Raw genomic sequence first — 113025 nt, 5'->3', positions numbered from 1 at the left:
GCCGACGGAACTCCTCATCGCCCACGGTCAGTGCCTCATCGATCAGCAGGATCTCGGGAATGCGGGCGGTGGCGATGGCAAAGCGCAGCCGGGCCCGCATGCCCGAGGAATAGGTCCGCATCGGACGGTCGATGTCGGCCCGCAGCCCGGCGAAGTCGATGATCTCGTCCATCCGGCGCTCGACCTCGGCACGGGTGAATCCCAGCGCCAGCCCGCCGATGAGGATGTTGCGCCGCCCCGACAGCGCCGGCCGCAGCACCGACGACACCCCCAGCAGCGACGGCCGCGACCGTCCCCGGATGCTGCCCGAGCGCAGCGGCAGCAGCCCGGTCATCGCCGCGAGCAGCGTCGACTTGCCCGCGCCATTCGGCCCGATCAGCCCCAGTGTCTCTCGCTCGAACAGGTCGAGCGTCACGCCCTGCACAGCGGGAATCATGCGGTACTGGCGGCGCACCCGGCCACGGGCGAAGCCCTGCTTGAGACCCATCGCCGGCTCCTCGAACACCCGGTAGCTGACGTGGGCGTCCCGCACCTCGACGGTGACGCCGGGATCGCCGAGGTCGCTCATGCGCCGAGCCTCTGCTCGGAGCGGTGGAACACGAAGAAGCCGAGCGCCGGCATCACGATGCACCACACGACCAGGCCGGCCACCACCCACAGGTCGACGGGCTCGCCCAGCAGGCACCAGCGGGCGCAGGTGATCACGTCGTAGATGGGATTGAGGGCGAAAGCCCGCCGCCACGCGGTGCTCTGCACGAACGCATCGACGCTGAAGATCACACCCGAGCCGTAGAACAGCAGCCGGAACAGGTGCGGCAGGATCTGGCGCAGATCGGGCATCGTCGTGCCGATGCGGGCCACCAGCAGCGCGACGCCGAAGTTGAAGGTGAACTGCGCCACCAGCACGGCCGGCAGCACCAGCCAGCGCAGCGTCGGCAGCTCGCCGGTGGCCAGCACTGCCAGCAGTGCCAGCACCAACGCGGGCACGAACGCGGCGGTCTGACCGTTTACCGACGCCGCGGGCAGGAGGATTCGCGGGAACTGGATCGATCTGATGAGACCCAGGTTCTGGGTGATCGAGCCCGACGCCTCCAGCGTGACGCGCTGAGTGAGATGGAACAGCACCACGCCGATGATGAGGAATCCCAGGAAGTTGTCGACTCCGCGCCGGGTGTCGATGATGACGCCGAAAACCAGGAAGTACACGCCCACCAACAGGGCCGGATTCACCAGGTGCCAGAGCTGGCCCAACGTGGTGTCCATGTTCTGTGCCCGCAAGTCCTGTGCAGGCACCACGATGGCGAACTCCCGCCGCCTCCACGCTTCCCGCAGGTACGCGAGCGTTGACGGCCGGGAGGTCAGGTCGATGAGCGGCCGTGCCGATGATTCGCCGGCTGTGCTTGCCGTGCCTCCTTCATCGGCTGTGCTCTGCGTGCCGCCCTCGGCCATGCGGGTCATCCTACGAAGGCTGTTCTGGGGCAACCGTGCGGGGCAGGCGCCGTCGTGGGGGCATACTCACGCGGCTGACCGATGTCCGGCGACGGATGTCTGACCGCAACGGACCGCCCGTGTTCACACTGCCGCCACACCGTCCCACGCCGCCGCCCGCCGACGTGCGGGGCAACGACTGGCGCTCGCTCGGGGTGGCGCCGCTGGACGTGTTCGAGCCGTTGCTGCCGATCACCGTGGTCGTTCCCTATTACGAGGCCCCCGAAGCGCTCACCTTGACGCTCGCCGGGCTCGAGCGTCAGACCTACCCACGGGACCTCTTCGAGGTGGTCGTGGTGGACGACGGATCAGACCCGCCGCTCGATCTGGCCGCGCTCGATCTGGGCGCGGCAAGCCCGCTGAGCCTGCGTGTCGTCCACCAGGAGGACCTCGGCTTCGGCTTGGCCCGGGCTCGCAACAACGGTGCACGCGCCGCCCAGGGCGACGTGCTGGTATTCCTGGACTGCGACATGGTGCCCGAGGCCGGCTGGCTGGCCGCCCATGCCCGCTGGCACCACGCCGCCAGCGACGTGCTCACGCTGGGTTTCAGACACCACGTCGAGGTGGACGGCATCGGCGTAGCCGATGTGCGTGAGCGGGACGGCACACTCGCCGATCTCTTCGAGGGACGGCCGATCCAGCGCCCGGAGTGGATCGAGCGCCGGATGGAGGCCACCGACGACCTGGCCTCGGACGCCGACGACGTCTTCCGGGCAGTCACCGGCGGCAACTTTGCCGTCTCGAAGGACTTCTTCACCGCAGCCGGCTGCTTCGACGAATCGTTCACGCAATGGGGCTCGGAGGACGTTGAGTTCGGCTGGCGTGCCTACGCGCTCGGGGCCGTGCTGGTGCCCGAGCGCTCGGCACTGTGCTGGCACCAGGGCGAAGGCGCAGTGCTGAGCGAGGACGAGTCGATCAGCCTCGGCCAGCAGCGCGACAAGCTCTCGCACCTCATTCCCGACCGGCGGCTGCGCACCTCGCCCCCCGGCCGCTCCTACACCGTCCCGCAGTTCGTAGTGACCGTGGAGCCCGGCCACGCCGACGAAACTGATGTGCTGGACACGGTCGAGCAGGTGCTGGCCGCCAACGCGCACGACCTGGTGGTGTGGGTCGACGAGCGACCCGGCGAGCAGCTCGAACGGCTCCGGCGCCTGCTCGACCCCGACCCGCGGGTGAGCGTGGGCTCGGCAGGAGGCGCAGCGCTCGCACATCCAGCAGCCGCATTTCACGTTCGGGTGCCCGCTGGCGCGCAGGTCCGCCCCCGGATGCTCGACCGCCTCCAGAACCAGCTCGGCACTGCCGCCGCGGGGAAGTCGGATCTGGCCTCGGGCCATCGCGTCGGCATCGCACGCGGCTGGGTCGTCCACCGTGCCCGGCGGTCGGGCAGCGCGGTTGCCGAATTCGGCACGGTCATCGAGCTGGACGTCGACAGCCTGCAGGTCACCCAGGAGGCCAAGCCCCAAGGCTGGCTCGCGGGCAAGCTGCACGGCCCGGCGAAGCGGTTCCTGCGGCTGTGGGCCCGGATGCGCCGGCACCTGGGGACGCTGTTTGTCGCCGTGCGACGCATCAGGCAGCCCGGAGACGTCGCCCGGCTGGTCGGGACGATCGCGCGGGCGGTGTGGTGGCGGGTCAAGAACCTTCGCTGGAAGTTCCGCAGCCTGATCTGGGCCCTGCGACGCGCCCGCCGGCGATGGCCGAGACGTCTCAAGATATGGCTGGGCCTGCTGCCCCGCACCGAGCGCTACCTGCAACGCTTGGCGCGCTATCCCTTGGGCGGGGAGCTGGCAGCCTCCGGCCGCATCGCGTCGTCGGTGTTTGCCGCGTCCATCCGGGTGGCATCCCGTCTCGGCGACGACGGTGATCACCACACTGATGTCCTCGTCGCGGACTCACCCAGGGTGGCCGAGGCTACCCTGAGGGGAATTGCGGAGGATCGCAAGCCTGCGGTGGCCGTGCTGTCGGAGCTGCCGTCGCAGCTGAGCGTGCAGGCCTTCAATCCCGAGGCCGTCAACCCAATCGGTTGGTCGGCGACGTGCGACGGAGGAACTGCGACCTTGGGTTCGCAGCTGTCGCTGGCGCGGGGCACAGTGTTCAGCCTGCAAATCGGCGGTGAGCTGTTAGCCGATTTGCGTTCTCGCCACCACCTCGAAGACCAGGCGGCCGACTACCGCAACACCGCGGAGCGGGCCGGAGTGCTGGCAGCCCTAGCGGCCGCCGGGGTGCTCGTGCATCTTGCGGAGCCAGACCCGGAGCTGGCCGAGTGCCTGGGCCCCACGCTGACCGACCTGATGGCCTCGGCAGAGGTGGTCGATGCCGATGCGCACCGTCGCGAACAAATCAGCATCGCCATGCGGCGCTGCGCGTTACGCGATCACTCGCTGCGAGCTCGCGCCCGCCAAGCACTCTCGGCCGTCGACTTGGGCGCAACGCTGCCGGAGGTTTCGATTCTGGCGCCGACGCGGCGACCGGATCGCGTCGCCGATGTCATCGCAACCATCGGCAGCCAGACGTACCCCCGCCTCGAGCTCGTGCTGGGGCTGCACGGCGACGGGTTCGACAGCGATGCCGAGATCGAGGCGCTCGCCAGCGACCTCGGCCACCCGCTTCGCATCGTCCGTGTCGACGACACGCAGACTCTGGGAGGGGTGCTGCGAGCTGCCGCTGAAGCGGCCGGCGGATCCTTGATCACCAAGATGGACGACGACGACCACTACGGCGCCGGGCACATCTGGGATCTGGTGCTGGCGCACGAGTACTCCGGAGCGGAGCTGATCGGCAAATCCGCCGAGTACGTGTACCTGGAGCGGCTCGACAAGACCGTGCGCGACCAGAACCGCCAGAAGTTCTCCGAGCGCTACATCCCCTTCGTGGGCGTCTCCGGAGGCGTGCTGATGATCTCCCGCCACGATCTCGACGCTGCCGGCGGATGGCGCCGGGTGCCGCGGCGGGTCGACATCGCGCTGGCCCACGACGTCACACTTGCGGGCGGACGCATCTACTGGACCCACGGCGCCGGCTACCTGCGGGTGCGCCATGGCGACGAGCACACCTGGAACGTCGAGGACAGCCACTTCCTGGGCCGGGCCAGCGAGGTGCGCGACGGCCGCGATCTGAGCTTCGCCGGCGTCGACGAGGCCTGAGCCGGCACATCCTGCGAGACTGGGGCCATGAGCGGCACTTTGGACCTCACGGCGAACGAAGCCGAACTCCAGCGCTATCTCGACGAGGTGGACGAGAACGGCTACTGCATCGTCGAAGGCGCCATCGAACCCGAGCTGGTCACCGAGATCTGTGACACCGTCGCCCGCGTCGAGGACGAGCTGAACGTGCAGCCCAAGGGCAACCGCATCGAGGGGTTCGCCACCAAGCGTATGTACAACTTGCTCAACAAGGACCGGTCGTTCTGGAAGCTGCCGATCCACCGCAACGTGCTGCCGTTCCCGCAGCGGCTCATGGAACCCGGGGCGATCCTGTCGGGCACCACCTGCATGCATATCGGCCCCGGCGAGGTGCACCAGGGCCTGCATTCCGACGACGGACTCGTCGACCAGATCGACGTGCCGCGCCCGCGCCCGCCGTTCATGGTCACGACCATCTGGGCGTTCACCGACTTCACCGACCGCAACGGCGCCACCCGTCTGGTGCCCGGCTCGCATCGCTACGACCATGAGCCCCAGCCGGGCGAGAAGCCGGACTACATCGCAGCCGAGATGCCAGCTGGCTCAGTGCTGGTCGTGAATGGCGGCACCTGGCACTGCGGCGGCGCCAACACGTCCGAAGACGACTGGCGGCTGGGCATCAGCGTGCAGTACTGCCGGGGCTGGATGCGCCAGCAGCAGAACCAGTACTACAGCCTGTCCCCGGAAGATGTCCGCGACATGCCCGACGAGCTGGCGGCGCTGTGCGGCTTCAGCCTGTACCGCGGGATCATGGGCCACATCGACGGGGCCAGTCCCGGCCGGTTCCTTGGTGCCGAGGGTCTGGCCGAGACGGCGTATGCGGCACGGCTCAAGGCGATCGACGAGGGCGAACAGGTCGGCGGCATCGGCACCGCCGAGCCGGAACGAGGAACGTGAGCGATGGAACTGCGCGATCGGGTTGCGATCATCACCGGCGGGGGAGGCGGCATCGGGGGCGCCACTGCCCGCCACTGGCTGGCTGAGGGCGCCCGTCACATCGTCGTGGCCGACTACAACGCCGATGCCGCGCATGCAGTCGCAGACGAGCTGGGCTGCGAGGGCGTCGGCCTGGATGTCACCGATGAGGCAGCCGTCACTGACCTTGTCGAACGCACGCTGGATGCGCACGGCCCGATCGACGTGTTCTTTTCCAACGCTGGAGCAGGTGCCGAGGGAGGCGTGGATGCCTCCAACGATGCGTGGCAGTCCCAATGGGAGCTTCATGTAATGAGCCACGTGTACGCGGCCCGGGCGGTGCTGCCCTCGATGCTTGCCCGGGGCGAGGGCTATCTCGTGCACACCGCCAGCGCCGCCGGATTGCTGGCGGCCATGGGCTCGGCGCCCTACTCGGTCACCAAGGCGGCCTGCATCAAGCTGGCCGAGATGGAGGCGATCCTGCACGGCGACGACGGCATCCGGGTGTCGGTGCTGTGCCCCCAAGGCGTCAACACCGCCATGGCACCGCAGCGGCTGGCCGACGGCGGCACCGACGGCATCGTCGAGCCCGAGTTCGTCGCAGAGGTCATCACCGAGGCGATGGCCGAAGAGCGCTTCCTGATCCTGTCCCACCCTGAAGCGCAGACCTACGTGGAGCGCAAAGCGTCAGATCCGGATCGCTGGCTGCGAGGCATGCGCCGGCTGCGCGAGCGCTCGCTCGACCTCGAAGAAGGCGCCTGAGCCCCGAGGGATCCCAAGCGGCGCGATGCGCCAAGCCGTAGCTTTGCCGCCATGGCTGATTCCGATGTCAAGGCACTGACGGGCGGCATGGACCTGCCCGACTTCGAGACCACGGCGTTCACGACACCGCCGCCGCTGGCCGAGGCCAAGGTTGCACTCGTCACCTCGGCGTCGCTGCACCACCCAGACCAGGACGACTTCGCGCCGATGGACACCGGCTACCGGGTGCTCGACGGCAGCCGGCGCGACTACATGTGCGGTCACTGGAGCCCGAACTTCGACGCCACCGGCATCGCACTCGACCTCAACACGGTCTTCCCGATCGACCGGCTGGACGAGCTTGCCGCCGACGGCACCATCGGCGAGGTCTCCGACATTCACCTGTCCTACGCCGGCAACCAGTTCGACCTGTCTGCGGTGCGCATGGACTCCGGGCCGGCGGGCGCGAAGTTCCTGCGTTCCCACGAGGTGGACGTGGTGCTGTTCACACCTGTCTGACCGCTGTGCACGCGTACCGTGAGTACGCTCGCCCACGTTTTCGAGGCCGAAGGAATCGCGACTGTTGCGCTGGGTTCCATCGGCGCTCACATCCAGGGCACCGCCCCGCCGCGAGGGCTGTGGTGCGAGTTCCCGCTGGGACGTCCGCTGGGCAAGCCCAACGACGCCGATTTCCAGCACCGGGTGCTGGCGCACGCCTTCGGCCTGCTCGACAGCGACCGTCCGGTGGTGGAGAAGTTCGCCGAAACGATCGACGACGACGGCGCTGCGATGTCGTGCGAGCTGCCGCCCCGCCACGATCCCAACCTGCATCCGGCGGTGGACGAGGCGAATGGTCTGCGGCAGGCCTATGACCGCGCCGTCGCCAAGCTGGGCAACCGCACCGGCGCCGGGCGCGTGGTTGCTCCCGAGGACATCGGCACCGCCGTGCAGTCGTTCGTCAACGTCGCCGAGGGCACGCCGTGGAAGGAGGCCGGCATCCCCGGCATCCCGGCGCGGGTGGCCCAGGACATTCGCGGCTACTACGAGACGGCGGCACTTGCGCTCGCCGAGCATGCTCCCGCGGCGTGGGCTGGAGCGCGATGGTTCTTTACCTCCACCGAGGCAGGCCGCACCATCATGGCGGCGCGCCAGGCCATGGCAGACGCCGGCGAGAAGCAGCCCATCTGGTTCTACATCGCGCCCGGCGACATGTAGCCGCGAATGTTGATCGGCCGGCCATTCCACGGCTGGCGCGTGGCGTGGGCCGGTTTCTGGGTGCTGTTCATCGTGTACGGCATCCAGTTCAGCTACGGCACGTTCGAAGGGGCCATCAGCGCCGACAAGGGCTGGTCGGCGACCTGGCTCCAGCTTGCATACGCCTCCTACATCCTCGCCTACAGCGTCGTGAGCGCATGGACGGGCCAGCTCACCGACCGATTCGGCCCGCGCAAGGTCATCGCCACGGGCGCCGCCCTGCTCGCGGCGGGCTACTTGGTGCTGTCAGCCGCCGGATCCCTGGCGATGGTGTTCATTGGCCTCGCCGTCATCGCGCCGCTGGGGATGTCGTCGTCGTGGGTGCCCGCGAATGCCACCGTGGTGCGCTGGTTCAGCGCGCGGCGAGGCCTGGCAACCGGCATCGTCGGCTCGGGCGGGAGCGCCGGCGGCATCGTCGCGCCCCCGATTGCCGCATGGCTCGTCGGGGAATTCGGATGGCGCACGGCGATTGCGGTGATGGCGGTGGTGGGCGGCGTGCTGATGGCCGTCACCGCGATGGTGTTCGTGCGCGATCCGGAGTCGATCGGTCAGTATCCCGACGGGCGCTCGCCAGATGTCGCTGATCGGCCGATGACCCGCTCGCGGTTCGTGTCCCGGCCGGCGGGTTTCGTCGTGGAAACCACCCGCAGCAGCGCACCCGACGCCGAGAATCCCCTCACGGCGTGGACTGCCCCCCAGGCCTGGCGCAGCTCGGTGTTCTGGCGCATCTTCGGCATGTTCGCACTGACGTTCGTGGTGGTGTTCGTGCCGTTCGCACACGGCGTGCAGTACGCCCGGAGCCTCGGATTCTCGCCGCTGTGGGCAGCAGGTGTCATCAGCTCGGTCGGCGTCGGCGGGCTCGTCGGCCGGATCGTGACCGGCCCGCTGTCAGACCGCATCGACCGTCGCCGCGCCGTCATGCTGGCGCTGGCGGTCGAGACGCTGTCGTTCGTCGGTATCGCTGTGTCGGAAGGACTGGTGCTGCTCTACGCCTCCGCGATCGCATTCGGCCTGTCCTACGGCGGCAGCGTGGCTGTCTTTCCGGCCTTGGTCGCGGACTATTTCGGCCGCACCCATGCCGGAGCGATCGTCGGCCGTTTCTTCGCGACGGCGGGATCGTTCGCGGCCGTAGGTCCCTACGTTGCCCAGCTGCTGCTGGGGGCCACCGGCGGCTACGGCTGGACGTTTTCTATGGCGGCCGCCTCGAACGCGTGCGCGCTGGCCCTGGCGTTCACACTCCCGCGGCCGGTCTTGCTGCCCAAGCGCTGATTGACAGCGCTGATTGATGCAGACGTGCATGCCGCCAACGGGCAGCGTTCTGGGCTGACGGGTAGCCTCCGAAGTGGCCGCGTATGGCGGTCCACCAGCGCGGATCAGGGGGATTCGATGGCACTCGCAGACTTCAAGCTCGAGGATCGCTTTGACCGCGTCGAGGGTGATGTCGCCATGTCGGGCGTGCAGGCCCTGCTGCGGGTGCTGCTCGATCAGCTCCGGGCAGACCGCCGCGACGGCCTCACCACAGCGGCGATGGTCTCGGGCTACCGCGGCTCGCCGCTGGGCGGCATCGACGTGCTCATGACCACCAACGCCGAGGAGCTGAAGCAGAACAACATCGTCTTCGAGCCCGGTCTCAACGAGGATCTCGGCGCCACGATCGTGTGGGGCAGCCAGCTGTCGAACCGCAACTTCGAGGGCCGCTACGACGGCGTGCTGGGCATGTGGTACGGCAAGGCGCCGGGCGTCGACCGGTCTGGAGACGCAATCAAGCATGCGAACGTCTGCGGCGTCGATCCCAAGGGCGGCGTGCTGCTCGTGGCGGGCGATGATCCTGCTTCGAAGTCGTCCACGCTGGCATCGGAGTCCGAGCCGGTCCTGATCCACTTCCAGACGCCGATCCTGTACCCGGGCTCGGTGCAGGAGGTCATCGACTACGGCCGCTGGGGCTACGAGCTGTCCCGCTACAGCGGCTTCTGGTCGGCGCTCAAGATCGTCACCAATGTGGCCGACGGGTATGCGACGGTGCAGGTCGGCCCCGGCCGTGTGTCGGTCACCCGTCCCGAGTTCGAATGGGAAGGCAAGCCCTGGGCGCACACCCAGCAGGACGCCCTGTTCGGCCCCAACGCAGTGCGCATGGAACTCGAGATCCACGAGGGCCGGATGGTGGCGGTGGACGAGTTCGTCGCAGCCAACAAGCTCAACCGCCAAACCTTGCCCACCCGCGACGCCCGCATCGGCCTGGTCGCCGCAGGCAAGACCTACTACGACCTGCGCGAGGCGCTAGACCGCATGGGCCTCGACGACATCGAGCTGGAGCGCCGTGGCGTTCGCATCTGGAAGCCGGCGGTCGTCTGGCCGCTCGAGCCCACGAGCCTGCGCGAATTCGCCGACGGGCTCGATGTGATCGTGGCCGTGGAGGAGAAGCGCTCGATCATCGAGGCGCTCATCAAGGAGAACCTCTACGGCGTGTCAGACGCGCCCGTCGTGCTCGGCAAGCGGGACGCGCAGGGCGGCTTCTGGTTCCCGGGTCACGGCGAGATGGACGCCGACCTGATCGCACGCAAGATCCGGCCGTTCCTGGTGGACCGGCTCGGCCCCGAGGGCATCGGCCCGGCCGTGCCCGAGCGCATCACGATCCCGCTGGCGGTCACCACCTCCAAGGGCGAGAAGGCCGCCGGGCGCACGCCGGGGTTCTGCTCAGGCTGCCCCCACAATCGCTCCACCTGGGTGCCGGAGGGCTCCGAGGCCGGCGGCGGCATCGGCTGTCACGGCATGGCGGCCATGACGCCCACTCGCAACGTCCGCGGCACCACCCAGATGGGCGGCGAGGGCTGCCAGTGGGTCGGCGCCGCGCCGTTCGTCACCATGGAGCACCGGTTCCAGAACATCGGCGACGGCACCTACCACCACTCCGGTTCGCTGGCGCTGCGCCAGGCAGTGGCCGCCGGCACCAACGTCACTTACAAGATCCTCTACAACGGCGCGGTCGCGATGACGGGCGGCCAGGACATCGACGGCGGCATGGCCGTTCCCGAGCTGACCCGCTCGGTGCACGCCGAGGGCGTCGCCAAGGTGATGGTCGTCACCGACGACCCCTCCAAGTACCCCGCCGATGCCGAGTTCGCTCCCGGCACCGATGTCTGGCACCGCGACCGCATGGACGAGGCCCAGCGCGTCCTGCGTGAGATCGAGGGCTGCACCGTCCTGATCTACGACCAGGCCTGTGCGGCCGAGCTCCGGCGCGACCGCAAGCGCGGCAAGGTGGCCGAGCCCACCACACGGGTCTTCATCAACGAAGCAGTCTGCGAAGGCTGCGGCGACTGCGGCGAGAAGTCGAGCTGCTTGAGCGTGCAGCCGATCGAGACCGAGTTCGGCCGCAAGACCCAGATCCACCAGTCCTCGTGCAACAAGGACTTCACGTGCCTCGACGGGGATTGCCCGGCGTTCATCGAGGTGGTCCCGGCGGGGAAGATCCCCACGAAGGCCACGGTGGCCATCTCCCACATCGGCGACGACCTGCCCGAGCCCGACCGGATCGACGAGGGCAACATCTTGATGATGGGCATCGGCGGCACGGGCGTGGTGACGGTGAACCAGATGCTGGCGACGGCGGCTCTGCTCGACGGCAAGACGGCCAATGGCCTCGACCAGACCGGTCTTGCCCAGAAGGGCGGCCCGGTGCTGTCGAACCTCAAGGTTCGGCGCATGGGCGCCGATGACGGCAGCCCGAACGGCGACGCCAGCAGCGATGGCGGCGATGAGGCCAACAAGGTCGGGCTCGGCGAGGCCGATGCCTACATCGTGTTCGACCTGCTGACCGGCACCAACCCGGCCAACCTCGACAAGGCACTGGCCGACAAGACGGTCGCTGTCGTGTCCTCGTCGAAGGTCCCTACCACCTCGATGGTGCGCGACACGTCCGCCGAGTTCCCCGAGTGGACGGCCTTCCAGCGAGTCATCGACGAGTCCACGAGTCCCGAGCGCAACGTCTACTTCGACGCCGGCACCCTGTCGGACAGCCTGTTCCGCTCGCACATGCCGGCCAACGTGCTGGTGGTGGGCGCCGCCTACCAGTCGGGCGTGGTCCCGATCAGCGCATCGGCGATCGAGCGGGCCATCGAGCTGAACGGCGTCGCGGTGGAGATGAACACCCAGGCGTTCCGCATCGGCCGCAAGATCGTGCTCGACCCCGACTTCCTGGGAACCCTCGAAGTCGAGAGGGTCGGCAAGGTCAAGCGCGACACCGGCCCCTCAGGCCGTGAGCAGGACCTCATCGACACCGTGCCCAGCCAATCCGAAGAGTTGGCTCGGCTGCTGCGTATCCGGGTGCCCGACCTGGTGGCCTACCAGAATCACGCGTACGCAGCGGCCTACGCCGCGTTCATTGCCAAGGTGCGTGAGGCGGAAGCTGCGTCAAGCAGCGAGACGGCGCTCAGCGAGGCCGTTGCGACCTACCTCTACAAGCTGATGGCCTACAAGGATGAGTACGAGGTGGCTCGCCTGCATCGCTCAAAGGCCTTCCAGCAAGCGGTGCGCGATCAGTTCGGCGACAAGACCGACGTCACCTACAAGCTGCACCCGCCGATCATGCGGCGCATGGGCGTGGAGAAGAAGATCGGCCTCGGCCGGTCAGGTGACATGGCATTCGCCCTGCTGGCTCGGATGAAGGGCCTGCGCGGCGGGGCGCTGGACATCTTCGGCAAGACCGCTCATCGGAAGATGGAGCGGGAGCTGATTGACGAGTACCGCGGGATGATCTCCCGGGCGCTCGACACCCTCAGCGCAGGCGACGAATCGGCGTACGCCCGGGCCGTCGAGATCGCTCAGCTTCCCGACATCATCCGCGGCTACGAGGACATCAAGGAAGCCAACGTCGAGCTGTTCCGGGCCCGCGCCGCCGATCTCGGCGCCTGAACGGAGGCGATTGACGCAGGCGAGGCTTGAGGCTCATTGCAGCCACCAGATCCATGAGTCGCCTTTGAATGGTGGCTCCGTCAGGAAGCGGCGCAGCGCTTCGATGACGTTGTTCGGGTAGGCAACCCCCTTGCGCAAGAACTTGGCTCTGTGGGTGATGACGATTCCACAGTGGTGGTCGCCTGCGGCTATCGCCTGCGCAGCGAGCCTCGCGAAGTCACTGCCGTCCTCGGTGACGATGACTCGACCGCTCTTGCCAGCGAATTCGAGCAGCGAAGCGACCGAGAGACTGCGAAGCGATCCATCGGCCGCAACAGCGATCGCATCCCAACCGTCGGAGCGCAGCGCTGCGGCCACTCGGGGCGAGTGCATCTCGTCGATGAGCAAGCGCACGTGCGCAGTGTCCGGCCGCGAACAGGTCCGGGCAGGTATCGATCAAGTTGCGAGCAATTCCCGCTGACGCCGCCATTCTCGTTCCAATTCGGCGGATTCCCGCTGCCTCCTGGCGATGTCCTCGTCGATCTCGTCCGTGTACTCGGCGTAGTACGCAAGCGCAGCATCGACTTGGGCCAAGCTCAGGTTCAACATCTCGGCCGCCCAGGCGCGGCCCTCGTCGAGAGGCGTGTCATCGCCGACGATCATGTCGATGACCCAGACCAAGAGGGGTCCGTCGACGAGTGCCGGATAGCGCCCCGTGAACTGCTCTCGGAAGTGGATGAGCGGGTGAGCGTTCATGCGGAGTCCTTCGTCGATCAAGCGTCGTGCGAGCGTAGAAACGGAGACGCCGTGGCGTCCAGCGGTTTTCTTCAGCCGCTCGCACAGCGGAGCATCCGAGAGCTTGATCGACACCTCCGCCACGCCAACAGCGTATTCACCCGACATCACATTGAGGATGCGCCGTCGGCGCTGAGGTGCTCGGCGCCCATGTACGAGGAGCCTTCCTTGGCCGCGACCACCGGCGCGACGGTGTAGCGACGCAGCACGATTTCAGACAATCTCGGACATACACCGGCGTATCCGGATTTGCTCACTTCGGGGCTCTCTAGCTTGTCGCCATGTCTGTCGGGACTCCGCTGAGTTGCCCTCAGAAACCGGTGTCCAGGGCCGTGGTTTGGATCGTCGCTGGCGTTGTGGTGGCCGCGTGGGGGGTCAACTTTGTCTTTGCCAAGGAGGCGCTGAACCAATTCGATGTGGGCCCTTTCAACTTCATCCGGTTCGCGTCGATGGCTGTGCTCGGGTGGGCGGTGCTGGGTCTCACGGGCGGTGTCACGCCGGTGCGTCGAGAGCATCGGGGGCGACTTGTCGCTGTCGCTGTCGTGGGCTTCTGCGGATACGTGTTCGGATTCAGCGTGGGGCTGTCGCTGACCAGCGCCTTCTCAGCGTCGTTGTTGCTGGCCCTCGTGCCGCTCTTTGTGATGTTGTTCACCTCTTTGGAGCGTCGGAACCTCCCTGCGCCTCTCTCCTTGATCGCTGTGGCCGCGGCCGCTGCAGGCTGCGTGCTGTTTGTCACGGCTCGTACTTCAGTCTCGATTGGCTGGGGCGACCTCGTGACACTGCTGGTAGCCGCGTCCTATGCGATCTACCTGATGGCTATCCGTCCGCTGGTCGCTCACTTCAAGCCGTTCACGCTGACGACCTACGCCACGACGATTGCCGCGATCCCGATCCTCGCGCTCACTGCACCCACACTGAGTTCGCAGGACTGGAGCGGTGTCGATGCGACCGGCTGGGCTGCGATGAGCTGGGTTGTGATCGGGCCGGTGTTCGTCGCCTGGTCTGTGTGGAATTGGGTGCTCCGGCACCTCGACGCCGAACGCGTGGCGCCGCTGCTGTTCACGGTGCCGATCACGAGCGGCATCGCTGCGAGCGTCTTGCTTGACGAGCAGGTCGCTGGCGGCCAGATTGCTGGTACAGCGCTCGTTGTGGCCGGACTCCTGCTGAACCGACACGCCTCGCGGCTTCAAGATCGTCTGGAAGGACTGAGCTAAGTCGCCGTACGCTTCGCCACGAGAGAGCGGTCGAATGGGATTGCGAGCGAACCACGGGAGGAATGCCCATGGCAGCGAACCGGCCGGAGGGGCATACGCCCAGTGCGCCCGCCTGGTGCGTGGTCGACTTCCCAGAGCTGACGGCCTATTCGATGATCTTCTCGAAGGGTCCCGGCAACGCTGACACGCTGGCCGAGCTGCAGGCAGCGCTGACTGACGGCGACGACGCCCCGGACCATCTTGAGCGGGCGCGGGTCGTCAACTTCACCGACGAGGGTGATGACGCTGACGAGGCTCGGGGCGACGTCGAGACCGTCTTCATGGCTTACTGGGTCGACCCGGCGGTCTACGAGCGCTGGCGCGAGGGCTGCGAGGTACTCGACAGTGCCGGGGTCTATTGCGAGACAGCCATCATTCCCGCAGAGCGCTGGGAGACCATCGCCGGCACCAAGCGCCCGCTGCCAGGCGTGCGCAACCTGACGTCAGTGGACCTCACCGAACTGCACGACTACTGGGGCGCCGCACGCGACCGCATGGCGGCCAGCGCAGATGACCCGTTCGAGGCCGCTGCGGGCTCGCCGCTGCCGGCCAACCTGTGCCTCATCCGTTCAGGCCAGAAGTGGGACGAGTGCCTCGACGACGAGCGGGACATGTACTTCACCGACATCGAGCCGAAGCTGCGGGCCGGCATCGAGTTCCTGGCCTCCAATCGCGACTCCGGCTGCATCTCCAGCCGGTTCCTGCGGGAGCAGACACTTGACGGCGACGATCTGCAGTCCACGAGCTTCGTGGGCTGGTTCGATGACTTGGCGTCGCTGGAGGCGTGGTCGAAGTCGCACTCCACGCACCTGGCCATCTTCCACTCGTTCCTCTCCACGGTGCACCTGCTGGGGCGCCCGCCCAAGCTGCGCCTGTGGCACGAGGTGTCGGTGCTGCCCGAAGGCGGGGTCCATCTGGTCAACTCGGAGCTGTCTCCGCTGGCCGACCTGCTCGGCTTTCCTAGGCTGGTGCGCCGTGAGTGACGTCGGCCCGATGCCCAAGGCCCTCGAGGGCCTGGACATCACTCCATCGGTGCTTGAGCTGGTGGGCCGCACGCCGATCGTGAGACTCGGCCGGGTGGCACCGCACATCGCCACGCCGGTGGTGGCGAAGCTCGAAACCACCAACCCTGGAGGCTCGGTGAAGGATCGAGCCGCCATCGCCATGATCGACGCCGCCGAGGCCGACGGGCGGCTGCAACCCGGCGACGTCATCGTCGAGCCCACTTCGGGCAACACCGGCGTCGGCTTGGCGCTTGTCGCAGCCCAGCGCGGCTACCGCTGCATTTTCGTCTGCACCGACAAGGTCGCTCCCGAGAAGGTGGCGCTCTTGCGGGCCTACGGCGCCGAGGTGATCGTCTGCCCTGCCAAGGTCGACCCTGAGGATCCTCGCTCGTACTACTCCACCGCCAGGCGCCTCAAAGCCGAGACGCCTCGAGCCTTCTCGCCCGACCAGTACTCGAACCAGAACAACCCGCGTGTGCACTACGAGACCACGGGACCCGAGATCTGGACTCAGACCGGCGGAAAGGTGACGCACTTCGTAGCCGGAGCCGGCACCGGCGGCACCGTCAGCGGCGTCGGGAGGTTCCTGAAGGAGCAGAACCCGGCCATCGAGGTCATCGTGGCCGATCCGCCGGAGTCGGTCTATGGCGGCGGCGACGGCAGCGCCTACCTGGTGGAGGGCATCGGCGAGGATTTCTGGCCGACCACGTACCACGCCAAGTATGTCGACCGGGTCATTCCGGTGACCGATGCCGATTCGTTCGCGATGGCACGCCGGGTGACCCGGCGAGAGGGCCTGCTGACCGGCGGATCGGGCGGCACTGCCGTGACCGGCGCGTTCCGCATCGCTGCCGAGCTCGACGCCGCCGGCCGGGCACAGGAGTCGCTCGTGGTCACGTTGATCCCCGACTCGGGTCGTCTCTACCTCAGCCGCGTGTTCGACGATGACTGGCTGGCATCGCGTGGCCTCCCGAATGACGACGAGGTGGACCTGAGCCCGCGCGACGCTGGGGGGAACGGCTGATGCTGGGCGGCGACCCGCAGGTGTCGGGCTTCGAAGATCCCGACGAGTATGGATTCGAGACACGCGCCATCCGAGCAGGCCAGCCTCATGACCCGTATACCGGTGCCGTCGTCACGCCGATCTCGCTCGCCACGACCTTCGCCCAGGAGGCGGTCGGCCAGCCCCGGCACGGCTACGAGTACGGCCGCACGGGCAATCCGACCCGTCACGCCTACCAGGTCTGCGTGGCATCGCTGGAGGGGGCCCGGCACGGGTTCGCCTTCGCGAGCGGGCTGGCGGCGTCGGATGCGCTGCTGCGGGTGCTGCGCCCGGGCGACAGCCTGCTGCTCGGCGACGACGCCTATGGCGGCACCTTCAGGCTCATCGACAAGATCTTCGGCAACGCCGGCGTCAGCATGGCCGCCGCCGATCTCACCACGCCCGACAAGATCCGCGACGCCTGGACGCCCAGCACCCGCATGGTGTGGCTGGAAACGCCCACCAACCCGCTGCTCACGGTGTTCGACATCGAGGCAATCTGCGCCGTCACCCACGAGCTGGGCGGCATCGTGGTGGTGGACAACACGTTCGCCACGCCGTACCTGCAGCAGCCGCTGGCGCTCGGCGCCGATGCCGTGGTGCATTCGGCCACCAAGTACCTCGGCGGCCACAGCGATGTCGTCGGCGGCTTCGTAGCAACCAACGACCATGGGCTGGCAGACCACCTCGTGTATACGCAGAACGCCGTGGGCGCCGTTCCCAGCCCGTTCGACTGCTACCTGACGCTGCGGGGCGTCAAGACGCTCGGCGTGCGCATGGACCGCCACAGCGCCAGCGCGCAGGCCGTCGTCGATCTGCTCGACGACCACCCGGCGGTGCGCTCGGTGCTGTACCCCGGGCTGCCCGATCACCTCGGCCACGACATCGCCTGCCGCCAGATGAGCGGCTTCGGGGGAATGGTGTCGTTCCGGCTCCATGGCGGGCGTGCGGCTGCCGAGCGCGTGGTCGAATCCACAAGGGTCTTCACGCTGGCGGAGTCGCTGGGCGCAGTGGAATCGCTGATCGAGCATCCCGGCGCGATGACCCATGCATCTGCCGCCGGTTCGGCTCTGGAGGTGCCCGACGACCTAGTGCGCCTGTCCGTCGGGCTGGAAACCGTCGACGACGTGGTGAACGATCTCGGCGCGGCGCTCGACACTGTGCCGGTGAGTGCTGACTAGGGCGTTGCGGCCGGGAGGCGGGGGTCCTGCGAGGCTCGCGCAGAAGCCGAGGCCGACACCGTTGACCTGCAATGATGTGCGGATCAGCCCATCAATCACCCATGACAACGCCCTATGGCGACAGGGAGGGAAGTGATGGAAGGCAACATCGCGTGGATACTGACATCAGCTGCGCTGGTGCTGTTCATGGTGCCGGGCTTGGCCCTGTTCTACGGCGGCATGGTGCGTGCCAAGAACGCGCTGAACATGCTCAACATGAACATGTGGTGCCTCGGCATCGTGCCGGTGATCTGGGTGCTGGTCGGCTACAGCCTCGCAGCGGGCGAGAGCGGCCTGCCGATCATCGGCGATTTCTCGCTGATGGGCATGGCCGGCATTCACGATGCCGAAGGACTGGCGACGTTTGCGTTCCTGATGACGTTCGCGGCCATCACCCCGGCGCTCATCTCAGGTGCCGTCGCCGACCGCATGAAGTTCTCCGCCTGGATGGTGTTCGTCCCGTTGTGGTCGCTGCTGGTGTACGCACCGGTCGTGTACTGGGTGTACGGCGCTGACGGCTGGATCCTCAACCTGCCTGCCCATGACTTCGCAGGCGGCACGGCCATCCATGTGAACGCCGGCGCCGCCGCTATGGCGCTGGCCCTCGTGGTCGGGCGCCGGTCGGGCTGGCCCGACAACCGGCCGGTTCCGCACAACGTTCCGTTCGTGATGCTGGGTGCGGGCATCCTGTGGTTCGGCTGGTTCGGTTTCAACGCCGGTTCGGCCCTTGCAGCCGACGGCGCGGCAGCGCAGGCCTTCGTCAACACCTTCATTGCCGCTGCCGCCGGCATGGTGGGCTGGGCATTCGCCGAGTACGCACGGCACCAGCGGGTGTCCACCATCGGCATCGCTTCGGGCGTCGTTGCGGCGCTGGTGGCCATCACGCCGGCGGCGGGCTTCGTGGGCTCGATGCACTCGCTGGCGTTCGGCGCGATTGCCGGCGTGGTGTGCTTCTTCGCCATCGAGGCCAAGTTCCGGGTCGGTTTCGACGACAGCCTCGACGTCGTCGGCATCCACTGGGTCGGCGGTGCTGTCGGCGGCGTCCTGCTCGGCTTCTTCGCCGATGCGTCGGCGGTGCCCGGCGGCGACTTCATCGACGGGGTGTTCTTCGGCGGCGGCGTGCTGCTGTGGAACCAGGTGCTGTCGATTGCCGTGGTCACGGCCTACTCGTTCGCCGCCACGTGGATCATCGCCACGGTCATCAAGTCGACCATGGGAATCCGCGTCTCGGCCGAAGTCGAGATGGCTGGCATCGACGTGAGCGATCACGGCGAGGCCGCCTACCAGATCGAGTAACCGATCCAGGTCGGGCAGCCAGCCCAGATTGCATGGCCAACTCAGCCTGCCCGACCCAGCGGGGCAGGCGTTAGCTTGCCCGCCGTGACACAACCCCACGAGACGCCGGTGGCGGCCGCAGACGCGGAGCCTGTCTACGACGACTACGACTTGGCACCGTCCGACACCGAGGTGCGTCAGTTCGAACAGGAGCGGTGGATCCGGCCGCCGGGCGCAACCGAGGTGCTGCTGGTGCGCCACGGTGCGTCGCAGGCATTCATACCGGGCGAGCCCTTCCCGATGCTGGGCACCCAGGGCGATCCCGCATTGGCCCCTGCCGGGCACGCCCAGGCTGCGATGGCGGCTCGCCGGCTGGCCGGAGAGCCGATCGGTGCGCTCTACGTGTCATCACTGCAGCGCACGCAGCAGACGTTCGCGCCGCTGGCCGAGCTGCTGGGCATGACCCCCACGGTCGAACCCGACCTGCGCGAGGTGGCCTTAGGGGAGTGGGACGGCGGTCTCATCCGCCAGCACGCAGCCGACAACCACCCGCTCTATGAACGGCTGCACGTCGAGCGACGCTGGGATGTCATCCCCGGGGCCGAATCCAACGAGCAGCTCATCGGCCGCTGCATGGGCGCGCTGGAGCGCATCGCCGATGCGCACCCTGACGAGTTGGTAGCGGCATGCGTGCACGGCGGCGTGATCGGCGCCGTGCTGGCGCACATCACGGACTCCACCCCGTTCTCGTTCGGCGGCTCCGACAACTGCTCGATCACCCAGGTCGTTCGCTGTGACGGCGACTGGGTGCTGCGCCGGTTCAACGACTGCTCGCACCTCGACGACCACCTGCACCACGCCTGAGGCACCACCGAACTGCTCGAAATCACCCGATGGCCGCGTCTGCGTGCGTCCAGGGGGCATCAGCAGAAGTCATAGGGTTCGAAGATGAACCGTCTCTTCGTGCCGCTTGCAGCGCTGGCGTTGGTTGCTGTTGCCTGCAGCGACGCCGAACCGGATTCGCCCCCGGCCGCCACCGCCGCCGAAGCCGCCACCACGACGACCGCTCAAGCGGCCGCACCCGCCACTACGGCGGCTGTCGCCACCACCACAGAGGCGCCTGCAACCACCGAGGAGCCGCCTACGACAACGACCGAGGCGCCTCCTGCCGAACCGGCCGCGGGCGATTTGCTGAAGGCCGAGCCGGTCGACGCCGGCGATCTCGACGGCTGGCGCATCACCTATCTCTCGACCGGCGTGCGCGGCGACCTGGTGGAGGTGAGCGGACTGGTCTTCGCTCCGCCCGGCGTGCCGGCGGGCTCGCCGATCGTCTCGTGGGCCCACGGCACCACCGGTGTCGCCGACATCTGCGCGCCGTCTGCGACGCATCCGGTCGGCTCGGAGATCCCGATGGCGATTGCCGCCGCGGGTCACATCGTTGCGGCCACCGACTACGAGGGCTTGGGCACGCCCGGCGTCCACCCGTACCTGGTCGGCGAGAGCGAGGGTCGCAGCAGCCTCGACATCGTGCGAGCCGTGCGCCAGATGGAATTGGGTGCCAGCGAGCGCTACCTCGTGTGGGGCCTGTCCCAGGGCGGTCACGCCGCGCTGTGGGCCGGGCAGCTGGCAGCGTCGTACGCGCCCGAGCTGGATCTGGCCGGGATCGTCGCCGCCGCGCCTGCCACCGACATCAACCGCCTGATGGACACCGTCGGCACGACCGCGCAGGGCTTCGCCGTGATGGCGGCGTATGCCATGGCGGCCAACCATGACGAGCTCGATCTCGAGGACTACTTCTCGGCCGAGGCCATCGACCGGATGGGAGTCGTCGAGGAGGCCTGCCTGGGCGCGGTCTTCGAGGCGTTCTTCGATCTCGACGACGCCGCGATGCGCAACCCCAGCGGTTGGGACGGCATCACGCCGGTCGGCCCGCTGGCCGAGGTGCTCGCGGCCAATCAGGCCGGTGGGGCACCCATCGCCGATGCGCCGGTGCTGTTCGTGCAGGGCTGGGCCGATGCCGTCGTCCCGCCCGAGCTGGTCCGCGACCTGCACGGCGTGTACTGCGCGGGGGGCACCGAGGTGACGCTCGAGGTGTATCCCAACGGCGGGCACGTCGACACCACGTTCACGTCCATGGAAGCAACGCTCGGCTGGGTAGCCGACCGGCTCGACGGCGTTGCCGAGCCGCATGGCTGTGACTACCTCGATCCTGATCTCGCTGCGATCGAAGCCGCTGCGCAGACCCCTGCCGCCGTCGAAGGCACCCTGCTCGAAGGCTCCGTGCCTGAGGGCCTCGACAACCTGTTCAGCGAGACCACCACGCCCCTCGCGGAGACCTGCCCGGGCACCGTGGCCTTCGGCGGTGCCGAACCGGTTGCGTTCTCGGGAGCTGTCTGGGTGCAAGACCCCACAACGGGACCGTTCCTCGACGTCTGGGTTGCCCGCTTCGCATCGCCTGAGGCGGCATCGGGGGCCATCCAGAGCCTCAGTGCCGAATTGATCGCCTGCGGCGAGTTCGTGGATCCGGGCACTACGGCGCTGGGTTCGTTCAGCCCAGGAGCAGATCCGGAACTGGGCGACGAGTCATTCGGCGTCGACTACACGGGCGTCGTCGCCGGCTTCCCCGTCAACCGCTACGGCGCCGTGGTGCGGATCGGCGACACGCTCTACTCCTCGGCGCTCGCAGCCCTGTTCGCCGGGCCCGACATCGCCGCGGTGATGCACGCGCTCAACGCCATGCTCGGCCTCTGAGGGGCGCGCAGCGCTCAGCCGTCTGCGAGGAAGGCGCCGAGCGCGGCCGTGAGCATGGCGGGGTCGTCGCTGCCGCCGAGTTCGCGGGCCGAGTGCATCGACAGCATGGGCGAACCCACGTCGACCACGCTCATGCCCAGCCGGGAGGCTGTGATCGGCCCGATGGTCGAGCCGCACGGCAGGTTGCCCCGGTGGGAATAGATCTGGTGCGGCACGCCGGCCGTGTCGCATGCGGCCGCGAAGCGAGCGCTGGTGCGCGCATCGGTGGCATAGCGCACGTTGGCGTTCGTCTTGATGACCGGACCGCCGTTCAGCGCCGGCAGGTGCTGGGGCTCATGACGCTCGGGATAGTTCGGATGCACCGCGTGGGCCCCGTCGGCCGAGACGCACAGCGAGCGAGCCACCGCTCGCAGGTATTGGCTGCGATCTGCGCCGAGCGCCGCAGCAATGCGTTCGAGGGCATCAGCCAAGATCGGGCTGCTGGCGCCGGTGGCGGAATCGCTGCCGATCTCCTCGTGGTCGAACAGCACCACCACCGCAGCCGTGTTGTCAGGCACGGCCGAGAGCCCGGCCAGAGCCTCCACTGCGGCGTGGCACGACGCCAAGTTGTCGATGCGGCCGGCCGCGTACATCTCGCCATTGCGACCTAGCCGGGCAGGGGGGGTGAGGTCGTGTGCCATGACATCCCACGCCAGCACCGCGTCGGGCACGACTGCGAGCTCTTCGGCCAAGAACGAGCGGAATCCATCGGCGCTCGGCTCGCCGAGCCCCCACACCGGGGTCATGTGCTGCTGCCGGTCCAGCTTCAAGCCGTCGTTCACGTCCCGGTCGAGGTGGATCGCCAGTTGCGGAACCCGCAGCAGCGCCCGGTCGCAGCGCCACAGCACGGTCTCCGGCCCGGCGCCGGTCGCGCTGTCAGTCCCGTCCTGCACCACCAGCCGTCCCGACAGACCCAGATCCCGGTCGAGCCAGGAGTTGAGCAGCACACCGCCGTAGATCTCCACGCCGAGCTGGCGGTAGCCGAGCGCACCCGTGTCCGGCTGAGGGCGCAGACGCAGGTTGGGGCTGTCGGTATGGGCGCCGATCACGCTGAAGCGAAGCTGCTCCGGGTCGACATCGGGGCCCGCGCGCGCGGCGACGACCGTGCCGCCGTCCCGGACGGTGAGGCCGACCGCCAAGTCGAGTTCGCTCCAGTCCTCGCTGCGCCCGGCTTCGAGCAAGCCCGCAGCGCTGAGGCGGTCAGCGGCCGACGCGGCTGCGTGGTACGGCGACGGCGACGCCTCGATGAACTCGAACAGCGAGTCGAGCATGCGTGCCCTAGGCGTCGGCGTACGCGGTGATGACGTCCCGGCTGAAGTCGTCGAACTTGGAACGGGACATCGGGTTCACGACCAGCCGGCTGACGCCGATGGCGGCAATCTGCTCGATCCACTCTGGTGTCGCTGGCCCCATGGTGGTGAACTCGATCTTCTCCGGATCGCGGCCGGCGTTCTCGGCACAGCGCTGTGCGTGCTTGTAGAGCATCGACATTTCTTCGAGATCGCCGGATACGGGGAAGAAGCCGTCGCCGTGCTCGCCGGCGCGGCGAGCGGCGCGCTTGCTGTCACCGCCCACGATGATCGGCACCGGGCCGACCGGCTGCGGCCGGCAATACACCCGGTCGAACGAGACATGCTTGCCCTGGTAGGAGCACACGTCGTCGCGCCACAGCGACTGGTAGGCCTCGAGGTGCTCGTCGGTGATGTCGCCGCGGTCGGCGAACGACACGCCCAGCGCGTCGAACTCCTCTTCCATCCATCCGGCGCCGATGCCGAGCAGCACGCGGCCGCCCGAGAGGCGGTCGAGCGTGGCAACAGCTTTCGCCGTGACGGCGAAGTTGCGCTGCGGGACGATCAGGATGCCGGTGCCCAGCTTGATCTCCGAAGTCACGGATGCCACGAAGGCCATCCACATCAGCGGGTCGGGAATGTCGATGTCGTCCCGCTTGCCGGGCATCTTGCCGTCCTCGGCATACGGATAGGGCGTCTGGTAGCCCTCGGGCACCACCACGTGCTCGACGGTCCAGAGCGACTCGAAGCCTGCCGCCTCGGCCTCCTGCGCATACGCAATCGCGGTCCCCCCTTCCACCTGTGGACCGGTATTGGCCAATGTCATGCCGAACTTCATTGTGTATCCCTCTTCACATAGCCGTAGGCCGTAGTCTGCCTCTATGCGACGCATCTCTGCTTTGTTTGTTGTGCTTGCCCTCGTTGCTGCCGCGTGCGGCGGCGCAGACGATGATCCGCCTCCGGCCACCGAGGCGGCTGCGCCGACCACCGCAGCCCCGACCACCGTCGCCACAACGGAGGCCCCGCCGCCGCCCACGACTGCGGCGCCGCCGCCCACGACGACCGAAGCGCCGCCGCCCACCACCGCAGCTCCGCCGCCCACGACGACCGAAGCACCGCCGCCGCCCACCACGGAGGCGCCTGCCGGCGCAGCGCTGCCTGGTGCCGTGGAGGGCGCCCTGCTGGAAGGCGAGACACCCGCCGGTTTCGACACGCTGCAGACGGCCACGAACATCCCGCGGGCCGAGACCTGCCCCGGCACCCCGGCATACGGCGGCCTCCTGGCGGTGGCGTACTCCGAAGCCGTCTGGGCTGCCGATCCGCTGACGGGGCCGTTCCTCGATGTCTCCATCTCCCGGTTCGAATCGGCTGATGCGGCCTCGCAGGCGTTCAACAACTACAAGGAAGAGGTGGTTGCCTGCGGCGAATTCCCTGAGCCGTCGACCGGTGCCGTCGGCGCCTTCAGCTACGGAGAAGACCCCGGTCTGGGCGACGAATCGTTCGGCACTGACTACACGGCCACCTTCCAGGGGCTTCCCGTCAACCGCTACGGCGTCCTCGTACGCGTCGGCGACTCCATCTACAGCTCGGGCGCGACCCACGTCTTCGTCGATCCGGACAAGGCCACCGTGCTGGAGGCGTTGAACACGTTCCTCGGCCGCTAGTCGAGAGGTCGGCCTGACTCGGCGTTGACATGGCAGCGCTGAAGACGCCGACGCTGAACTACACCGCAGAGCAGCTGCGCGGCGACGTCTTCGGCGGTCTCACCGCGGCCGTGGTGATGCTGCCGCTCTCGCTGGCATTCGGCGTGGCCTCGGGTCTCGGCGCTATCGCCGGCCTCTATGGGGCCGTTGCCGTCGGCCTGCTGACAGCGCTTGGCGGCGGCTCAGCGACACAGATCTCGGGGCCGACGGCACCGCTGTCGGTGGCGATGTCGGTGGTGGTGGTCGACTACGCCCAGGGAGACGTCAAGAAAGCACTGTTCATCATGGTGTTGGCGGGGGCTCTCCAAATCCTGCTGGGCGCGCTGCGCCTAGGCAGCTTCGTGGCCTACACGCCCTACCCCGTCGTCTCGGGCTTCACCTCTGCAGTCGGCGTGATCATCATCGTCGTGCAGCTCATCCCGCTGCTGGGCCATGAGGTAGCGCTGGGCGGGGTGGCGGCCTCGATCAGCGCACTGCCGGATGCGATCAGCAGCGTCGACACCAGCGCCGCAGCACTCGGCATCCTGGCGATCGCCGTGTGCCTGTTCTGGCCGCGACGGCTGGGGCGGATCTTGCCCCCGTCCGTCGGTGCTCTGCTCGTCGCCACCGTGGTCAGCGTGCTGTGGATCGACGATGTGGCGGTCATCGGAGAGGTGCCGTCCGGCCTGCCGGACCTGGTGATGCCGAGCTTCGATTGGGCTGACATCGGCGGTGCCCTGCCGCCCGCTGTGACGCTTGCTCTGCTCGGCTCGATCAACAGCCTGCTGACCGCACGAGTCGCCGATTCGATGACACGCGATTCGCATCACCCCAATCGCGAGCTGATCGGCGTCGGCGCAGCCAACTGCCTGTCAGCGTTCATCGGCGCGGTGCCCGGTGCGGGGGCCACGTCGGCCACGGTCGCCAACGTGAAGGCAGGCGGCCGCTCACGAGTGTCCGGGGCGCTGTGCGCGCTGGTGCTCGGGGCGCTGGTGCTCGGGCTGGGACGCTTCGCAGAGGTCATCCCGCACCCGGTGCTGGCCGGCATCCTCATCAAGATCGGCTTCGACATCATCGACTGGCAATACCTGGTCCGGGTGCGGCGAACGCAATTCGATCAATACGCCGTCATGGGGCTCACGCTGGGCTTGTCGATCGTGTCCGACCTCCTGCTGGCCGTCGGCGCCGGCCTGCTGGCAGCAGCAATGACCGCTTCCCGGCAATTCGAGCGTCTCGAGCTCGACAATGCGGTCTCCACGCCGCTGCTGGACATGACGTTCCTGAACCAGCCAGATCCCGATGCCGGAGATGAGAGCGACGGTCCAGCGATTCCCAGTTTCGACCTCGACGGCCCCGATCCGTTCGCAGCCCGCACGGGCCTGCTGTCGCTGCGGGGCACCTACACGGCGGCCTCGTCCATCAAGCTGTTCAACGCCATCAACCACGACGTGGAAGAGCATGAGGTGGTGATCTTCGACTTCACCGACACGCGCTACATGGACGACAGCGCCGCCTACATGGTCGGCCAGCTCGTCGACGTCGCGGTGGAATCAGGGGCCAAGTGCATTGTGATGGGCCTCGAAGGCTCACAGGCGACGAGCGTCAGGGAGCTGAACGTGCTTCGCAGCATCCCCGATGATCAATTCGTCGAAGATCTCGACGGCGCCCGCATCGTCGCCCGGAGGCTCCTCGACGGACCTGACGGCGAGAGCTAAGCCCTGGCGTTGGCGGCCGCCTTGGCGGCTCGGCGCGCCGCCATCTTCTCGCGATGAGCGAGCGTGCGGTCGATGTAGGGCGCGATGGCAGGCGTCTTGCAGCCGGTCTCGCCGTGGTTGACCTGTACGGGACCGATGCGGGCGTCCAGCTCGAGCACCGAGCGTCGCAGGCTCTCGTCACGCAGACCGATTGCGATGAGCACGCCGTTCATCTCGTGACGCACCCGGTTCGGCCGTTCGGCAATCTCCGCGTCGATCTGGCCCACGAGGCTCCGCAATTCGCCGGCCGACCAGACGTCGGACTGCTCGGCGGTGCAGGCCACGATGAACCAGCCCACCGACGCGGGCCACTCACGGGGTGAATCCCGCCACTCGTCGCTGAGCGACCGCGCGTGCGGCGACTGTGAGAGCAGCCCGCCGAGAGCCTCGGCGAGGATGTAGTTGTCGACGTCGCGCAGCCAGCGTCGCGCCCGTGTCTTGGTCATCGCAGCCGCGTCGGCGAGACGCAGCGCCAGCACGCGGGCGTCATGATTGCCGGTGTCCCACAGGTCGCCTGCCAGAGCGTGATCGGTCCGCAGTGGCTTGGCGATGCGACCGAGGTCCTTGTAGCTGACGCCGAACATCGGCTCGGCCGCGCCATGACGGGCGTACACCTTGCGGTTCTGCGCTGTTCCGGCAAGCTCCAGCTGCGCCATCACATCCTGCAGCGTCGACATGGCACCAAACCTTCCCGGGCGTCCTTCATGGATATGTAGAAAGTCACACGGACGAGGAGACGCGACGCTACTGCGCGCTGCATCCGCCTGCACCCGCACAACTCGTAGGGTTCAGGCTCGTGCGTGGGCTCGGTGTTCGGCGAGGCGGGCAGCCGGCAGCGACGGTCGTGCTCGGCGGCATCTCGGTGCTGGTCTTCTTTCTGACTCACGATCTCGCACGCGTCCTGCCGCTCTCCCGCAGTTCGCTGCGATTCTCGGCGCTCGACGGCTTTGGCACCGCCGGCCCGTACATCGCCGAGCTGGGCGAATGGTGGCGGATCGTCACCGGCACGTTCCTGCACGCGGACCTGCGGCACCTCCTGTTCAACATGCTGGTCCTGTACCTGCTGGGTCGACGGCTCGAGCGTTTTGTCGGTCCAGCGCTGCTGGCCGCCACCTACGCGGTGTCGCTGCTCGGCGGCTCGGCCGGCGCCATGCTGCTGCGACCCGACGCGTTCGTGGTGGGGGCCTCGGGTGCCGTGTACGGCCTGATGGGCGCGGCCTACGTCGTGGAGTACTTGCGCGGCGGCAACCCGTGGCGAGACGGGCTCGGCAGCCTGATCATCATCAACGTGATCATCTCGTTCCTGATTCCCGGCATCTCGATCGGCGGTCACCTCGGCGGGCTCGTCGCAGGGGTGCTGGCTGGCTTGGCAATCGGCGACACCAGCCGACGCCGTCACCCTCCCACGCTGGCGGAGCGGCTCTCGAACGAGCCGATCGACACCAGGGTGCGACGCTCGCCGCTGGTGGTATGGGGCCTGCTGGCGCTTATCGCTGCGGCGGCGTTCGCGGGAGCGCTGGCAGCCGCAGCCACTTGGCGCGACCCGCTGTTCTGAACGGGGCGGCGCAACGAGAAGGCTCGCTAATCCGCGCTGCCTTTTAGGGGACGACGTCGCCAGGCGTCGGATCGGACTCCCGGTTGATCACGATGGCGGCGATCACGGCTGCGATGCCTGCCACCTCACGAAGGTTCGGCACCTGGGACAGCCACACCAGCCCGATCAGCGTCGCGGTGACCGGTAGCAGCGCCTGCAGCAACGCAAACCGCGCCCGCGCGAGCCGCTGCATCACGAGCTGGTCGATGCCGTAAGGGATGACGTTGGACAAGATGCCCGCCGCAACGCCTCCTGCCAGCAGCAGCGGTGCTGCCACGCCGGCATTCAGACCGCCCATGCCCGCGGGGCTGATGACGACGGCGCCGATGAGCATGCCGACGCCGAGTCCGTCCACCGCCATGCCCGAGCGGGCCACCCGGTGGCCCAGGATGATGTATCCCGCCCACAGCGCCCCGGCGATCAACGAGAACAACGCGCCGAGCTGTGCCTCCGGCGGCGCGAATCCGGCCAGGGCTACGACTCCGGCGACAGCGAGCGCCAACGCCCAACCCGATCGCACGGTGCGGGTGCCGAACGCCGCCACCGCGATCGGGCCGATGAACTCGATCGCGACCGAGTTGCCCAGCGGCACGCGTTCGATGGCGAGGTAGAAGAACAGGTTCATCGACGCGAGTGCCGCCCCGAAAGCGGCCGTCCATGCCAGCTCGATACGTGACCAGCGGCGCCGCCACGAGCGCCGGAGCAACACGATCACCGCGCCGGCACCCGCCACTCTCAGCAGCGCGACGGTGCCTGGCCCCAGGTCGTTGAACAGTTTGAACGCCGTAGCGGCGCCCAGGTATTGCGACACGGCACCGACGGCGAACAACGCCTCGGGTGAAGCGCGGAATCGGGGGGCACCAGATGGATTGGTATGCCATAGCGAGCGCATACGATCGTTGAATCAATCGGAATGGGAGGACGTTCGCATGAGGCGAAGGCCTATGACACTACTGGCGGCACTGTTCGCGCTCTCGCTTGTTACTGCGGCGTGCGGCGACGGCGATGCCGAGGAGGTGGATGAACCTGATCCGGTGGCCACCGCCGTCGGCGACGACATGAGCGACGCCGAGGGTGAGATGTCGATGGAGCATCTCGGCGACGGATCGCTCGGTGTCGTCCGGGTTGAATCAGGCGGTGCTATCCAGATCCGCTCGCTCGAAGCGATCACCGGTGACGTGGCCTTCCTCGGTTTGCCCAACCAGCGCGCGACGATGCTCGCTGTCGAGCACTTCGGCTCGATTCACGGATTCGACGTGGAGGTCGGCGTGGGGCTGGACGACCTGTGCTCTAGTGACGGCGGCCAGGCCGCGGCTCAGATCGTCGTTGCCGACGAAGACGTGCTCGGCGTCATCGGCACTTCTTGCTCAGGCGCAGCGGTAGCAGCAGCCCCACTCATTACCGACGCCGGCATGGTGTTGATCTCAGGCAGCAACACTTCACCCGCGCTCACCTCCGATCTCGACGGCAACGTCGGCGAGAACCGCAACATTGGCTACTACCGCACCGCCCACAACGACCGAGCCCAAGGAGAGGCGGTTTCCACTTTCGTTCTCGAGTATCTCGGACTCACCAAGGCGGCAACCATCCATGATGGCGACCCCTACACGCAGGGCTTGGCACAGGCGTTCCAGGACTTCTTCGAGCGCGACGGCGGCACGGTGACCGCTGCGTCAGCCTTGAACAAGGAAGACACCGACATGGTGCCAGTGCTGACCGAGATTGCGGCGAGTGCACCCCAGTTGTTGTTCTTCCCGATCTTCCAGCCTGCGGGCGATTTTGTGGCGGATCAAGCCCCGGGCATTCCGGGCTTGGAGAGCACCGTCCTGATGGGCGCTGACGGCCTCCTCAATCTCGACTATCTCGCGTTGCCGCAGACTGCAGGCATGTATCTGTCGGGTCCCGATACTCGCTTCGGTGAGAACGTGAACCAGAGCACCGGCAAGACCGCGGATGAGTTCTTGACGGCGTATGAGCAGCTGTATGGCGAGGTTCCTGCAGCGCCATTTTGGGCCCATGCCTACGATGCAACGACGTTGCTGTTGGAGGCGATTGCAGCTGCGTCCTACGTAGATGCCGATGGGAATCTCCATGTCGACCGCCAAGGCATCCGCAACTACCTCGACAGCGTCCAGGGCTACAGCGGTTTGATCGGCACGATCAACTGTGACGAATTCGGTGACTGCGGCGCATCTCGGATCACGGTTATTCAGAACCTCGGCGGTGAGGAGAACGCCGCGGCGAGTATGCAGAACGTGGTTTATGCGTATGCCCGCTGAGATTCTCAGCTCGACTCATGTGCACATAGTGGGCCCCCGCTAGCCGCGGGAGCGCGACCCGGTGATTCGTGCCGCAAAAGGCCCCAGGCATCGCGGCCATCGAAGTTCCAGGACCGGCATCGACCGGTTCCTCACGGTCATCCGGGTGGCGGTGCTGATCGTCCTGATCGTCGGATTCACGGCCTTTATCGCCCAAGAGATCAACCCTGACAATCCATTCGCCCGCTGGGCGAACCCCGATGCCACTGGCCTCACCGGAGCGCAGTTCCGGGGGCTGGTGGTCTCGGGGGTCGCGCAGGGTTCGATGTACGGGCTGATAGCGCTCGGCTATTCGATGGTCTACGGCGTGCTGGGGTTCATCAACTTCGCCCACGGCGAGGTGTTCATGGTGGGCGCCATGACCGGCATGATCACCTCGAACAAACTGGCCGACGCGGGCCTGTGGGAGTCGAACTTCATCGGCTCGCTGGTGTTCATCGTGGTGGTGTCGATCATCGTGTCGTCGCTGACCGCGGTGATCATGGAGCGGGTCGCCTACCGGCCACTGCGCGGCTCGCCGCGGCTGATTCCACTCATCACCTCGATCGGCGTGTCGTTCTTCCTGCAGAACGCGTCCGTCGTGCTGCTGGGCCCGGCCAGCAAGCCCTACCCCGACGTGCCCGACTGGGTGAAGGCTAAGCACACGTTCCTGCAGATCGAGGGCGCCAAGATCCTCGTCGTGGTGGTGGCCGCGCTGTCGATGGCCGCGCTGTGGTACTACGTCGATCGCACCAAAACCGGCAAGGCGATGCGCGCCGTGGCCGAGGATGCCGAGATAGCGGCGCTCATGGGCATCGACGTGAACCGCACCATCGTGAAGGTGTTCGCGGTGGGCGGTGCGATGGCCGGGATGGCCGGGATCCTGTGGGGGATCCTGTTCCGCAGCGTCACCCACACCATGGGATTCCTGCCGGGCATCAAGGCGTTCAGCGCGGCGGTCGTGGGCGGCATCGGGCATCTGGGCGGCGCGATGGTCGGTGGGTTGTCGATCGGCGTGGCCGAATCGGTCGGGCCGCTGCTGATCCTGGAACCGCTGGGTGTGAGCGGCGTCTCGCAGCTTCGTGACGCTATCGCATTCTCCATGCTCATCATCGTGCTGCTCGTGAAGCCGTCCGGCCTCTTCGGCGAGCGTCTGCCGGCGGAGGACCGGACGTGAGCCTCGCCGAACCGCCGCCCGCCACCGCGCCGGAACCCGGACCTCGGCCCGACGCTGAACCGGGCACCGCCGCCGAAAGCGCACCGCCGCGCCCGCCGTTCGCGCAGGACTGGCGTCGCATCGCACGCATGGGAGCCATTGGCGCCATCGGGCAGATCTTCATCTCCTTGTCCAACATGCCGGTCAAGCTCGACGGCCGGGCGATCATCGAGGGCCTCCTCAGCCTGGGGTACCTGTCGCTGGTCGTGCTGCCGTTCGCAGCGGGCAGCCGTGTGGGGCACCAGGTCCGGCGTGAGGGCGTGCCGTACTACGGCCCCGGCGCGCATGAGGTGGTCGGAGGGGCCGCCTGCGGTGCGATGGTCGGCGGCGGGCTGTCGCTGCTGGCGATCCTCATCGCGAACTTCGACCTGCGCGAACCGCTCGTCAACTGGAGCCCGATCCTGGCGGACCTGCTGGCGTTCGACCGCGGCGCGGCGTTCGCGGTAGTGATCTGGCTCGTCTTGGGCATGGTCATCGGCGCGGCCGGCGGGCTGCTACATGTCATTCCGGCGCTCGCGAAGCGAGTGCTCTGGACCGTCGTGCTCACCCTGTTCGGTGCTGCAGTTCTGGAATCGCTCACCACCGACCTGGCCGAGGGCATGGGCATCGACGGGGTGGTCGACTGGTTCTACGCCCCCCGGGGCGGGCTGACCGTCAGCGGTGCGATCGCGCTGGGGCTCGGGTCGGCGGTGCTGGCCGTGGCCGGGCGCGGCCGCGTCAAGCAGGCCCGGGCCCGCATCGACTCGCTGGAAGGCCCTGCCCGCAATCGGGCGCACCTCGGGCTGATCCTGGCGACGGGTGCTGTGCTGGTGATCCTGCCGATGTTCGCCGGCAAGCTGACCAACGAGCTGCTGGCCAACGTCGGGTTGTTCGTGCTGCTGGCGCTCGGCCTCAACGTGGTGGTCGGGCTGGCCGGCATTCTCGACTTGGGCTACGTGGCGTTCTTCGCCGTCGGCAGCTACAGCGCTGCAGTGCTCACCGCCGCCACCTCGCCGCGGATCAATCCCGAGCTGCCCTGGTTCGTGGCGCTCATCGGCGTGGTGATCCTGACCGGGCTAGTCGGGCTGTTCATCGGCGCCCCGGTCATCCGCATGCGCGGCGACTACCTGGCCATCGTCACGCTGGGCTTCGGCGAGATCATCCGGCTGCTGTTCCTGTCGGACTGGCTGTCGGGCTGGTTCGGCGGCTCGCAGGGCATCACCAACATCCCGGGTGCGGAGATCTTCGGCCTGGCCACCGTGGCCGGCACCGATCCGCGCAGCGTCTTCTACCTGGTGCTCGCCTTCTGTGCGATCGCGATCTATGTGTCGTGGCGGCTGGAGCGCTCGCGTATTGGGCGGGCCTGGATGGCGGTGCGTGAGGACGAGACCGTGGCCGAGGCCATGGGCATCAACACGGTCAACGTCAAGCTGCTGGCGTTCGTGGTGGGTGCGGTGCTGGGATCGTTCAGCGGGGCGATCTTTTCGGCGAAGGTGGGCTCGGTGTTCCCCGCCAGCTTCCTGATTCTGGTTTCGATCGTCATCTTGGTGGTGGTGATCTTCGGCGGGATGGGCAGCATCGTCGGCGTCATCGCCGGCTCGGCGGTGCTGATCGGCGTGCTGGGCGGTCCGAAGCAGCCGGGCCTGCTGGCTGAGTTCTCCGAGTTCAAGCTGCTGATCTACGGGGCCCTGCTGGTGTGGATGATGCTGGCCCGGCCCGAGGGTCTCATCCCCAGCGTGCGCCGCACCCGTGAGCTGCACCAGGAGGAGATGGCGCAAGACGCCTGGTTGCGGGGCGAGACTCATGACGATGAGACGGGCGGCGGCGAGACGGGCGGGCGCGAATCATGACCGCCGACGCCCCGATCCTGGAGACGCGTGGCCTCAGCGTGGACTTCGGCGGCCTGCATGCCCTCGACGGGCTGGACCTGGCCGTCTACCCAGGCGAGATCGTTTCGGTGATCGGGCCGAACGGCGCCGGCAAGACCACGCTGTTCAACGCCGTCACTGCCACGGTTGCTGCTAGCGAGGGCGACATCCTGTTCGAGGGCGAATCGCTCATCGGCCTCGACCCCAACCGGGTGACTGCACGCGGCATCGCCCGCACGTTCCAGAACGTCCGGCTGTTCGCCAACATGACGGTGCTGGAGAACGTCATGGTCTCCCAGCACTGCCGGACCCGCCAGAGCGTCGCTGGGGCGCTGCTGTTCACCAAGGCCTTTCGGCGCGAGGAGGAGGAGATCCGCGAGCGCGGCAAGCAGGTGCTGTCGTTCTTCGGCAGCCGGCTTACGGGCTACCGCTTCGATCAGCCGGCATTCACGCTGTCGTACGCCAACCGTCGCCGTCTCGAGATCGCGCGGGCCATGGCCACCCAGCCCAAGCTGATCCTGCTGGACGAGCCGGTGGCGGGCATGAACCCCACCGAGTCGGCCGAGCTGACCGGGCTGATCGGGCGGCTGCGCGACGAGTGGGGCTTTGCCATCGTGGTCATCGAGCACGACATGGAGGTGGTCCGCGAAGTCTCGGACCGGGTGGTGGTGCTGGACCACGGCATCAAGATCGCCGAAGGCGACTACGCGGATGTCTCGGTGAATCCCCAGGTCATCGAGGCATACCTGGGTCACGGGGCAGCCCGGTGACGGGCAGCACGGCGAGCAGCGCCGCGACCAGCTCGGCGGCCACGCCGCTGCTGGAGATGCGCGGGGTCAACGCGCACTACGGGGCGGTGCACGCGCTGCGCGATGTGGATCTGTCGATCTATGAGGGCGAGCTGGTGTGCCTGCTGGGCGGCAACGCCAGCGGGAAGTCCACCACGCTCAAGACGCTGCTGGGCATGCTCACGCCGACCTCGGGCGAGGTCGTGCTGGACGGCGAGGTGGTCAACGACCGGCCGACGAGCTACCGGGTGGCCCGCGGCATCACGATGGTTCCCGAGAATCGCCGCCTGTTCAAGCGCCTCACCGTGCGCGAGAACCTCCAGCTCGGCGCCTATCTCCGCAAGGACAGCGACGCCATCGCTGCCGACTTGGAGCGGGTCTTCGAGCTGTTCCCCCGCGTCAAAGAGCGGCTCGGCCAGAAGGCCGGCACGCTGTCGGGCGGCGAGCAGCAGATGGTGGCCATCGGCCGGGCGCTGATGTCGCAGCCCCGCGTCCTGCTGATGGACGAGCCGTCGATGGGCTTGGCGCCGGCACTGGTGCAGCAGAACTTCGAGCTGATCTCACAGATTCACGAGGCCGGCATGACCGTGTTCATGGTGGAGCAGAACGCCAACATGGCGCTCGGCATCGCCGACCGGGGCTGGGTGCTGCAGACGGGCCGGGTCGTGCTGGACGACACCGCCGAGGCCTTGCTGGCCAACCCGGCGCTGCGTACCTCCTACCTGGGCGGCGGCAAGGACGGCGGCGACGCAGCAGCAGGCTCGGGCGAGCCGGGCTAGTTCTGCAGCGGCAGGACGGCGCTGGCGACGCCTTCGAGCTCTGCGAACCAGTCCTCGGGCTCGCCGACCAGGACCGGCACGAACTTCGACGCGCCCACCTCGATGAAACGCTGTATCTGGTCGCGCAGGCCGTCCCAGCCGGTCGGGATGATGTCGCCGGGGTCCGCGTCGGGCGCCCGCCGTTCGAGGATGGCCTTGTAGCCGGGGCTGATGTCGCCGTGCGTATAGGGGATGAGCACGCCGAAGTGCTCGGGATCCATCCAGCGTTCGTGCTCGTCGGCGGCCTCGTTCACGATCTTCCAGCCGGCCGCGGCAATGTCAGGAGTGCAGAACGACGGCAGCCACCCGTCGCCGAAGCGACCGCAGCGGCGCAGCTCGACTTCGGCTGCACCGCCGAGCCAGATGTCCATGGGCTTCTGGGCCGGCTTGGGCAGCAGCGAGACCTCGTCGTAGTGGTACCAATCGCCGTGGTGGGTGACGGGCTCGTCCTCCCAGAAGCGCTTCAGCAGCGGCAGGGCCTCGTTGAACATCTTCGCCCGCTGGCGACGCTCGACGCCGAACGCCGCCTGCTCATGCACATCGGCAACGCCCAACCCGAACGCGGGCAGCAGCCGGCCGTCGGACAGGCGGTCGAGGCTGGCGAGCTCCTTGGCCAGCACGGCCAGGTTCCGGCCGGGCAGTACCAGCACCGACATGCCGAACTTCATGCGCTTGGTGCGGCCTGCTGCATAGGCGAGACCCACGATCGGGTCGGGGCATTCGCCGCCGAGCCGTTCGCTCAGCCACAGCGAGTCGAAGCCGTTGTCCTCCAGCGCGTCCACGAACGGGTCGAACGTGGCGTGGTCGTTGGTGAAGCTGCGCGTGCCCAGCCCGAAGCCGATCCGGATCTTCATGGCGTCCACGCTAGGGCCTGCTCGCCCAGGGTGTCGGGGCGGTGCGCGGCCGGGCCAGAGTGTCTCGGACAGTTCCGCTCGTGGGTCGTACGCTCATGCACTGAAGTGCCGCCCCGGCGCCAGAAGAGGACCGTCAATGAGCGAGATCGCAGCGAACGGCCAGATCGACCTGACCTCGCCGTTCCGGCTCGACGGGCAGGTGTGCCTGGTGACCGGTGCATCGAGCGGCTTCGGGGTCCGCTTCGCCCGGGTATTCGCTGCAGCCGGCGCCAAGGTGGCCGTGGCGGCCCGGCGGGCCGACCGGCTGGAGGCGCTGGCTGCCGAACTGCCCGACGCACTTGCGGTGCCGTGCGATGTGGGCGACGACGACGCTTGTCGAGACCTGGTGGCGCAGGTGGTGGAGCGCTACGGGAAGGTCGACGTGCTGGTCAACAACGCCGGCGTGAGCGATGCCATCAATCCCGGCGAGCGAGCCGACGTGGAGAGCTTCCGGCACGTAGTCGACATCAACCTCAATGCGTGCTTCCTGCTGGCGGGGCTGGTCGCCGCCGACATCATCGGCCGGGAGGCCAGCGGCAGCATCATCAACGTGGCCTCGGTGCACGGTCACGTGGCCTCGGCGCCCAACCTGCAGCCTGCGTATGCGGCGTCCAAGGCGGGCCTGGTGAACCTCACCCGTGATCTTGCCGTGCAGTGGGCGACCCGAGGCGTGCGGGTCAATGCCCTGTGCCCCGGCTACTTCGAGACCGAGCTGACGGCGCCGATGTTCGACGACGATCGCTCGATGGCGTGGATCAGCCGGAACGCCCCGATGCGTCGCCCCGGGCACGAGCACGAGCTCGATGGGGCGCTGCTGTTCCTGGCCAGCGATGCGAGCAGTTACGTGACCGGCAGCTCGTTGATGGTGGACGGGGGCTGGACCGCCCGATGAGTGCGGCCCGCAGTTCCGTTCCGCATCCGCACCGCAGCGGAGTTCGGTGAGCCGGCTGGTTGCTTCCAGGCTGCGCGTGGGCGCTGCTGCTCTGGCCGCAGCGCTCGGCGGCGGCTGGTGGCTGGCGTCGGGCCGCTGGCGTCGAAGCTGGCACGCCGACTCGCTGACCGGCGCCACCACCCGCGACGGGGCTTTGCGCCACCTGCACGCCGAACTGTCGCGCTCGGCGCGAACCGGTCGGGTGGTCGGTGTCGCGTTCTGCGACATAGACGCCTTCAAGCAGGTGAACGACCAGCACGGCCACCTCGCCGGCGACCTGGTGCTGGTCACGGTGGCGCAGTGCCTGCGCGATGCGGTCCGGCCGTCCGATGTGGTGGCCCGTGTCGGCGGCGACGAGTTCGTGGTGGTGTGCGGCGGGCTGCGCAGTGCAGGCGACATGGACATCGTCACCGAGCGCCTGCAGGCGGCGCTCGCCCAACCGCCTGCGAAGAACGAAGCCGGCGATCCGCTGGCTGAGATGGGTGTCACGGTGAGCATCGGCAGCGCTACCGGTCGCGGCGGCGAAGTCTCGTCCGGGGCGCTGCTGCACGCAGCCGACCGCTCGATGTACCGCCAGAAGGGCTGGCGGGCCTGAGCGTTCAGTTCCGCTGCAGCGCTAGCCCAGCGCCGGCGTGCCGTCGAAGTTGCCCGGGTCGTCGGCTGTGGGCAGCACCGGGCGTGCCCGCCAGTCCATGGCCTCTTCCACGCCGTCGATGACGTCGGACCACTCCGCGGCGTTCCAGCCCTGCGCCGAGCCGAGCACGCTGGCGTCCTGAGCCAGGTGCACCAAGGCGGGAAGCCGCTCCAGGCCCAGCGATCGAACGAACTCGCGCTCGGGGTCCAGCAGCACGAGATGCTCGTCGGCGAAGCGTCCCAGGAAGCTGCGGGCGCCCTCCGCATCGCTGCACACCACGAACGCGCAGCGTACGTCGGCTTCCTCATACACCAGGAACAGCCGCGATGCCGTGGGCAGGATCCAGCCGCTCTGGTGCGTGTAGGGGTCGATGATGACGCCCATCAGGTTGAACACCACGAGCCATTCGGCCAGCGTGTGGGTGTGGCCGGTCAGCGTCTCGAGCTTGATGTCGGTGGACGGCGCGTCAAGCACGGCAGGCAAACTAGCGCTCCGGATCGGCGCGGCCACGGTTCACCGGACGGTTCGACCGCTGACCGGCGGACGTGCTCCCGATCAGATCGGCGGGCGCAGCAGTTCCGCGGCGAGGGGGCAGTCTGCCCGCTGCCAGCCGGCGGCCGGCTCGATGCCTCCGGGCCCGACGACATGGCTGAACAAACCGATCGGCACGATCTCCTCGTCGCATTCCCACGGGTCGCCGGCCACGCTGCCGGCGGCGGCCTCGAAGAGTTGCTGTGGCAGCGCTCGCCCCTGCCCGACGACGCACCAGACCTCCACCCCTGACACGTAGCCGACCGCAGCCGCGGCATGGGAGCCGCCGGCGGCGATCACCGCATCGGGACCGGCGGCGGCGGCCTCCACCAGGATCACCTCGGCGGTCGAGCACGCTGCCGCCAAACCGGTGAGCGGCACGTCGGTCACCTCGCAGCCGTTGCCCGCAAGCCTGCGGGCCAGGCCCGCACCCTCGCCGTAGGCGTCGATGATGCGCACCTCGATGTCGGCGCGCCGGGCCAGTCCCTCAGCGGCAAGGTCCGGCCAGCCCAGCAGGCACACGACGGCGCCCTCAGGCAGGGCATCTGCGGCGCGGTCGGCAGTGGCATCGGTTCGCAGCTCGGACACGAATTCGCGTGCAGCCTGGTACGGCTGCGACGAGGCGCAGACCCGGGCTGCCATCGACCAGAGCGCTCCAGCGATCGGGTACTTGTCGAGGATGCGTCGGCACACCGCGACCAGCTCCAGCGGGTCCGACGCGAGCGCGCCCAGCGCCGATGCCGTCTCTCGCACCAGCACGTCCTGCGACAGGTCGCCCGCGCGTGCCACGTAGCGCAGGTGCTCCATGGGATGCACGCGCCGAAGCTATCCCGTGCCGGTGCTCGGCTTCGCTGCGGGCTCTGCCGGTGGCTGTGCAGCGGCGTTCAGGCGCTCTGGGTTTGCAGCCGGCGCGCGATCACTTTCAGGCACAGCGTCTCGTCCGCTCCCTCGAAGATCGACAGCACCCGGGCGTCCACGAACAGCCGGCTCACTGTGTACTCCTCGGCGAAGCCGAAGCCGCCGTGCAGCTGCTGTGCCTCGCGAGTCACCCACTCGGCGGCCTTGCAGACATATGCCTTGATCATCGACGCCTCGAGCGCGCCTTCGCCCCGCGCCATCATGCGGGCCACCTCGTAGCTGTATTGGCGGGCAGCGGCGATGATCGCTGCCATCCGGCCCAGCTTCGCCTGGGTCAGCTGGTACTCGGCGATGGGCTGGCCGAACACCTTGCGCTCGTCTGCATAGGCCCGGGCCTCGTCGTAGGCCGCTTGCATCACGCCCACCGCACGGGCCGCGGTCTGCAGCCGGCCGTTCTCGAAGCCGGCCATCTGCAGGTAGAAGCCCTGCCCGATGCCGTCGTCGCCGCCGATGAGGTTCTCTGCCGGCACGAACCAGTCGTCGAAGGCGATCTCGAAGCTGTGCATGCCGCGGTAGCCCAGCGTGGCGATGGCCCGACCCTCGATGGTGCCGCCTTGCTCGTCGGTGAACTGGAACGAGTGGCCTTCCGCCTGGGGCTTCGGCACGATGAACAGGCTGAGTCCCCGGTGCGCCTTGCGCCGGTCGGGATCGGTGCGGGCCAGCAGCATCAGCACGTCGGCCCGGCCGGCGAACGTGCACCAGGTCTTGGTGCCCGAGATCAGCCAGCCGCCCTCGGTGGGGGATGCCGACACGACCAGGTTGGCCACGTCGCTGCCGTAGTCGGGTTCGGTCACGGCGACGGCCACCATCGTCTCGCCGGTGGCGATCTGGGGGAACCAGTGCTTCTTCTGCTCCTCGGTGCCGCCTCGCTCCAGCGCCCGGGTCAGGATCTCAGGTCGGGTGATGAGCGAGCCGCCTGCGCCCAGCGATGCCCGTGACAGTTCCTCGGTCGCGATGACCATGCCCAGGTAGTCGCTCTCGGAGCCCGAGGCGAAGCCGCCGTACTCCTCGGGCACCGACAGGCCGAAGCAGCCCAGCTCCGCGAGGCCGCCGATGATGTCCTCGGGGATGTCGGTGTCGCCGCGGTGGATGTGCTCGGCAGCGGGGGCAATCTTGTCCTCGCCGAAGCGGCGGAATGTCTCGGCCACGAGCTCGAAGTCTTCGTCCAGATGGCTGGGCGCATCGAGGCCGGCCAGGGTGGCGACGTAGGCAGGGTCGCGGTAGGCGGCCACGAAGTCCCGGGCGGCGTCGAGGGCGCCGGGCTCGAGGCCCCACTGTGCCTCGCGGGCGAACAGCCGGGCGTGGAACTCGCCGAGAGCATCCGCGATGAAGCCGCAGGCCAAGCGAGCCTCGGCGTCGCCCAGCGCTCCCCAATCGAGCAGCGAGTCGCAGATGCGCAGCGCAGACGCCGTGTGCGCCAGGTCGTACAGGAAGCACTGGTGATCGTCGCCCATGCCCACTGCGTGAGCGCACGCACGGTCGACGGCGTCGGTGCCCGCTGCCAGGGCATCGGCCGCCGCCGTCAGATCGGGTTCGGCAGGCGCCGCAGTTGCTTCAGCAGTGGTCCCCGTGGTCGTCACAGCCGCACAGGCTAAAGCCCGTTCGGGAAGGTGCGCCCGCTGTGGAGGCGGCAGGACCCTCTGCGACCAGCGATCCGGCAGGTCGCAACGTCGCCGAGTTGCCTGCCGCCTCCACAGCTATGGCACATGCACCGTACGATGACTCGACCCACCCACTCGCTCCACCTCACGGAGGCTCCCGTGACCACGCATGACCGCCCGTTCGGGCGCTACTTCGAGGACTTCGAGATCGGCGACGTGTACCGGCACTGGCCGGGCAAGACCATTACCGAAGCCGACGACCACCTGTTCTGCATGATCACGATGAACCACCACCCGCTGCACACCAACGAGTGGTTCGCCCAGCACGAGACCGTGCACGGCAAGAACGTGGTGGTGGGCAACCTCGTTTACTCGCTGGTGCTGGGCATGAGCGTGCCCGACGTCAGCGGCGCGGCCATCGCCAACCTCGAGGTCGAGACGCTGACCCACTCGCGTCCGACCTTCCACGGCGACACCATCTACGCCGTCACGAAGGTGCTCGACAAGCGCGAGTCCGGCTCGCGGCCCGACCGGGGCGTGGTGACCGTGGAGACACGGGCGTTCAACCAGCGCTCGGAAGAAGTGTGCTACTTCCGCCGCAAGGTCATGATCTGGAAGCGGGAAGCTGCCCCCGAGCGCCGCTTCCCCTACAGCGACGAGGCGGCCGTCGGCGAGGGCTGATCGCTTGCGCCATGCGGAGTCGGATGCGCGTGGCTCACGCCACGCCGAACTGATCGGTTGGTGGGCGTCCGAGCGGCGGGATCTGCCGTGGCGGCGCACGCGAGACCCGTGGCTCGTGCTCGTCTCGGAGGTCATGCTGCAGCAGACCCAGGTGGACCGGGTGCTGTCGTACTTCAAGGCGTTCGCCGAGCGCTGGCCGACGCCGGAGCAGTGCGCGGCGGCGGAGCTTGCCGATGTGCTCGCCACTTGGCAAGGGCTGGGCTATCCCCGACGCGCTCGCAACCTCTGGCGGACGGCGGCGATCATCACCGAGCACCACGACGGCCGGGTGCCCGCCGATCTCGAACACCTGCTGGCGCTGCCTGGCGTGGGGCCGTACACCGCTCGGGCAGTTCAGGCCTTCGCCTTCGGTATCGACACCGGCGTGGTAGATACCAACGTGGGCCGCATCCTGGCCCGCTGGACAGGTCGTCGGCTGGCTCCTGCAGAAGCCCAGCGGATTGCGGACGAATTGGTGCCCGCGGGGGAGAGCTGGGCATGGAACCAGGCGATGATGGACCTTGGTGCCCAGGTTTGCACCAAGCGCGATCCGAGCTGCATTCGCTGCCCGGCGCAACCGTGGTGTGCGTGGGCGGGCGAGGTCTTGGGCTCGGAGCCTTCAGATCGACCAGATCCAGCCGACCGCAGCGCCGGGGTCAGTGCGCGGCAGGCGCCGTTCGAAGGCAGCGACCGCCAGGCCAGGGGCCGCCTGCTCGCAGCACTGTCAGATGGCCCGCTTCCCACGGAACGGGCCGCTGCGGCGATGGGGCTCGAAGGCGACGCAGGCCGCGTTCAGCGACTCGTCGACGAGTTGATTGCTGAGGGTTTGGTCAGCGCAGCCGGCGATCGCCTCCGGCTGGGCTAAGTACTAACGAGCTGTTCGATCAGCTCGTCGAAGGCCTTGTCGGCGATGGCGACCATCTCGTCGTCGGTGCGGTCCTGGATGGGGTGCTCCACCCACACGGCCGCTGGGTCGAAGCCCAGCGCCTTGCCCTGCACCTCGGCCCCGTCGACGAACTGGACGGTGGCGACGAACACCGACGGGATGCCGCGGCGTTCCAGATCAGCGATGTCGTGCACACTGCACGACGTGCAGCTGCCTCAATCGGCTAGCGCTTCGATCACCACGTCGCACTTGGTGGCGATCTCGTGGCGCAGGTCGACCGGGGCCGGCTTGGTGAACGTGGGCTTGGAGTAGCGCTCGACGCGCAGGCCCCGCTCAGTCAGCCGTTCCTCCAGCCGGTTCAGGAAGCGGTCGCCGCGGGGCTTGCTGATGTCCAGCAGTCCGACGGTGAGGCCGTCCAGCGATTCGGGCCGGGTCACCCGTTCACGATGGGCGGGCGCCGCCTCGTTCGTCGGGTCCAGTACGACGGTGCTCATGTGGTCCCCCCTGTGTTGGATCCGGTGGGCACGTCGGGATCGACTGTAGCCGCCTCCGGGCCCGAGCGGCCCGTGAGCGCAGCGAGCAAGAGCGGGAAGCAAGGCCGGGATGCCCCAGCGATGAGCCCCCGCGCTAGCGCCAGGGATCGATCTCGACGCAGACAGGCTGCGCACCGACATCGCCGTTCACCCAGCCTCCGATGACCGCCGAGAACAGCCCCGCACCGCCGCCGCAGTGCACCAGATGCAGGCCGCCGTCGCGGAACTTGGGCAGATCTGTTTCAGCCAAGAACTCGGGAACGCCTTCGGCGATGCCGCCGGCGCCGCGCACCAGCTCGGCGCCAGGACGGGTCGTCAGCTCGTTGATGCGCTCAGCCGTGTGCTGGCGCGTCCAGCCGCTGTCGATGAACACGCGGGAGTGATCCGGTGCCACGGCCAGGATCGCATCGAAGCCCAGCACCAGCTTGGGGTGATGGATGGCATTCAGCGCGGCCGCCATCGTGCGAGCCAGCGACTCGGGATCGCGAGAGAGCTGGTCGACCACCGAGCGGGGTGCCTCGCCAGGAAACGCGGTGACCGCGTTGGTGCCCGGTTCGAAGCCGAAGTCGGTGCACAGCGGGCCCCAGCCGCTCCCGCTGGCGCCTTCGGTGCCGTCGTCGCCGCCACCGGCGTCATCTTCGATCTCGGCGAAGCAAAAGCCCACCTTGCCGGGCTGGCCCAGTGCAGCCCGATCCACCTCGCCGGGCCGACCGCCGCCCACATTGCGCACAATGAGCTGCACGGCCCGGCCGATCGTGCTGTTGGCCCGGTTGCCTTGCCCGAACACGTTGATGCCGCTGTTCATGCCGATCTCGCGGGCGAACGGGCCGTTCACGATGAAGACCGGCCCCACCGGCATGGTCGTGGCCAGCATGCCGTGCATGTTGAACGTGTCGTTGCAGACGGCGGTGAGTGCTGCGAGCACCACCGGGAAGTACTCGGGCCGGCAGCCGGCCATGACGGCGTTGACGGCGGCCTTCTCCACCGTGCAGTCGGCCAGATCGGGTGCGACGTCGGCAACCACCTCGTCGGGACGGCGTGACGTTCCCGCCAGCATCGCCGAGACCCGCTCTGCGGTCGGTGCCACGAGCGGCAGACCGTCCGACCAGCCCCGGTCGTGCATGGCTTCCTGGGGGTCTTCCAGCGAGCCGAACTCCACTCTCCGTGCAGCCAAGCCGCCGCCGAATCGTGCGGCGAGCACGTCGACCATCGACGGGTCGACCGACAGCGATCCGCACCCGGGCCGGTGCTCGGGCAGGCTGTCGCCTAGGGCATCCAGTCCGCTGAACGCTTCCCACTCAGGTCGGGACCAGCCCACGATGCGTCCGGCCTCGTCGCCGCCGGCAAAGCGCATGAGCGTCGGCACCGTCTCGACGTCGTGGTGCCATGAGAACGACAGGTCGCTGTCGTGACGCCGGCTCGAAACCGATTCGGGAAAGCTCGGATCGTCCTGCGTGAACACCGTCAACGTACCCCGAGCTTCCAAATCCGCCAGCACCGGGGCGACCAGCTCGCACGTAGGGCAGTCCCGCTTCACCACGGCCACCAAGCCGTCTGGTGGCGCGCCCGCTGCCTCGCTGTCGGGGGTGTCTCGGTCGACGCTGGAAGTCATGGCCGGAGGCTACGCCCCGAGCCTGACGGCGTGTCTAGGGTTGGCGCCGTGACTGACGCGAGCGACCAGCCCACCATCGACAGCAGGCTCTTCCGGGACGTTCTGGGGCACTTCCCGACGGGCGTCACCGCCGTCACTGCCGTGAACGAGGGCCGGCCGGTCGGCATGGCCATCGGCTCGTTCACCTCTGTGTCGCTCGACCCGCCGCTCGTGGCGTTCCTGCCCACCAAGGACTCGTCGACGTGGAGTGACATCCGTGCTGCGGGCAGCTTCTGCGTGAACATCATGGCCCAGGACCAGATGGCTACGTGCGGCGTGATGGCCAGCAAGGCCGACGACAAGTTCGCCGACGTCGAGTGGCGGCCCGGGCCCACCGGCGCCCCGATCATCGACGGCTCCATCGCCTACATCGACTGCACGATCGAAGCCATCCACGACGGGGGAGACCATGACATCGTGGTCGGCCGTGTGGTGGAGCTCGAGATCCTCGATGCCAAGGATCCCCTGCTGTTCTGGAAGGGCGGCTACGGCACCTTTGCCTGAGGGCGGGCCGATGCGCCGGGCACGGTGATCGTGTGATCGGCACCGTCGCCCGCATCGTGCTGGGAGCGCTGTTCCTGGCGTCTGGGGCACTGAAGCTGCGCGACCCGTCCTGGCCGGGTGCGGCGAGGGCGATGGGTGCACCGCGGTGGTCGGTGCCGTTGATCGCCCCAGTCGAGATCGTGCTCGGCGCGGCGCTTGCGGCCGGCGCTGTCCGGCCGTGGCCGGCGTGGCTGTCGCTGGGGCTGCTGGCGGCATTCAGCGTCGCCCTGATCCGTGTCCTTCGCCGGCCAGTCGCTGAGCGTCCCGCCTGCGCCTGCTTCGGCCGCTGGTCTGCCCGACCCGTGGGCGTGGGCTCGCTGATGCGCAACGCCATGCTGGCTGGGCTCGCTGTGGTGGCGCTGCTCTAGGCCACTCGTGTCTGCTGCGTGTGGCTATGCCACCCGTGTCCTCTTCGCGTGGCTACGCCACGCCGAGCACATCGCAGATGTAGGCCAAAATGAAGGCTTCGTCACGCCAGGCGTTGTAGCGGCCGGAGGGGCCGCCGTGGCCGGCACCCATCTCGGTGCGCAGCAGGATCGGCTCGGTCGATGTCGTGGTCGCTCGCAGCTTGGCAACCCATTTGGCGGGCTCCCAGTACTGCACTCGCGGGTCGGTCAGCCCGGCAGTGACCAGCAGTGCCGGGTGGCGGGCCGCCTCCACGTTCTCATAGGGCGCGTACGACCGGATCGTCTCGAACGCCACGGGGTCGGCTGGGTCGCCCCACTCGTCGTACTCGGTGACCGTCAGGGGGATGGCCGGGTCGAGCATGGTGTTCAGCACGTCCACGAAGGGAACCTCGGCCACGACGCCGCAGAACAGCTCCGGGTGGCGGTTCACCATCGCGCCCATCAGCAGGCCGCCGGCACTGCCGCCACGGGCGCAGATCCGGGCCGGGTCTGCCCAGCCTGCTGAGGCAAGGTGGGTGGCGGAGGCAGCGAAGTCGTCGAACGTGTTGTGCTTGTTAGTGAGCTTGCCGCCCTCGTACCACGCCCGCCCCAGCTCGCCGCCGCCGCGGATGTGCGCGATGGCGAACAGCACGCCCCGATCCAGCAGCGACAGCCGGGCCGTCGAGAACGACGCCGGCATCGGGATCTCGTAGGCCCCGTAGCCGTACAGCAGGCACGGTGCAGGCCAGCTGAGCGCGCTTGGCTTCCACACCAGGCTGATCGGCACCGACGTGCCGTCCGGGGCCGTGGCACTGATTCGCTCAGTCCGGTAGGCCGTCAGGTCGACATCGCCCAGCACCGGCAGTTGATCGAGCAGTTCCCGTCCGCCGCTGTCGAGGTCCAGCTCGAAGATCGACGGCGGCGTCACCATCGACGTGTAGCCGAAGCGGTAGCGCCGGGTGTCGAACTCGGCGTTTGCCCCGCCTCCGGCTTCGTAGACGGGCTCGGGCATCTCGATCTCGAACGATGGGCCGAGCTCGCCCGAATCTGCACTATTCGAATCCAGCCCGCTCGGCTGGGCGCTGCGAGTGTCATGAACCCGCAGCCGGACCAGACCGTCCTGGCGCTCGTGAACCACCACGAAGTCCTGGAAACAGTCGATGCCGTCGATACGGATTCCGTCGCGGGCGCCGATCAGCTCGCGCCATGTGCTGCCGTGCCCGAAAGGAGCGTCTTCTGGCGGTGCGTCGCCCGCGCCAGGTGATTCGCCCGTGGCCGGCGTGTCGCCTGCACTCGGCACGGGTGCCTCCACTAGCCGGAAATCCAGCGCGCCATCGTTCGTCACGATGAGCAGCCGCTCGCCTTGGTGATCGATGCCGTACTCGATATTCGCTCGCCGCTCGCGCACGAGCAATGGTTCTGAATCAGGCCGATCGGCGTCCACCAGCCGGTGCTCGGACGTGGTCTTCGACTGCGAGCCGATCACCACGAAGCGTTCGCTGCCCGTGCCGCCGACGCCCACCCAGAACCGCTCGTCGTCCTCCCGGTAGGCCTCGACGTCGCCGACGGGGTCGGCTCCCACGACATGGCGAATGACCCGGTTGGGTCGCTGGGCCTCGTCAGTGCGCACCGCGAACAGCGTCGAATTGTCGTTTGCCCACACCAGCCCGTAGCTGAGCTTGGCGAGCCCGCACCCTGGCGCAGGGGTGTCCGGGCCGTCCAGCACCTCGCCGCTGGCGATGTCGAAGACGGTCAGCGCGTACTGCTCGTCGCCGTCGGTGTCGACGGTGTAGGCGAGCAGGCGATGGTCGGGGCTGACTGCCAGGTCGCCGACAGCGAAGTACTCGTGACCCTCGGCCAGCTCGTTCTCGTCGAGCAGCACCACCTCGTCGTCGTCGGTGCCGCCGCGGGGGCGCCGCACATGGATGACGTACTGCAGGCCCTCCACCGTGCGAGCCCGGTACTCCCAGTCGTCCTTGGGCGTCGGGAGCGACTGGTGGGTCTCCTTGGTGCGGGCCTTGATCTCGCTGAATATCTGCTCGCGTAGGTCGGCGAGGTGAGCCGTGGCAGCCTCGGTGTAGGCATTCTCGGCTTCGAGGTACTCCCGCACCGCCGGGTCGTCGCGGTCGCGCAGCCAGTGCCACGGGTCGGCCGTCTCGGTGCCGTGAATGCGTCGGACATGGGCCCGCTGCGATGCCACCGGAGGTTGCGTCATGGAGAGCGCACCGTACCGCCCGGCCCCTCTCGGGCCATGTGTGGCGGCTGGCGACAACCGCGTAGCGTGGCGGCGTGCCCATCTATGCGCTTGGCGATTACGAGCCCGACATCCACCCCGACGCCTTCGTGATGCCCGAGGCGATCATCATCGGGAGGGTGACCATCGGCGCGGAGGCGTCGATCTGGTCGGGTGCGGTGCTGCGCGGCGACGACAACGACATCTTCGTGGGCGCCGGCTCATCGGTGCAGGACAACGCCGTGCTGCACGTCACCGAGGAGTGGTCGACCACCGTGGGGGAGCGCTGCACCATCGGCCACCTGGCCCACATCGAGGGCGGCGTGGTGCACGACGAGGCGCTGGTGGGCACCGGGGCCATCGTGCTGCACGACGCCGAGGTCGGCGAGCGGGCGCTCGTGGGCGCAGGGGCCGTGGTGCCGGGCGGCATGAAGGTGCCACCAGGCACGATCGCAGTCGGCACGCCGGCCAAGATCCGCGAAGGCGTCGACACGGTGCCGCTCATCCTGCCGGGCGTTCAGAACTACCTGGACCGCCGCATCCGCTACATGGGCGAGCTCCGCCGCCTCGACTGATCTCGCAAGAAAGATCATCGAGCGCACTCTGACGCGCCCTGCACGGCGGCGGTAGCGTCACGGCCCATGAGCATGGGAAGCATCGACTTGGGACGCATCGGCATCTGGACGGGGGTGCTCGACGCGCTGCCGTCTGCGCAGGGCGTGGAGTTCGGCGCCGAAGCCGAGGAGCTGGGCTACGGGGCGTTCTGGATCCCCGAGGCGGTCGGGCGTGACCCATTCGTGGCTGCCGCCCGGCTGCTGGAGGGCACCAGCACCATCAAGATCGCCACGGGCATCGCCAACATCTACGCCCGCGACCCCATGACGATGGCCAACACGCTGCGCACCATCGACGAGGCGTTCCCGGGCCGGTTCCTGCTGGGTCTCGGCGTCAGCCACCACCACCTGGTGGAGTACATCCGCAAGCACGACTACTCCAAGCCGCTCAGCTACATGCGTGAGTACCTCGAGCGCATGGGCAAGTCCCGCTTCATGGCCCACGGCCCCCAAGCGCTGCCCGAGATCGTGCTGGCAGCACTCGGCCCCAAGATGCTGGAGCTGTCGGCAACGGCGACCGCCGGCGCACACCCGTACTTCGTGCCGCCCGAGCACACGGCGGTGGCCCGCGAGACGATGGGTCCCGACGCGGCGCTGTACCCCGAGCAGATGGCCGTCCTGGACACCGACGCCGACTCAGCCCGGGCTCTGGCCCGCAAGAACATGGCCATCTACCTGGGCCTGCCGAACTACGCCAACAACCTGCTGCGGCTGGGCTTCGACCAGGCCGACATCGACGGCGGCCCCGACGGAGGCCCGTCCGACAAGCTGGTCGACGCCATCGTCGTCTGGGGCACCGAGGAAGAAGTCAAGGCCCGTGTGGACGCTCACTTCGACGCCGGCGCCGACCACGTCTGTGTGCAGGTCCTGGCAGACGACCCCCCGGCAGCATTCGACGGCTGGCGCCGCCTCGCCCCCGCCCTGCTGAGCTGATCGCCCCGCCCGCGCTCTGCACTATGACCCGAGCGGGGGCGGCGTTAGGCTGAGGTTGTGACCGACACCGCTGAAGCCGCCGTCGGCATCGACCTCGGCAAGTACAAGCTGGGGTGGAGCGACGAGGAAGACTACGTCTTCAAGCCACGCAAGGGCCTGGACGAAGAGATCATCCGCGAGATGTCCGCGCTCAAGAACGAGCCCCAGTGGATGCTCGACTTCCGCCTGCGGTCCTACAAGATCTTCCAGCGCAAGCCCATGCCCAACTGGGGCGGCGACATGTCGGAGATCTACTTCGACGACATCTACTACTACATCAAGCCCACCGAGGGTCAGGTCGACGCCTGGGAAGAGCTGCCCGACTCGGTCAAGGACACCTACGAGAAGCTGGGCATCCCCGAGGCCGAGCGCAAGTACCTCGCCGGCGTCACCGCCCAGTACGAGTCCGAGGTGGTGTACCACCGCAACCGGGAAGACCTCGAGGCTCAGGGCGTGCTGTTCAGCGACATGGACTCGGCCGTCAAGGAGTACCCCGACATCGTCCAGCGCTACTTCGGCACCATCATCCCGCCGGGCGACAACAAGTTCTCGGCGCTGAACTCGGCGGTGTGGTCGGGCGGGTCGTTCATCTACGTGCCGCCCGGCGTCGAGGTGGAGATGCCGCTGCAGGCCTACTTCCGCATCAACGCCGAGAACATGGGCCAGTTCGAGCGGACGCTGATCATCGCCGACGAGGGCGCCACGGTGCACTACATCGAGGGCTGCTCGGCGCCGGTATACACCACCGACTCGCTGCACTCGGCTGTGGTGGAGCTGGTGGCGCTGCCTGGCGGGCGCATCACCTACACCACCATCCAGAACTGGTCGAACAACGTGTTCAACCTGGTCACCAAGCGGGCCGCCGCCTACGACGAGGCCCACGTGGAGTGGATCGACGGCAACATCGGCAGCCGCCTCACCATGAAGTACCCGGCGGTGTACCTGATGGGGCCCAAGGCCTCGGGCGAGGTGCTGTCGGTGGCCTACGCCGGCAACGGCCAGCACCAGGACGCCGGCGCCAAGATGGTCCACGCCGCCCCCGAGACCACCTCCAAGATCGTCTCGAAGTCGATCTCCAAGGACGGCGGCCGCACCACCTACCGCGGCCTCGTACGGGTGGAAGAGGGCATGAGCGGCTGCCGCAGCCACGTCCAGTGCGACGCGCTGCTGCTCGACCAGGACAGCCGTTCGGACACCTACCCGTACCAGGAGATCGGCTCACGCGACGCCGAGATCGGCCACGAGGCCACGGTGTCGAAGGTGGCCGACGAGCAGCTCTTCTATCTCATGAGCCGCGGGCTGTCGGCCGAGCAGGCCATGGGCATGGTGGTGAACGGCTTCATCGAGCCCGTGACCCGCACGCTGCCGATGGAGTACGCCGTCGAATGGAGCCGGCTGATCGAGCTTCAGATGGAGGGATCGATCGGCTGATGCGCAGCCCAAAGGACTTCTTCGCCCCGCTCGCTCTCGGGGCGCCTGAACCGCTGCGCGAGGTGCCCTTCCGGCCCTCGCGCATGATCCACTTCTTCGACCCGTCGAACGAGCGGATGCGGGCCAAGGTGCCCGACATCGCCCCCACGGTCGACGTGCTGCTCGGCAACCTGGAAGACGCCGTGTCGGCCGACAGCAAGGACGCTGCCCGCGCAGGGCTGATCGAGGTGGGCAAGGCGTGGGAGCCGGGCCACACGCAGCTGTGGACCCGGGTGAACAGCCTCGACTCGCCGTGGTTCCTCGACGACGTGTGGGCGCTGTGCCACGAGATCGGCGACAAGCTCGACGTGATCATGGTGCCCAAGGTGGAAGGCCCCGAGGACATTCACTACGTGGACCGGCTGCTGGCCCAGCTCGAGGCCCGCGTGGGGCTGGAACGGCCGCTGCTGGTGCATGCCATCCTCGAGACCGCCCGCGGCGTGGCCAACGTGGAGTCGATCTGCCTGGCCAGCCCACGCATGCAGGGGCTGTCGCTGGGGCCTGCCGACCTGGCCGCTGACCGCCGCATGAAGACCACCCGCGTCGGTGGCGGGCATCCCGGCTACCTCGTGCGCACCGACCCCGTGCCAGACGGCGACGACGACGCACGCACATCGTTCCAGCAGGACCTGTGGCACTACACGCTGGCCCGCATGGTGGACGCCTGCGGCACCGCCGGCATCCTGCCCTACTACGGGCCGTTCGGTGACATCGCCGACCCCATCGGCTGCGAGGACCAGTTCCGCAACGCCTACTTGCTGGGCTGTGTGGGGGCGTGGAGCCTGCACCCCAGCCAGATCGCCATCGCCAAGCGGGTGTTCAGCCCCGAGCCTGCCGAAGTGGCGTGGGCGCAGCGGGTGGTGACCGAGATGGGCGACGGCACCGGCGCTGTGATGATCGACGGCAAGATGCAGGACGACGCCACTGTCAAGCAGTGCCGGGTGGTGCTGCAGCTCGCTCGGGACCTGTCTGCGGCCGACCCCGAGCTGGCCGCTGCCTACGGGCTCGACACCGCCTGAGGACGCTTGGACGCCCTATGAGCGCTGATGCCACCTACCCACGCCCGCGCCGGTCGGTGCTGTACATGCCGGCGGCGAATGCCCGGGCGCTGGAGAAGGCCAAGACCATCGATGCGGACGCGTTGATCTTCGACCTCGAAGACGCCGTAGCGCCCGATGCCAAGGAAGCCGCCCGTGAGGGTGCCTGCGCTGCGGTGGCCTCGGGCGAGTACGGGCACCGCGAGCTCACGATCCGCTGCAACGGGCTGGACACGCCATGGGGGCGCGACGACATTGCGGCCGCCGGCGCTGCCGGGCCGTCCGCGGTCGTCATTCCGAAAGTGGACAACGCAGCGGAACTGGCCGCTGTGTCGGCGCTGCTGGAGGCTGCCGGCGCGCCGGACACCACCCGCATCTGGGCGATGATCGAGACCCCGGGCGGCATCGCCAAGGCCCGTGCCATCGCCGATTTCGAACGACTCGATGCTCTGGTCATGGGCACCAACGACATGGCGAAGGAGTTGCGGGCGAAGATCACGCCTGATCGGGCTGCGCTGGTGCCGCACTTGGCGACCTGCCTGGTGGCTGCCCGCGAGGCGGGCGTGACCGCACTCGACGGCGTCTACAACGACATTGGCAATGCCGACGGCTTCGCCGCGGTGTGCGAGCAGGGTGCGACGCTCGGCTTCGACGGCAAGACGCTCATCCACCCCAGCCAGGTGGCCCCGTGCAACGACGCCTTCTCGCCCAGCATGGACGAGCTGGATTTCCATCGCCAGGTCATCGAGGCATTCGAGGCAGCGGCTGCAGATGGCCGTGGGGTGGTGACCGTAGACGGCAAGATGGTCGAGAATCTTCACGTGGACGAAGCCCGGCGGGCGATAGCGCTCGCCGACGCGATTGCGCAGCGCTGAGGGAGGCGGCTGCCATGCCGATGCGAACGAACTGCCGCCACTACGAGAGCCGGACCTACCCGAATGGCGACACGGTGCGCAAGTGCAATCTCGATCTCGCACCCGAGGCCCCGTGGCGCTGCCCGGAGGACTGCCCCTCCTATTCGCCCCGACGCCTCGATGCGGGCTGGCAGCACGGATCGCTGGGCGTGCAGAACTTCGCCAAGGAGCCCACCAGCATCGGCGAAGACGATTCGATTGCGGCCCTGCTGGACGCAGCCGAGGACATCGTGAACGAGGCGGGGCCGCGCATCCTGGAGGAGGTCGCGGCCGAGCGTGCGCGGCCGAAGGGCATCCGGGCGAAAGCGCGCAAGCGCAAGGCCACCAAGAAGGCCAGGCGCGCGCAGCGCCGTCGCGACCGCGACGACCGCAAAGACGGCGAGGTCTGATCACGGCTCGATGCGGGCCGTCACGGCCCACTAGGCCCTCACGGGCGCGCCGGTAGCCTCCGCAGCGTGTTCAGCCCCGACCTCGTCGACGCGCTCGACGGCTCCGACGCGTTGACCAAGCGGCGGCGCGCTGCGGCGGAACGAGCGGTCGCCAGCGGCATGCCGTCGTTCACCGAAGAGGTGTGGCGCTACACCCCGATCGACGATCTCGACCCTGCGCTCTATGCCTTCGCGGCGCCTGGCGGCGCTGCGGGGCCGGCGGGCCTGATGGACGGTGTCGACGACGGCGCTGCGGCAGTGGTTCGCATCACCAACGGTGCCGTCGTCGACGTCTCGGTTCGGGCAGAGGGCATCCGCGTGGGCACGCTCGGCGACGGCGCGGACGATCTGATCGGCACGGTCGCCCCCGAAGGGCCCGACGTCTTCGGCGACTGGAATCTGGCTCTGGCCACAGCGCCGGTGGCCGTCAGCATCGATCCGAACGCGGTGGTGGCTGCGCCGATCGTCGTGCACGTCCACACCGACGTCGAGGGGCTGGCATGGTTCCCCCGGCTCGTCGTGGTGGCCGGCCGCACCAGCCAGGCCACCGTGATCGAGCATCACACCGGCGGCGACACGCCCGCACTCGTCTGCCCCCTGACTGAGCTGAGCGTCGGAGACGGTGCACACCTCGGTCACCTCACCGTGCAGGAACTGGGCACGCGCGCATGGCAGATCGCCAACCTCTGCTCGGACGTGGGCCGAGACGCCAACCTGCGGACCGGCCAGGTGGCGATGGGCGGCGCATACGCACGGGCCCGCATCGGCATCGACATGACCGGGCGCGGCGGCCACAGCGAGATCGACGCCGTGTATTTCGGCCGGGGCAGCTCCACGCTCGACTTCCGCACCTTCCAGACCCACGTGGCACCGCACACCACCTCTGACCTGTTGTTCAAGGGCGCGGTCGACGATCACGCCCGGGCGGTCTACACGGGGCTGATCCGTATCGAGGCCGACGCTCCCCATGTCGTGGCCAACCAGACCAACCGGAATCTGAAGCTGTCCCCCAATGCGTGGGCCGAATCGGTGCCGAACCTCGAGATCGAGAACAGCGATGTGCAGTGCAGCCACGCCTCCTCGATCGGCCCCGTCGACGCCGATCAGCGCTTCTATCTCGAGAGCCGGGGCGTGCCCACCGACGTGGCCGAGGCGCTGGTGGTGCGTGGCTTCTTCGACGAAGTGCTCGATGCGCTGCCGTCTGAGGAGATCTCGGCATCGGTGCGCCGGCGCATCGACGAGCTGGTGTCCGATGCCGACTTCGCGGTGACCCAATGAGCACCCCCGACGAGGCCCGCACCGCCGTGCTGTGCCAGCGTGGCGACGTGCCAGACGGCGAGGCCCGACGCTTCGACGTCGACGGGCACCGCATTGCACTCGCACGCATCGGCGAGGACTACTACGCCATCGGCGACCGGTGCAGTCACCAGAACTACTCGCTGGCCGACGGCTGGGTCTGGCCCGACGAGTGCGCGCTCGAGTGCCCACAGCACTCGTCGAGCTTCGACCTGCGGACCGGCAAGCCGAATTGCTTCCCCGCCACCCAGCCCGTTCCGGTTTATGAGATCCGCCTCAGCGGCGACGACGTTGCGGTGGTGCTGCCATGAGCGACAACACCGCGCACACGCTGCGCGTCGAAGGCCTGCACGCATCGGCGGGCGACACCGAAATCCTGCAGGGCGTCGACCTGGAGGTCTCCTCGGGCCGTGTGCATGCGGTGATGGGGCCGAATGGCTCGGGCAAGAGCACGCTGGCCCACGTCGTCATGGGCAGGCCCGGTTACGAGGTCACCGCTGGCTCAGTGACCCTCGACGGCGTCGACGTGCTGAGCCTGGCGCCCTGGGAGCGGGCGCAGGCTGGGCTGTTCCTGGCCATGCAGCACCCGACCGAGGTGCCCGGCGTCTCGGCCGCCCAGGCATTGGCCGAGGCACTTGCGCTGCGGGCTGGCGATGACGGTCCGAGCGATGACCAGCTCGAGCGCACCCGCAGCCTTCTCGAAGCCGAGGCGGCCGCTGTCGGGCTGAAGGCCGAGCTGGTGGCACGGCCGCTGAATGTCGACATGTCGGGCGGCGAGAAGAAGCGCAACGAGACGGTCCAGCTCGCAGTGCTGCAGCCACGCATCGCCATCCTGGACGAGATCGACAGCGGCCTCGACATCGACGCGCTGCGGGCCTGCGCCAACCGCATCGAAGCGCTCACCGAGGCGGGCCTAGGCGTGGTGGCCATCACGCACTTCACCCGGGTGCTGGAGTACCTCCGGCCCGACGAGGTCCACGTGATCGTGGACGGCCGCATCGTGGACTCCGGCGGTCCCGAGCTCGCGGAGGCACTCGAAGCCGACGGCTACGCCCCGTACCTGCCCGAAGAGCCCGACGCCGGCGTGGCAGTGTCGATCGGCGGGCTCGGCAGCTCGCTCGGTACAGGAGCGGGGCCGTCTCCGGCCGATGATCCGTTCGCTGACCCCTGGGCAGATCCGCTCGACGAGTTGGGCTGAGCGCCGCTGAATCTCCCTTGACGCGGGCACCGTTGCGTGCCTTCGATGTGCCGAGGAGTTCGTGTTGACTGGTCAAGGGGAAACAAGGGGAGGGCGATCCGAATGGCACGAGAACTGTTGAGTGAGGACGAACTGGAAGCGCTGGCTGCCGAGCTCGGGGCATGGGATGTGTCGGGCAGCGAATTGCGCCGCACGTTCCGCTTCGGGAACTTCGTGGAGGCGTTCGGGTTCATGGCCGCCGCGGCCCTGGTGGCCGAGAAGATGGACCACCACCCCAACTGGTCCAACGTGTACAGCACGGTCGAGGTTGCGCTGAACACGCATGACCGCGGCGGGGTGACCGAGCTGGACGCCGCGCTGGCGCGTGCGATGGACGGCCTGGCAGGCGACGCAGGCTGATTGCCGCTCGATGCGACTGCCACGCCTGAGGCGGCGTCCGAAGCCCGACCAAACCGAACGACCCGCGCCTGCGCCGGTCGTTGAGGGAACGGTCGAATCGAAGCCGGGTTTGCGCCGGCTGCTGCATCAGCTCTTCGAGTTCTGGGTGCGCCTGCGGCCTGCCCGGGTGACGCTGGGCGTGCGCGGGCTGGTGGTCGACCACAAGGGCCGCGTCTGCCTGGTGCGGCACACCTATCGGGACGGGTGGTTCCTGCCGGGCGGCGGGGTCAAGACGCGCGAGGCGCTCGTGGACGCGGTGGCGAGGGAGCTGCGCGAGGAGACCGGCGTCGTCGTCGCCGAGACGCCCCAGAATGTGCTCGGCGTCTACTCGTCACGCCATGGCAACCGCAGCGATCACGTCGTGGTATTCGTGGTCACCGACTGGCGCGTCGAAGAATCGGTCTCCCCCGAGATCGCCGAAGTGGCGTTCTTTCCCCCCGGCGAACTGCCCCCCGGCACCACGCCGGGCACCTCACGCCGCATCTCCGAATGGATGACCGGCGTCCCCCCCGGCCACCGCTGGTAACTCGGTTGGAGAAGGCTTCTGGCCTGAAGTTATACTCAATGGTATGACTCACAAGGTGGGGCCGAAGGGCCAGGTGGTCATTCCGAAGGAGATGCGCGACGAACTGGGCATCCGGCCGGGCGACCGCGTGAGTTTCTGGTGCGATGGCGATTCGGTGAGCGTGCGACGCAGCGATGACGTCCGCTCGTTGTTCGGTTGCCTGCCGAGCGAGCCAGACCTGACCGATGAACTGATGGCGGAACGGCGATTCGACCGTGAACTGGAGGAAGCCCGATTCGCGCGGTTCGAGGCATCGCTGTCCGACGATGCGATCGCCGGACGACCCGACTGATGACGGTCGTGCTGGACGCCTGGCCGGTGATGCAGTTCATGCAGGGCCGGGAATCGCTTGGACGTCAGATGTCCGAGTTGCTCGAGGATGGCGAGGCCGTGATGTCGTGGATCAACGTCGGCGAGGTGTACCACTCGATTCGTCGCCGCTGGGGACCGCCGCTCGCTGACGAGTTGTTGCCCCGGCTCTTGGCGAATGTGGCTGCCGAGATGCCGAGTGCCCTCCGAGTCGTCGAAGCGGCGAAGCTCAAGTCGGAGCACCGAATGTCCTACGCCGATGCCTTTGCTGCTGCCACAGCCATCGCGCACGATGCCGAGTTGTGGACTGGCGATCCTGAGCTGCTCGCGCCCAACGCGCCCTGGCGTTGGCGCGACCTGCGCCAAGTGCAATAGCCCGCTCACCCTTGGAGCTCGTAGCCCAGGGGCATTTGGTAATACGATGCTCTCTACCAAGTAAGGTTTCACCATGAACGCCGTGCAGCAGTACAAGGTGTCGTCGTCGGGGCAGATGTCGCTGCCCGCTGAAGTGCGTCACCGCTGGGAGCTGGACGATGGCGGTCAAGTCGACGTCTTGGACCTGGGCTTTTGCGTGCTGACGGTGCCTGCAGGTCAGGCCCGGCGGCTCCTCGGTGATCTGCTGACTCATGAGCAGCACGCCGAGTTCGTCCGCTCTCTTGACGACGATCCTGATCTCGCCACCACATGAGCCGAGTCATTCTCGACGATCATCTCCTACGCGACCTGCTCGCAGACGAGGCAGGTCCGGCGCTCAGCCAGACGCTCGCCGACAACTCGCCGGCGACGACCAATCTCTATCTGGTGCGATTGTGTCGTTCGGTCGTCCGATCGAGCGGCGGGGCGCTCACGGGTGCGTGGTCGCGGGATACCCAGCGCGCTCTCGGCGATCGCCTCGTCATGCTTGATGAGGATGTCCAGATTGTGCCGATGCGGTCGATCGCTTTTCGCATGGCTGAGTTGGCCGCGACGTTCGGGCTTTCCAGCCTCGGTTCGGAAGCAGTGGCGGCGGCAGAATTTCTCGCTGCGCCGCTCTGCGTATGGTCCGGCGATCACGGGCCGCGTATCGGCGCCGCGATGACCGGCATCGGTGCCGACTATCGAATGCTCGACAAGCAGGCGCCTGAACGCGGATAATCCGCGCTAACCGGTGCCTCGACCGCCCGATTGCGCTTTGGGCTAGAGGCGGGGGGTGCGGGGTGGGTGGCCCATGAGGATGCGTCCGTAGGCCTCGAGGGCGGGGTCGAGGGCTGTGATGGCGTGCATGTTGATGGCCTGCAGATCGGCCTGCAAGCGGCCGATCCGGTTGGAATCGCGTACGCCCCGGCCCCCGGTTGCCAGGTAGATGCTCTGGGTCGCTTCGAGGCAGCGGCGGACGGCGTACGCGCAGTCCAGGCGCACCCGTGCCCGCAGCGGCAGCTCCAGCGACTCGTTGTTGAGGGCCGTCTCCATGAGCAGCTCCGCAGTGCGTCGCATCAGCAGCTCACCCTGGTCGACGAGCGCATGGGCTTCGGCGAATTGGCGGTGCGTCAGCGGCCAGTCGGTCTGCAGCACGTCGACGTGGCTGATGATCTTGCCGTCGACTTCCTCGGCGAATGCGGCCAGCGATGCCCGGGCGGCCCCCAGAGCCGGCGGCACGAGCGCATAGGCCAGCGTCGGCATCAGCGAACTGCGCTGTATCCAGCCGGTGTTGCGGGACATGCCCGGCGTGTCGCCTGAAGCCAGCACCTCGCCGGCGACGAAACGGTGTTCGGGCACGAACACGTCGTCGGCCACGATGCTGCTGCTGCCGGTGGCCCGCAGACCGTTGGCGTGCCAGTCGTCGAGCGCGGAGACGTCGTCGGCCGGCAGCACGAACATGCCCGAGATGTGGCCGTCGCCGTCTGGGGACGGGAAGTGTCCGCCCAGGATGACCCAGCCGGCGTGATCGATGCCTGACCCGAACGGCCAGAAGCCGCTGAGCTTCCAGCCGCCGTCCACCGGGGTGGCGTCGCCGCGGTCGACCAGCACGCCTGCCACATAGATGTCAGGTCCGCCGCTGTACATCTCCTCCTGGCAAGCGTCGGGCCAGTGGCCCACCAGCCACGCGTGTGCATTGCCAACGCACGAGTGCCACGCGGTTGACGGGCAGCCCTCAGCCAATGCCGCGTTCACTTCCAAGTACGTGATCCAGTCGAGCTCTTGGCCGCCGTTGGCGCTCGGCTGGCCGATCGTCATCAGCTCGGCCGAGCGCAACTCGTCGATGACGTCGGGCTCGACCCGCCTCGCCCACGGATCCGCCGCAGCGCGAGCGGCCAGCTTCGGCGCAAGCTGCCGCGCCCGCTCGACGAGTTCGATGCGGCGTTCGGCAGCGGCAGACATGGTGCCTATAGAAGCAGGCCCCGCCGACACGGTGCAGACCTAGCGGATGCGCGCAGGCGTGAGCCGAGGCATCCGGGGATTCAACTTGCTTCGGCTGACTCGTCGAGGCCGGTGGCGAGCGCGTTCCAGCCGAGAGTGGCGCACTTGATGCGCACAGGGAACTTCACCACGCCCCGCAACGCTTCCAGATCACCCAGACGCAGCGCCCCGTCGTCTGAGCCACCTGACCCACCGGCCCCAGCTCCGTCGAGCGCTTCGCTGCCGTCGCCGCCGATCGATTCCTCGTGAATCGACATCATGGCCTTGAACGACCGCGTCAGATCGCGGATCTCATCGATTGTCTTGCCGATCACCGCAGCCGACATCATCGACGCGGACGCCTGGCTGATCGAGCAGCCGTAGCCGCCGACACGAAGGTCGGTCACCACATCGCCGTCCATCTCGAAGGTCAGCACCACCTCGTCCCCGCACAGCGGGTTGAAGCCCTCGCTCCGGCGCGCAGGCGGGCACTCCAGCTCGCCGCGATTGCGCGGGTTCCGGTAGTGGTCGAGGATGATCTCCCGGTACAGGTCTTCGAGCCCAGCCATCGGATCTCGCTTCGTCCCGGTCCGTTGCCTCTAGTGGCCGAACAGCGCGCCGACCTCGTCGAGCGCTTCGGCCAGCGAATCTATGTCGGAAGTGTCGTTGTACACGTACAGCGAGGCCCGCGTCGTGGCGGTGACGCCGAGGCATCGCATGAGCGGCTTGGCGCAGTGGTGACCGGCACGCACGCACACGCCGCTCTGGTCGAGCACCTGGGAGATGTCGTGCGGATGCACGTCGCGATACACGAACGACAGCACACCGCCGCGCTGGGCCGGCTCGGACGGTCCGTGCACGGTGATGTCGTCGCCGTGGCGGTCGGTCAACGTTCGCAAGGCGTAGCCCGTGAGGCTGACTTCGTGGGCTCGCACGGCATCCATGCCCAGCCCCTCCAGGTATCTGACCGCTGCACCGAGGCCCACGATCTCGGCGATGGGCGGCGTGCCCGCCTCGAACTTGTGCGGCACCGTGTTGGGCCGGAAGCCTTCCTTGGTGACGTCGAGGATCATCTCGCCGCCGCCCAGGAATGGCGGCATGGCGTCGAGCAGCTCCATGCGGGCCCACAGCACGCCCACACCGGTCGGACCGCACATCTTGTGCCCGGTGAACACCATGAAGTCGGCGCCCAGTTCGCCCACGTCAGTGGGCAGGTGCGGCACGTACTGGCTGGCGTCCACGCTGAGCAGCGCGCCGGCGTCGTGAGCGGCGGCGGCAAGGCGGGGGATCGGGTTGAGCGTGCCGAGCACGTTGCTCATGGCGGTGACCGATAGCAGCTTCGCCCCGTCGAGCAGGCGGTCGAGATCGGTGAGGTCCAAGCAGCCGTCGTGGGTGATCGGAATCCAGCGGATCTCGAAGCCCCGCTCGGCGGCCAGGATGTGCCACGGCACGATGTTGGCGTGGTGCTCCATCTCGGTGAGCACGATCGCATCGGCCGGCCCGAGGTTCGAGCCGCCCCACGAGCGGGCCACCAGGTTCATGGCCTCGGTGGCGTTCTTGGTGAACACGATCTCGTCCGCGCTCGGAGCGGAGATGAACCGGGCAACGTCGGCCCGAGCCTGCTCCATCTGCTCGGTCGCGGCGGCAGCGATCTCGTACGCGCCACGATGCACGTTGGCGTTGACCGTGCGGTAGTAGTCGTCCATGGCGTCGAGCACCGCCACCGGCTTCTGCGACGACGCCGCAGAGTCGAGATAGACGATCGGCTGGCCGTGGACGCTGCGCTCGAGCAGCGGGAACTGCGCCTTCACGGCTCCGTCGATGTCGGGGCCGGCGCCGGCGCTCATGCCGCTGCCCTCTGCTCGAACGGCTCGTAGCCGTCGCGTTCCAGCTCGGCGGCGAGCTCGGGGCCGCCCGAGGCCACGATCTGCCCGTCGACCAGCACGTGGACGTAGTCGGGCTCGATCTCGCCCAGCAGGCGCTCGTAGTGGGTGATGAGCACGACGCCCATGTGCGGCCGCTCGGCACGGACCTGCTGCAGGCCGGTGGCCACCACCCGCAGCGCGTCGATGTCGAGGCCCGAATCGGTCTCGTCCAGCACTGCCACGTCGGGCTCGAGCAGGGCGAGCTGCAGGATCTCGTTGCGCTTGCGCTCGCCGCCGCTGAAGCCCTCGTTGAGGTAGCGGTCCATGAACGACTCGTCCATGCCCAGCCGCGACATCCACTCGCCCATGGCGACGTAGATCTCGATGGCCGACACATCCTCGCCGCGCCGTGCCGAGACTGCCTGGCGCAGGAAGTTGCGCACCGACACGCCCGGGATGTGCTGCGGGTACTGGAAGGCCAGGAACAGCCCAGCCTTCGAGCGGGCGTCGGGATCCCACTCGGAGACGTCGTCGCCCCGGTAGCGGATCTCCCCGCCGGTGACCTCGTACTCGGGCGATCCCAGGATCGTGGTGGCCAGCGTCGACTTGCCCGAGCCGTTGGGACCCATGATGGCGTGGCACTCGCCGGCGTTGACCACCAGATCCACGCCGCGCAGGATCTGCGGGCCCTCGACGGCCCGTACGCCCAAATCGTCGATCTCGAAGAGGGGTGCATCAGGCGCTGTGTTGGCCACTGCCATCAACCGCAGTGTATGGCTGGCCCTAAATGCCCCAACCGGCGCGGAGTCCCGGCCGGCCGGCCCGTGAGCGCGGCCCTCAGTCCCAGAGGCTGTCGACCACGTCGAGCCACAGCTGGGTGGTGAGCGCCAGCGACTCGATGTCGATGCGCTCGTCGTTCCCGTGGAACCGGGCGCCGAAGTCGGCGCCGTCGAGCTCGGGGCTGAACAGGCCGGCGCCGTACGCGACCGCGCCCATGTCGCGATACACCCGGGAGTCGGTGAAACCGATGATGAGCTGCGGCGTCAGCCGGGCCGTCGGGAAGCGCCGCCCCACCGCCACCTCCAGTGCGTCCCACAGCGGCGTCTCGACCCGGCTCAGCGATGCCGGGTCGTTCATGATGATCTCCACCTCGACCTGGTCGGCCAGATCACCGAGCGCCTCGTCGAGATGCGCCTGCACCTCAGCAGCGCCCTCGCCGGGCAGCGTCCGCACATCCACCTCGATGTCGACGTGATCGGGGATGACGTTCGTCTTCATGGCGGTGGGCGCCCCGAGGACGTTCGGCGAGAACGATGTGTGGGTGCACGAGTACAGGTGCGCTGCGGCCGACGCGCTCGGATGGGCATCCAGCCAGTCCTCGATGAGGGACTCGTCGAGCATGATGGCCTTGGTCTCGTCATCGACGCCGAGCGTGTCGACCTGCTCGCGCCACAGCTCGTGGAACTTCGGCGGGGGCCGGTACTGCGAGATCCGGTGCACCACCGCGGCGGCCTTCACCAAAGCGTTGTCCTGACGGAACGGGCGTGAGCCGTGGCCGGGCACGCCGCGCACCCGCAGCCGCCGCCACGCCACGCCCTTCTCGCCGATGTTCATGCCGATGAACGGGGCGTCGGGCGACCCCGAGTGCAGGCCGCCGTTCTCGGTCAGCACGTAGTCGGCGCCGATGACATCCCAGTGGTTCTCGGCCATCCAGCGAGCGCCGTAGTTCGAACCGGCTTCCTCGTCGGCGCAGGCGAAGTAGATGAGGTCGCCCTTGGGCCGGTAGCCGGTCAGGGCTAGGTGCCGCATTGCCACCGCCATCGAGGACGTGAGGTTGAGCATGTCGACGGCGCCGCGGCCCCAGACTTCGCCGTCGACCAGCTCCCCGCCGAACGGATCGCGGCTCCAGCCGTCACGATTCACCGGCACCACGTCGGTGTGGCCCATCAGGCACAGGGTGGGGGCGTTCGGGTCGCTGCCCTCGATGCGGGTCACCAGCGACCGCCGGCCAGGTGCCGCGTCGAAGACTTCGAGATCCAGTCCGGCGCCTTCGAGGTAGGCCTGAAGTGTGTCGGAGTTGCGGACCTCGCCGCCTGATTCGGGCGTGCCGTAGTTGACGCACTCGTTGCGGATCAGGGTCTGCAGCAGCTCGACGGTCTGACCGGTGCGACGGTTCTCGTCGCTGGTCCCGGCAGTGAATGACTGGCTCATGGGGAGCAACTTACGCGGCGGCGTGGGTGCGACTGTGGTCGAATGACCCGATGAACTCGGGCTCTGGGAATGATGTGGGCATCTGCGGGCTGCCTGCCACACAGATGGCGGCCATGCTGGCCGGCGGCGAGATCTCGGCGCGGGAGCTGCTGGCGGCGCACCTTGACCGCATCGAGCAGGTCAACCCCGCTCTCAATGCCATCGTCACGTTCACGCCGGAACTGGCGGCCGAGCGCGCCGCCGCTGCCGACGAGGCGCACGCACGAGGCGAGTCGCTGGGACTGCTGCACGGGCTGCCCGTGGCCCACAAGGACCTGGCGCTGACCGCCGGTGTGCGCACCACCATGGGCTCGCCGCTGTTCGCCGACTTCGTCCCCGACATCGACGCGCTGGTGGTGCAGCGTCAGCGGGAAGCCGGCGCGGTGATGGTGGGCAAGACCAACACGCCGGAGTTCGGCGCCGGTTCGCACACGTTCAACCCGGTGTTCGGCATCACCCGCAACCCGTACGACGTCGGCAAGACGTGCGGCGGCTCCAGTGGGGGCGCAGCGGTGGCGTTGGCCGCCCGAATGCTGCCGCTATGCGACGGTTCCGATCTGGGCGGCTCGCTGCGCAACCCGGCGGCCTTCTGCAACATCGTCGGTTTCCGTCCATCGCCGGGTCGGGTGCCGTCGACCACCGCAATGGACGCCTGGTTCCCGCTGGCGGTCGAAGGCCCCATGGCCCGCACCGTGGCCGACGTGGCGTTCTTCCTGCAAGCGCTGGCCGGACCGGATGACCGCTCGCCAGTCTCGAACCAGGAGTCGCCGGAGGTCTTCGCCGGCTCGCTTCAGCGGGATCTGCGTGGCGTCCGAGTGGCGTGGTCGCCAGATGCAGGCGGTCTGCCCGTCGACCCTGCAGTGCGAGCTGCTACGGCCAACGTGCCCGATGTGCTCGCCGACTTGGGCTGCGAGGTGGTTGAAGCCTGGCCTGACCTGTCCGATGCCCCATTGGTCTTCCAGGCCCGGCGCGCCTGGCTGTTCGCCCTCGGCTTCGGTCCCTTGCTGTCCCAGCACCCTGGCCAGTTCAAGGACACACTCACTTGGAACATCGAACAGGGGCTGTCGATGTCGATCAGCGAGTATGCCGATGCCTGCCGGCGCCATACCCAGCTCTTCGCCCGCATGGACGAGTTCATGTCGCCCGCCGCCGACGGCTTCGAATTCCTGGCGTGTCCCACGACCCAAGTGCCGCCGTTCGATGTCGAGGTCGAGTACCCGACCGAGATCGACGGCACACAGTTCGACACCTACATCGACTGGATGCGGTCGTGCAGCGACATCACCGTCACCACCCACCCGGCCATCTCGGTGCCGGCCGGCTTCACCGGCGACGGATTGCCGGTGGGTCTGCAGCTTGTCGGGCGCCACCGCGCCGATCGTTCAGTGCTGGAGCTGGCCCACGCCTGGGAGTCGGCCACCCGCCACATTGACCGCCTCCCGCCGCTGCCGGGCTGACGCTCCGCCGCCGACGTCGAGCGCCGGCCCGAAAATCGGGGGTCGGCACCGCAGGCCGCTCGCTAGCCTGCCGCCCGTGTCCGAGGCGGTGTCGAAAGGGTCCGTGACAGCCATCGAGGCCCACGGGCTGGTGCGCGACTTCGGGGCCAAGCGGGCAGTCGACGGAGTGGACCTGCTGGTGCGCGAAGGCGAGATCTTCGGGTTCCTCGGGCCGAACGGCGCCGGCAAGAGCACCACGGTGCGGATGCTGTGCACGCTGCTGAGCCCGACGGCCGGGACGGCCCGGGTCGCCGGCTACGACGTCGAGAAGAGCCCGGGTGAGGTACGCATCCGCATCGGCGTTGCCATGCAGGAAGCGGCGCTCGACGACAAGCAAACCGGCCGCGAGATCCTCGATCTGCAGGCCCGCTTGTACGGACTGCGGCCCGCAGACCGGGCTGCGTCCATCGCCCAAGCCATCGATCTGGCTGACATCGGTGATGCCATCGACGCCCGCATCTCCACCTACAGCGGCGGCATGAAGCGCCGGCTCGATCTCGCAGCATCGCTGATCCATGCCCCTGAGGTGATCTTCCTGGACGAGCCGACGACCGGTCTTGACCCCGTCAGCCGGGCGCAGGTCTGGGACGAGGTGCGCCGCCTGAACAGCGAGTTGGGCGTGACGGTCTTCCTCACCACGCAGTACATGGAGGAGGCCGATGCGCTGTCCGACCGGGTGGCGATCCTTGCCGACGGGCGCATCGTTCAGCAGGGCACGCCCGCCGAGCTGAAACGGGCGGTCGGTTCCGATGTGATCGTGGTTGATCTGGAACCGGGCGACATCGCACGGGCGGCAGAGGTGGCGGAAACCGTGCCTGGCGCAGACGGGGTGACTGCCGGCCGGCTCGGTGTCACGATCGCGACCGCCGACGGGGCAGGACTCGTCGGCGCCGTGGCTGTGGCCTTGGCGACTGCCGACGTGCACCCGACAGCGCTCACCGTCCGTACGCCGTCGCTCGACGACGTGTTCCTGCAAGCAACCGGGTATCGCATGGCCGCCGCCGAGGAGGCTGCGGCCGAAGGTGCAGTCGCCGCCGAGGAGGCTGCGGCCGGGAGCGCAGTCGCAGCCGAAGAATCGGGAGACGAGGTACGTGACGGTCAACTGGCCGCCCCCGGAGGTGCGTCATGACCGACGCAACCATCACCCCTGGCGGCGGCCTGACGAACCGGGTCAGCTTCCTCACCGACATTGCCACGATTGCCCGGCGAGCCGTGCGCAGCGTGGTGCGGGAGCCCGAATACGTCGTCCCGGCGCTGATCATTCCCTTCTTTTTCTTCGTGGTGAACACGGGTGCGTTGGAGTCCTTCGTGGAGCGACAGGCCCCCAGTGGCAGCACCGTCGGTCTCGACTACCGGGCGTTCCAGCTTCCCGTGGCGATCATCTTCGCTGTCACGGGAATCTCACGAGCCAGCGTGCTCGTGATCGACATCCAGTCCGGCTATCTCGACCGGATGCTCGTGACGCCGATACGGCGATCCACGCTGCTGTTCGGGCTGATGGTGGCCGACATCGTCATGGCGCTCGGATTGGCCCTGTTCGTGGTCGCTCTTGGACTCGTCTTCGGTGTCTGGTTCGAGACGGGCGTCTTGGGGCTCTTGGTCTTCCTGTTGCTCGCGATTGCCTGGAGCGTTGCCTACAGCGGCATCCCGTACACGGTGGCATTGCGTACCGGGAACCCTGCCGCAGTGAACTCGTCGTTCCTGATCTTCTTCCCGTTCGCGTTTCTCACGCCGTCATACCTGCCGCGCGATCTGATGGGCGGCTGGCTCGAGGCGGTGGCGGCGTGGAATCCCGTCACCTACCTGATGGAGGGCATGCGAGCACTGCTGTTCATGGGTTGGGATGGGCTCGCCATAGTGAAGGGCGCCGCGGCCATCGTCGGGCTCGCGATCGTGACCTTCTATATCGCGTTCAGGTCGCTCGGTCGTCGCGTAGCGACGGGGTAGACACAGTCGTCGCGTAGCGACCGGTCAGGGGCTACCAGCCGCGGTCGATCCACTCCTGCAGGTGCGGCAACTCGGTGCCGATCGTGGTGTCGAGGCCGTGGCCGGGCAGCACCATCGTGTCTGCGGGGAAGGCTGAGAACATCCGGTCCTCGATGCTGCGGATGATCAGGTCGAAGTCGCCGCCGTAGCTGGTGGCGCCGGGCCCGCCAGGGAACAGGGTGTCGCCGGTGAACAGCAGCGGCGTGCCCTCTACGTGGAAGCTCATGGAGCCGGCGGTGTGGCCCGGGTTGTGGATGGTGCGGATGCGCAGCCGCCCGACCTCCAGCACCGAGTCGTCCTCGAGAATGAGGTCATAGCTGGGCAGCATCGACGAGTCCTCGGCGGTGATGGCCACTTCGATGCCGGCGTCGCGCACGGCCGGCACGGCCTGGATGTGGTCCCAATGACCGTGGGTCTCCACCACCAGCGTCACGCCAAGCTTGCGGCACACCTCGAGCAGGCGTTCATGCTCGTTGGCCGCGTCGATGAGCATCGCCTCGCCGGTCTCGGTGCATCGGATGGTGAAGACGTTGTTGTCGAAGTCGTCGGGAAAGCCGTGAGGCAGGTCGCCGTCGACGGGACGAACCACGTGCTTGTGGACTTCGATGCCGGTGGCGGACCAGTGCAGTGCCATGGATGCATCCTAAGAGGCACTGCCAATCGGTGTTCCCGCTGCGGAGGCGGCAGGACCCCCCGCTTAGGCGGCGTCTACCCGGACGGCGACGCGGTGCCAGCCTTCGGCTCCGTCGGGCCGGACGTCCTTGGGGCCTTCGGGCTGCGTCATGCCGGTGCCGTCGATCGCCCGCACCTGCAGGGAGTGCGTGCCCGAGGTGGGCGTCCAGGGCAGGTGCCACTGCACCCAGCTCTCATCGCCCAGCGCTTCGCCCAGCTCGCAGCGCTGCCACGGCCCGTCATCGACGCGCACTTCGACAGCGCTGATGCCTCGTGTCGGCGCCCAGGCGATGCCTGCAATAGCGGTCGTCACACCCGCCACGGGCCGGTCGCCGCTGCCGGGAACATCGATGCGGCTCTGGGTCTTCATCGGCCCCCGCTTCGACCAGCCCCGGGGCACCCAGTAGCCGTCGAAGGCGTCCCAGGTGGTCAGGTGGATCTCCTCGATCCACTTCACGGCTGAGACATAGCCGTACAGCCCCGCCACGATCAGGCGGGCCGGGAAGCCGTGCCTGGTCGGCAGCGGCTCGCCGTTCATGCCGACGGCCAGGACAGCGTTGCGACCGTCGTACAGCAGCGGGGTGGGAAAACCGGCGGTCCAGTCGTCGACCGAGCGGCCCACCACCTGGTCGGCCCCGTCCTGCACGCCGGCCCGCTCCAGCAGGTCCACCAGCGGCACGCCGGTCCAGACGGCGTTGCCGACCAGGTTGCCGCCGACTCGATTCGACACGCACGAGAGCGTCACGACATGCTCTTGGAGGTCCATTGCCAGGATCTCGTCGAAGGTCAGCTCGTAGGGATTGTCGACCATGCCGGTGAACGACAGCTTCCAATCCGCTGGGTCGACCTGCGGCACGGTCAGCGCCGTGTCGATCCGGTAGAACTCATCGTTGGGCGTCACGTAGCTGGAGATGCCGGCGACGCTGTCGAGCGTGTCCAGCGCTGCGACCTGGGTAGCCACCGAAGGCCCGGCCGCAGTGGTCGCCGTCGGCTCGACTGCGGTTGCGGCACCGCCGGCTGCGGTCGTTGCGGGCGGCCGTGCGACGCTCAGGTCGATGCCGGCCCGGGCAGTCTCTGCCGCCGACGGGCCGCGTACAGCACGCCCCAGTGCCACGAAGCCGACGGCCGCCACACCGGCACCGCCCACGCCGAGCAGGAAGGCCCGGCGGCTGGCATCGGCCGCGCTGTCTGGCGGCGCCCCGGCCGCTGGCTCGGTGGGCTCGTGCTCGCTCACCGCCGTGCGGGCAGGCCGGTGCGCCGGTGCGCAACGCAAGAGCACGCGCAGCGTGAGGTAGCCGAGCGCAGCGGCAGCCAGGGCAACCACCCACGAGCCCACGAACGGACTCATCGGGTTGCGGGCCGCGGTCCAGCCGCCGATCAACCCGAATGCGGCGAATCCGGCGAACGGCACCCACCGGCGGCGCGGCGCCATGGCGCAGGCGCCCAGCAGGCCGCCGATGATCAGCGAGACACCGACAATGCCGATCGCCAGCACCGCCTTGTCCTTCTCGCCGAACAGCTCGATGCTCAGCCTCACGGCCCAGTCGGGCGAGTAGTCCACCAGCGCCTCGCCGACGGCCACCACCAGCGACGGGATGGTGTCGACGAGCCCGTCGATGAACTCGCCGAACGCCAACGCCACCGCAGCGCCGGCGATGCCGGCGAGCAGGCCGACGCCTGCACCCGGCCGGCTGATGAGCCGTCGAACCCCGCCCCGGCGTGAAGCAGCCGGCGTAGCTGTGTCGCTGTGAGTCATCCTGTCCACCCTTGCGATCCGTCTTGCATCCGTGCGTGGAACCCGCCACGAAAGCTAACGCCCGAGGTATGCCAGGGGTTCCACCGCCGCGGACATGGGCGATGAGCCGTTTCTGAGTCGATCTGGCCTCCGGGTGATAGAACTTCGCCTGACTATTACGCTGGCCCGGCCGGCGTCCAAACTGCACAGGCTGCACCGGCCCCGGAGGCGTGTACGTGAACTTCGCATTCACCGAGGAGCAGGAAGAGCTCCGCAACTTCGTCCGCTCGTTCCTCGAGGACAAGTCGTCGGAGGCCACCGTCCGGGAGCTGATGGAGACCGACGACGGCTACGACCCTGCTGTGTGGTCGCAGATGGCCGAGCAACTCGGCCTGCAGGCGCTGATCATCCCCGAGGAGTACGGCGGGCAGGGCGCCAGCTACGTCGAGCTCGGCATCGTGCTCGAGGAGATGGGTCGCAGCCTGCTGTGCTCGCCCTACTTCTCCACGGTCGTGCTGGCCGGCAACGCCATCTTGCACTCGGGCAACGAGAAGGCCAAGGAAGAGCTGCTCGAAGGCATCGCCTCCGGCGAGATCATCGCCACCTTGGCATTGGCGGAGGCCAGCGGCCGCTGGGATGCCGACGGCGTCGAAGTCGAGGCCACCGACACGGGCGACTCTGCCACCATCTCGGGCGAGAAGATGTTCGTTACCGACGGCGGCACGGCCAACCTGTTCGTCGTTGCGGCGCGCTGCGCCGGCGGGATCCACCTGTTCACCGTCGAGGGTGACGCAGCCGGGCTCAGCCGCGAGAACCTCGCCACGATGGACCAGACCCGCAAGCAGGCCCGCATCACCTTCGACAACACGCCGGCGAAGCACCTGTGCGACACCGACAACTTCGCCTACATCGACAAGGTGCTCGACCTTGCAGCGGTTGCGCTCGCCAACGAGCAGGTCGGCGGTGCGCAGTTCGTGCTGGACATGGCCGTGCAGTACGCCAAGGACCGGGTGCAGTTCGGACGCCCGATCGGCTCGTTCCAGGCCATCAAGCACAAGTGCGCCGACATGCTGCTCGAGGTCGAATCGGCCAAGTCGGCCGCCTACTACGCGGCCTGGTGCGCGTCGGAGATGAACGACGAGCTGCCGTCGGTGGCGTCGCTGGCCAAGGCCTACTGCTCGGAGGCGTACTTCCACTGCGCGGCCGAGAACATCCAGATCCACGGCGGCATCGGCTTCACGTGGGAGCACCCCGCGCACCTGTACTTCAAACGCGCGAAGAGCTCTGAGCTGATCTTCGGCGATCCCGCCTACCACCGCGAGCAGCTGGCCCAGCGCATCGGCCTGTAGATCTCAGCAACCCACATCGGCACAAGAGCAACGCGGCCGGCTTGATTCCTGAGCTGCCGGGGAGGCACTGGTGATCGTCGCGGTCATCGTCATTTCGTTGGTGATCGGCTTCGTCGTGGCCGCGGGTGTGGTGGGCTCGCAGGCGCAGCGGCTGGGCCGTCAGCGGCGCGAGCCCGTGTGGCGCCTTGCCGAGGCGGCGGAATTCGTCGCCGAACTGGTGCCCTTCGACATCGCCGCGAGTCTGAGTGCGAGCGAGCTCGAAGCACTGTTGCGAGCGCACCTCAACCAGTTGCAGTTCGGGCCGGCTGCGGCGCCGGACGAAGCGGACGGCGCGGACGCCGATGCCGAGGGCGCGATGGGCACGTCGGTGACCGAGGACCGCTCGTCTGCGGCTGAGCTGTATCGCAGCGTCCGCCGGGACGGATTCGAGGTGTCACTCGAGCAGGTTCACGCGGTGGCGAGTGCGCATCTCGAGTACCTGCGTCTGATCGGCGCACTGGCCGTCGTGGACCCTGGCGGCAGCTGAGCGTGCGCCGGACGGCAGAATGTTCCCATGGACATCCCCAGGGAGCTCGCCGGCTGCCGCTTCGTCGGTGACAAGCGCAACCAGACCGTGTACGACATGGAGCTGGAAACGGACGATCCGGCCGTCGCCGAACAGCTCGCGGCGGCGGTCGCTGACATCGTGGCAGCTCAGTCATACGCCACCTTCGGTCCCGACGAGCTGCCAGAAGCGCGCAACCGCGGCTACCGCCTGTCGCGGCTCGGTCGCTAGACGAGTGCAGTGAGCACCACGGTCACCGAGATCACCATCGGAGGCAGCCCCCATCTTGCGGCGCTGATGGTGCGCCCGTCGCGTTCGACGGGCAGCGGCCCGGCCGTGGTCCTCTGCCATGGGTTCCCTTCCAAGCAGCGGCCCGGCATTCCCAATCGCACGTACCAGATGTTTGCTGAGCGCATTGCCGAAGCGCAGGGCTGGACCGTGCTCGCCGTCAGCATGCGGGGCTGCGGGGAGTCCGACGGCGACTTCTCGCTGCTCGGCTGGATCGACGATGTGGGGCGTTCCATCGAGCACGTCTTGGAGGACGGCTGCCGCGGCGTGTGGCTGGTGGGCTCCACGACTGGGGGCTCGGTGGCCATCCTGGCTGCTGCTCGCGATGCGCGCGTGCGCGGCGTGGCGGCTATGGCGCCCCGAGCCGACTTCGACGACTGGGCGGGCGACCCCAAGGCGTTCCTGCAGCACTGCCGCAATGTCGGCGTCATCAGGTCCGACGGCTTCCCTCGCTCGGCCAGCGCGTGGAACCGTGAGCTGAAGCAGAACCGGGCAGTGGACGCCGTGCAGGGACTTGCCGACCGGCCGCTGCTGATTTTGCACGGCATCAACGACCGTCAGGTGCCCTACGAGGAGGCCCGGCACCTGGCGTCACGGCATCCGAGCGCCGAGCTCCGACTCATCACCGGCGCCGATCACCGCATTCGCCATGATCCCCGAGCCGTGGCCATCCTGCTGGGCTGGCTGGAGCACCAGGCAGCCGCCCAGTACGCCTAAGTCTCGGCGTGTTCCTCGGGGCGGCGGGCGATCATCATGTTCGCCACGGAGCGCACCACCGTGACGCCCTCTTGGTTGACGAGCTCGTGGACCATCTTGACGATGCCGCGGTCGGGCTTGGAGCGGCTGGGAATCGTCTCCAGCACTTCCACGACGAGGGTGAGGCGGTCGCCTGGATGCACTGGCGCCAGCCAGCGCAGCTCGTCGAGGCCCGGCGAGCCCATGCTCGACGGTCCCAGCAGGTGCTCGCCCAGCAGCCGCATCATGATCGAGCCCGTATGCCATCCCGAGGCGATCAGCCGGCCGTAGACCGTGCGACGAGCGGCCTCGGGATCGATGTGGAAGGGCTGCGGGTCGAACGCACGGCCGAATTCGATGATCTCCGCTTCGTCGATAGTCGTTGACCCGAACGTGAAGCGCTCGCCGGTTTCGTAGTCGTCGAACCAGCGCTGCGGGCAGGGGAGGTCACTCGGCATCGGGACAGTCTGGCCGCGCAAGCGGGACATCATCGGACATGTTGAGTAGGTCCGGTGCCCGTGCAGGGACGGCCGCGAGCCGGTTGGTCACAGGGTGTCGGGACCTGCCGGGCTGAGCTGCGCGGTGATGCCGCCGTCGACGCAGATGACCTGGCCGGTTACGTAGCTCGATTCGGCAGATGCCAGGAAGGCAACCATCGCCGCGATGTCGCCAACCTGACCCGCTCGCTGCAGCGGTACTTGGGCTGCGAGCGATGCGAGCCTGCGCGCGTTGCCCGAGGCGTGCCACCGGTACGTCTCGGTGAGTCCCGGGGCGATTGCGTTGACCCGGATGCCGTAGGGACCGAGTTCGATGGCCATGGCTCGGGTCATCGCGTCGATCGCTCCCTTGGTGGCGTCGTAGGGCAACCCGCGGTGGTGCGCTCGCTGTGCGCCCACGGACGAGATGAACACGATGCTGCCCCCGGTGCCGTCGCGCATGGTTGCTGCGGCCCGCTGAGCGCAGCGATAGGGGCTGCGGATGTTGGTGGCGAGCTGGCGGTCGAGCAGGTCGAGGTGCTCGTCGAGCGCGTGCTGACGGCGCAGGTCGGCAGCGTTGTTCACGAGCAGGTCGACGGTGCCGAATTCGGCGAGCGCGGTGTCGAAGACAGCGTCGATGTCGTCGTCGCGTGACAAGTCCCCGCAATGCGCTGCTGCATCCGCGCCAAGCCCGGCCAGCTCGCTGACGCACTCCCGCAGGGCGTCAGCGTTCATGTCGGCGACCACGAGCCGCATTCCCTCGACGGCAAGGCGCTGCGCGACGCCGCGGCCGATACCGCTGGCCGCGCCGGTGACGACCGCGCAGCGACCCCGCAGCTCGTCGTGGCGCGCGTGGGCGCCGGCCGGAGGCGGCACGTCGCTCACGGTCGAGCCGGGCTTCCGTCGACCAGCCGGGTCTGGGTCCACTCCTCGACGCCGTCGCGGGCCGGATGGGCCGCGGCGAGCTGCTCGTCGATGTCGATGCCGAGCCCGGGCGCCGAGTTCGGATAGAGGTAGCCGTCGGCGACTTCACCCAGCCCGGGGAACATTTCGTAGTCGAGATCGGTGGGGCGGTACCACTCGTGGATCCCGAAGTTCGGCGCCGAGATGTCCAGGTGCAGGTTGGCCGTGTGGCCCACCGGCGACGTGTCGGCGGGTCCATGCCAAGCGGTGCGGATGCCGAACATGTGCGCGAACGCGGCAATGTCACGCGCGGGTGTCAAGCCGCCGATCTGGCTGATGTGCATCCGGACGAAGTCGACGAGACGATCGGTGATGAGGCCCTGCCACTCGTGCGGGTTGTTGAACAGCTCGCCCATCGCCAGCGGAGTCGCGCACTGAGACCGCAACGTGGTGAACCAGCCGATGTCCTCCGGCGCAAAGGGATCCTCGAGGAAGAACAGCTTGTACGGCTCGACATCCTTGGCGAACTGGACCGCGTCGATGGGGTGCAATCGCTCATGGATGTCGTGAAGCAGTTCGACACGCTCGCCGACGGTCTCGCGGACGTGGTCAATCATCGCCAGGGTCGCGCGGCTGTAGGCACGAGGATCGAAGTAGCTCCCCGCCGGAGCGTTACGGGGCTGAGGCATCGGGGCCGTCGGGCCGCCGTATGGCCCGAGTTGCACCCGGATGTGCCGGTAGCCCTGCTCGCTCAGCTCCTCGACGCTGTCCGTCACTTCGTGGGGGTCATCGCCGCTTGCGTGGACGTAGACCGCGGCGGCTTCGCGGTTTTTCCCCCCGAACAGCTCGTACACCGGCATCCCGGCCCGCTTGCCCTTGATGTCCCACAGGGCCTGGTCGACACCGGACACTGCGTTGTTGAGCACCGGGCCGTTGCGCCAGTAGCCGTTGACCATCGACATCTGCCAGATCTCGCCGACACGGTCGACGTCGCGCCCGATGAGGAACGGGGCGAGATGACGGTCGATGGCGGACTTCACTGCGAATGCTCGCTGGGTGAAGGTTGCGCAACCCAGTCCGTGCAAGCCGGGTTCGGAGGTCTGGACCTTGACGATGACCAACCGCGCGGCGCCGGGCTGGGTGAGGATTGCTCTGACGTCGGTGATGGTGACCATCGTGGAGACGTTCTCGAAGACCGGCAGCGGCTCAGTGCGCCGCAGAGGACCAGGGGTCGACGCTGTCGACGGCCAGGCCGTAACGCTTGATCGCCTCGGCGGCAGCGGACGCGTCGATCTCGCCGAGCTCTGCGAGGCGCCACAGCACCGCGACCGTGATGTGCTCGGCGGTCACCTCGAAGTGCTCACGCAGGCGGCTGCGGGTATCGCTGCGACCGAAGCCGTCGGTGCCCAGCGAGGTGTAGTCGCGGCCGATCCAGCGAGACACCTGGTCGGGCACCGCCCGCATGAAGTCAGTCACGGCGATGACCGGTCCGGTGCCGTCGGCGAGCTGCCGGGTCACGAAGGGCACCTGCTGAGGATCGTCGGGGTGCAGGGTGTTCCACCGCTCGCACGACAGCGCTTCCTCGCGCAGCGCCTTGTACGAGGTGGCGCTCCAGAGGTCGACACCGACGTCGTGCTCTGCAGCAAGCAGATCCGCTGCCGCTCGCGCAGCGCCCTGCGCCGAGCCAGAGAACAGGATCGTTCCGGCGTGGGCCCGTCCGGGCGGCGAGGGGGCAAAGCGGTACAGCCCGGCCAGCAGGTCCTCCACAGCCAGATCGTCGGGCTCAGGCGGCTGGACGTAGTTCTCGTTGTAGATGGTCAGGTAGTAGAAGATGTCCTCGCCCACGCCGTACATGCGCCGGATGCCGTCCCGCACGATCGCGGCGAGCTCGTAAGCGAACGCCGGGTCGTAGGCCTGACACGGAGGAACGACCGAGGCCAGCAGCGGCGAGTGCCCGTCCTGATGCTGGAGCCCCTCGCCCATGAGCGTGGTGCGACCCGCCGTCGCTCCCATCAGGAAGCCGCGCCCCCGCATGTCGGCCAGCGCCCAGATCATGTCACCGACCCGCTGGAAGCCGAACATCGAATAGAAGGTGTAAAAGGGCACCATCGCCACGCCGCGGGTGGCGTACGACGTCGCCGCGGCGGTGAAGCTGGCCAGAGCGCCCGCCTCGGTGATGCCCTCCTCGAGAATCTGCCCGTCGATGTGCTCGGTGTAGGACAGCAGCAGGTCGTGGTCGACGGGCTCGTAGAGCTGTCCCTGGCTGGCGTAGATGCCCAGCTCCCGGAACAGCGAGTCCATGCCGAACGTGCGGGCCTCGTCGGGAATGATCGGCACGACGCGGTCGCCGAATCCCGGCTCGCGGGTCATCGCCCGCAGCATCCGCGTGAACGCCATGGTGGTCGACACCGCCATCTCGCCCGAACCCGCAGCGAACTCGGAGAACGGTTTCGAGCTGGGCATCGGCAGTGCTTTGCGGCACCAGTTGCGTAAGCGCTTGGGCAGTGGGCCGTTGAGGGCCTTGCGGCGCGCCATCAGGTACTCGTGCTCGGCGCTGCCGGGCTCCGGTCGGCAGTAGGGCGGATCGTCGGGATCGAACTCCGCATCGATCTCGGCATGCAGCCGCAGGCGTTCCCGGATCGTCATGAGCTGGGTCCGGTTCAGCTTCTTGATCTGGTGCGTGGCGTTGCGGGCCTCGAGGTCGGGTCCGAGCGACCAGCCCTTGACCGTCTTGGTCAAGATGACGGTGGGGCTGCCCTCGTGCTCCACGGCTGCCTGGTAGGCCGCGTAGAGCTTCTTGTAGTCGTGGCCGCCGCGGGGCAGCGTTTGCAGCTCTTCGTCGGAGAGGTGCTGCACCATCTCGCGCAGCCGCGGATCAGGGCCGAAGAACCGCTCGCGGATGTACTGCCCGCTCTCCACCGAGTAGCGCTGGTACTCGCCGTCGATGGTCGCGTTCATCTTGTTGAGCAGCACACCGTCGCGGTCGCGGGCCAGCAGCTCGTCCCAGCGGCCGCCCCAGATCACCTTGATGACATTCCAGCCCGAGCCGCGGAAGTTGGCTTCGAGCTCCTGGATGATCTTCCCATTGCCCCGCACCGGCCCGTCGAGGCGCTGCAGGTTGCAGTTCACCACGAAGATCAGGTTGTCCAGCCGCTCCCGCGCAGCCAGATGGAGGGCGCCGAGCGTCTCGGGCTCATCGGTCTCGCCGTCGCCCACGAAACACCACACCTTCGACTCAGACGTGTTGTCGATGCGGCGGTTGTGCAGGTAGCGGTTGAAGCGGGCGTGGTAGATGGCCGTGATCGGGCCGAGGCCCATCGACACCGTCGGGTACTCCCAGAAATCGGGCATGAGGCGGGGATGGGGGTACGACGACAGGCCGGTGCGGCCGATCTCGCGCCGGAAGTGCTCGAGATCGGTGTCGTCGAGGCGGCCTTCCAGGTAGGCCCGCGCGTAGATGCCGGGCGCAGCATGGCCCTGGATGTAAATGTGATCGCCCGGCTCGCCGTCGTCTTTGCCGTGCCAGAAGTGGTTGAAGCCGACGTCGTACAGCGCCGCGGAGCTGGCGAACGTGGACAGGTGGCCGCCGATGCCGTCGGCCCACGAGTTGGCGTGGGTCACCATCGCGACGGCGTTCCAGCGGATGAAGGCCCGCAGGCGCTTCTCGATCTCCTCGTCGCCGGGGAACCAGGGTTCTTGCTCGGGCGGGATCGTATTGATGTACGGGGTGGAGACGGTGGCGGGGAAATCGACCTGCATCTCGCGGGCCTTGGACATGAGCCGCCGGATCAGGAACCGTGCACGGTTCTTGCCCCGCTCCTCGACCACCGCTGCGAAGGACTGCAGCCAGTCGTCGGTCTCGTCAGGATCGATATCGGGGATCTGCTCATGCAACCCGTCGAAGAGCATGGGTTCTAGTGTCGCACCTGAATGAGCCGGCAATCGAACGCGCCAGCAACTGAGGTCTTCACCGACGGATCGTGCCTGGGCAATCCCGGTCCCGGCGGCTGGGCCTACGTGGTCGACGGCGGGCGCTGGGCATGCGGCTACGAGCCCTCGACCACGAACCAGCGCATGGAGGTCGCGGCTGCGGCGCACGCTGTCGAGGACCTGGACGGGCCGCTCCGGATCGTCAGCGACTCCACCTACGTGGTGAAGTGCTTCACCGACGAGTGGTGGAAGGGCTGGCACCGGCGCAACTGGCTGAACACCGCAAAGAAGCCGGTGGCCAACCGCGACCTGTGGGAGCCGTTCATTGACGCGGTGCTTGCGCGGGGGGACGTGACGTTCGAGTGGGTGAAGGGTCATGCAGGCCAGCGGCTGAACTCCGCTGCCGACGCACTGGCCGTGCATGCGGCCGGGGCAGGTGCCGGCCAGAGCGGCAACCGGTTCGACGATGACGTGCTCGATCGGCTGAGCGACCCGAGAACGGCACCGCATCGCCCGGCCAAGGGAGCCGTCAGCACCGATGAGCCGACGTCTGGGAACCGGGAGATCACCGGTCACGCCGTGGCAGTGCTCGGCCACCGGCCGCCAGAGCTCGGTGGGTACGAAGAGAACCCAGTCGCCCGCAGGGTGCTGCGGCAGCTGAGCGATGTTCTTGCCGCCAAGCGCGAGATGCATCCCGATCTCGTTGTGGCGACGGGTCTTGGGCTCGGTGCTGAGACCCTGGGCGCCGAGGCGGCACGTGCGGCTGGTGTGCCCTACGTCGTGGTGCTCGCATTCGAAGGCGTTGAGCGCCGATGGCCGGGTCCCTCACGCCAGAGGTTCGCCGAGCTGCGCCAGAGCGCGCTTCGAGAATTCGTGCTCGGCAACAGGGTGCCGGTCGACACCGAGGCGTTCGGCAAGGCGATGCGTCGGCGGGATACGTGGTTCATGCACAACTGCGACGAGGCCGTCCTGGTGCGCCGCGCCGGCGACCGCACCCTGGGCGATCTGTACCGGCGCCTGGAGGATGCGTTGGACGACGTCTGGGTGATTGAGCCGGAGGGCTAGTCGTCGTCGGCAGGGGATTCGACGAGTGCGGCCAGCCGCTCCAGCGTTTTCTCCATGTTCGGCACGTTCTTGCGGTGTGCCCCGATGAGCTCAACGCTGCGCGGCAGCTTTGCAGTGGACCAGTCGAAGGTCTCGCGCACCAGCGTGTCGCCGTCGGGCTGGGGCTCGAGCTGGTAGCTCCAGCGCTGGCCCTGCCAGTGCGCCCACGTGATCAGGCGGTTCTCCTCGAACTCCAGCACTCGATTCTTCACGGTGTAGGAGACGCCTACCTTGATGCGCATGGAAAAGGTGCTGCCCAGTGTCAGCGGGGCATTGCTGGTGGTCAGGCGGGCCAGCGTTCCCGAGCCGTCGATCTCGCAGTGACGGCTGGGATCGATCAGAACGGCGAAGATCCTCTCGGCGGGCGCGGCAATGACCCGTTCGACGCTGACGCTGCGATGTTTCGGCTTCGCCATGATCGTTTTCAGGCAGGAGTAAGGGCGTCCTGAACGATGTCCGGCGGTGGTGTGCCGCCGCCACGTTCAATGCTGCCGTCGACACGCACGAGGACCCACCTGGGCTGGGAGCTGACGCCGAACTGCGCCCATAGATCGCCGTCTTCATTGGCCATCTGTGGGATGTCGCCCAGTTGATGCTTGGCGACGAAGCGCAGGTAGGAGTCCTGGGAGTCGCCACCGGGGACACCGATGAGCACCAGCTTGTCGCCGTGTTCTGCCTTCAACGCTGCGACCGCAGGCGCCTCACGATTGCACGCCGGTCACCATGGCGCCCAGAACCACAGCAGGACATCGTTGCCGACGGTCGCCGCAAGGTCGAACTGCTGCCCGTCGAGCAGAGCGCCCTCCAGTTGCACGATCTCGGCGCGGGTCTCGACCGGCGCGGATGCGGCCGTCGTCGCCGGACCGGAGGCAGCCGCAGATGCCGTGTCGCCGCCGGAGGTTGTCCCGGGCACTGACGCAGCCTGCGTGGTGGACGATGCCTCGACAGCAGATGTCGTCGCCGTGGGTTCCCGGTACACGTCGACGTCAACGCTCCCGCAGGCGGCCAAAGCGCCGAGGCCCGCCAGCCCGGCCATCAGCACGATGGCTGCTCGGGGCCGCGGACCCGTCATCTCGCCGAGCCTACTTGGGGGTCCGCGAAGCGGTAGCGCGGGTTACATTCGGCCCGGTGAGCACCCGGGCGCTTATTGCTTTGGCTCTCGCCACCGGGGTGATCATCCTGATGGCGTTCGCGGTCCAGGTGCTGATTGCGCTGTAGCGCTGGCTTGATGGTGCGGCTGCAGGGTGGCTGCGGTGCAAACGGACGAGTGCGGCGGCGTACCCTCGTCGCGCGATGGCAGATGACACCAGCACCGGCGAGACAGGCAGTCCGGTCCACTACGACCTCGTCGTGATCGGCGGAGGACCCGCCGGTTACGGGGCGGCCCTGTATGCCGGCGCTGCGGGCATGAGCGTTGCCTTGGTGGAGCGGGACCGGCTGGGCGGGACCTGCCTGCACCGGGGCTGCATTCCGGCCAAGGAGCTGCTCGAGACCGCTGCGGTCTGGCGCACGGTCGGCGAGGCCGCCGAATTCGGCGTCAACGTCGAGCCGCCCGAGCTGGATTTCGGAGTCTCGCAAGACCGCAAGCAGCGCATCGTGGATGGCCTCGAGACCGGCGTCAAGGGCTTGCTCAAGCGTCGCAAGGTCAAGGTGTTCGAGGGCACAGGCAGGCTCAATGCGGACCGGTCGGTGAGCGTTGCCGCAGACGAGTCCGAGGCCCAGACGCTGCAGGCAGATCATGTGCTGCTCGCTGCAGGTTCGGTGCCGATGACGCTGCCGGGGTTCGAGCGCGAGGGCACGCTGGTCATGACTTCCGACGAGGTCTTGGCGCTGGAGGAGGTGCCGGCCCGCGTGGCCGTGATCGGCGGAGGAGCCATCGGCTGCGAGTTCGCTTCGATGCTGGCCGATCTGGGCGCCGAGGTCACCGTGCTCGAATACGCGCCGCAGATCATCCCCGGCGTCGACGCGGATATCGCCAAGGCACTCGCCCGGGCATTCTCCAAGCGAGGGATCACCGTGCTCACCGGCTGCCAGGTCACCGGGCACACGCCGGGTGACGGCGGCACGACGGTGCAGTACACGATCGCCCCCCGGTCAGGCGACGGCGACAGCGAAGAAGCCTCGCTGGAGGTGGATGCGGTGGTCGTGTCGGTGGGACGCCGGCCATACCCGGACCATCTCGGCCTCGACGGCACCGAGGTCAAGCTCGATGAGCGGGGCTTCGTCGCGGTCGACGAGGTGTGCCGGACCACCATGGCCGGCGTCTATGCCATCGGCGATCTCGTCAACACGCCGCAGCTTGCCCATGTCGGGTTTGCCGAGGCCATCGTGGCTGCCAAGGACATGCTCGGCGAGGAACCGGCGCCGATCGACTATGCGAACGTGCCGTGGGCGATCTACTGCCACCCCGAAGTGGCCTTTGCCGGGCTCACCGAGACGGCGGCCCGCGAAGCCGGCTACGACGTTGTGACCTCCAAGCACCGCTTCACCGGCAACTCGCGGGCCATGATCGTCAACGACACCGAGGGGCTCGTGAAGGTTGTTGCCGAGCGCGAGGCCGACGGCACTGCCGGGCGCGTGCTCGGGGTGCACATGATGGGCCCCTGGGTCACCGAGCAGCTCGGTCAGGGCTACCTGGCGGTCAACTGGGAGGCCACGGTTGCCGAGGTTGCCGCCTTGGTGCAGCCGCATCCCACGCTGTCGGAGCTCTTCGGCGAGACGATGCTGTCGCTCACCGGACGAGGACTGCACGGATGAACCCGGACCCAGCCGCGGTAGGCCGAATGAGGCGACGACATGGCTGACTTGGTGCTGCCCCAACTCGGCGAGACCGTCACCGAGGGCACCATCACCCGCTGGTTCAAGAACCCGGGCGATTCCATCTCGGTGGGCGAGATGCTCTACGAGGTGTCCACCGACAAGGTGGACAGCGAAGTGCCCTCGCCGATGGAGGGCGTCCTGACGGAGATACGCGTCCCCGAGGGCGAGACCGTGGACGTCGGGACCGTGCTGGCGATCGTGGAGCTGGCCGAAGGCGCCGTAGCGCCGTCACCTGATGCAGCCATACCGGTAGCCAGTCCTGCGCCCGCGGAGCCTGCCGCTGCTCCTGCTGCGGCGCCCGCGCCGGCCGATCCGCCTGAGGCGCCCGGCGTTGCGGCAGTCGCTGCCTTGCCGTCCAACGGCGCGGCAAACGGCCCGGCGACCGATCACGGCAGTCACTTGCTCTCGCCCGTCGTGCGGCGCTTGGTGCGAGAGCACGACCTCGACCCCGCAGCACTCGTGGGAACCGGGGTCGGCGGCCGCATCACGCGCTCCGATGTGCTCAACGCCATCGACGAGCGGCAACGCGCCGCAGCCGCGAGCGGAGCTCCGGCGGCGGCGAGAGCGGCGGCCGGCGAACGCCCGTCCGCGCCGACCGCGCCGGCGGTGCCGGCACCGGTAGCCGCTGCGGCCGCGGCCGAATGGACCGACGGAGACTCGCGCTTCGAGTCGTTCAACAACATCCGCCGCCGCACGGGCGAGCACATGGTGAACTCCATGGCCACCTCGCCGCACGCCCTCACCGTCGTCGAGGTCGACTACGAGAATGTGGAGCAGGTCCGCCGGGCCCACCGCGAGGCGTGGCGGGCATCGGAGGGCTTCAGCCTCACCTACCTGCCGTTCATCGTGGTCGCCGTCGCCGACGCCTTGGCCCACTGGCCACGCCTGAATGCGTCCGTCGAGAACGGCGGCCTGCGCATCTGGAGACGCCGCAACGTCGGCGTGGCCGTCGACCTCGACTATGACGGGCTGATCGTGCCGGTGCTGCGCGATGCCGACTCGTTCAGCTTGCGAGGCATCGCCCGCACCATGAACGAGCTTGCTGCGCGTGCACGGGAGCGACGCCTGACACCCGACGACATCAGCGGCGGCACCTTCACCATCTCCAACAACGGGTCGTTCGGCACCTACACCACAGCAGCGATCATCAATCAGCCTCAGGTCGCGGTGCTCTCGACGGACGGCGTCGCCCGTCGACCGGTTGTCGTCACGGACAGGTTCGGGAACGAGAGCATCGTCGTGCACTCGGTGGGACACCTGGCGATGGGCTGGGATCATCGTGCGTTCGACGGCAGCTATGCGGCCGGCTTCCTGGGGCACATCCGCCAGATGCTTGAACAGCATGACTGGGGAGCGGAGTTCTAGCCAGATGTCCGGAAAGCTGCAGGTGCGCTGGCTGGGGCGGGTCGGCTATCGCGAAGCCCTCGACGTGCAGCGGCGCCTCTGGTCCCACAGCGCCGACGACTACCTGCTGCTGCTCGAGCACAACCACGTCTTCACGGCGGGCCCCAGCGCGGACGAGGCCAACCTGCTCGTCGATCCCGGCGAATTCGGCGCCGACTGCGTCCGCATCGACCGCGGCGGCGACTTCACCTACCACGGTCCCGGCCAGCTTGTCGGCTACCCGATCCTGACGCTGCCCGGCCGGCGGGGCGGGGGTCTGGCCGAGACCTCGGCCTACGTGTGCGACGTGGAACAGGTGCTCATCGACGCGCTGGCTGACCTGGGGCTGCGGGGCTGCGGCCGCTTGCGGGGCTATCCGGGCGTGTGGCTGGATCTGGACGGCACGCCTCGCAAGATTGCCGCCATCGGCGTGCGTCTCAGCCGCGGCCGCACGATGCACGGGTTCGCGCTCAACGTCGAAACCGATCTGTCGTGGTTCGACCGGATCATCCCGTGCGGCATCCGCGACTTCCGGCCGACGTCGCTGCGCGCTGAGGGCAGCACGGCGACCCTGCGCGAGGTGGCCGATGCCGTGGTCCTGCGTGCAACGCAGCGATGGAGCCAAGCCGGCTGTGAGCGTGCAGATGTGGCGTGGCGGCACCGCCCGTCCGATCTCAGCGCATTCAGCCGGCAACTCGGCCCGAGTCGGGTTGAGGTCGCCCCCCCGCGCAGCCGCGCCCGGCTCGCCGAAGCCGGTGTAGAGGACGGCCTGCGTCTCGCTGAGCGGAAGCCCCCGTGGCTGCGTGCCCGCATGGACCTGAACGAGGGGTACCTCCGGCTGCGTCGCGTGATGCGCCAGCACGACCTGGTGACCGTGTGTGAGGAGGCGGGCTGCCCCAACATCTTCGAGTGCTGGGGAGCGGGAACCGCCACGTTCATGCTCAACGGCGAAAGATGCACCCGCGCGTGCGGTTTCTGCCTTGTCGACACTCGCCAGCCGATGCCGATCGACCCCGGTGAGCCGGCCCGAGTCGCCGACGCCGTGGCCGAGATGGACTTGGATCATGCGGTCGTCACCGCGGTGGCTCGTGACGATCTGTCCGACGGCGGGGCCGCTGCGTTCGCCGAGACCATCGCTGCCATCCGGTCTCGGTCGCCGGGCACGACCGTCGAGGTGCTGGTGCCGGATTTCGGCGGCGATGCCGCCTCACTGCACACTGTCCTCGAGGCGGGTCCGGACGTCCTGAACCACAACATCGAGACCATTGCCCGGCTGCAGCGGGCGGTGCGCCCCTCCGCGGGCTACGCCCGCAGCCTCGCCCTGCTGGCACGCAGCGCTTCGGCGGGGCACGTCACCAAGTCAGGCATCATCGTCGGGATGGGCGAGGACGATGCAGAAGTCGACGTCGTCTTGGCTGACCTGGCGGCCGTCGGCGCGAGCATCGTAACCATCGGCCAGTACCTGAGGCCGACGAGCCATCACATACCCGTCGCCCGCTGGGTGTCGCCCGAATCGTTTGAACGCTGGCGAGACGTGGGCGCGACGCTCGGCATCGATCATGTCGAGTCCAGTCCGCTGACTCGCTCCAGCTACCACGCCGCCGAATCCGCTGCAGCCGTGGAGCTCGGCGCCCGGACCCGGCCCGTCCCGGCGTAGCCCGCCCCCGGGTCAGCGAGAGGCAGCGCGGCGATGGCTGAGGGCGCACCCGTGGACGTGGCCACGGTGATGTGTCAGTGGGCCGCAGGGGGGCTCGTATACCTGTGGGTCACCACGCGCCGGCAAGAGGTGGGGCTCGGCTACGGCTGGCTGCTGCGCTCGCTCTACGCGATGATCGCCGTCATCGGGGCCGTCACCGGCTTGGTGTTCCAGCCGAATGCTGTGCGTGACGCAGCCTGCATCGTGATGGCACTGTGCGCCGGCGCAACGCTCGTGCGGTCTGCACTGCCCACCAAGACAGGCGATGCAGCCGCAAGCGAAGCAGGCGGCCCGACCCGCACGATCGAGGGCTTCGACCCGCGCTGGGATTTTGCGGCGCCGCTTGCCGGACTGGTCGGGGTCGTGGCTGCTGGGCTCGGCGCCAGCGGAGATGTCGCACCCGCGCTGCACCTCGCTCGTGTCGTCGTCGGAGCGGCATTCCTGGGCGCGGTGAGCAATTCGATGCTGCTGGGCCACTGGTACCTCGTGCAGCCCGGACTGCGGCGGGAACCGCTTCGAGAACTGGTGCGTCACCTCGGCGGGATCTGGCCCATCGAGGTGGGATTGCTCCTGCTGCCCACCGGCATGATCGCCGTGCTGACCGGCAGCATCAATGACGGCTACGGCGGGCTGCTCGGCTGGTTCTGGGTTGCGTGTGCGGTGACCACGGTGGCGCTCGCCGCCGTGGCGATGGCCGCGCTGCGCGAGCGCCAGTACGCGGCCGTGATGGCGGCCACCGGGCTGCTCTACCTGGCGATCCTGACTGGCTTCGGCACCGACCTCGTCGCCCGCCTCACCCTGGCCGGTTAGCGCTCCTCAGCGTTTGAGCGGTCATGTGCCGGTCCACTCGGGCGGCCGTTTCTCGGCGAATGCCCGCCCGCCCTCTTTGGCATCATCGCTGTCGCCCACGATCCTGCGGATCGATTCGCCCATGCGCAGGGCCTCGGTCCAGCCCATGCGCTGGCTGCGCCAAGCGACCTCCTTGACGGCCCGCACGGCAAGGGGCGCTCCCTTGCACAGCCGCTCGGCCAGTGTGCGGGCCTCGTCCATGAGCGTGTCGTGGGGCACAACCTTCCACGCCAGTCCCATCTCGCGAGCTTGTTCGGCGTCGAAGTTCTCGCCGGTCAGCAGGATTTCCATGGCGTTCGCCCAGCCGATCTTGTGCGGCATCCGCATCGAGCCCACGATGGTCGGCACGCCGATCCTCACCTCGGGCATGCCGAAGATGGCTCGGTCCGACGCGATGAGGAAATCCGCCACGAGGGCCCCGGTCAGCCCGTAGCCGATGCATGCGCCGTTGATGGCTGCGATGATCGGCTTGTACAGCTCGAGGCCGCTTTCGAGGCTGTTGATGGTGGGGATCTCGAAGTACGACCCCGACCACGTTCCCGCCGAGCCTCGCGTGGGGTCACGCAGGTCGGCGCCGGCGCAGAACGCCCGGCCCTCCCCGGTCATGATCGCCACCCACGCGTCAGGGTTGTTGTAAAACTCCATCCACGCAGCGTTCAGGCACTGCCGCATGTCGCCGTTGATGGCGTTCATGGCTTCGGGCCGGTTGTAGGTGATGGTGGCGATGTGCCCGTCGAGCCGGTACGTGGCAGCGGCGTCTGGGTCTGAGATGTCGGGCACAGGGCCCTTGTAAGAGGGATCTGTCATGGGTGCCGTTCTAGCGCACCGGCCCCAGCGGCTACCCCAGTGGCGTCCGATGGCTCCGGCTGGCTCAGCGGTGCGCCGCTAGCGTGATTGCCGCTCACACGGCACTCGCGGCGGATGGGGGAACTCACGATGCGCACTGGCCAGCAGTACAAGGAATCGCTCGCAGACGGACGCCTGACGTACTTCGAGGGCAAGCAGATCGACGACCTGGAGACCCACCCGATCCTCGGCCAGACCGTGGAAGTCACAGCCACCGGCTACGACCGCTTCTACGACCCCGCGCCCGGCGCCATGTCGCCGCTGATGACCGTGCCGCGCAGCGCAGACGATCTGCGCGAGATGATCCCCCTGCTGCATTCGGCCGGGATGATGGCCCATGTCACCTACACGTCCATCCAGACGCTGAAAACCGCCGCGGGCCGCATGGTGGACTCCAAGCCCGACTACATCGAGCGGATGGACGCGTTCATCGACGAGGCGCAGCGTGACGACGTGCGGATCACCCAGTGCATCACCGACGCCAAGGGCGACCGCAGCCGGCCGCCCGCCCGCCAGGACGACTTGGACTCATACGTGCGTGTCGTGGATCGCCAGCGGGACGGCGTGGTGATCCGCGGGGCGAAGCTGCACATCACCGGCGCCTCATTCGGCCATGAACTGCTCACCATCCCCACCAAGGCCATGAAGCCCGGCGAGGAGGACTGGTCGATCGGCTGCTCGGTACCGGTGAGCGCCCCCGGGGTCAAGATCATCAACACCACCTACGCGCCGCGCCATGAGGACCCTCGGGCGTTCCCCGTGTCGGGCGAGCACCACTATCCCGAGGGCTTCGTGATCTTCGACGACGTGTTCGTGCCCCACGAGCGCGTCTTCCTCGACGGCGAGACCCACTACGCGGCGGTCTTTGCCCATGCGCTGGGCCTGTGGGAGCGGCTCGGCGGTCTGTCGGCCTTCGTGGAGGAAGCAGATCAGCTGGTCGGGCTGGCCCAGCTCGTGGCCGAGGCCAATGGCACGGCCGGCATCGGCCACGTCAAGGAGAAGATCTCCGAGATGATCATCCACGCCACGCTCATACGGGCGACGCTCGAGGCCGCCATCGGGCACTGCTCGATCGGGCCCGAAGGGGCGGCGTTCCCCAACGAGCTGTACACCAACGCTGGCAAGTTCCACGCCGCCGCGAACTACAGCGCCATGGTGCGGCACCTCCACGACATCGCCGGGGGCGCCGTGCTCACCTCGCCGGTGCCGGCCGATTTCGAGAATCCCGATGTCGGCCCGCTGGCGCGCAAATACATGTCCACCCGCGAAGACGTGGACGGCGAGTACCGGGCACGTTTGATGCACACCATCCGGGATCTCACCGCTGACTCCTACGGCGGCTGGAAGTTCGTGACCAACCTGCAGGCCGGAGGCGGCCTGTACGCCCAGCGCATCGTGACGCGCAAGCACTACGACCTCGACGCCGCCAAGCAGAAGGCCCTGGCTGTCGCGGGTCTCGCCGAAGCTGAGCACTAGCGATCTGACAGTGGTCGCCCCAGCGGCTCGCCTAGCTTGACGATGTGAGCGAATCCTCATCGGGGCCGTCAATGATCGCCTCGACAACATCGCTGACACAGCGGTTCGGATCGATCGTGGCGCTGGACGCGATCGACATTCAGATGCGGCCCGGCGTGACCGGACTCGTCGGGGCGAATGGTGCCGGCAAGACCACGTTGCTCAACGCGTTGCTCGGCTTGCGTCCACCGACCTCGGGTTCGGCCACGGTGCTGGGACTCGATCCACGCAGTCAGGGCGCCGCACTGCGCGCGCAAGTCGGATTCGCGCCCGAGCGCGACGTGCTTCCCGACGAGATGCGGGCCGTCGATTTCGTGCGTCATCTGGCACAGGTACGCGGCCTGCCCCGCAGCGAAGCCCGTACCCGAGCATCGGACAGCCTGTGGCTGGTCGGGCTCGGCGAGGAGCGCACACGCACGCTCGGCACCATGTCCACTGGTCAGCGCCAGCGCGTCAAGCTGGCGCAGGCCGTCGCGTCCGACCCACAACTGGTGCTGCTGGACGAACCCACCTCGGGGCTCGACCCGACGCAGCGCACCGAGATGCTCACGCTCATCGGCGAGATCAGCAACGAGCACTCGGTCAACGTGGTCTTGTCGTCGCACCTGCTCGAGGAAGTCGAACGGGTGTGCGACCACATCGTCGCCCTCGATGCAGGGCGCCTGGTTGCCGACGGGCCCATCGACGAGTTGGTCGGCGACGGCGACGGCATCACCTTGGAACTGGTCGACATCGCCGAGCCTGCAGGCTCGGTGAATGAGGTCTCGCGCTTGCTTGCTCAGGCTGGTGTCGAGGTGGAGCGAACCGGCACGACGCTGCGACTGGGCGGCCGGGACCGGGAGGAGCTCAGTGATCGGGCGCGCGATGCAGTCGCTGAAGCAGGCGCGCGCATCCGGCGCCTCGAAGCCCGCCAGCGCACGCTCGCCGACCTGTTCGAATCGTCTGCGATATGAACGACGCAACCGGAATTGGCCTCCCCGCGGGACAAGCGACAGAGGCTGACGACGGCGCGGCACAGATTCTCGACCAGCGGTACCGGCCCTACAGCGGCGCCCGCCACGGGCTTGCCGGTGCCGTGCGGGCCGTGGTGGGGTCGTCATGGAGATTCACGCTCGGCTTCGGTCGTCCGGCGCGCCACAAGTTCCTGCCATGGCTGGCTGTGGTGATCGCCCTCGTGCCCGCGGTTGTCTATGTCGGTATAGCGACGGTGCTCGACATCGATCTGATCTCCGAGCAGATCCTGCCCGACTACCACGAGTACTACGGCCTGATCCAGGCTGCGCTGTTCTTCTTCTGCGGGATCGTCGTTCCGGAGATTCTGGTGGCCGACCGACGCAACGGAATGCTGTCGTTGTACCTGGCCACGCCGCTGCGGCTGTGGAGCTATCTCGCTTCGAAGGCCGCTGCGGTGGCGGCCACCCTGGCGGTCATCACCGTGGGACCCCTGCTGTTTCTGCTGGTCGCCTACACCATCGAAGGCTCCGGTCCGGATGGGCCGGGGGATTGGCTGATCGTGTTCGTGCGCATACTGGGCTCCGGCATCGCCATCGCTGCCACGATCACCGCCGCCAGCCTGGCCATCTCGAGCTTGACCGATCGGCGCGCATTCGCCGTGATCGGCGTCATCCTGCTGCTGCTGGGCTCCAATCTCGTCACCAGCGTCCTGGTCGAAGTCGCCGAAATGGACGCTCGCATCTATGCGTTCAACCTTGGCGAGATCGGTGCTGCGCTGAAGGACCGGATCTATGGCGTCGGACCGCCTCCGCCGCTTGGCGACAACGAAGGCTCGCCTGGCCAGCGCATCAGCGAGCTGTCCACGCTGTTCGTCATTGCGGTGAACGCGGCGTGGGTGATGGCGGGGGCAGCAGTGCTGGGGTGGCGTTATCGCCGCATCGAGGGGGTGCGATGAGCTCCCGGCCTCGCCCCGCTCCCGCACCGGCCCTCAAGCCCGGAGTCGATGGTGACGAGCGCGCCCCCCGGCCGGACTCACAGGCCACTGCGGCCCCGGCGGCGCCTGCAGGCATGGTCGAGGTGCACGGCGTGTCCAAGTTCTTCGGCGACGTGGTGGCCGTATCCGATGTGACGTTCGCTGTCCGCGCGGGTGTCACGGCGCTGCTGGGACCCAATGGAGCAGGCAAGTCGACGCTGTTCCGCATGATGTGCGGGCTTACCCCGCCGTCGCGGGGAACGGTGCGCGTGCTGGGAGCCGATGCCCGCAGCGATCGCGATGTGCGAGGCCGGATCGGGCTGTCGCCGCAGCAGGACGCACTGTTCGACCGGCTCGATGCGCTCGAGTTCGTGACGATTGCAGCCGCCACGCAGGGTGTGGCGGATCCCGAGGCGGCTGGGCGACACGCTCTGGGCATTGTCGAACTCGACCCGGATGATCATCGGCCGGTGTCGGGCTATTCCAAGGGCATGCGACAGCGCACCAAGCTGGCCGCCGCCCTCGTCCACGATCCGGAGGTGCTGATCCTGGACGAACCGCTCAACGGCCTCGATCCCGTTCAGCGACGCCGCATGATCGAGCTGCTCGAAGACCTCGGCGCGCAAGGACGTTGCGTGCTCGTGTCGTCTCACGTGCTGGAGGAGGTCGCCCGGCTCGGGTCCCGAATCCTGGTGATTGCCCAAGGCCGCCTCGTCGCCAGCGGCGACTACCGCGAGCTGCGCGAGCTGATGGACGACCGCCCGCACCGCATCAGCATCGAGGCCGACAAGCCCCGCGATCTCGCCGCAGCACTCGTCTCGTCGGGCACCGCGGTCGGCGTGCGTCTCGACGGCGATGTGGTGGTGGCCGACACGCTGGAGGTCGATCGGCTCGGACGCGAGATTGCGCCGCTGGCCAAAGATCTTGGCGCCCGACTTCGCCAGGTCATCCCGCTGGACGAAGACCTCGAGTCGGTCTTCCGCTACCTGGTGGAACGACGTTGAGCGTGGCGCACGACACCCAGCCGCTCACCGAACAGCGGCGTCGTGTCGGCGCCGTGCGCGCGACGGCGTTGTGCTACCGGGTCCTCATCCGCCAGATCGTCTCGGCTGGCCGACTGGCGGCGCTCGGCGCGCTCGGAGCCGTCATGGTCATCGTCGGCTGGGTTGTGGGCAACTCGTCGAACGGCGGGGGCCCCGCCAATGCCGGCGCACTGTTCAACGGCGCCAACTATGCCGACGGCTTCGGCTTGATAGTCATCGTGCCGATCGTCTCCCTGGTGTTCGCCGCAGCCTCGCTGGGCGATGTCCGCGATGACGGCACACTCGTGTACCTGTGGCTGCGCCCCATCGGCCGGGCCCCGCTGGTGGTGGCTGCAGCTGTGGCGGCTGTCACGGTGTCGCTGCCGCTGTGCGTCATCCCGACCACGCTGGGCGGCTGGTTCGCGGCTGACTTCGTTGTCGATTCAGGAGGCGTCGCGCTGGGAGCGCTGGCCGCGGCAGCGCTGGGCACCGTGGCGTACTCGTGCCTGTTCGTGCTGTTGGGCCTGCTGTTCCGCAAAGCCGTGCTGTGGGGGATCGCCTACATCCTGCTGTGGGAGGGCTTGGCGGTCGGCTTGGGCGATTTCGCCGAGCGGCTGTCGTTGCGCGGCTACGCCCGCTCGCTGCTCTCGCAGATCGCCGACGTCGATCTCGGCTTCACTACCTACGGGCTCGTGACGTCCGTCATCGTGCTCGCAAGCGTGTCGCTTGTCAGCCTCGCCCTCGCCACTGTGCGACTCAGCCGCCTCAACGTCGACTGACCGCACCAAGGCGGGCAACCGGGACTCCCTGCCGCCTCCGCAGCGGGCGGGCGCGCGACACAATGGGCGGGTGCGCTTGGTGATTCAGATCCCCTGTCTCAATGAGGCAGAGACGCTGGGTCAGACTTTGAGCGAGCTGCCGCGCCAGGTGGACGGCTTCAGCGAGGTGCTGTGGCTGGTGATCGACGACGGCTCTACCGATGGCACGGTCGACGTGGCATGGACGCACGGCGCGGACGCTGTGGTGAGCCTCACGCAGAACAAGGGGCTTGCGGTGGCATTCGCGAGCGGTCTCGATGCAGCGCTGCGCATGGGTGCTGATGTCGTCGTCAACACTGACGGCGACAACCAGTACAACGCAGGCGACATCAGCCGCCTCGTCGAGCCGATCGTGGCGGGCCGAGCCGACCTGGTGATCGGTTCGCGTGACATCCGCAATCATCCGGAGTTCTCGCCCCTGAAGAAGCGGCTTCAGCGACTCGGCTCGTGGACCGTGCGCCAGGCTTCGGGGACCGACGTCGCGGATGTCACCTCGGGCTTCCGTGCCTACAGCCGGGAAGCCGCATTGGCCGCCAACGTTGTCTCGCGGTTTACCTACACGCTCGAGACAGTGATCCAGGCTGGCAAGTCCGACCTCGCCATCACCGATGTCGATGTGCGCGTCAATCCCACCTCCCGCCCATCACGGCTCTTCAAGTCCAAGCGGCAGTACGTGCGCAGGGCGGCAGGAACGATCGCCCGCGTCTACGCGATGCACGAGCCTTTGCGGGTTTTCGCCGTGCCGGCTGCGCTGTTTGCAGCAGTCGGTGTGTTTCTCTTCGGCCGCTTCGGCTGGTTCTGGGTGACCTCGGGCGGCTCGGGTCACGTTCAGTCGCTCATCATCGGGGCCGTTGCGTTGCTCGTGGCGATGCAGTTGGTGATGCTGGGCGTGCTCGCGGACCTGCTGCGCGCCAACCGGGTCATTGCCGAGCGAACGCTGCGGCGGGTGCGGGCCATAGAACTCGACGTCGGTACGCTGAGGGAGCGAGCGGCCGAGGCGCAGCGAGCCGCCGCGGAACAACCGCAGTCGCTCGAAGCAGACGTCTAGGAGATAACGACCACTACGTCGCCGGCGCCCACCGTGTCGCCCGGCTCGACCTTGATCTCGGTGACCGTGCCCGAGCGGTCAGCGTTGATGCTGTTCTCCATCTTCATGGCTTCGAGCACCACCACGCCTTCGCCGGCTGCGACCTCTTGGCCCATCTCGACCAGGATCTTGACGATGGTGCCCTGCATCGGGACGGTCACCTGACCGTTGCCGGCGCCCGCCGATGCACCGCCGCTCGCTCGACGGGGGCGGGCAGCCGTGTTGCCGGTGTTGGCTGGCGCTGCTGTCTCGGGCACCCATGCACTCACCGAGAAGCGCTTGCCGTCGACTTCCACCACGACGTCGCGCCGTACGCGCGGTGCGTCGTCACCGTCGGGCGCGGCTGGGGGCTCTGCCTCGATCTTGCCGGTCACCCCGTTCAGGTCGAGGCGTTCTTCCACCCATTTGGTGCTGTGGGTGCCGGCCTGGAAATCCTCCGAGGCCATGATGTGCGTGTGCGCTGCTGCGGTGGTCGCGACGCCGCCGACGCTCAGCTCGCTGAGGGCTCGCTGCATGCGGGCGATGGCAGTCTGGCGATCGGAGCCCCACACGACGAGCTTGCCGATGAGGTTGTCGTAGTACTGGCTGACGGTGTCGCCTGCCTCGTACCCGCCGTCCCAGCGAATGCCGAAGCCGTCGGGCACGCGCAGTGACGTCAGCGCGCCGGGAGACGGCAGGAAGCGGCCTCCTGCGGGGTCCTCGGCGTTGATGCGCGCTTCGATTGCGTGACCGACCGAGGTCACCTCCGATTGCGTGAACGACAGCGGCTCCCCGGCGGCCACCCGGATCTGCTCGCGGACCAGGTCGATGCCGGTCACCATCTCGGTGACCGGGTGCTCCACCTGCAGCCGGGTGTTCATCTCGAGGTAGAAGAACTCGCCGTCCTGGTACAGGAACTCCACGGTGCCGGCGTTCGTGTAGTTGCAGCCGCGGGCGACGGCCACCGCCGCATCGCCCATCGCTTTGCGGACGGCGTCGTCGAGCAGCGGCGCAGGACTCTCCTCCACCAGCTTCTGGTGCCGGCGCTGGGCGGAGCAATCACGCTCGCCCAGCCACACAGCGTTGCCGTGGTGATCGGCGATGATCTGCATCTCGATGTGGCGTGGCCAGGTGAGGTACCGCTCCATGTAGCACTCGCCCCGGCCGAAGAACGCTTCGGCCTCCCGCTGCGCCGACGCCAGGGCGGCTTCGATCTCGTCAGGCCCGACGACCACCTTCATGCCGCGCCCGCCGCCCCCGTACGCCGCCTTGATGGCGATGGGGTAACCGTGTTCGTCGCCGAATGCTGCGACCTCGCCGGTGTCGGTGATCACTTTGGTGGTGCCCGGAACGCCCGCAACGCCGGAGCGTTCGGCGGCCAGGCGCGCCGAGATCTTGTCGCCCATCACCTCGATGGCCTCGGGCGGCGGCCCGATGAACGTCACGCCGCGCTCGGTGATGGCCCGGGCGAAGTCAGCGTTCTCGGAATAGAAGCCGTAACCGGGATGGACCGCATCGGCACCGCAGCGGGAGATGACGTCGAGGATTGCCTCGGTGTTGAGGTAGCTCTCCGCCGCGGTCTGGCCGCCGAGGGCGAAGGCCTCGTCCGCGAGCCGCACGTGCATGGCATCGCGGTCCAGATCGCTGTACACGGCGACGGAGGGAATGCCCAGCTCGCGGCACGCTCGGATGACACGCACGGCGATCTCACCCCGGTTGGCGATGAGGAGCTTGCTGAACACGGATCAGGCCCCCGAACGGCAGGACATAGATGGGCGACGCTATTGCTCCCCGCTCTTGTTCGCTACCGGTACTGTCGCTGCGTGCCTGCCGAGCGCAGCCCGGGACAATTCGACTCACCGCACTTCCGCTCAGTCGCAGGCACCCGCTTCACCGACGTCGAGTGGCACGACGAGATCGGCTCGACCAACACCGAGCTGCTGGATCGAGCCCGCCAGGGAGCACCCGAAGGGACAGTGCTCATCGCAGATCTGCAGACTGCCGGCCGCGGCCGCCGCGGCCGCCGCTGGACGGCACCGCCGGGAACCTCTCTCATGATGTCCGTGCTGTTGCGACCACCGCCGGAACGGCTGCCTCCGGCCCGAGCGGCCTTGGTGACGCTGGCAGTCGGGCTGGCCGCCGTCGACGCCTGCGAGCAGGTGAGCGGCGTCCGGCCGCGGTTGAAGTGGCCCAACGACCTCGTGATCGCCGGCGGTGCCGACCACGACGCCGCGAGCCACGACTCCCCCCGGTACAACCGCAAGCTGGCGGGCATCCTGGCAGAGTCCATCAGCACGCAGGGACTGCTGTCGGCGCTGGTCGTGGGCATGGGCCTCAACACCGGCTGGCCGGAGGTGCCTGCAGAGCTGGAGGGCGCAGCGACCAGCTTGAACCTGGAATCGGGCGCCCCCGTGGACCGGCCGCTGCTAGCACGCCTGGTACTCGAGGGCTTGGATGCTCGTTACGAGTTCCTGTTGCAGAGCGGCGATGGTGCAGTCGCCGTGCTGGACGAGGCGCGCCGAAACTCCGCCACGCTGGGCCGACGGGTGCGTGTCTCGCTGGATCGGACGACCGGTGCGCCCGCTGCGGATGGGCACAGCCTTGAAGGGGTGGCGAGTGATCTCGATGCTGAAGGACGGCTGTTGGTCTGCGACGATGCCGGCATCACCCATACGGTGTCGGTCGGGGACGTCGTCCACGTGCGCCCCGCCCTCGACACAACCCGGAGAGAGTGAGGATGCTGTGCCGCTGACTGTTTCGCCTGACGCTTTTGAGGTGGTGACCGATCCGGCCGCCGCGCCGCCCACGGCGGCCGCCGACCGACCGGTGCGCAGCGATGCGCTGGACACGCTGGGCGCCACGCCGAACTACTTGGCAGCCAGCGGATTTGACGGATCAGCCGGCGGCACGGCGCTCATGGCCGGCATTGCCGGCACTGCTGACGACACGATGCCAATCGCAGTCGGACTCGGCTCCGACGAGCTCACTGCTGCCGATGTTCGCAAGGCGGCGGCAAACCTCTGGCGGGCCGCGTCGAAGGTCGACTCGCTGACGTCAGCGTTGGCGGCGGCGGCGGCCGACGATCTCGGAGCCGATGTCGCCCTCAGCGCAGTGGTCGAGGGCATGCTCCTGGCTTCCTACGGGTTCAACGAGCACAAGGGCGACCCGCCCGAGGCCGACGCGCTCGGCCGTGTTGTGCTCGCTGCACCTGACGGCACCGACACCGAGGCCGCGGTGGCTCGCGCCGCTGCAGTGGCCGGCGGCATCGCCCTGGCCCGCGACCTCGTCAACCAGCCGGCCGGTGCGCTCACGGCGAACGGGCTGGCTGATGCCGCCATCGAGGCAATGGAGGCGGCCTCTGCGGGTGCCGACGCCTCAGCCGGCACGGCGTCGGTCGAGGTATGGGATCGCGAACGCCTCGCGGCCGAGCGATGCGGCGGGCTGCTGGGCGTCAACGCAGGCTCGACGGAGCCGCCGGCCCTGATCCGGATGCGCTGGCAGCCGACCGCCACGCCGCGCGCCACGGTCCACTTGGTCGGCAAAGGCATCACCTTCGACACCGGCGGACTCAACCTCAAGACGTTCGAAGGCATGGAGTGGATGAAGATCGACATGGGCGGCGCCGCTGCGGTCATCGGGGCGATGAGTGCCATCGTCCGGCTGGCGCCCGACGTCGCCGTCACCGGCATCTGCTGCTGCACCGACAACCAGCCCGGACCCACGGCCACCAAGCCCGGAGACGTGCTGCGGATCCGCAATGGCAAGACCGTGGAGGTGCTCAACACCGACGCCGAGGGCCGGCTCGTTCTGGCTGACGGCCTGTCGCTCGCCGTCGAGGAAGAGCCTGACCTGGTCGTTGACCTCGCCACGCTGACGGGTGCCTGCATGGTGGCGCTGGGCGACAAGTACGCGGGGCTCATGGGCAATGACGCGGCGGCGATCGAACGTGCTCAGGCCGCAGCACGTGCTGCCGGAGAGCTGCTGTGGCACCTGCCGCTGCCGCCCGAGTACCGCGAGCAGCTCGACTCGCCGATCGCCGACCTGCGCAACATCGGCAAGAACCGCTACGGGGGAACGCTTCACGCAGGCTTGTTCCTGTCGGAATTCGTCGGCGACACACCGTGGGTGCACCTCGACATTGCCGGACCTGTGCGCACCGACGCCGACGGCGGAGAACTGTCCAAGGGAGCGTCCGGCTTCGGCGTGCGCACGCTGGTGGAGTTGATCTGTGGTTGGTGACACGCCGCCGGGCGGCTAGTTGCGCCCACGCGGACGTGGTCGGGTGCAGTGCTGCGCCCAGGCCCACGCAGTTGCCTCATTGGCGGCATTGGGCGCGAATCCGAGCGTCACGAGGCGCTCGGCCGATTCGTGCAGGCCGTGGCCGAGCATCAGCATGCATGAGGCGAGCAGGCGGGTTTCGCCGACCGAGAAGTCGGCCTGCCCGTCGGTGCGCGACCAGTGCCCCACCTCGTCACGCAGTTCTTGGGGCATGCGATCATGCAGCCGGCGCGGCACCGATGGCAGGTGCCTGCGCACCATGAGCACTGCGTCGTCGGTGAAGTACGCCAGACCGAACATGGCGCAGCGGTCGACGGTTCTCATGAAGGTGCTCGTGCGGCCGCCGCGATGCTGGAGCCCGAGCCGCCGGGCGGTGGTGTCGAGATCCAGCCGCAGCTCTTCGTCCGGCGCCAGTTCGTCGAACTCGCGTGCGAGCAGCCGCAGAAACCACACGGCACTCGGACCCAGGACAGCAACCCAGAAGCGTTCCACGTAGGCAGAGCGCGGATCGTGGCCGCGGCGAGCCAGCTTGGGGTCATCCCACGACCGCGCCCGCAGGACCCGCAGCGGCTCGGCTGCAGGGGCTCGCGGCTTGTCATGCACCGTTGATGTGCCGCCCACCAGCTGCAGCGTTGCCGGTGCGGTGCGGTCAGCGTCCGTGGGTCTGGGCGGTGGGGGAAGTGTGGGCATCTGTTCGGCTGGCAACTGGATCTCCTCCACAGTGTCGTGCGGTGTCCGGCCGCAATCGGTACTCATCCGCGGCCCAGTTCTTGTATATCAGAAAATATTGATACATAATGAAATATATTGTAAAGTACATAACGCCCGTCAAACCCGGTGCCGCACCATCAGTCAGACTGTGAGACATGAGCACGGGGACCAACTCCGGATCCGGCTTCGAGGACGATGTGCGGACGGTGGCCGGTTGGATCGACGAGGCGAGCGCCGTCACGGTGCTGACCGGCGCCGGGATCTCCACGGACTCGGGAATCCCGGATTTCCGCGGCCCCAACGGCGTGTGGACCAAGAACCCCGCCGCGGAGAAGCAGGCGACCCTGCAGAACTACCTGGCCGATCCTGAGGTGCGCGTGCTGGCCTGGCGGGCGCGCATGGACCACCGCGCGTGGGGCGCTGAGCCCAACGAGGGGCACCGGGCCCTGGTGCAGCTGGAGCGCCGGCGCAAGCTGGTGTCGCTGCTGACGCAGAACGTGGACGGGCTGCACCACGACGCCGGATCCGACCCCGACAAGATCGTGGAGGTGCATGGCACCATCCGCGAGGTTGCCTGCCTGGAGTGCGACTACCGAGCCGAGATGGGTGTGGTGCTCGATCGCGTACGGCTCGGCGAGGACGACCCGCCGTGTCCCGTCTGCGGCGGGATTCTCAAGAGCGCAACCATCAGCTTCGGCCAGCAGCTCGTTGCACGGGACCTGCTGCGAGCGCAGATCGCGGCCGAGAACTGCGATCTGATGCTGGCGGTGGGCACCACGCTGGCCGTGTACCCCATCGCTGCGGTGGTGCCGGCGGCCAAATCCGCCGGGGCGCGCATCGTGATCGTCAACGCCGAGCCCACCGAGATGGACCACCTCGCCGACATGGTGCTCCGCCGGTCGATCTCCGAAGTGCTCCCCCAGATCTGCGGCGGCGCGCCCCGCCTCGCGTGACCGGCGACCAATTCCCGACCGGATAGGTAGGATTTAGGGCCCGAGCCTGGTCGGAGGACTGGGCGCTACCGAACGCGACTCCAAGCGACGAACAGGGAGGCCCCGATGCCCTCGTTCCGCGAACTGCTGACAGCCACCAAGCGCGAGATCACCGAGATTGATACGGCGACCGCAGCCGGATGGATCGACGAGCGCTCGCCTGTTGTGCTCGACGTGCGCGAGCCCGACGAGTACGAGCAAGGCGCGCTCGCAGACGCGATCCACATTCCGCGCGGGCACTTGGAGGCCCAGATCGAGAACCGCGTGCCCGACCACGATGCGGAGATCATCATCTACTGCGCCGGCGGTGTCCGGTCGGCCTTCGCCGCCAAGACGCTCGCCGAGCTGGGCTATCCCAATTCGGTCTCGATGGACGGTGGCTTCGGTCGCTGGAAGGACGAGGGCCGCCCGTGGTCGACCCCGGCTTCGCTCGGCCCCGAGCAGCGGAACCGGTACCAGCGTCATCTGTTGCTGCCCGAGGTGGGCGAAGCCGGGCAGCTCAAGCTGCTCGAGGCCAGAGTGCTCATGCTCGGCGCAGGCGGCCTCGGCTCGCCGGCTGCGCTCTATCTGGCTGCTGCCGGTGTCGGCACACTCGGCGTGATCGACATGGACGTGGTCGACGAGTCCAACCTGCAGCGCCAGATTCTCCACAACGTGGATCGTGTCGGCGACCGCAAGGTGGACTCGGCCAAGAAAACCCTGACGGCGCTCAACCCCGACGTCAACGTGGTCACCTACGACACGCGGCTGGGTGCTGACAATGTGATGGAGATTCTGTCGGGCTGGGACGTGATCGTGGACGGCGCGGACAACTTCCCGAGCCGGTACCTGCTCAACGACGCTTCGGTGAAGCTGGGCATTCCCGTGGTGCACGGCTCGATCTTCCGCTTCGAAGGCCAGGTCACCGTGTTCGATCCGCAGAACGGCCCGACCTATCGCGACTACCTGCCCGAGCCCCCGCCCGCAGAGCTTGCCCCGTCGTGCGCGGAGGCCGGGGTGCTCGGCGTGCTGCCGGGAATCGTGGGCTCGATCCAGGCGCTCGAGACCATCAAGCTGATACTCGGCGTCGGCGATTCGCTGTCCGGCCGTATTGTCGCCTTCGACTCCCTGGAGATGACCTTCCGCGAGTTCCGGCTGCGTGCCGACCCCGCCAACGAGGTCACCTACGCCAATCGCGAGCGCATCACCGTCAGCGAGCTCGACGGTCTCTGCAGCCCCACGCTGAGCTGAGCCAGCCCGGCGGGGCCGCGACGACAGTGAGGCCGGGGGGCACCGGTACGCTGCGGGTCCATGGCCCAGAAGCGCTTCGTCGTGATCGGCGGCGGCCCGGCGGGCCACTCGGCCGCCACCTACGCGGCGCGCTACGGCGCGGACGTGACGCTCATCGAGCGCGACATCGTGGGCGGTTCCGCCCACCTGCGGGACTGCGTGCCGTCGAAGACCATGATCGCCACCGGCTCGGCGCTGAGCTTCGCCGGCCATCTTGACGAGCTGGGCCTGGCCAATGTGTCCACGTCGGTGGACACTCCGCACCTTCGCCAGCGCATCGGCGATATCGAAGACCGCCTCGCGGAGGTCGCCCGCCAGATGCTGGTCAGCCAGGGCGTGCGGATCCTGTCGGGCTCGGGCCGCCTGCTCGGGCCCAACGAAATCTGCGCAGACACCGCCGACGGCGCGGTGGAGCTGTCGGCCGATGTCGTCGTGCTGTCGACCGGCAGCCGTCCTCGCATCCCCGAGTGGGCGCCCATCGACGGCGAGCGGATCCTGACCACGCGTGACGCGTACCCGCCCGCAGAGCTTCCCGAGCATCTCGTCGTGGTGGGCTCAGGGGTGACCGGCGTGGAGTTCGTGCACATGTTCACCTCGCTGGGCTCCCGGGTCACGCTGATCGTGAGCCGGCAGCAGGTCCTGCCGCACAAGGACCCCGAAGCCGCCGCCGTGCTGGAGCAGACGTTCAGCGATCTGGGCGTGGCCATGCTCAAGGGCGCGCGCGCCACGAGCATCGTGCGCGACGGTGACATCGTCGATGTCATCTGCAGCGACGGGCGCACGGTGCGGGCAACGCACGCCCTGCTCGCCATCGGCTCCATCCCCAACAGCGACGGTCTGGGACTGGAGAACACCGAGGTTCGAGTCGACGGCGAGGGGTACGTGGAGGTGGACCACAACCTGTGCTCGTCAGTGCCGAGCATCTACGCCGCCGGTGACCTGTCGGGCAAACTGCCGCTCTCGTCGGTGGCGGCCATGCAGGGGCGCAAGATCGTCGAGCACGCGATGGGCCTGCACGAAACCCGCCCGCACCGCCATCTCGACTACGACAAGGCGGCATCTGCCATCTTCACCGAGCCTGAGATTGCCGATGTCGGGCTCGCCGAGGCGGAGGCGTTCGCCACGGGTCGCAAGATCCGTGTCACGAAGGTGCCGTTCGGCGCGAACGCCAAGGCACTCATCGAGGAGAACCCCCGCGGTTTCGTCAAGATCGTGTCCGATCCGCTGACGGGTCAGGTGCTGGGCGGTTCAATCGTGGGCCGCCACGCGGCCGAGCTGATCTCGGTGGTGGCGCTGGCCGTCAGCGCGAACCTGCGCGTCCAGGACATCGCCGAGAGCTTGTTCGTGTATCCGTCCCTGAGCGAGGCGCTCTCCGAGGCAGCTGAGTGAAGCACCGCAGCTGGCGGTCTCGCCTCATTCTGATCTCACTGGCAGTGCTGACGCTCATGGGTGCGGCGGCAACCGGCGTGTCTGCCTACGTGCTGCTGCAGCTCGGCCGGATTGAGCGCCACGAGTTGGCTGACGTGCTGACGTCTGCTCCTCAGCGGCCGGTGACTGCCGCCGATGTGCTGATGGATCTGCCGGGCACCATGGAGGCGAATCCCGACAGCTCGACAAGCGGAGGCGATGCGAGCAGCGACCAGGGAGGCATCGCGGGCGACGGCGTCGGATCCGGCGACGGGCCAGGCGACCAGTCGGACTCGTCAGCCGCCGCCGACGTGCAAGCGGGCGAGCCAGTGCTGCCGGGCGGTCCGGCCGGCGAGAACTACCTGATCGTCGGCACGGACAGCCCCGTGGGGCTCGCTGCTGACGATCCGCTGCGCGCTGGCCACTCCGACTTCAATCGGCTCGCGGACGTGATCATGGTGATCCGCCTGCGCGACGACGGCACTGCGGCGATGATGTCCATCCCGCGGGACCTGGCGGCCGAGATCGCCGGCACCAGCGACATCGCCGGCACCGGCGTCGTCGCCAAGATCAACAGCGCCTACAACCGCGACCGTACGACGGCGGGGCGCGCCGCACGCCTGATCGACACCGTCGAGGAGAACCTCGACATCACCCTGCAGCACTTCGTCGAGGTGGACTTCCAGGCGTTCTTGCGGCTGGTGGACGCTGTCGGCGGCGTTGAGATGACCTTCGGCCGGCCACTGCGTGACCAGCCCAAGGAGAACGCGACCGATCCGACCGAGAGCCGCAGCGGGTTCGTCACCGGGGCGGGCACCTACCTCCTCGACGGCAGGCAGGCGCTCGCATACGTCCGCAGCCGTCATCTCGAAGAGCAGCTGCCTGATGGCACCTGGCAGCGCCACGGCGCCTGGAACGATCTCGCCCGCACTGACCGCCAGCGTGAGTTCATGCGCACCGCTGCTGCCCAAGTCGCACCGGTGTTGCTCGCCAACCCGATCAACCTGCTCGCGGTGCTGGACATCGCAGCCGACCACGTATCCACATCCGACACGCTGAGCATTGCGAGCGACGGCCGGAGGCTCGCCGACGAGTTCGTCGGCATCGATGTCGATGCCGACGTCGAGGACTACAAGCTGCGGGTGGTGGACGTACACGAGCCCGTGAGATGGTCGCTCGGGCTCGACCCGCAGCGCGCTGAGCACAATCAACGCGTCCTGGATGTGTTCCGGGGCATCGGATGGGACGACGTCGTCGAGTCGCGCGTGCGGGTGCAGGTCACCGGCGCCGCGCGGCACCGGGTTGCGGCGGCGCTCTCTGAGCTCGGGTTCGACGCCGTGGCGGCGGGGGCCGTGCCCGAGGGCATCGGCGACCCACCGCAGGGCACCGTCGTCTATCTGGCTCCGCAGGGGCGTCTGGCGGCTGGCTTGCTGGCCAGTCATCTGGTACCTGTGCCAGACTTCGCCGGCCATGCTCAGCTCGACGCAACCACGGTGATCCTGCACGTCGGCGACGAGCCGCCTCGCGTCGATCCGGGCTACCGGAGGGTCGACGTGCCGTCTGCCGATCGGCTTGTGCCATGAGCGACCCATCGTCCGAACACCGCATTCTCGTGGTCGGCGCCGGCTACGTCGGCCTCACCACGGCTGCCTGCTTCGCCCATCTCGGCCATGACGTCATCTGTGCCGACATCGACCGGGCCAAGGTGGCGTCGCTGTCGGCCGGCATCGTGCCGATTCGCGAGAACGGTCTCGATCGGCTGGTGAGGGACGGCATCGCCCAGCGCCGCCTACGGTTCGTGATCTCGGCCGAGGCTGTCGCGGCTGCATGCGACTTCGTCTTCGTCTGCGTGCCGACGCCGCTGCGTGCGGACGGCGAGACCGAGCTGAGCTACTTGATGGCAGCACTCGATTCGGTGGCATCACGGCTGCAGCCTGGCTCGGTCGTCGTGACGAAGTCGACGGTTCCGGTGGGCACCGCCCCCAAGATCGCGGCAGCGCTCGGGCGGACCGATGTGGCGCTGGCCTCCAACCCCGAGTTCTTGCGGGAAGGCTCGGCGGTGGCCGATTTCCTGGCACCCGATCGGATCGTCATCGGGGCCGACGATCCCTCAGTGGCACGTCGGGTCGCAGAGCTGTACGGAGATGTGGAAGCGCCGGTGATCCTCGGTGATCCCACGTCGGCCGAAACCGTCAAGTACGCAGCGAACGCCTTCCTGGCCGCCAAGGTCTCCTTCGTGAATGCGCTCGCCGCCGTATGCGAAGCGGTCGGCGCCGACGTCGACACGGTGCTGGCCGGGGTGGGTACCGATCACCGCATCGGCTCCGCGTACCTGCAACCCGGTCCAGGCTGGGGCGGTTCGTGCCTGCCGAAGGACACGCGTGCCCTGGTGTCGGTCGCCAACGACGCGGGTTACGTCTTCGACCTGCTCGAAGGGGTCATCGCAGTCAACGAGCAGCAGCTCGATCGGGTGGTGGCCAAAGTTGCCCGCATGGTGGCCGACGGACCGAACGAGCGGGTTGATCCTGATTCCGGTGACGGGGCCGTGCGGCCCCCCGACCTTCACGGCATCACCGTGGCCGTGATGGGGCTGACCTTCAAAGCCGGGACCGACGACCTGCGCGGTTCTCCTGCGCTGAGGGTTGTCGATCGGCTCAGTGCGACGGGGGCGCGCCTCGTGGCATACGACCCGGCTGTGGGCGACCTCGATGATCATCCGGACATGGCCTCGCAGCTGCCGGCGGCACTAGGCGTCCGCGGCTCGGTGTACGAAGCTCTGAACGGTGCCGATGTCGCGGTCGTGCTGACCGAGTGGCCCGAATTCGCGGCCCTCGACTGGCCGCGAGCAGCATCGCTGATGACCGCGGCTCGCATCGTGGACGCACGCAACCTGCTCGATCCCATCGAGCTGCGCGCCGCAGGCTTCGCCTACGAGGGACTCGGCCGGCGGTAACGCCGGCGCGTGAACGAACTGATGCCATAGCGGCGGAGGCGGCACGAGATTCTGCGACGTTGCGACCTGCTGGATCGCTGGTCGCAGAATCTCGTGCCGCCTCCGCCGCGGGCGCACCCATTGGCTCCGAGCGCCGGTAGCTTGTCGCCCCGTATGGCGAGATCAGCCGCTGCCAAGAAGGTTGCCAAAGCAGCGAGCGCCGGCGGAGGCGGCAGGAGCTTTCGCCCCCGGCGCGACTTCCTGTTCCCGGCAGCAATGCTCCTCGTCGTCCTCTTGGGTGTCGTGCTGATCCTGGTGGCCCGCAATGAGCGATCTGCGAATGCTCCGGCGGGCCCGCCACGCCTGGGCGATCACTGGCATTCGCTCTACGCGATCTACGACTGCGACGACTTCATCCTCGACCTCTACCCCAACGATGTCGACGACCAGTCGGGCATTCACACCCATGGTGACGGGCTCATCCACATCCACCCCTTCCACACCGGCGTCACAGGCCAGTTCGCCACCGTGGGCGCGTTCATGCGGGAGATCGAGTTCGAGCTGACCGACTCCAGGATCGAGCTGCCGGACGGAACCGTTCTCGATGAGTCCGGAGAGGGTTGTGCGTCTCCCGACCCCGGCAGCGACGACCCCGATGTCGCCGAGCCGGGCGCCGAGTTGCGCATCATGCGCTGGGAGACCCTGCAGGCGGAGAAAGCGCTGGCGTTCACCGAAGACCTGCGCGACGTGCGCTTCCTCGACGACGGCCAGATCTTCGTGTTCGCGTTCGTCCACCCGAGCGTGGACAACGCCGACGTTCCGCGGCCCGACGACGCATTCCTGCGGGCCTACCTCAATCTGCCGCCGGAGGATCAGCCGCTGATCGATGGCTCGACCGAAGAGGGGCCGGTGCTCGATGACGGCGGCGGCAGCGAGCCGCTTGAGGGCGACCTTCCCGTCACCTCCGAGCCGTCGGAGACTTCAGAGCCTGCTGAGTGAAGGCGATCCTGCTGCTGGGCGGCTTCGGCACCCGGCTGCGCCCGCTGACCAACGACACGCCCAAGCAGATGCTGCCAGTGTGCGGGCGGCCGATGATCGAGTGGGTCTGCGAGCATCTGTTGCGGCACGGGGTCGACGAGGTGGTGCTCTCGCTGGGCTACCGGGCTGAGGCATTCACCGCGGCGTACCCGCTGGGCCGCATCGCGCAGCTCCCCTATGAGATCGCAGTCGAGCCGGAGCCTCGCGGCACCGCAGGTGCCGTGCGATTTGCTGCGGAGGCCAGCGGCATTACGGGAACCTTTCTGGTGCTCAATGGCGACGTGCTGACCGATCTCGATGTGGCCGCGCTGGCGCACATGCACGAGAACTCCGGCGCCGAAGCCACGATCGCCTTGCAGCCGGTCGCCGATCCGTCGCCGTATGGCCTCGTGGTGACCGATCCGATTGGCCGGGTGCTGTCGTTCTCGGAGAAGCCGGAGCCGGGCTCGGCATCCGCAGCGCTGCCGCACCGCAGGCAGCCGACCATCAGCGCTGGCACCTACGTGCTGACCTCACGGGTGCTCGATCGCATCGCGCCTGACCGGCCTGTGTCGATCGAGCGAGAGATCTTCCCTCAGATCGTCGTTGACGGGACACTGGTCGCGTCGGTCTCGGACACGTACTGGCTCGACACGGGCACACCGCAGCAGTACTTGGCCGCGAACCTGGACATTCTCGAGGGCCGGCGCGCTGGCGCCAAGGTGGCGGACGGCATCGCTGCGGTGGCGGACGGCATCGATGCCGAGGCGCAGATCCGCACATCGGTCATCGGTCGTGGGTGCGAGATCGGCCCCGGTGCTGTCGTGCAGCGATCGGTTGTGGGGGAGGGCTGCCGTCTCGCCGAGGGTGCCGTCGTGATCGACTCGGTGCTCGGACGGGATGTCGTGATCGGAGCGGGAGCAGTGCTCAGCGATTTCTCGGTGGTCGGCACGGGCGAGCAGATCGCTCCGGGCGCTGTGCTGCGCTCGCAGCGCCAGCCAGCCGCCGCTTCCGACAGCTAGCGGAACAAGTCCTCGGCGGGGTCCCTGATGATCTCCGAGCGCACGGACGCGCGCCGCAGCCAGCTCGGGTCCACCCCGCGCACGACCGCGACCGGCACGCCCCGTGCCTTGCCGCACACCAGGTCGGCAGCCGACGCGATCTCATCGGCCACGCACACCTCGGTGACCATCAGCTCGCGTCCGAGCGCATCAGCAGTGCCCTTCAAGTCGACGACGGCAGCAATGCCTGCACAGCCGATGGCCACGTCGGTGACACCGCGCCGCCATGGGCGTCCGAACGTGTCGGAGATGATCACGCCGACGGTGCGGCCCGACAGCGCCCGGATGCGGTCACGGATCTTGTTGGCGGAGCGATCGCTGTCGTCGGGGAGCAGCGCTGCGTAGCCCCGCTCGACGTTGGACAGGTCAATTCCCGCGTTGGCGCAGATGAACCCGTGCTTGGTCTCGCTGATGATGAGATCGCCCCGGCGGCGCAGGATGCGGACCGACTCGCGCTCGACGAGGGGTTTGTGCGACAGCGGGTCGTCGGGGTCGATCTGCTCCATGGCGCCCTCAGCCTTGGAGACAATCTTCTGCGTCACGACGAGCACATCGCCGTCCTGCAGACCGCCGGGCGACGTCTCGCAGGCGTCCCAGATGACGGCGCCGAGATCGTCGCCGTGGGAGATCTCGCCGATGCCTTCGACGGGCAGCAATTCGATGGTCACGCGGTTCTCGTTTCTCTCATGACCCGCTCACAGCCTCGAGCGTTGTGCGCGCCAATGCGGCGGCCCGCTCCGGACTGCTCATGATGGTGTCGGCGACCACCGGTGACATGCCGGCGTCCGACACTGCCGGCGCCAAGTCACGATCAGCGTCATCGATCACCAAGGTGCCGGCGAATTCTGCATAGAGCCGCGCGACACCCACGGCGCTCGCCTCGTGACCCAACTCGGTCATCATCGCGCCGGCAGGTCCCTTGATCGATGCGCCGCCGACGATGGGCGAGACAGCGACGACGCTGTGACGACGCTGCGCCAGGACCTCGCGGACGCCGGGCACATCCACGACGGGGCCGATGGACACGAACGGGTTCGACGGCGCCACCACCACGACCGCGGAACCCCACAGCGCCTCTATCACGCCGGGTGCCGGTCGGGCGGTGTCGATGCCGGCGAATCGGACGGCGCGTATCGAAATGCCGTGCCGTTGGGCGACGAAGTAGTCCTGGAAGTCGATCTCGGCGGCACCGGTGGGCTCGGCGGGCGTGATGCGGGTCTGGATCTGGTCGTCGCTGACGGGCAGCAGCGTCAGCTCGAGACCGAAGCTGGCAGCGATCTCGCCAGTCACCTGCGACAGCGATGCGCCTTCGCTCCGCCGCTGGGTGCGGTAGAGGTGCAGCGCCAGGTCCAGATCGCCGAGCTGGAACCAGTCCTGGCCCCCGAGCCGGCCGAGTTCTGTCAGCACGCGCCATGACTCGCCGGCGCGGCCCCAGCCGGTTTCGGGATTGATTACCGAGGCCAGCGTGTAGGTCACCGTGTCGAGGTCAGGGCTGATGTTCAATCCGTGCAGCGTGAAGTCGTCGCCTACATTGACGATGGCGGTCACGTCGGTCGGCCGGCGCACACGCAGGAGCCCGCGCAGGAACCGGGCCGCTCCGACGCCTCCGGCCAGCACGGCAACGGTCTCAGTCTGACCGGGAGTCATGCGGTGGCGGGCCGGGGTGGGCAGTCCGGTCCTGAGGTGTTCGCCGGTTGCGCTGCGGCGAGTGACACTGTGCTGGCAGTGCGGCTGCGATTGCCTGACGTCGATGGCGCAGCGGCTCCGATCGCATCTGACGGCGTCGCGTAGCTGCTCGGGCTCCACACCTCGTAGCGGCTGCCGTCGGCTCGCACCTGCACCTCGTACAGGGCCGTGTTCTGCAGTCCCGAGACGGTCGCAGGCGAACTGACGTTGCGCATCGTGACCCAGTGCCCGCCGACGGGCCGGTACCTGATCCGGTAGCCGGAAGGATCGTTGTTGCCGACCCTGTCCGGCGCCTTCCAGCGGACCTCGAGAGCGCCGTTGAGCGGCTGCACCGTCACGTCACGCGGAACCCCGGGGGTGTCTTCGCGCGGATCGCACTCCCGGTCGAGGCCCCTCAGCGCATCCGTTGCCGCCGCCGCGGCGGAATCCGATACCGCCGCGGGCCCGCCGAAGATCGTGAGCTGCACGGTGCCCGCATCGGGAACGGGGCCGGCCAGGAACCTGCGAGTCGCATCGGGCAAGGCAGGTTCCGACAGCAGCAGCGGCGCCCGACGCAGGCCCAGCAATGCGCCGCCGACCAGTGCGTCGGGGAAATTCCGGCCGTCGGCGAGACCGAATTCGTCGGATCCGAAGCAGCGATCGGCGAGTTCCCCGGCTATCTCAGCAGCGGTCTCGAAGCGGTCCTGCCCCCACAGCCGCTGGACTCTGATGCCGAGCGCGGCGAGCTCAGCTCTGACCGAGTCCGTGACTGCTGCAGGTCCGCCTGCGATCAGCACCTGCTCGATGGTGTAGTCCGTGAGATAGTCCTCGACTGCTGTGGGCAGCCGGTCGGGTGTGGTGAGCAGCACCGGATGCGGGCCCGCGAAGGCGAGCGGTGACAGCGCCAGCGCGTCGGCGAACTTCTCTCCGGTCGCCAGCAGCGCGGTACGTCGGCCATCGCCGCAGAAGCTGCCGATCTGGCTGGCGTCGATTTCGCGGGCGATGCTGACCACAGTCCGGTAGCGGTCGGACCCCTCCAGCCGCTCCGGCCTGCTGCCAGTCAAGCCGGCCAGCGCATCTTCGACCTCGAGAGAGACAGCGTCGGCGCCGCCGGCGATGATGATGTCGCCGATCCGGTGACGCTCAATGAATCTGCGGGTCGCAGGATGCAGCGCATCGGGGGGAGACAGCAGGATCGGCGCGTTGCGCACGCGAGCCAGCGGGGTGGCCGCCAGTGCGTCGGCGAATGACTCTCCTGAAGCCACGATGGCTGTGTTGATCGGGCCGGCGGCAGATGCGTACTCCTCCGCAATCTCCGCTGCGGTCTCGTAGCGGTCGTCACCCCACAGCCGATCCGAATCGACACGCGACGCGGCACCCGCCAGGTCTCCGATTCCGACCACAGCAGTACCGACCAGCAGCGCCGCCGCCAGCGCCCGCAGCGGGCGTACCCAGCCAGTATGCGGGCGACGTGCCATTCGCGGCACCGTACCGGAACCCGTCGGCAACGCGGGTGAGGGCTGCCGGAGGCTGAGAGCGGCGCTGACTTCACAGCATCGGCGGTGACCCGTACCCTGATCTCCGGTCCACACGCCCGCCCTGCACTCGGAGAACCGGAGCTGACCCGTGCCGACGGCCCTCATCACCGGAATCACCGGCCAGGACGGCCAGTATCTGGCCGAGCACCTGCACGGCGAGGGATACCGGGTCGTCGGGCTGATGACCGGCCAGCACAATCCGCGCTCGGAGACAGTGGCTGCCGATCTGCCCTATGTCGAGCTGGTGCCGGGCGATCTCGCCGACCTCGCGTCGCTCATCGCCGCCCTCGAGTACACGCAGCCCGACGAGGTGTACAACCTCGGCGCCATCAGCTTCGTGGCGCTGTCGTTCAAGCAGCCCGAGCTGACCGCCAACATCACCGGTCTGGGAGTGCTGCGTCTGCTCGAGGCCATCCGGCTGGTGGGTGGCGTGGACAACCCGATCCGCTTCTACCAGGCCTCCTCCAGCGAGATGTTCGGCAAAGTGCGCGAGACGCCTCAGAACGAGCTGACGCCGCTGCACCCTCGCAGCCCGTACGGCTCGGCCAAGGTGTTCGGCCACCACACCACGGTGAACTACCGCGAGAGCTACGGGCTGTTCGCCTGCAGCGGCATCCTGTTCAATCACGAGTCGCCGCGGCGCGGTCTCGAATTCGTGACTCGCAAGGTCACCAACGCCGTGGCGCGCATCAAGCTCGGCCTCCAGGACGAGGTGGCGCTCGGGAACCTCGACGCCAAGCGCGACTGGGGCTTCGCCGGCGACTACGTGCGCGCTATGCACCTGATGCTCCGCCAGCCCGAGCCCGACGACTACGTCATCGCGACCGGCACGACCCACGCAGTGCGCGATTTCGTACAGCTTGCCTTCGCCGCTGCGGGCATCGACGACTGGGAGCGGCACGTCCGGATAGATCCCCGATTCTTCCGGCCCGCCGAGGTCGATCTGCTCGTCGGTGATGCATCCAAAGCCGAGCGGGTGCTCGGGTGGACGCCCCAGATGTCATTCGAAGAGCTGGTCACCACGATGGTCACGAGCGACATCGAGATCGAGCGGCGCAAGCTCACGTGACGACTCCGATGCAGGCATCTCGCCCTGCGGGCAGCGGATGGCGCTGGCGCGGGCGAGCCCGGAACGGCGCGATATCCGACGGGCGCCGCCCGCAGGCCGGTACCACTACAGGAGTGCGGGAACTCCCGATGCCGCGGCGCGCGGCAGCACATCTGCGCAAGCTTGCCTGCGCGGCCGTGGCGTGTTCGGTGGCGGCCGGTTCCTTGGCGTTCGCCGCGACGCCGGCCGGCGCTCAGCAGGCCGAGCTGGCCCCGAGCGTCATCGTCGTGGAGGGCCGAGGCTTCGGGCACGGCAACGGGCTCAGCCAGTGGGGTGCGCTGGGCTACGCGGTGGACCATCGCTGGACCAGCGATCAGATCGTCCAGCACTACTACAGCAACACGGTCCGCTCCAGCGTGAGCAATCCCGACATCTGGGTGCATCTCACCGGCAACGACCGCAATGACCTGCTCGTCACGTCCGCGTCCGCGTTCACCGTGGCTGGACACCGCTTCGACAGCGGCGATGTCGTGCGGATCGGCGTCAGCGCCGGCGACTTCTGGGTGCGCTCGAACAGCGGATGCGGGCGCCGCGGCGACCTGGTGGCCAGCGGGCTCTCGGCGTCGAGCCGCCGCGGCGACCGGTATGTCGAAGCGGTGCCTGCGAACAGCGACTACGCCGTCGACGACCAATCGCAGCTCTTGGTCATGATCTACTGCGACGGTCGGGATGCAGCGGTGGAGTCACGCAGGACCGCCTACCGGGGCGTCCTCGGCATCGTGGATCAGAACGGCCCGTTCTCGTTCAACCGGGTACCGCTCGAGCAGTACCTGCGTGGCGTCGTGCCCCGCGAGAGCATCCCCGAGTGGGGCGCGGCGGGCGGCGGGCGTGGCATCGCCGCGCTCGAAGCGCAGGCCATCGCGGCACGTTCGTACGTGCTTTCGCTGGCAGCCTCGCGCGCGCGCAGCGGAAGCCAAGGGAGGTTCACCGACACCTGCGACTGGTGGAATTGTCAGGTGTACGCAGGCGCCGCGCGCGACGGGCAGGCGCTCGATCACGGCACCCGCTATATCCACACCAACACCGCGATCCGCAGCACGGCGGGCCATGTCCGTGTCCACGACGACGGATCGATTGCGTTTGCAGAGTTCCACGCCTCCAGCGGCGGCTGGACGGCCGGGCTCGACGAAGGGTCCCGGTTCCCCGGAGTCCAGGATCTCGGCGACTCGACGGCCGGCAATTCCAACCATGCGTGGGAGTACCGGATCAGCAGATCGGACATCGAGGCCGCCTACCCGAGCATCGGCAGCCTGGTCTGCATCGAGGTCACGCACCGCAACGGCAACGGCGCGTGGGGCGGGCGGACCCGCGGCATGCGCATCGTGGGCACCGATGGCGTTGAGGACTTCGACGGCTACTCGGGTGTCAGCGACGGGCAGTGGAACCGGTGGGCACGCGATCCCTTCCGCAAGAAGTTCTCGCTCAGGTCTGATTGGTACCGCTTCCCCCAGTTCCCCGACGGCCAGTCCTGCGAGCGTCCCACCTCCGTCGAGCCGGATCCGTCGACGGGGACGGCCCGCCCCGGCCTGTGGGTGCTGAAGTCCGACGGCACGGTGTTTGCTGATGGGTCCGCCGAGCATCTCGGCAACGGAACGCCGCCATCGTCATCCGACCGGTTCGCGGCGATGGCTGCGCATCCCGATGGGGACGGCTACTGGCTCGCTACGTCCGGCGGTGATGTCCAGTCCTTCGGCGACGCCGGCTATCACGGAAACGCTGTGGGTGCCGGAAGCGATGATCCCGTCGTGGCGATGGCTGCGCAACCCGATGGGGACGGCTACTGGCTCGCGACGAGCCGGGGCAACGTCTTCGCATTCGGCGCCGCGGCACACTGGGGCGCAATCGCGCACCTCTGGCTGGCTGCGGAAGTCGTCGACATCGAGTCCTCGCCGACCGGTGACGGCTACTGGCTGGCGCTGGACGACGGCCGCGTCCTGGCTTTCGGCGACGCGCGCGACCTCGGCTGCGGTCCGCTCCTGCGCAGTGGCGCGGCCGGGATCGGCCTCGCCGTCGAGCCTGACGGCGGCGGCTACTGGATCGCCGGCGCCGACACGGCGGTGCATGCCATCGGCGCCGCAGACCATCACGGCGACCGCGCGGATCGCCAGAACCGGCTGCGAGCCGTCGGGTTCGCCGCTACCGCCAGCGGTGACGGCTACTGGCTGGTGTGGAGCGACGGCACCAGCTTCAACTACGGGGACGCGCCGGACTACCGCACTTCCCGGGCGGGACTCGGCGTCGTCGCGGCCGAAGCGGTGCGGTAACCAATCGTGAGAGAAGTGAGCCGGCCGTGAGCTCGCCGACATCGGGGGAGCAGCCGCCGCCCGCTGCGTCGGAACCGGCGGTTCTGGCGCCCCCGCCTGCGGTTGCGGCCATCGTCACGACGGGCTCGCGGTGGTCCGATACCGAGATCACCCTGCGGGCGCTCGAAGCGCAGGACTACCCGCGGCTTGCCGTGCTGGTGCTGTGCGATGCACACGGTGAGCAGGGCCGCCGGGTCCGTGAGCTGTTTCCCACCGCAGCCGTTGCCGATCCCGTGCCGTCCCGGCGGGGTCGAGGTCGCA

Annotated in this window: 107 protein-coding genes and 1 pseudogene (2 of these 108 only partly in view); 73 read left to right on the top strand and 35 right to left on the bottom strand. The window is 68.2% G+C overall.

Going from position 1 to position 113025, the window contains the following annotated elements:
* Window positions 1-568: the 5' portion of an ABC transporter ATP-binding protein gene (locus tag ACOGXE_RS04490; protein ID WP_419932754.1), read on the bottom strand. The gene continues 191 nt to the left of window position 1, outside the view; 568 of the gene's 759 nt are visible here — the first part of the coding sequence; the start codon lies at window positions 566-568; its stop codon lies off the left edge, out of view.
* Entirely contained in the window at window positions 565-1458 is an 894-nt protein-coding gene (locus ACOGXE_RS04485; protein ID WP_419932753.1) for an ABC transporter permease, read from the bottom strand. Before ACOGXE_RS04485 ends, ACOGXE_RS04490 begins: the two co-directional genes overlap by 4 nt.
* Before the next feature lie 110 nt (window positions 1459-1568).
* Between ACOGXE_RS04485 and ACOGXE_RS04480 the strand changes: the two genes are divergently transcribed.
* The 7 genes from ACOGXE_RS04480 (at window position 1569) to ACOGXE_RS04450 (ending at window position 12488) form a co-directional block, all read left to right on the top strand.
* Window positions 1569-4628 (top strand): glycosyltransferase family 2 protein, encoded by a 3060-nt coding sequence (locus ACOGXE_RS04480; protein WP_419932752.1) that lies wholly within the window; start codon window positions 1569-1571, stop codon window positions 4626-4628.
* A 27-nt stretch (window positions 4629-4655) separates the two neighbouring features.
* Window positions 4656-5564 carry a phytanoyl-CoA dioxygenase family protein gene (locus ACOGXE_RS04475; protein ID WP_419932751.1) on the top strand — a complete coding sequence of 303 codons (909 nt, stop codon included), beginning with the start codon at window positions 4656-4658 and terminating at the stop codon, window positions 5562-5564.
* A gap of 3 nt (window positions 5565-5567) precedes the next feature.
* Entirely contained in the window at window positions 5568-6344 is a 777-nt protein-coding gene (locus ACOGXE_RS04470; protein WP_419932750.1) for an SDR family NAD(P)-dependent oxidoreductase, read from the top strand.
* Window positions 6345-6395: 51 nt separating this feature from the next.
* Window positions 6396-6842: a glycine/sarcosine/betaine reductase selenoprotein B family protein gene (locus ACOGXE_RS04465; RefSeq protein WP_419862600.1), complete on the top strand. Its 447-nt coding sequence runs from the start codon at window positions 6396-6398 to the stop codon at window positions 6840-6842.
* An 18-nt stretch (window positions 6843-6860) separates the two neighbouring features.
* A complete protein-coding gene (locus tag ACOGXE_RS04460; RefSeq protein ID WP_419932749.1) occupies window positions 6861-7538 on the top strand; it encodes a hypothetical protein in 678 nt (225 codons plus the stop codon).
* A 9-nt stretch (window positions 7539-7547) separates the two neighbouring features.
* Window positions 7548-8846 (top strand): MFS transporter, encoded by a 1299-nt coding sequence (locus ACOGXE_RS04455; protein ID WP_419932748.1) that lies wholly within the window; start codon window positions 7548-7550, stop codon window positions 8844-8846.
* 117 nt (window positions 8847-8963) lie between these two features.
* The gene (locus tag ACOGXE_RS04450) at window positions 8964-12488 is read left to right on the top strand and encodes an indolepyruvate ferredoxin oxidoreductase family protein (RefSeq protein ID WP_419932747.1); all 3525 of its coding nucleotides are present in this window, start codon (window positions 8964-8966) and stop codon (window positions 12486-12488) included.
* Between the two features lie 33 nt (window positions 12489-12521).
* Here the strand turns inward: ACOGXE_RS04450 and ACOGXE_RS04445 are convergent, their stop codons facing one another.
* Together ACOGXE_RS04445 and ACOGXE_RS04440 are read right to left on the bottom strand one after the other, a co-directional pair.
* A complete protein-coding gene (locus ACOGXE_RS04445; protein WP_419932746.1) occupies window positions 12522-12881 on the bottom strand; it encodes a DUF5615 family PIN-like protein in 360 nt (119 codons plus the stop codon).
* Window positions 12882-12923: 42 nt separating this feature from the next.
* The gene (locus ACOGXE_RS04440; protein ID WP_419932745.1) at window positions 12924-13370 is read right to left on the bottom strand and encodes a CopG family transcriptional regulator; all 447 of its coding nucleotides are present in this window, start codon (window positions 13368-13370) and stop codon (window positions 12924-12926) included.
* A gap of 173 nt (window positions 13371-13543) precedes the next feature.
* Here ACOGXE_RS04440 and ACOGXE_RS04435 point away from each other — a divergent pair, with 173 nt between their 5' ends.
* The 7 genes and pseudogenes from ACOGXE_RS04435 (at window position 13544) to ACOGXE_RS04405 (ending at window position 21807) form a co-directional block, all read left to right on the top strand.
* Window positions 13544-14476, top strand: coding sequence for a DMT family transporter (locus ACOGXE_RS04435; RefSeq protein ID WP_419932744.1), 933 nt, complete (start codon window positions 13544-13546; stop codon window positions 14474-14476).
* Between the two features lie 68 nt (window positions 14477-14544).
* A complete protein-coding gene (locus ACOGXE_RS04430) occupies window positions 14545-15498 on the top strand; it encodes a phenylacetaldoxime dehydratase family protein (protein WP_419932743.1) in 954 nt (317 codons plus the stop codon).
* A 31-nt stretch (window positions 15499-15529) separates the two neighbouring features.
* A pseudogene (locus ACOGXE_RS04425) lies at window positions 15530-16498 on the top strand (PLP-dependent cysteine synthase family protein); the annotation flags it as partial.
* A gap of 44 nt (window positions 16499-16542) precedes the next feature.
* A complete protein-coding gene (locus ACOGXE_RS04420; RefSeq protein WP_419932742.1) occupies window positions 16543-17742 on the top strand; it encodes a cystathionine gamma-synthase in 1200 nt (399 codons plus the stop codon).
* A 135-nt stretch (window positions 17743-17877) separates the two neighbouring features.
* Window positions 17878-19077: an ammonium transporter gene (locus ACOGXE_RS04415; RefSeq protein ID WP_419932741.1), complete on the top strand. Its 1200-nt coding sequence runs from the start codon at window positions 17878-17880 to the stop codon at window positions 19075-19077.
* A gap of 150 nt (window positions 19078-19227) precedes the next feature.
* Window positions 19228-19920, top strand: a complete 693-nt coding sequence (locus tag ACOGXE_RS04410) for a histidine phosphatase family protein (RefSeq protein WP_419933476.1) — start codon at window positions 19228-19230, stop codon at window positions 19918-19920.
* A gap of 84 nt (window positions 19921-20004) precedes the next feature.
* Window positions 20005-21807, top strand: coding sequence for a lipase family protein (locus ACOGXE_RS04405; protein ID WP_419932740.1), 1803 nt, complete (start codon window positions 20005-20007; stop codon window positions 21805-21807).
* A gap of 14 nt (window positions 21808-21821) precedes the next feature.
* Here ACOGXE_RS04405 and ACOGXE_RS04400 read toward each other — a convergent pair whose 3' ends face one another.
* Entirely contained in the window at window positions 21822-23117 is a 1296-nt protein-coding gene (locus ACOGXE_RS04400; RefSeq protein ID WP_419932739.1) for a M18 family aminopeptidase, read from the bottom strand.
* Window positions 23118-23124: 7 nt separating this feature from the next.
* Window positions 23125-23973: an LLM class F420-dependent oxidoreductase gene (locus ACOGXE_RS04395; RefSeq protein WP_419932738.1), complete on the bottom strand. Its 849-nt coding sequence runs from the start codon at window positions 23971-23973 to the stop codon at window positions 23125-23127.
* A 43-nt stretch (window positions 23974-24016) separates the two neighbouring features.
* On the opposite strand from ACOGXE_RS04395, the gene ACOGXE_RS04390 reads away from it, so the two are divergent.
* Window positions 24017-24799 carry a hypothetical protein gene (locus tag ACOGXE_RS04390; RefSeq protein ID WP_419932737.1) on the top strand — a complete coding sequence of 261 codons (783 nt, stop codon included), beginning with the start codon at window positions 24017-24019 and terminating at the stop codon, window positions 24797-24799.
* Window positions 24800-24828: 29 nt separating this feature from the next.
* Window positions 24829-26532, top strand: coding sequence for a SulP family inorganic anion transporter (locus tag ACOGXE_RS04385; RefSeq protein WP_419932736.1), 1704 nt, complete (start codon window positions 24829-24831; stop codon window positions 26530-26532).
* On the opposite strand, the gene ACOGXE_RS04380 is transcribed toward ACOGXE_RS04385, so the two are convergent.
* Entirely contained in the window at window positions 26529-27248 is a 720-nt protein-coding gene (locus tag ACOGXE_RS04380) for a DNA alkylation repair protein (RefSeq protein ID WP_419932735.1), read from the bottom strand. The two genes, ACOGXE_RS04385 and ACOGXE_RS04380, sit on opposite strands and share 4 nt — an antisense overlap.
* A 119-nt stretch (window positions 27249-27367) precedes the next feature.
* On the opposite strand from ACOGXE_RS04380, the gene ACOGXE_RS04375 reads away from it, so the two are divergent.
* Entirely contained in the window at window positions 27368-28126 is a 759-nt protein-coding gene (locus ACOGXE_RS04375; RefSeq protein WP_419932734.1) for a rhomboid family intramembrane serine protease, read from the top strand.
* 43 nt (window positions 28127-28169) lie between these two features.
* On the opposite strand, the gene ACOGXE_RS04370 is transcribed toward ACOGXE_RS04375, so the two are convergent.
* A complete protein-coding gene (locus ACOGXE_RS04370) occupies window positions 28170-28976 on the bottom strand; it encodes an EamA family transporter (RefSeq protein WP_419932733.1) in 807 nt (268 codons plus the stop codon).
* Between the two features lie 133 nt (window positions 28977-29109).
* Between ACOGXE_RS04370 and ACOGXE_RS04365 the strand changes: the two genes are divergently transcribed.
* The 5 genes from ACOGXE_RS04365 to ACOGXE_RS04345 all read left to right on the top strand — a co-directional run bounded on the left by ACOGXE_RS04365 (window position 29110) and on the right by ACOGXE_RS04345 (window position 35092).
* Window positions 29110-30444, top strand: coding sequence for a branched-chain amino acid ABC transporter substrate-binding protein (locus ACOGXE_RS04365; protein ID WP_419932732.1), 1335 nt, complete (start codon window positions 29110-29112; stop codon window positions 30442-30444).
* Between the two features lie 145 nt (window positions 30445-30589).
* Window positions 30590-31639 (top strand): branched-chain amino acid ABC transporter permease, encoded by a 1050-nt coding sequence (locus ACOGXE_RS04360; RefSeq protein WP_419932731.1) that lies wholly within the window; start codon window positions 30590-30592, stop codon window positions 31637-31639.
* Window positions 31636-33507 (top strand): branched-chain amino acid ABC transporter permease, encoded by a 1872-nt coding sequence (locus tag ACOGXE_RS04355; protein ID WP_419932730.1) that lies wholly within the window; start codon window positions 31636-31638, stop codon window positions 33505-33507. The genes ACOGXE_RS04360 and ACOGXE_RS04355 overlap by 4 nt, the downstream gene beginning before the upstream one ends.
* Window positions 33504-34295: an ABC transporter ATP-binding protein gene (locus tag ACOGXE_RS04350; RefSeq protein ID WP_419932729.1), complete on the top strand. Its 792-nt coding sequence runs from the start codon at window positions 33504-33506 to the stop codon at window positions 34293-34295. The genes ACOGXE_RS04355 and ACOGXE_RS04350 overlap by 4 nt, the downstream gene beginning before the upstream one ends.
* 56 nt (window positions 34296-34351) lie before the next feature.
* Entirely contained in the window at window positions 34352-35092 is a 741-nt protein-coding gene (locus tag ACOGXE_RS04345; RefSeq protein ID WP_419933475.1) for an ABC transporter ATP-binding protein, read from the top strand.
* Here ACOGXE_RS04345 and ACOGXE_RS04340 read toward each other — a convergent pair.
* Entirely contained in the window at window positions 35089-35985 is an 897-nt protein-coding gene (locus ACOGXE_RS04340) for an LLM class flavin-dependent oxidoreductase (protein WP_419932728.1), read from the bottom strand. The genes ACOGXE_RS04345 and ACOGXE_RS04340 overlap by 4 nt on opposite strands.
* A 136-nt stretch (window positions 35986-36121) precedes the next feature.
* Between ACOGXE_RS04340 and ACOGXE_RS04335 the strand changes: the two genes are divergently transcribed.
* Together ACOGXE_RS04335 and ACOGXE_RS04330 are read left to right on the top strand one after the other, a co-directional pair.
* Window positions 36122-36916, top strand: a complete 795-nt coding sequence (locus tag ACOGXE_RS04335) for an SDR family NAD(P)-dependent oxidoreductase (protein ID WP_419932727.1) — start codon at window positions 36122-36124, stop codon at window positions 36914-36916.
* Between the two features lie 76 nt (window positions 36917-36992).
* Entirely contained in the window at window positions 36993-37550 is a 558-nt protein-coding gene (locus tag ACOGXE_RS04330) for a GGDEF domain-containing protein (RefSeq protein ID WP_419932726.1), read from the top strand.
* A 21-nt stretch (window positions 37551-37571) separates the two neighbouring features.
* Here ACOGXE_RS04330 and ACOGXE_RS04325 read toward each other — a convergent pair whose 3' ends face one another.
* The 3 genes from ACOGXE_RS04325 to ACOGXE_RS04315 form a co-directional block, all read right to left on the bottom strand.
* Entirely contained in the window at window positions 37572-38063 is a 492-nt protein-coding gene (locus ACOGXE_RS04325; RefSeq protein WP_419932725.1) for a hypothetical protein, read from the bottom strand.
* A gap of 81 nt (window positions 38064-38144) precedes the next feature.
* Entirely contained in the window at window positions 38145-38936 is a 792-nt protein-coding gene (locus ACOGXE_RS04320; RefSeq protein ID WP_419932724.1) for a hypothetical protein, read from the bottom strand.
* Window positions 38937-39004: 68 nt separating this feature from the next.
* Complete coding sequence (locus ACOGXE_RS04315; protein ID WP_419932723.1) at window positions 39005-40618, bottom strand: acyl-CoA dehydrogenase family protein; 1614 nt, start codon at window positions 40616-40618, stop codon at window positions 39005-39007.
* A 180-nt stretch (window positions 40619-40798) separates the two neighbouring features.
* On the opposite strand from ACOGXE_RS04315, the gene ACOGXE_RS04310 reads away from it, so the two are divergent.
* Both ACOGXE_RS04310 and ACOGXE_RS04305 read left to right on the top strand, forming a co-directional pair.
* On the top strand, window positions 40799-41320 hold the full coding sequence (locus tag ACOGXE_RS04310) for a MaoC family dehydratase (protein ID WP_419932722.1): 522 nt from the start codon (window positions 40799-40801) through the stop codon (window positions 41318-41320).
* Between the two features lie 4 nt (window positions 41321-41324).
* The gene (locus ACOGXE_RS04305) at window positions 41325-42224 is read left to right on the top strand and encodes an A/G-specific adenine glycosylase (protein WP_419932721.1); all 900 of its coding nucleotides are present in this window, start codon (window positions 41325-41327) and stop codon (window positions 42222-42224) included.
* Here the strand turns inward: ACOGXE_RS04305 and ACOGXE_RS04300 are convergent.
* Together ACOGXE_RS04300 and ACOGXE_RS04295 are read right to left on the bottom strand one after the other, a co-directional pair.
* On the bottom strand, window positions 42221-42739 hold the full coding sequence (locus tag ACOGXE_RS04300) for a UGSC family (seleno)protein (protein WP_419932720.1): 519 nt from the start codon (window positions 42737-42739) through the stop codon (window positions 42221-42223). The two genes, ACOGXE_RS04305 and ACOGXE_RS04300, sit on opposite strands and share 4 nt — an antisense overlap.
* Before the next feature lie 133 nt (window positions 42740-42872).
* Complete coding sequence (locus ACOGXE_RS04295) at window positions 42873-44390, bottom strand: thioredoxin family protein (RefSeq protein ID WP_419932719.1); 1518 nt, start codon at window positions 44388-44390, stop codon at window positions 42873-42875.
* Between the two features lie 48 nt (window positions 44391-44438).
* Between ACOGXE_RS04295 and ACOGXE_RS04290 the strand changes: the two genes are divergently transcribed.
* Together ACOGXE_RS04290 and ACOGXE_RS04285 are read left to right on the top strand one after the other, a co-directional pair.
* Window positions 44439-44933 carry a flavin reductase family protein gene (locus ACOGXE_RS04290; RefSeq protein WP_419932718.1) on the top strand — a complete coding sequence of 165 codons (495 nt, stop codon included), beginning with the start codon at window positions 44439-44441 and terminating at the stop codon, window positions 44931-44933.
* A 32-nt stretch (window positions 44934-44965) separates the two neighbouring features.
* On the top strand, window positions 44966-45340 hold the full coding sequence (locus tag ACOGXE_RS04285; protein ID WP_419932717.1) for a MauE/DoxX family redox-associated membrane protein: 375 nt from the start codon (window positions 44966-44968) through the stop codon (window positions 45338-45340).
* Between the two features lie 52 nt (window positions 45341-45392).
* Here ACOGXE_RS04285 and ACOGXE_RS04280 read toward each other — a convergent pair whose 3' ends face one another.
* Complete coding sequence (locus ACOGXE_RS04280) at window positions 45393-47573, bottom strand: S9 family peptidase (RefSeq protein ID WP_419932716.1); 2181 nt, start codon at window positions 47571-47573, stop codon at window positions 45393-45395.
* 74 nt (window positions 47574-47647) lie between these two features.
* On the opposite strand from ACOGXE_RS04280, the gene ACOGXE_RS04275 reads away from it, so the two are divergent.
* The 15 genes from ACOGXE_RS04275 to ACOGXE_RS04205 all read left to right on the top strand — a co-directional run bounded on the left by ACOGXE_RS04275 (window position 47648) and on the right by ACOGXE_RS04205 (window position 57966).
* Window positions 47648-48166 carry a gamma carbonic anhydrase family protein gene (locus ACOGXE_RS04275; RefSeq protein ID WP_419932715.1) on the top strand — a complete coding sequence of 173 codons (519 nt, stop codon included), beginning with the start codon at window positions 47648-47650 and terminating at the stop codon, window positions 48164-48166.
* Between the two features lie 66 nt (window positions 48167-48232).
* The gene (locus tag ACOGXE_RS04270) at window positions 48233-49138 is read left to right on the top strand and encodes an LLM class F420-dependent oxidoreductase (protein ID WP_419932714.1); all 906 of its coding nucleotides are present in this window, start codon (window positions 48233-48235) and stop codon (window positions 49136-49138) included.
* Window positions 49139-49195: 57 nt separating this feature from the next.
* On the top strand, window positions 49196-50608 hold the full coding sequence (gene sufB / locus ACOGXE_RS04265) for a Fe-S cluster assembly protein SufB (protein WP_419932713.1): 1413 nt from the start codon (window positions 49196-49198) through the stop codon (window positions 50606-50608).
* On the top strand, window positions 50608-51666 hold the full coding sequence (locus ACOGXE_RS04260) for an HpcH/HpaI aldolase/citrate lyase family protein (protein ID WP_419932712.1): 1059 nt from the start codon (window positions 50608-50610) through the stop codon (window positions 51664-51666). The genes sufB and ACOGXE_RS04260 overlap by 1 nt, the downstream gene beginning before the upstream one ends.
* A gap of 17 nt (window positions 51667-51683) precedes the next feature.
* On the top strand, window positions 51684-52559 hold the full coding sequence (locus tag ACOGXE_RS04255; RefSeq protein WP_419932711.1) for an HpcH/HpaI aldolase/citrate lyase family protein: 876 nt from the start codon (window positions 51684-51686) through the stop codon (window positions 52557-52559).
* 14 nt (window positions 52560-52573) lie between these two features.
* Window positions 52574-52987 carry a hypothetical protein gene (locus ACOGXE_RS04250; protein ID WP_419932710.1) on the top strand — a complete coding sequence of 138 codons (414 nt, stop codon included), beginning with the start codon at window positions 52574-52576 and terminating at the stop codon, window positions 52985-52987.
* A 66-nt stretch (window positions 52988-53053) separates the two neighbouring features.
* Window positions 53054-54304: a Fe-S cluster assembly protein SufD gene (sufD, locus tag ACOGXE_RS04245; protein ID WP_419932709.1), complete on the top strand. Its 1251-nt coding sequence runs from the start codon at window positions 53054-53056 to the stop codon at window positions 54302-54304.
* Window positions 54301-54633 carry a non-heme iron oxygenase ferredoxin subunit gene (locus ACOGXE_RS04240; protein ID WP_419932708.1) on the top strand — a complete coding sequence of 111 codons (333 nt, stop codon included), beginning with the start codon at window positions 54301-54303 and terminating at the stop codon, window positions 54631-54633. The genes sufD and ACOGXE_RS04240 overlap by 4 nt, the downstream gene beginning before the upstream one ends.
* Entirely contained in the window at window positions 54630-55520 is an 891-nt protein-coding gene (gene sufC / locus ACOGXE_RS04235; protein WP_419932707.1) for a Fe-S cluster assembly ATPase SufC, read from the top strand. Before ACOGXE_RS04240 ends, sufC (ACOGXE_RS04235) begins: the two co-directional genes overlap by 4 nt.
* 102 nt (window positions 55521-55622) lie before the next feature.
* On the top strand, window positions 55623-55919 hold the full coding sequence (locus ACOGXE_RS04230) for a 4a-hydroxytetrahydrobiopterin dehydratase (protein ID WP_419932706.1): 297 nt from the start codon (window positions 55623-55625) through the stop codon (window positions 55917-55919).
* A 109-nt stretch (window positions 55920-56028) separates the two neighbouring features.
* Window positions 56029-56484 (top strand): NUDIX domain-containing protein, encoded by a 456-nt coding sequence (locus tag ACOGXE_RS04225; RefSeq protein WP_419932705.1) that lies wholly within the window; start codon window positions 56029-56031, stop codon window positions 56482-56484.
* 43 nt (window positions 56485-56527) lie between these two features.
* Window positions 56528-56815 (top strand): AbrB/MazE/SpoVT family DNA-binding domain-containing protein, encoded by a 288-nt coding sequence (locus ACOGXE_RS04220; RefSeq protein WP_419932704.1) that lies wholly within the window; start codon window positions 56528-56530, stop codon window positions 56813-56815.
* The gene (locus tag ACOGXE_RS04215; RefSeq protein ID WP_419932702.1) at window positions 56815-57207 is read left to right on the top strand and encodes a PIN domain-containing protein; all 393 of its coding nucleotides are present in this window, start codon (window positions 56815-56817) and stop codon (window positions 57205-57207) included. The genes ACOGXE_RS04220 and ACOGXE_RS04215 overlap by 1 nt, the downstream gene beginning before the upstream one ends.
* 73 nt (window positions 57208-57280) lie before the next feature.
* A complete protein-coding gene (locus ACOGXE_RS04210) occupies window positions 57281-57520 on the top strand; it encodes an AbrB/MazE/SpoVT family DNA-binding domain-containing protein (RefSeq protein WP_419932701.1) in 240 nt (79 codons plus the stop codon).
* 209 nt (window positions 57521-57729) lie between these two features.
* Window positions 57730-57966, top strand: a complete 237-nt coding sequence (locus ACOGXE_RS04205) for a hypothetical protein (protein ID WP_419932700.1) — start codon at window positions 57730-57732, stop codon at window positions 57964-57966.
* Between the two features lie 42 nt (window positions 57967-58008).
* Here the strand turns inward: ACOGXE_RS04205 and ACOGXE_RS04200 are convergent, their stop codons facing one another.
* The 5 genes from ACOGXE_RS04200 to ACOGXE_RS04180 all read right to left on the bottom strand — a co-directional run bounded on the left by ACOGXE_RS04200 (window position 58009) and on the right by ACOGXE_RS04180 (window position 63284).
* The gene (locus ACOGXE_RS04200; RefSeq protein WP_419932699.1) at window positions 58009-59190 is read right to left on the bottom strand and encodes an acyl-CoA dehydrogenase family protein; all 1182 of its coding nucleotides are present in this window, start codon (window positions 59188-59190) and stop codon (window positions 58009-58011) included.
* An 80-nt stretch (window positions 59191-59270) separates the two neighbouring features.
* The gene (gene sufU / locus ACOGXE_RS04195) at window positions 59271-59777 is read right to left on the bottom strand and encodes a Fe-S cluster assembly sulfur transfer protein SufU (RefSeq protein WP_419932698.1); all 507 of its coding nucleotides are present in this window, start codon (window positions 59775-59777) and stop codon (window positions 59271-59273) included.
* 30 nt (window positions 59778-59807) lie between these two features.
* Window positions 59808-61055 (bottom strand): SufS family cysteine desulfurase, encoded by a 1248-nt coding sequence (locus ACOGXE_RS04190; protein ID WP_419932697.1) that lies wholly within the window; start codon window positions 61053-61055, stop codon window positions 59808-59810.
* Window positions 61052-61834 carry a Fe-S cluster assembly ATPase SufC gene (gene sufC / locus ACOGXE_RS04185; protein ID WP_419932696.1) on the bottom strand — a complete coding sequence of 261 codons (783 nt, stop codon included), beginning with the start codon at window positions 61832-61834 and terminating at the stop codon, window positions 61052-61054. The genes ACOGXE_RS04190 and sufC (ACOGXE_RS04185) overlap by 4 nt, the downstream gene beginning before the upstream one ends.
* A 76-nt stretch (window positions 61835-61910) precedes the next feature.
* A complete protein-coding gene (locus ACOGXE_RS04180) occupies window positions 61911-63284 on the bottom strand; it encodes a M20/M25/M40 family metallo-hydrolase (RefSeq protein WP_419932695.1) in 1374 nt (457 codons plus the stop codon).
* 50 nt (window positions 63285-63334) lie between these two features.
* On the opposite strand from ACOGXE_RS04180, the gene ACOGXE_RS04175 reads away from it, so the two are divergent.
* From ACOGXE_RS04175 to ACOGXE_RS04165, 3 genes are all read left to right on the top strand, one after another.
* Window positions 63335-64780, top strand: coding sequence for an amidase (locus tag ACOGXE_RS04175; protein WP_419932694.1), 1446 nt, complete (start codon window positions 63335-63337; stop codon window positions 64778-64780).
* 76 nt (window positions 64781-64856) lie between these two features.
* On the top strand, window positions 64857-65948 hold the full coding sequence (locus ACOGXE_RS04170; protein WP_419932693.1) for an ATP-binding cassette domain-containing protein: 1092 nt from the start codon (window positions 64857-64859) through the stop codon (window positions 65946-65948).
* Window positions 65945-66766: an ABC transporter permease gene (locus ACOGXE_RS04165; protein ID WP_419932692.1), complete on the top strand. Its 822-nt coding sequence runs from the start codon at window positions 65945-65947 to the stop codon at window positions 66764-66766. The genes ACOGXE_RS04170 and ACOGXE_RS04165 overlap by 4 nt, the downstream gene beginning before the upstream one ends.
* 31 nt (window positions 66767-66797) lie before the next feature.
* On the opposite strand, the gene ACOGXE_RS04160 is transcribed toward ACOGXE_RS04165, so the two are convergent.
* The gene (locus ACOGXE_RS04160; RefSeq protein ID WP_419932691.1) at window positions 66798-67439 is read right to left on the bottom strand and encodes an MBL fold metallo-hydrolase; all 642 of its coding nucleotides are present in this window, start codon (window positions 67437-67439) and stop codon (window positions 66798-66800) included.
* Between the two features lie 63 nt (window positions 67440-67502).
* Window positions 67503-69233, bottom strand: coding sequence for a molybdopterin-dependent oxidoreductase (locus ACOGXE_RS04155; protein ID WP_419932690.1), 1731 nt, complete (start codon window positions 69231-69233; stop codon window positions 67503-67505).
* Between the two features lie 215 nt (window positions 69234-69448).
* Here ACOGXE_RS04155 and ACOGXE_RS04150 point away from each other — a divergent pair, with 215 nt between their 5' ends.
* From ACOGXE_RS04150 to ACOGXE_RS04135, 4 genes are all read left to right on the top strand, one after another.
* A complete protein-coding gene (locus tag ACOGXE_RS04150) occupies window positions 69449-70561 on the top strand; it encodes an acyl-CoA dehydrogenase family protein (RefSeq protein WP_419932689.1) in 1113 nt (370 codons plus the stop codon).
* A 70-nt stretch (window positions 70562-70631) separates the two neighbouring features.
* Window positions 70632-71087 carry a hypothetical protein gene (locus ACOGXE_RS04145; protein ID WP_419932688.1) on the top strand — a complete coding sequence of 152 codons (456 nt, stop codon included), beginning with the start codon at window positions 70632-70634 and terminating at the stop codon, window positions 71085-71087.
* A 27-nt stretch (window positions 71088-71114) separates the two neighbouring features.
* Window positions 71115-71336, top strand: coding sequence for a hypothetical protein (locus ACOGXE_RS04140; RefSeq protein WP_419932687.1), 222 nt, complete (start codon window positions 71115-71117; stop codon window positions 71334-71336).
* Between the two features lie 9 nt (window positions 71337-71345).
* On the top strand, window positions 71346-72110 hold the full coding sequence (locus ACOGXE_RS04135) for an alpha/beta hydrolase family protein (protein ID WP_419932686.1): 765 nt from the start codon (window positions 71346-71348) through the stop codon (window positions 72108-72110).
* Here the strand turns inward: ACOGXE_RS04135 and ACOGXE_RS04130 are convergent.
* The 4 genes from ACOGXE_RS04130 to aceE form a co-directional block, all read right to left on the bottom strand.
* On the bottom strand, window positions 72107-72586 hold the full coding sequence (locus ACOGXE_RS04130; RefSeq protein WP_419932685.1) for a MaoC family dehydratase: 480 nt from the start codon (window positions 72584-72586) through the stop codon (window positions 72107-72109). The two genes, ACOGXE_RS04135 and ACOGXE_RS04130, sit on opposite strands and share 4 nt — an antisense overlap.
* An 87-nt stretch (window positions 72587-72673) precedes the next feature.
* Window positions 72674-73489: an SDR family NAD(P)-dependent oxidoreductase gene (locus tag ACOGXE_RS04125; protein ID WP_419932684.1), complete on the bottom strand. Its 816-nt coding sequence runs from the start codon at window positions 73487-73489 to the stop codon at window positions 72674-72676.
* Window positions 73486-74682, bottom strand: coding sequence for an enolase C-terminal domain-like protein (locus ACOGXE_RS04120; RefSeq protein ID WP_419932683.1), 1197 nt, complete (start codon window positions 74680-74682; stop codon window positions 73486-73488). Before ACOGXE_RS04120 ends, ACOGXE_RS04125 begins: the two co-directional genes overlap by 4 nt.
* Window positions 74683-74713: 31 nt before the next feature.
* Window positions 74714-77416 (bottom strand): pyruvate dehydrogenase (acetyl-transferring), homodimeric type, encoded by a 2703-nt coding sequence (aceE, locus tag ACOGXE_RS04115; protein WP_419932682.1) that lies wholly within the window; start codon window positions 77414-77416, stop codon window positions 74714-74716.
* Between the two features lie 21 nt (window positions 77417-77437).
* On the opposite strand from aceE, the gene ACOGXE_RS04110 reads away from it, so the two are divergent.
* Entirely contained in the window at window positions 77438-78502 is a 1065-nt protein-coding gene (locus ACOGXE_RS04110; protein ID WP_419932681.1) for an RNase H family protein, read from the top strand.
* Here ACOGXE_RS04110 and ACOGXE_RS04105 read toward each other — a convergent pair.
* From ACOGXE_RS04105 to ACOGXE_RS04095, 3 genes are read right to left on the bottom strand one after another with little or no spacing between them, the layout of a single operon-like run.
* A complete protein-coding gene (locus tag ACOGXE_RS04105; protein ID WP_419932680.1) occupies window positions 78499-78957 on the bottom strand; it encodes an SRPBCC family protein in 459 nt (152 codons plus the stop codon). The genes ACOGXE_RS04110 and ACOGXE_RS04105 overlap by 4 nt on opposite strands.
* An 8-nt stretch (window positions 78958-78965) precedes the next feature.
* Entirely contained in the window at window positions 78966-79223 is a 258-nt protein-coding gene (locus ACOGXE_RS04100) for a hypothetical protein (RefSeq protein ID WP_419932679.1), read from the bottom strand.
* Between the two features lie 36 nt (window positions 79224-79259).
* A complete protein-coding gene (locus ACOGXE_RS04095; RefSeq protein WP_419932678.1) occupies window positions 79260-79613 on the bottom strand; it encodes a hypothetical protein in 354 nt (117 codons plus the stop codon).
* Window positions 79614-79834: 221 nt separating this feature from the next.
* On the opposite strand from ACOGXE_RS04095, the gene lpdA reads away from it, so the two are divergent.
* The 4 genes from lpdA to ACOGXE_RS04075 are packed head-to-tail and all read left to right on the top strand — an operon-like array spanning window position 79835 to window position 85250.
* On the top strand, window positions 79835-81298 hold the full coding sequence (gene lpdA, locus ACOGXE_RS04090; RefSeq protein WP_419932677.1) for a dihydrolipoyl dehydrogenase: 1464 nt from the start codon (window positions 79835-79837) through the stop codon (window positions 81296-81298).
* Between the two features lie 39 nt (window positions 81299-81337).
* Complete coding sequence (locus tag ACOGXE_RS04085) at window positions 81338-82726, top strand: dihydrolipoamide acetyltransferase family protein (protein WP_419932676.1); 1389 nt, start codon at window positions 81338-81340, stop codon at window positions 82724-82726.
* A gap of 4 nt (window positions 82727-82730) precedes the next feature.
* On the top strand, window positions 82731-84401 hold the full coding sequence (lipA, locus tag ACOGXE_RS04080; protein ID WP_419932675.1) for a lipoyl synthase: 1671 nt from the start codon (window positions 82731-82733) through the stop codon (window positions 84399-84401).
* Between the two features lie 33 nt (window positions 84402-84434).
* A complete protein-coding gene (locus tag ACOGXE_RS04075; protein WP_419932674.1) occupies window positions 84435-85250 on the top strand; it encodes a hypothetical protein in 816 nt (271 codons plus the stop codon).
* A 21-nt stretch (window positions 85251-85271) separates the two neighbouring features.
* Here ACOGXE_RS04075 and ACOGXE_RS04070 read toward each other — a convergent pair whose 3' ends face one another.
* The gene (locus tag ACOGXE_RS04070) at window positions 85272-86096 is read right to left on the bottom strand and encodes an enoyl-CoA hydratase/isomerase family protein (RefSeq protein WP_419932673.1); all 825 of its coding nucleotides are present in this window, start codon (window positions 86094-86096) and stop codon (window positions 85272-85274) included.
* 129 nt (window positions 86097-86225) lie between these two features.
* Here ACOGXE_RS04070 and ACOGXE_RS04065 point away from each other — a divergent pair, with 129 nt between their 5' ends.
* From ACOGXE_RS04065 to ACOGXE_RS04040, 6 genes are all read left to right on the top strand, one after another.
* Window positions 86226-87611 carry a 4-hydroxyphenylacetate 3-hydroxylase N-terminal domain-containing protein gene (locus ACOGXE_RS04065; RefSeq protein ID WP_419932672.1) on the top strand — a complete coding sequence of 462 codons (1386 nt, stop codon included), beginning with the start codon at window positions 86226-86228 and terminating at the stop codon, window positions 87609-87611.
* Window positions 87612-87655: 44 nt separating this feature from the next.
* The gene (locus tag ACOGXE_RS04060) at window positions 87656-88603 is read left to right on the top strand and encodes an ABC transporter ATP-binding protein (protein ID WP_419932671.1); all 948 of its coding nucleotides are present in this window, start codon (window positions 87656-87658) and stop codon (window positions 88601-88603) included.
* Window positions 88600-89559: a hypothetical protein gene (locus ACOGXE_RS04055; RefSeq protein WP_419932670.1), complete on the top strand. Its 960-nt coding sequence runs from the start codon at window positions 88600-88602 to the stop codon at window positions 89557-89559. The genes ACOGXE_RS04060 and ACOGXE_RS04055 overlap by 4 nt, the downstream gene beginning before the upstream one ends.
* A complete protein-coding gene (locus tag ACOGXE_RS04050) occupies window positions 89556-90581 on the top strand; it encodes an ABC transporter ATP-binding protein (protein ID WP_419932669.1) in 1026 nt (341 codons plus the stop codon). Before ACOGXE_RS04055 ends, ACOGXE_RS04050 begins: the two co-directional genes overlap by 4 nt.
* A gap of 2 nt (window positions 90582-90583) precedes the next feature.
* The gene (locus tag ACOGXE_RS04045; protein ID WP_419932668.1) at window positions 90584-91378 is read left to right on the top strand and encodes an ABC transporter permease; all 795 of its coding nucleotides are present in this window, start codon (window positions 90584-90586) and stop codon (window positions 91376-91378) included.
* Between the two features lie 70 nt (window positions 91379-91448).
* Window positions 91449-92465, top strand: a complete 1017-nt coding sequence (locus ACOGXE_RS04040; RefSeq protein WP_419932667.1) for a glycosyltransferase family 2 protein — start codon at window positions 91449-91451, stop codon at window positions 92463-92465.
* Here ACOGXE_RS04040 and ACOGXE_RS04035 read toward each other — a convergent pair.
* Complete coding sequence (locus tag ACOGXE_RS04035) at window positions 92462-94225, bottom strand: acetyl/propionyl/methylcrotonyl-CoA carboxylase subunit alpha (RefSeq protein ID WP_419932666.1); 1764 nt, start codon at window positions 94223-94225, stop codon at window positions 92462-92464. The two genes, ACOGXE_RS04040 and ACOGXE_RS04035, sit on opposite strands and share 4 nt — an antisense overlap.
* Before the next feature lie 81 nt (window positions 94226-94306).
* Here ACOGXE_RS04035 and ACOGXE_RS04030 point away from each other — a divergent pair, with 81 nt between their 5' ends.
* Both ACOGXE_RS04030 and ACOGXE_RS04025 read left to right on the top strand, forming a co-directional pair.
* Entirely contained in the window at window positions 94307-95218 is a 912-nt protein-coding gene (locus tag ACOGXE_RS04030) for a biotin--[acetyl-CoA-carboxylase] ligase (protein ID WP_419932665.1), read from the top strand.
* Between the two features lie 7 nt (window positions 95219-95225).
* Complete coding sequence (locus ACOGXE_RS04025; protein ID WP_419932664.1) at window positions 95226-96722, top strand: leucyl aminopeptidase; 1497 nt, start codon at window positions 95226-95228, stop codon at window positions 96720-96722.
* A gap of 15 nt (window positions 96723-96737) precedes the next feature.
* On the opposite strand, the gene ACOGXE_RS04020 is transcribed toward ACOGXE_RS04025, so the two are convergent.
* Window positions 96738-97382: a hypothetical protein gene (locus tag ACOGXE_RS04020; protein WP_419932663.1), complete on the bottom strand. Its 645-nt coding sequence runs from the start codon at window positions 97380-97382 to the stop codon at window positions 96738-96740.
* 245 nt (window positions 97383-97627) lie between these two features.
* Between ACOGXE_RS04020 and ACOGXE_RS04015 the strand changes: the two genes are divergently transcribed.
* The 7 genes from ACOGXE_RS04015 (at window position 97628) to ACOGXE_RS03985 (ending at window position 106111) form a co-directional block, all read left to right on the top strand.
* Window positions 97628-98425 carry an SIR2 family NAD-dependent protein deacylase gene (locus ACOGXE_RS04015; RefSeq protein ID WP_419932662.1) on the top strand — a complete coding sequence of 266 codons (798 nt, stop codon included), beginning with the start codon at window positions 97628-97630 and terminating at the stop codon, window positions 98423-98425.
* Window positions 98426-98530: 105 nt separating this feature from the next.
* A complete protein-coding gene (moeB, locus tag ACOGXE_RS04010) occupies window positions 98531-99694 on the top strand; it encodes a molybdopterin-synthase adenylyltransferase MoeB (RefSeq protein ID WP_419932661.1) in 1164 nt (387 codons plus the stop codon).
* A 60-nt stretch (window positions 99695-99754) separates the two neighbouring features.
* Entirely contained in the window at window positions 99755-101122 is a 1368-nt protein-coding gene (locus ACOGXE_RS04005; RefSeq protein WP_419932660.1) for an FAD-dependent oxidoreductase, read from the top strand.
* Window positions 101119-102723 (top strand): LCP family protein, encoded by a 1605-nt coding sequence (locus ACOGXE_RS04000; RefSeq protein WP_419932659.1) that lies wholly within the window; start codon window positions 101119-101121, stop codon window positions 102721-102723. Before ACOGXE_RS04005 ends, ACOGXE_RS04000 begins: the two co-directional genes overlap by 4 nt.
* A complete protein-coding gene (locus ACOGXE_RS03995) occupies window positions 102720-104093 on the top strand; it encodes a UDP-glucose dehydrogenase family protein (protein WP_419932658.1) in 1374 nt (457 codons plus the stop codon). The genes ACOGXE_RS04000 and ACOGXE_RS03995 overlap by 4 nt, the downstream gene beginning before the upstream one ends.
* A gap of 153 nt (window positions 104094-104246) precedes the next feature.
* On the top strand, window positions 104247-105071 hold the full coding sequence (locus tag ACOGXE_RS03990; protein WP_419932657.1) for a hypothetical protein: 825 nt from the start codon (window positions 104247-104249) through the stop codon (window positions 105069-105071).
* Entirely contained in the window at window positions 105068-106111 is a 1044-nt protein-coding gene (locus ACOGXE_RS03985; RefSeq protein ID WP_419932656.1) for a sugar phosphate nucleotidyltransferase, read from the top strand. The genes ACOGXE_RS03990 and ACOGXE_RS03985 overlap by 4 nt, the downstream gene beginning before the upstream one ends.
* On the opposite strand, the gene cofE is transcribed toward ACOGXE_RS03985, so the two are convergent.
* Genes cofE through ACOGXE_RS03970 form a run of 3 tightly spaced genes read right to left on the bottom strand, consistent with a single transcriptional unit; the run spans window position 106108 to window position 109293 of the window.
* Entirely contained in the window at window positions 106108-106818 is a 711-nt protein-coding gene (cofE, locus tag ACOGXE_RS03980; RefSeq protein WP_419932655.1) for a coenzyme F420-0:L-glutamate ligase, read from the bottom strand. The two genes, ACOGXE_RS03985 and cofE, sit on opposite strands and share 4 nt — an antisense overlap.
* A 16-nt stretch (window positions 106819-106834) precedes the next feature.
* Window positions 106835-107797 carry a 2-phospho-L-lactate transferase gene (gene cofD, locus ACOGXE_RS03975; RefSeq protein ID WP_419932654.1) on the bottom strand — a complete coding sequence of 321 codons (963 nt, stop codon included), beginning with the start codon at window positions 107795-107797 and terminating at the stop codon, window positions 106835-106837.
* A complete protein-coding gene (locus ACOGXE_RS03970; protein ID WP_419932653.1) occupies window positions 107794-109293 on the bottom strand; it encodes a cell wall-binding repeat-containing protein in 1500 nt (499 codons plus the stop codon). The genes cofD and ACOGXE_RS03970 overlap by 4 nt, the downstream gene beginning before the upstream one ends.
* Before the next feature lie 148 nt (window positions 109294-109441).
* Between ACOGXE_RS03970 and ACOGXE_RS03965 the strand changes: the two genes are divergently transcribed.
* The 3 genes from ACOGXE_RS03965 to ACOGXE_RS03955 form a co-directional block, all read left to right on the top strand.
* Window positions 109442-110422 (top strand): GDP-mannose 4,6-dehydratase, encoded by a 981-nt coding sequence (locus tag ACOGXE_RS03965; protein ID WP_419932652.1) that lies wholly within the window; start codon window positions 109442-109444, stop codon window positions 110420-110422.
* A 128-nt stretch (window positions 110423-110550) separates the two neighbouring features.
* Window positions 110551-112725, top strand: a complete 2175-nt coding sequence (locus tag ACOGXE_RS03960) for a SpoIID/LytB domain-containing protein (protein ID WP_419932651.1) — start codon at window positions 110551-110553, stop codon at window positions 112723-112725.
* Between the two features lie 26 nt (window positions 112726-112751).
* On the top strand, window positions 112752-113025 hold the 5' end (the start) of the coding sequence (locus ACOGXE_RS03955) for a hypothetical protein (protein ID WP_419932650.1). 2999 nt of this gene lie beyond the right edge of the window; 274 of the gene's 3273 nt are visible here — the first part of the coding sequence; it begins with the start codon at window positions 112752-112754; its stop codon lies beyond the right edge, outside the window.

It is taken from the genome of Candidatus Poriferisodalis sp. (assembly GCF_965208555.1).
Taxonomy (GTDB): domain Bacteria; phylum Actinomycetota; class Acidimicrobiia; order Acidimicrobiales; family Poriferisodalaceae; genus Poriferisodalis.
This window is presented reverse-complemented; position numbering and strand designations above follow the sequence as displayed.

Excerpts from the sequence above, each read along its gene's own strand:
- ACOGXE_RS04485 (WP_419932753.1), bottom strand. The coding sequence starts at position 1,458 with ATGACCCGCATGGCCGAGGGCGGCACGCAGAGCACAGCCGATGAAGGA.
- ACOGXE_RS04475 (WP_419932751.1), top strand. The coding sequence starts at position 4,656 with ATGAGCGGCACTTTGGACCTCACGGCGAACGAAGCCGAACTCCAGCGC.
- ACOGXE_RS04470 (WP_419932750.1), top strand. The coding sequence starts at position 5,568 with ATGGAACTGCGCGATCGGGTTGCGATCATCACCGGCGGGGGAGGCGGC.
- ACOGXE_RS04465 (WP_419862600.1), top strand. The coding sequence starts at position 6,396 with ATGGCTGATTCCGATGTCAAGGCACTGACGGGCGGCATGGACCTGCCC.
- ACOGXE_RS04450 (WP_419932747.1), top strand. The coding sequence starts at position 8,964 with ATGGCACTCGCAGACTTCAAGCTCGAGGATCGCTTTGACCGCGTCGAG.
- ACOGXE_RS04440 (WP_419932745.1), bottom strand. The coding sequence starts at position 13,370 with ATGTCGGGTGAATACGCTGTTGGCGTGGCGGAGGTGTCGATCAAGCTC.
- ACOGXE_RS04435 (WP_419932744.1), top strand. The coding sequence starts at position 13,544 with ATGTCTGTCGGGACTCCGCTGAGTTGCCCTCAGAAACCGGTGTCCAGG.
- ACOGXE_RS04430 (WP_419932743.1), top strand. The coding sequence starts at position 14,545 with ATGGCAGCGAACCGGCCGGAGGGGCATACGCCCAGTGCGCCCGCCTGG.
- ACOGXE_RS04420 (WP_419932742.1), top strand. The coding sequence starts at position 16,543 with ATGCTGGGCGGCGACCCGCAGGTGTCGGGCTTCGAAGATCCCGACGAG.
- ACOGXE_RS04415 (WP_419932741.1), top strand. The coding sequence starts at position 17,878 with ATGGAAGGCAACATCGCGTGGATACTGACATCAGCTGCGCTGGTGCTG.
- ACOGXE_RS04405 (WP_419932740.1), top strand. The coding sequence starts at position 20,005 with ATGAACCGTCTCTTCGTGCCGCTTGCAGCGCTGGCGTTGGTTGCTGTT.
- ACOGXE_RS04400 (WP_419932739.1), bottom strand. The coding sequence starts at position 23,117 with ATGCTCGACTCGCTGTTCGAGTTCATCGAGGCGTCGCCGTCGCCGTAC.
- ACOGXE_RS04395 (WP_419932738.1), bottom strand. The coding sequence starts at position 23,973 with ATGAAGTTCGGCATGACATTGGCCAATACCGGTCCACAGGTGGAAGGG.
- ACOGXE_RS04390 (WP_419932737.1), top strand. The coding sequence starts at position 24,017 with ATGCGACGCATCTCTGCTTTGTTTGTTGTGCTTGCCCTCGTTGCTGCC.
- ACOGXE_RS04385 (WP_419932736.1), top strand. The coding sequence starts at position 24,829 with ATGGCAGCGCTGAAGACGCCGACGCTGAACTACACCGCAGAGCAGCTG.
- ACOGXE_RS04380 (WP_419932735.1), bottom strand. The coding sequence starts at position 27,248 with ATGTCGACGCTGCAGGATGTGATGGCGCAGCTGGAGCTTGCCGGAACA.
- ACOGXE_RS04365 (WP_419932732.1), top strand. The coding sequence starts at position 29,110 with ATGACACTACTGGCGGCACTGTTCGCGCTCTCGCTTGTTACTGCGGCG.
- ACOGXE_RS04350 (WP_419932729.1), top strand. The coding sequence starts at position 33,504 with ATGACCGCCGACGCCCCGATCCTGGAGACGCGTGGCCTCAGCGTGGAC.
- ACOGXE_RS04345 (WP_419933475.1), top strand. The coding sequence starts at position 34,352 with ATGCGCGGGGTCAACGCGCACTACGGGGCGGTGCACGCGCTGCGCGAT.
- ACOGXE_RS04340 (WP_419932728.1), bottom strand. The coding sequence starts at position 35,985 with ATGAAGATCCGGATCGGCTTCGGGCTGGGCACGCGCAGCTTCACCAAC.
- ACOGXE_RS04335 (WP_419932727.1), top strand. The coding sequence starts at position 36,122 with ATGAGCGAGATCGCAGCGAACGGCCAGATCGACCTGACCTCGCCGTTC.
- ACOGXE_RS04295 (WP_419932719.1), bottom strand. The coding sequence starts at position 44,390 with ATGACTTCCAGCGTCGACCGAGACACCCCCGACAGCGAGGCAGCGGGC.
- ACOGXE_RS04280 (WP_419932716.1), bottom strand. The coding sequence starts at position 47,573 with ATGACGCAACCTCCGGTGGCATCGCAGCGGGCCCATGTCCGACGCATT.
- ACOGXE_RS04270 (WP_419932714.1), top strand. The coding sequence starts at position 48,233 with ATGAGCATGGGAAGCATCGACTTGGGACGCATCGGCATCTGGACGGGG.
- ACOGXE_RS04260 (WP_419932712.1), top strand. The coding sequence starts at position 50,608 with ATGCGCAGCCCAAAGGACTTCTTCGCCCCGCTCGCTCTCGGGGCGCCT.
- ACOGXE_RS04255 (WP_419932711.1), top strand. The coding sequence starts at position 51,684 with ATGAGCGCTGATGCCACCTACCCACGCCCGCGCCGGTCGGTGCTGTAC.
- ACOGXE_RS04250 (WP_419932710.1), top strand. The coding sequence starts at position 52,574 with ATGCCGATGCGAACGAACTGCCGCCACTACGAGAGCCGGACCTACCCG.
- ACOGXE_RS04240 (WP_419932708.1), top strand. The coding sequence starts at position 54,301 with ATGAGCACCCCCGACGAGGCCCGCACCGCCGTGCTGTGCCAGCGTGGC.
- sufC (WP_419932707.1), top strand. The coding sequence starts at position 54,630 with ATGAGCGACAACACCGCGCACACGCTGCGCGTCGAAGGCCTGCACGCA.
- ACOGXE_RS04230 (WP_419932706.1), top strand. The coding sequence starts at position 55,623 with ATGGCACGAGAACTGTTGAGTGAGGACGAACTGGAAGCGCTGGCTGCC.
- ACOGXE_RS04220 (WP_419932704.1), top strand. The coding sequence starts at position 56,528 with ATGACTCACAAGGTGGGGCCGAAGGGCCAGGTGGTCATTCCGAAGGAG.
- ACOGXE_RS04215 (WP_419932702.1), top strand. The coding sequence starts at position 56,815 with ATGACGGTCGTGCTGGACGCCTGGCCGGTGATGCAGTTCATGCAGGGC.
- ACOGXE_RS04210 (WP_419932701.1), top strand. The coding sequence starts at position 57,281 with ATGAACGCCGTGCAGCAGTACAAGGTGTCGTCGTCGGGGCAGATGTCG.
- ACOGXE_RS04205 (WP_419932700.1), top strand. The coding sequence starts at position 57,730 with ATGCTTGATGAGGATGTCCAGATTGTGCCGATGCGGTCGATCGCTTTT.
- ACOGXE_RS04200 (WP_419932699.1), bottom strand. The coding sequence starts at position 59,190 with ATGTCTGCCGCTGCCGAACGCCGCATCGAACTCGTCGAGCGGGCGCGG.
- sufU (WP_419932698.1), bottom strand. The coding sequence starts at position 59,777 with ATGGCTGGGCTCGAAGACCTGTACCGGGAGATCATCCTCGACCACTAC.
- ACOGXE_RS04190 (WP_419932697.1), bottom strand. The coding sequence starts at position 61,055 with ATGAGCGCCGGCGCCGGCCCCGACATCGACGGAGCCGTGAAGGCGCAG.
- sufC (WP_419932696.1), bottom strand. The coding sequence starts at position 61,834 with ATGGCAGTGGCCAACACAGCGCCTGATGCACCCCTCTTCGAGATCGAC.
- ACOGXE_RS04180 (WP_419932695.1), bottom strand. The coding sequence starts at position 63,284 with ATGAGCCAGTCATTCACTGCCGGGACCAGCGACGAGAACCGTCGCACC.
- ACOGXE_RS04175 (WP_419932694.1), top strand. The coding sequence starts at position 63,335 with ATGAACTCGGGCTCTGGGAATGATGTGGGCATCTGCGGGCTGCCTGCC.
- ACOGXE_RS04165 (WP_419932692.1), top strand. The coding sequence starts at position 65,945 with ATGACCGACGCAACCATCACCCCTGGCGGCGGCCTGACGAACCGGGTC.
- ACOGXE_RS04160 (WP_419932691.1), bottom strand. The coding sequence starts at position 67,439 with ATGGCACTGCACTGGTCCGCCACCGGCATCGAAGTCCACAAGCACGTG.
- ACOGXE_RS04155 (WP_419932690.1), bottom strand. The coding sequence starts at position 69,233 with ATGACTCACAGCGACACAGCTACGCCGGCTGCTTCACGCCGGGGCGGG.
- ACOGXE_RS04140 (WP_419932687.1), top strand. The coding sequence starts at position 71,115 with ATGGACATCCCCAGGGAGCTCGCCGGCTGCCGCTTCGTCGGTGACAAG.
- ACOGXE_RS04130 (WP_419932685.1), bottom strand. The coding sequence starts at position 72,586 with ATGCCGAGTGACCTCCCCTGCCCGCAGCGCTGGTTCGACGACTACGAA.
- ACOGXE_RS04120 (WP_419932683.1), bottom strand. The coding sequence starts at position 74,682 with ATGGTCACCATCACCGACGTCAGAGCAATCCTCACCCAGCCCGGCGCC.
- aceE (WP_419932682.1), bottom strand. The coding sequence starts at position 77,416 with ATGCTCTTCGACGGGTTGCATGAGCAGATCCCCGATATCGATCCTGAC.
- ACOGXE_RS04110 (WP_419932681.1), top strand. The coding sequence starts at position 77,438 with ATGAGCCGGCAATCGAACGCGCCAGCAACTGAGGTCTTCACCGACGGA.
- ACOGXE_RS04105 (WP_419932680.1), bottom strand. The coding sequence starts at position 78,957 with ATGGCGAAGCCGAAACATCGCAGCGTCAGCGTCGAACGGGTCATTGCC.
- ACOGXE_RS04095 (WP_419932678.1), bottom strand. The coding sequence starts at position 79,613 with ATGACGGGTCCGCGGCCCCGAGCAGCCATCGTGCTGATGGCCGGGCTG.
- lpdA (WP_419932677.1), top strand. The coding sequence starts at position 79,835 with ATGGCAGATGACACCAGCACCGGCGAGACAGGCAGTCCGGTCCACTAC.
- ACOGXE_RS04085 (WP_419932676.1), top strand. The coding sequence starts at position 81,338 with ATGGCTGACTTGGTGCTGCCCCAACTCGGCGAGACCGTCACCGAGGGC.
- lipA (WP_419932675.1), top strand. The coding sequence starts at position 82,731 with ATGTCCGGAAAGCTGCAGGTGCGCTGGCTGGGGCGGGTCGGCTATCGC.
- ACOGXE_RS04075 (WP_419932674.1), top strand. The coding sequence starts at position 84,435 with ATGGCTGAGGGCGCACCCGTGGACGTGGCCACGGTGATGTGTCAGTGG.
- ACOGXE_RS04070 (WP_419932673.1), bottom strand. The coding sequence starts at position 86,096 with ATGACAGATCCCTCTTACAAGGGCCCTGTGCCCGACATCTCAGACCCA.
- ACOGXE_RS04065 (WP_419932672.1), top strand. The coding sequence starts at position 86,226 with ATGCGCACTGGCCAGCAGTACAAGGAATCGCTCGCAGACGGACGCCTG.
- ACOGXE_RS04055 (WP_419932670.1), top strand. The coding sequence starts at position 88,600 with ATGAACGACGCAACCGGAATTGGCCTCCCCGCGGGACAAGCGACAGAG.
- ACOGXE_RS04050 (WP_419932669.1), top strand. The coding sequence starts at position 89,556 with ATGAGCTCCCGGCCTCGCCCCGCTCCCGCACCGGCCCTCAAGCCCGGA.
- ACOGXE_RS04015 (WP_419932662.1), top strand. The coding sequence starts at position 97,628 with ATGAGCACGGGGACCAACTCCGGATCCGGCTTCGAGGACGATGTGCGG.
- moeB (WP_419932661.1), top strand. The coding sequence starts at position 98,531 with ATGCCCTCGTTCCGCGAACTGCTGACAGCCACCAAGCGCGAGATCACC.
- ACOGXE_RS04005 (WP_419932660.1), top strand. The coding sequence starts at position 99,755 with ATGGCCCAGAAGCGCTTCGTCGTGATCGGCGGCGGCCCGGCGGGCCAC.
- ACOGXE_RS03995 (WP_419932658.1), top strand. The coding sequence starts at position 102,720 with ATGAGCGACCCATCGTCCGAACACCGCATTCTCGTGGTCGGCGCCGGC.
- ACOGXE_RS03990 (WP_419932657.1), top strand. The coding sequence starts at position 104,247 with ATGGCGAGATCAGCCGCTGCCAAGAAGGTTGCCAAAGCAGCGAGCGCC.
- cofD (WP_419932654.1), bottom strand. The coding sequence starts at position 107,797 with ATGACTCCCGGTCAGACTGAGACCGTTGCCGTGCTGGCCGGAGGCGTC.
- ACOGXE_RS03970 (WP_419932653.1), bottom strand. The coding sequence starts at position 109,293 with ATGGCACGTCGCCCGCATACTGGCTGGGTACGCCCGCTGCGGGCGCTG.
- ACOGXE_RS03960 (WP_419932651.1), top strand. The coding sequence starts at position 110,551 with ATGCCGCGGCGCGCGGCAGCACATCTGCGCAAGCTTGCCTGCGCGGCC.